Origin of the sequence: Jeongeupia sp. HS-3 (assembly GCF_015140455.1) — a bacterium.
Lineage (GTDB): Bacteria > Pseudomonadota > Gammaproteobacteria > Burkholderiales > Chitinibacteraceae > Jeongeupia.
Map to the genome: position 1 here is coordinate 1,251,771 of NZ_AP024094.1, position 115,343 is coordinate 1,367,113.

Annotated in this window: 99 protein-coding genes (2 of these 99 cut by a window edge); 45 read left to right on the top strand and 54 right to left on the bottom strand. The window is 60.9% G+C overall.

Annotated elements, in window-relative coordinates:
• The 4 genes from JLC71_RS05820 to pflA form a co-directional block, all read left to right on the top strand.
• On the top strand, window positions 1–1,430 hold the 3' portion of the coding sequence (locus tag JLC71_RS05820; protein WP_200917813.1) for a PAS domain S-box protein. Its footprint begins 1,387 nt before the window's first position; only the last 1,430 of its 2,817 coding nucleotides appear in the window; its start codon lies beyond the left edge, outside the window; it ends in the stop codon at window positions 1,428–1,430.
• 89 nt (window positions 1,431–1,519) lie between these two features.
• Window positions 1,520–3,112, top strand: coding sequence for a peptide chain release factor 3 (locus tag JLC71_RS05825; protein ID WP_200917814.1), 1,593 nt, complete (start codon window positions 1,520–1,522; stop codon window positions 3,110–3,112).
• A gap of 434 nt (window positions 3,113–3,546) precedes the next feature.
• Window positions 3,547–5,805, top strand: a complete 2,259-nt coding sequence (gene pflB / locus JLC71_RS05830; RefSeq protein WP_200917815.1) for a formate C-acetyltransferase — start codon at window positions 3,547–3,549, stop codon at window positions 5,803–5,805.
• Between the two features lie 98 nt (window positions 5,806–5,903).
• Entirely contained in the window at window positions 5,904–6,707 is an 804-nt protein-coding gene (gene pflA, locus JLC71_RS05835) for a pyruvate formate-lyase-activating protein (protein WP_236251001.1), read from the top strand.
• Between the two features lie 44 nt (window positions 6,708–6,751).
• Here pflA and JLC71_RS05840 read toward each other — a convergent pair whose 3' ends face one another.
• Window positions 6,752–7,984 (bottom strand): SAM-dependent methyltransferase, encoded by a 1,233-nt coding sequence (locus JLC71_RS05840; RefSeq protein ID WP_200917816.1) that lies wholly within the window; start codon window positions 7,982–7,984, stop codon window positions 6,752–6,754.
• Window positions 7,985–8,159: 175 nt separating this feature from the next.
• Between JLC71_RS05840 and JLC71_RS05845 the strand changes: the two genes are divergently transcribed.
• The 4 genes from JLC71_RS05845 to JLC71_RS05860 are packed head-to-tail and all read left to right on the top strand — an operon-like array spanning window position 8,160 to window position 11,540.
• A complete protein-coding gene (locus JLC71_RS05845; RefSeq protein ID WP_200917817.1) occupies window positions 8,160–9,395 on the top strand; it encodes a lipoprotein-releasing ABC transporter permease subunit in 1,236 nt (411 codons plus the stop codon).
• Window positions 9,388–10,068 (top strand): ABC transporter ATP-binding protein, encoded by a 681-nt coding sequence (locus JLC71_RS05850; protein ID WP_200917818.1) that lies wholly within the window; start codon window positions 9,388–9,390, stop codon window positions 10,066–10,068. The genes JLC71_RS05845 and JLC71_RS05850 overlap by 8 nt, the downstream gene beginning before the upstream one ends.
• Before the next feature lie 2 nt (window positions 10,069–10,070).
• On the top strand, window positions 10,071–10,646 hold the full coding sequence (locus JLC71_RS05855; protein ID WP_200917819.1) for a potassium channel family protein: 576 nt from the start codon (window positions 10,071–10,073) through the stop codon (window positions 10,644–10,646).
• A 3-nt stretch (window positions 10,647–10,649) separates the two neighbouring features.
• Window positions 10,650–11,540, top strand: a complete 891-nt coding sequence (locus JLC71_RS05860; RefSeq protein WP_200917820.1) for a histone deacetylase family protein — start codon at window positions 10,650–10,652, stop codon at window positions 11,538–11,540.
• A gap of 19 nt (window positions 11,541–11,559) precedes the next feature.
• Here JLC71_RS05860 and JLC71_RS05865 read toward each other — a convergent pair whose 3' ends face one another.
• On the bottom strand, window positions 11,560–11,817 hold the full coding sequence (locus tag JLC71_RS05865; protein WP_200917821.1) for a hypothetical protein: 258 nt from the start codon (window positions 11,815–11,817) through the stop codon (window positions 11,560–11,562).
• Window positions 11,818–12,217: 400 nt separating this feature from the next.
• On the opposite strand from JLC71_RS05865, the gene JLC71_RS05870 reads away from it, so the two are divergent.
• From JLC71_RS05870 to JLC71_RS05885, 4 genes are all read left to right on the top strand, one after another.
• Window positions 12,218–13,501 (top strand): M23 family metallopeptidase, encoded by a 1,284-nt coding sequence (locus JLC71_RS05870; RefSeq protein WP_200917822.1) that lies wholly within the window; start codon window positions 12,218–12,220, stop codon window positions 13,499–13,501.
• Window positions 13,502–13,515: 14 nt separating this feature from the next.
• Window positions 13,516–14,616: an anhydro-N-acetylmuramic acid kinase gene (locus tag JLC71_RS05875; RefSeq protein ID WP_200917823.1), complete on the top strand. Its 1,101-nt coding sequence runs from the start codon at window positions 13,516–13,518 to the stop codon at window positions 14,614–14,616.
• Window positions 14,617–14,689: 73 nt separating this feature from the next.
• Entirely contained in the window at window positions 14,690–16,570 is a 1,881-nt protein-coding gene (locus tag JLC71_RS05880) for an MFS transporter (RefSeq protein WP_200917824.1), read from the top strand.
• 41 nt (window positions 16,571–16,611) lie between these two features.
• Window positions 16,612–16,935 carry a hypothetical protein gene (locus tag JLC71_RS05885; RefSeq protein WP_200917825.1) on the top strand — a complete coding sequence of 108 codons (324 nt, stop codon included), beginning with the start codon at window positions 16,612–16,614 and terminating at the stop codon, window positions 16,933–16,935.
• Between the two features lie 42 nt (window positions 16,936–16,977).
• Here JLC71_RS05885 and JLC71_RS05890 read toward each other — a convergent pair whose 3' ends face one another.
• The 19 genes from JLC71_RS05890 to gluQRS form a co-directional block, all read right to left on the bottom strand.
• Complete coding sequence (locus JLC71_RS05890; RefSeq protein ID WP_200917826.1) at window positions 16,978–17,331, bottom strand: hypothetical protein; 354 nt, start codon at window positions 17,329–17,331, stop codon at window positions 16,978–16,980.
• A gap of 19 nt (window positions 17,332–17,350) precedes the next feature.
• Window positions 17,351–17,689 (bottom strand): nitrite reductase small subunit NirD, encoded by a 339-nt coding sequence (gene nirD / locus JLC71_RS05895; RefSeq protein ID WP_236251002.1) that lies wholly within the window; start codon window positions 17,687–17,689, stop codon window positions 17,351–17,353.
• Between the two features lie 59 nt (window positions 17,690–17,748).
• On the bottom strand, window positions 17,749–20,175 hold the full coding sequence (nirB, locus tag JLC71_RS05900) for a nitrite reductase large subunit NirB (protein ID WP_200917827.1): 2,427 nt from the start codon (window positions 20,173–20,175) through the stop codon (window positions 17,749–17,751).
• 247 nt (window positions 20,176–20,422) lie between these two features.
• Complete coding sequence (locus JLC71_RS16705) at window positions 20,423–20,800, bottom strand: CstA-like transporter-associated (seleno)protein (RefSeq protein ID WP_200917828.1); 378 nt, start codon at window positions 20,798–20,800, stop codon at window positions 20,423–20,425.
• Entirely contained in the window at window positions 20,793–22,865 is a 2,073-nt protein-coding gene (locus JLC71_RS05910) for a carbon starvation CstA family protein (RefSeq protein WP_200917829.1), read from the bottom strand. The genes JLC71_RS16705 and JLC71_RS05910 overlap by 8 nt, the downstream gene beginning before the upstream one ends.
• Window positions 22,866–22,999: 134 nt before the next feature.
• Window positions 23,000–23,326, bottom strand: coding sequence for a DMT family transporter (locus tag JLC71_RS05915; protein ID WP_255517398.1), 327 nt, complete (start codon window positions 23,324–23,326; stop codon window positions 23,000–23,002).
• A gap of 110 nt (window positions 23,327–23,436) precedes the next feature.
• Window positions 23,437–24,615, bottom strand: coding sequence for an O-succinylhomoserine sulfhydrylase (locus JLC71_RS05920; RefSeq protein ID WP_200917830.1), 1,179 nt, complete (start codon window positions 24,613–24,615; stop codon window positions 23,437–23,439).
• A 107-nt stretch (window positions 24,616–24,722) separates the two neighbouring features.
• Entirely contained in the window at window positions 24,723–26,267 is a 1,545-nt protein-coding gene (gene purF, locus JLC71_RS05925) for an amidophosphoribosyltransferase (RefSeq protein WP_200917831.1), read from the bottom strand.
• A 36-nt stretch (window positions 26,268–26,303) separates the two neighbouring features.
• Window positions 26,304–26,795, bottom strand: coding sequence for a CvpA family protein (locus JLC71_RS05930; protein WP_200917832.1), 492 nt, complete (start codon window positions 26,793–26,795; stop codon window positions 26,304–26,306).
• Window positions 26,796–26,804: 9 nt separating this feature from the next.
• Entirely contained in the window at window positions 26,805–27,548 is a 744-nt protein-coding gene (locus tag JLC71_RS05935) for an SPOR domain-containing protein (protein WP_200917833.1), read from the bottom strand.
• Window positions 27,549–27,550: 2 nt separating this feature from the next.
• Window positions 27,551–28,828 (bottom strand): bifunctional tetrahydrofolate synthase/dihydrofolate synthase, encoded by a 1,278-nt coding sequence (gene folC, locus JLC71_RS05940; RefSeq protein ID WP_200917834.1) that lies wholly within the window; start codon window positions 28,826–28,828, stop codon window positions 27,551–27,553.
• Entirely contained in the window at window positions 28,828–29,697 is an 870-nt protein-coding gene (accD, locus tag JLC71_RS05945; RefSeq protein WP_200917835.1) for an acetyl-CoA carboxylase, carboxyltransferase subunit beta, read from the bottom strand. Before accD ends, folC begins: the two co-directional genes overlap by 1 nt.
• Window positions 29,698–29,713: 16 nt before the next feature.
• The gene (trpA, locus tag JLC71_RS05950; RefSeq protein WP_200917836.1) at window positions 29,714–30,517 is read right to left on the bottom strand and encodes a tryptophan synthase subunit alpha; all 804 of its coding nucleotides are present in this window, start codon (window positions 30,515–30,517) and stop codon (window positions 29,714–29,716) included.
• Window positions 30,518–30,567: 50 nt separating this feature from the next.
• The gene (gene trpB / locus JLC71_RS05955; protein WP_200917837.1) at window positions 30,568–31,779 is read right to left on the bottom strand and encodes a tryptophan synthase subunit beta; all 1,212 of its coding nucleotides are present in this window, start codon (window positions 31,777–31,779) and stop codon (window positions 30,568–30,570) included.
• A complete protein-coding gene (locus JLC71_RS05960; protein WP_200917838.1) occupies window positions 31,769–32,410 on the bottom strand; it encodes a phosphoribosylanthranilate isomerase in 642 nt (213 codons plus the stop codon). Before JLC71_RS05960 ends, trpB begins: the two co-directional genes overlap by 11 nt.
• 15 nt (window positions 32,411–32,425) lie before the next feature.
• Window positions 32,426–33,268 carry a tRNA pseudouridine(38-40) synthase TruA gene (gene truA, locus JLC71_RS05965; protein ID WP_200917839.1) on the bottom strand — a complete coding sequence of 281 codons (843 nt, stop codon included), beginning with the start codon at window positions 33,266–33,268 and terminating at the stop codon, window positions 32,426–32,428.
• A complete protein-coding gene (locus JLC71_RS05970) occupies window positions 33,208–33,834 on the bottom strand; it encodes a CbiQ family ECF transporter T component (RefSeq protein ID WP_200917840.1) in 627 nt (208 codons plus the stop codon). The genes truA and JLC71_RS05970 overlap by 61 nt, the downstream gene beginning before the upstream one ends.
• Before the next feature lie 6 nt (window positions 33,835–33,840).
• Window positions 33,841–36,375: a motility hub landmark protein FimV gene (locus tag JLC71_RS05975; protein ID WP_200917841.1), complete on the bottom strand. Its 2,535-nt coding sequence runs from the start codon at window positions 36,373–36,375 to the stop codon at window positions 33,841–33,843.
• 303 nt (window positions 36,376–36,678) lie between these two features.
• Window positions 36,679–37,590 (bottom strand): tRNA glutamyl-Q(34) synthetase GluQRS, encoded by a 912-nt coding sequence (gene gluQRS, locus JLC71_RS05980; protein ID WP_200918280.1) that lies wholly within the window; start codon window positions 37,588–37,590, stop codon window positions 36,679–36,681.
• Window positions 37,591–37,705: 115 nt separating this feature from the next.
• Between gluQRS and fdxA the strand changes: the two genes are divergently transcribed.
• The 5 genes from fdxA to rplI all read left to right on the top strand — a co-directional run bounded on the left by fdxA (window position 37,706) and on the right by rplI (window position 39,518).
• On the top strand, window positions 37,706–38,029 hold the full coding sequence (fdxA, locus tag JLC71_RS05985) for a ferredoxin FdxA (RefSeq protein WP_200917842.1): 324 nt from the start codon (window positions 37,706–37,708) through the stop codon (window positions 38,027–38,029).
• A gap of 110 nt (window positions 38,030–38,139) precedes the next feature.
• On the top strand, window positions 38,140–38,508 hold the full coding sequence (rpsF, locus tag JLC71_RS05990; RefSeq protein ID WP_200917843.1) for a 30S ribosomal protein S6: 369 nt from the start codon (window positions 38,140–38,142) through the stop codon (window positions 38,506–38,508).
• A complete protein-coding gene (gene priB, locus JLC71_RS05995) occupies window positions 38,509–38,814 on the top strand; it encodes a primosomal replication protein N (protein ID WP_236251004.1) in 306 nt (101 codons plus the stop codon). It abuts the gene before it with no gap.
• 9 nt (window positions 38,815–38,823) lie between these two features.
• Window positions 38,824–39,051, top strand: coding sequence for a 30S ribosomal protein S18 (gene rpsR / locus JLC71_RS06000; protein WP_200917844.1), 228 nt, complete (start codon window positions 38,824–38,826; stop codon window positions 39,049–39,051).
• Between the two features lie 17 nt (window positions 39,052–39,068).
• Entirely contained in the window at window positions 39,069–39,518 is a 450-nt protein-coding gene (gene rplI / locus JLC71_RS06005; RefSeq protein WP_200917845.1) for a 50S ribosomal protein L9, read from the top strand.
• A gap of 269 nt (window positions 39,519–39,787) precedes the next feature.
• On the opposite strand, the gene JLC71_RS06010 is transcribed toward rplI, so the two are convergent.
• Window positions 39,788–41,275 (bottom strand): amino acid permease, encoded by a 1,488-nt coding sequence (locus tag JLC71_RS06010; RefSeq protein ID WP_200917846.1) that lies wholly within the window; start codon window positions 41,273–41,275, stop codon window positions 39,788–39,790.
• Window positions 41,276–41,473: 198 nt separating this feature from the next.
• On the opposite strand from JLC71_RS06010, the gene JLC71_RS06015 reads away from it, so the two are divergent.
• The 5 genes from JLC71_RS06015 to JLC71_RS06035 all read left to right on the top strand — a co-directional run bounded on the left by JLC71_RS06015 (window position 41,474) and on the right by JLC71_RS06035 (window position 48,238).
• Window positions 41,474–41,956: a MarR family winged helix-turn-helix transcriptional regulator gene (locus JLC71_RS06015; RefSeq protein ID WP_200917847.1), complete on the top strand. Its 483-nt coding sequence runs from the start codon at window positions 41,474–41,476 to the stop codon at window positions 41,954–41,956.
• Window positions 41,953–43,491 (top strand): MFS transporter, encoded by a 1,539-nt coding sequence (locus JLC71_RS06020; RefSeq protein ID WP_200917848.1) that lies wholly within the window; start codon window positions 41,953–41,955, stop codon window positions 43,489–43,491. Before JLC71_RS06015 ends, JLC71_RS06020 begins: the two co-directional genes overlap by 4 nt.
• Before the next feature lie 117 nt (window positions 43,492–43,608).
• Window positions 43,609–45,096: an MltF family protein gene (locus JLC71_RS06025; RefSeq protein WP_200917849.1), complete on the top strand. Its 1,488-nt coding sequence runs from the start codon at window positions 43,609–43,611 to the stop codon at window positions 45,094–45,096.
• Between the two features lie 66 nt (window positions 45,097–45,162).
• On the top strand, window positions 45,163–46,023 hold the full coding sequence (locus tag JLC71_RS06030; RefSeq protein ID WP_200917850.1) for a mechanosensitive ion channel family protein: 861 nt from the start codon (window positions 45,163–45,165) through the stop codon (window positions 46,021–46,023).
• Between the two features lie 256 nt (window positions 46,024–46,279).
• A complete protein-coding gene (locus JLC71_RS06035; RefSeq protein WP_200917851.1) occupies window positions 46,280–48,238 on the top strand; it encodes a DEAD/DEAH box helicase in 1,959 nt (652 codons plus the stop codon).
• 92 nt (window positions 48,239–48,330) lie between these two features.
• On the opposite strand, the gene mnmL is transcribed toward JLC71_RS06035, so the two are convergent.
• Window positions 48,331–49,287, bottom strand: coding sequence for a tRNA modification radical SAM protein MnmL/YtqA (mnmL, locus tag JLC71_RS06040; protein ID WP_200917852.1), 957 nt, complete (start codon window positions 49,285–49,287; stop codon window positions 48,331–48,333).
• Window positions 49,288–49,514: 227 nt separating this feature from the next.
• On the opposite strand from mnmL, the gene JLC71_RS06045 reads away from it, so the two are divergent.
• The 3 genes from JLC71_RS06045 to JLC71_RS06055 all read left to right on the top strand — a co-directional run bounded on the left by JLC71_RS06045 (window position 49,515) and on the right by JLC71_RS06055 (window position 51,388).
• On the top strand, window positions 49,515–50,000 hold the full coding sequence (locus tag JLC71_RS06045) for a GNAT family N-acetyltransferase (protein ID WP_200917853.1): 486 nt from the start codon (window positions 49,515–49,517) through the stop codon (window positions 49,998–50,000).
• Between the two features lie 70 nt (window positions 50,001–50,070).
• A complete protein-coding gene (locus JLC71_RS06050; RefSeq protein WP_200917854.1) occupies window positions 50,071–51,258 on the top strand; it encodes a DUF2863 family protein in 1,188 nt (395 codons plus the stop codon).
• Window positions 51,230–51,388 carry a hypothetical protein gene (locus tag JLC71_RS06055; protein ID WP_200917855.1) on the top strand — a complete coding sequence of 53 codons (159 nt, stop codon included), beginning with the start codon at window positions 51,230–51,232 and terminating at the stop codon, window positions 51,386–51,388. Before JLC71_RS06050 ends, JLC71_RS06055 begins: the two co-directional genes overlap by 29 nt.
• A 106-nt stretch (window positions 51,389–51,494) precedes the next feature.
• Here the strand turns inward: JLC71_RS06055 and JLC71_RS06060 are convergent, their stop codons facing one another.
• From JLC71_RS06060 to hemN, 6 genes are all read right to left on the bottom strand, one after another.
• Window positions 51,495–51,941 (bottom strand): hypothetical protein, encoded by a 447-nt coding sequence (locus tag JLC71_RS06060; RefSeq protein WP_200917856.1) that lies wholly within the window; start codon window positions 51,939–51,941, stop codon window positions 51,495–51,497.
• Between the two features lie 253 nt (window positions 51,942–52,194).
• A complete protein-coding gene (locus tag JLC71_RS06065) occupies window positions 52,195–53,736 on the bottom strand; it encodes a SpoVR family protein (RefSeq protein WP_200917857.1) in 1,542 nt (513 codons plus the stop codon).
• Window positions 53,737–55,014, bottom strand: a complete 1,278-nt coding sequence (locus JLC71_RS06070) for a YeaH/YhbH family protein (protein WP_200917858.1) — start codon at window positions 55,012–55,014, stop codon at window positions 53,737–53,739.
• 130 nt (window positions 55,015–55,144) lie between these two features.
• Window positions 55,145–57,067 carry a PrkA family serine protein kinase gene (locus JLC71_RS06075; protein ID WP_200917859.1) on the bottom strand — a complete coding sequence of 641 codons (1,923 nt, stop codon included), beginning with the start codon at window positions 57,065–57,067 and terminating at the stop codon, window positions 55,145–55,147.
• 206 nt (window positions 57,068–57,273) lie between these two features.
• The gene (locus JLC71_RS06080) at window positions 57,274–57,933 is read right to left on the bottom strand and encodes a sulfite exporter TauE/SafE family protein (protein WP_200917860.1); all 660 of its coding nucleotides are present in this window, start codon (window positions 57,931–57,933) and stop codon (window positions 57,274–57,276) included.
• Window positions 57,934–57,954: 21 nt separating this feature from the next.
• Entirely contained in the window at window positions 57,955–59,340 is a 1,386-nt protein-coding gene (hemN, locus tag JLC71_RS06085) for an oxygen-independent coproporphyrinogen III oxidase (protein ID WP_200917861.1), read from the bottom strand.
• 155 nt (window positions 59,341–59,495) lie between these two features.
• Between hemN and fnr the strand changes: the two genes are divergently transcribed.
• Together fnr and JLC71_RS06095 are read left to right on the top strand one after the other, a co-directional pair.
• Window positions 59,496–60,239, top strand: a complete 744-nt coding sequence (fnr, locus tag JLC71_RS06090; protein WP_200917862.1) for a fumarate/nitrate reduction transcriptional regulator Fnr — start codon at window positions 59,496–59,498, stop codon at window positions 60,237–60,239.
• Between the two features lie 6 nt (window positions 60,240–60,245).
• Window positions 60,246–60,950 carry a hypothetical protein gene (locus tag JLC71_RS06095; RefSeq protein WP_200917863.1) on the top strand — a complete coding sequence of 235 codons (705 nt, stop codon included), beginning with the start codon at window positions 60,246–60,248 and terminating at the stop codon, window positions 60,948–60,950.
• Between the two features lie 88 nt (window positions 60,951–61,038).
• On the opposite strand, the gene JLC71_RS06100 is transcribed toward JLC71_RS06095, so the two are convergent.
• Complete coding sequence (locus JLC71_RS06100; RefSeq protein WP_200917864.1) at window positions 61,039–61,578, bottom strand: phasin family protein; 540 nt, start codon at window positions 61,576–61,578, stop codon at window positions 61,039–61,041.
• Window positions 61,579–61,775: 197 nt separating this feature from the next.
• On the opposite strand from JLC71_RS06100, the gene dnaE reads away from it, so the two are divergent.
• The 10 genes from dnaE to JLC71_RS06150 all read left to right on the top strand — a co-directional run bounded on the left by dnaE (window position 61,776) and on the right by JLC71_RS06150 (window position 75,103).
• Window positions 61,776–65,213, top strand: a complete 3,438-nt coding sequence (dnaE, locus tag JLC71_RS06105) for a DNA polymerase III subunit alpha (protein WP_200917865.1) — start codon at window positions 61,776–61,778, stop codon at window positions 65,211–65,213.
• A gap of 197 nt (window positions 65,214–65,410) precedes the next feature.
• Window positions 65,411–67,681 carry an NADP-dependent malic enzyme gene (locus JLC71_RS06110; RefSeq protein ID WP_200917866.1) on the top strand — a complete coding sequence of 757 codons (2,271 nt, stop codon included), beginning with the start codon at window positions 65,411–65,413 and terminating at the stop codon, window positions 67,679–67,681.
• Window positions 67,682–67,744: 63 nt separating this feature from the next.
• Window positions 67,745–67,996 carry a PhaM family polyhydroxyalkanoate granule multifunctional regulatory protein gene (locus JLC71_RS06115; protein ID WP_200917867.1) on the top strand — a complete coding sequence of 84 codons (252 nt, stop codon included), beginning with the start codon at window positions 67,745–67,747 and terminating at the stop codon, window positions 67,994–67,996.
• 155 nt (window positions 67,997–68,151) lie between these two features.
• A complete protein-coding gene (gene mltA / locus JLC71_RS06120; protein WP_236251005.1) occupies window positions 68,152–69,201 on the top strand; it encodes a murein transglycosylase A in 1,050 nt (349 codons plus the stop codon).
• 212 nt (window positions 69,202–69,413) lie between these two features.
• Window positions 69,414–70,883, top strand: a complete 1,470-nt coding sequence (gene trpE / locus JLC71_RS06125) for an anthranilate synthase component I (protein WP_200917869.1) — start codon at window positions 69,414–69,416, stop codon at window positions 70,881–70,883.
• 55 nt (window positions 70,884–70,938) lie between these two features.
• The gene (locus JLC71_RS06130) at window positions 70,939–71,508 is read left to right on the top strand and encodes an aminodeoxychorismate/anthranilate synthase component II (RefSeq protein ID WP_200917870.1); all 570 of its coding nucleotides are present in this window, start codon (window positions 70,939–70,941) and stop codon (window positions 71,506–71,508) included.
• Window positions 71,508–71,906 (top strand): lysozyme inhibitor LprI family protein, encoded by a 399-nt coding sequence (locus JLC71_RS06135; RefSeq protein WP_200917871.1) that lies wholly within the window; start codon window positions 71,508–71,510, stop codon window positions 71,904–71,906. The genes JLC71_RS06130 and JLC71_RS06135 overlap by 1 nt, the downstream gene beginning before the upstream one ends.
• Window positions 71,907–71,922: 16 nt before the next feature.
• Entirely contained in the window at window positions 71,923–72,951 is a 1,029-nt protein-coding gene (gene trpD, locus JLC71_RS06140) for an anthranilate phosphoribosyltransferase (protein WP_200917872.1), read from the top strand.
• 14 nt (window positions 72,952–72,965) lie between these two features.
• Entirely contained in the window at window positions 72,966–73,757 is a 792-nt protein-coding gene (gene trpC, locus JLC71_RS06145; RefSeq protein ID WP_200917873.1) for an indole-3-glycerol phosphate synthase TrpC, read from the top strand.
• Window positions 73,758–74,005: 248 nt separating this feature from the next.
• Window positions 74,006–75,103, top strand: coding sequence for a porin (locus JLC71_RS06150; protein ID WP_200917874.1), 1,098 nt, complete (start codon window positions 74,006–74,008; stop codon window positions 75,101–75,103).
• A gap of 123 nt (window positions 75,104–75,226) precedes the next feature.
• Here JLC71_RS06150 and JLC71_RS06155 read toward each other — a convergent pair whose 3' ends face one another.
• The 3 genes from JLC71_RS06155 to JLC71_RS06165 form a co-directional block, all read right to left on the bottom strand.
• Window positions 75,227–77,521 carry a Tex family protein gene (locus JLC71_RS06155; RefSeq protein ID WP_200917875.1) on the bottom strand — a complete coding sequence of 765 codons (2,295 nt, stop codon included), beginning with the start codon at window positions 77,519–77,521 and terminating at the stop codon, window positions 75,227–75,229.
• Window positions 77,522–77,526: 5 nt separating this feature from the next.
• Window positions 77,527–78,477, bottom strand: a complete 951-nt coding sequence (locus tag JLC71_RS06160; RefSeq protein ID WP_200917876.1) for an Asd/ArgC dimerization domain-containing protein — start codon at window positions 78,475–78,477, stop codon at window positions 77,527–77,529.
• A gap of 175 nt (window positions 78,478–78,652) precedes the next feature.
• Window positions 78,653–80,173: a fumarate hydratase gene (locus JLC71_RS06165; RefSeq protein ID WP_200917877.1), complete on the bottom strand. Its 1,521-nt coding sequence runs from the start codon at window positions 80,171–80,173 to the stop codon at window positions 78,653–78,655.
• 153 nt (window positions 80,174–80,326) lie between these two features.
• Between JLC71_RS06165 and phnF the strand changes: the two genes are divergently transcribed.
• The 3 genes from phnF to thpR are packed head-to-tail and all read left to right on the top strand — an operon-like array spanning window position 80,327 to window position 82,352.
• Window positions 80,327–81,052: a phosphonate metabolism transcriptional regulator PhnF gene (phnF, locus tag JLC71_RS06170; RefSeq protein ID WP_200917878.1), complete on the top strand. Its 726-nt coding sequence runs from the start codon at window positions 80,327–80,329 to the stop codon at window positions 81,050–81,052.
• Window positions 81,052–81,846, top strand: a complete 795-nt coding sequence (locus JLC71_RS06175; RefSeq protein WP_200917879.1) for an NUDIX hydrolase — start codon at window positions 81,052–81,054, stop codon at window positions 81,844–81,846. Before phnF ends, JLC71_RS06175 begins: the two co-directional genes overlap by 1 nt.
• Window positions 81,843–82,352 (top strand): RNA 2',3'-cyclic phosphodiesterase, encoded by a 510-nt coding sequence (gene thpR, locus JLC71_RS06180; RefSeq protein WP_200917880.1) that lies wholly within the window; start codon window positions 81,843–81,845, stop codon window positions 82,350–82,352. The genes JLC71_RS06175 and thpR overlap by 4 nt, the downstream gene beginning before the upstream one ends.
• Window positions 82,353–82,390: 38 nt before the next feature.
• On the opposite strand, the gene JLC71_RS06185 is transcribed toward thpR, so the two are convergent.
• The 5 genes from JLC71_RS06185 to JLC71_RS06205 form a co-directional block, all read right to left on the bottom strand.
• Window positions 82,391–83,227 (bottom strand): sulfurtransferase, encoded by an 837-nt coding sequence (locus JLC71_RS06185; RefSeq protein ID WP_200917881.1) that lies wholly within the window; start codon window positions 83,225–83,227, stop codon window positions 82,391–82,393.
• A 42-nt stretch (window positions 83,228–83,269) separates the two neighbouring features.
• Window positions 83,270–84,901 (bottom strand): methyl-accepting chemotaxis protein, encoded by a 1,632-nt coding sequence (locus tag JLC71_RS06190; RefSeq protein WP_200917882.1) that lies wholly within the window; start codon window positions 84,899–84,901, stop codon window positions 83,270–83,272.
• A gap of 328 nt (window positions 84,902–85,229) precedes the next feature.
• The gene (locus JLC71_RS06195; protein WP_200917883.1) at window positions 85,230–86,408 is read right to left on the bottom strand and encodes an acetyl-CoA C-acetyltransferase; all 1,179 of its coding nucleotides are present in this window, start codon (window positions 86,406–86,408) and stop codon (window positions 85,230–85,232) included.
• Between the two features lie 85 nt (window positions 86,409–86,493).
• A complete protein-coding gene (locus JLC71_RS06200; RefSeq protein WP_236251006.1) occupies window positions 86,494–88,203 on the bottom strand; it encodes a PHA/PHB synthase family protein in 1,710 nt (569 codons plus the stop codon).
• 63 nt (window positions 88,204–88,266) lie between these two features.
• Window positions 88,267–88,530, bottom strand: coding sequence for a hypothetical protein (locus JLC71_RS06205; protein ID WP_200918400.1), 264 nt, complete (start codon window positions 88,528–88,530; stop codon window positions 88,267–88,269).
• 190 nt (window positions 88,531–88,720) lie between these two features.
• Here JLC71_RS06205 and pbpG point away from each other — a divergent pair, with 190 nt between their 5' ends.
• Complete coding sequence (gene pbpG / locus JLC71_RS06210; RefSeq protein ID WP_236251007.1) at window positions 88,721–89,476, top strand: D-alanyl-D-alanine endopeptidase; 756 nt, start codon at window positions 88,721–88,723, stop codon at window positions 89,474–89,476.
• 70 nt (window positions 89,477–89,546) lie between these two features.
• Here pbpG and trxC read toward each other — a convergent pair whose 3' ends face one another.
• From trxC to JLC71_RS06230, 4 genes are all read right to left on the bottom strand, one after another.
• Window positions 89,547–89,969, bottom strand: a complete 423-nt coding sequence (gene trxC, locus JLC71_RS06215) for a thioredoxin TrxC (RefSeq protein WP_200917885.1) — start codon at window positions 89,967–89,969, stop codon at window positions 89,547–89,549.
• Window positions 89,970–90,045: 76 nt separating this feature from the next.
• Window positions 90,046–91,101, bottom strand: a complete 1,056-nt coding sequence (locus tag JLC71_RS06220; RefSeq protein ID WP_236251008.1) for an ABC transporter ATP-binding protein — start codon at window positions 91,099–91,101, stop codon at window positions 90,046–90,048.
• Window positions 91,098–92,714 carry an ABC transporter permease gene (locus JLC71_RS06225; protein WP_200917886.1) on the bottom strand — a complete coding sequence of 539 codons (1,617 nt, stop codon included), beginning with the start codon at window positions 92,712–92,714 and terminating at the stop codon, window positions 91,098–91,100. Before JLC71_RS06225 ends, JLC71_RS06220 begins: the two co-directional genes overlap by 4 nt.
• 74 nt (window positions 92,715–92,788) lie before the next feature.
• Window positions 92,789–93,781: a Fe(3+) ABC transporter substrate-binding protein gene (locus JLC71_RS06230; RefSeq protein WP_200917887.1), complete on the bottom strand. Its 993-nt coding sequence runs from the start codon at window positions 93,779–93,781 to the stop codon at window positions 92,789–92,791.
• Window positions 93,782–93,955: 174 nt separating this feature from the next.
• Between JLC71_RS06230 and JLC71_RS06235 the strand changes: the two genes are divergently transcribed.
• Complete coding sequence (locus JLC71_RS06235) at window positions 93,956–94,864, top strand: recombination-associated protein RdgC (protein WP_200917888.1); 909 nt, start codon at window positions 93,956–93,958, stop codon at window positions 94,862–94,864.
• A 64-nt stretch (window positions 94,865–94,928) separates the two neighbouring features.
• Here JLC71_RS06235 and JLC71_RS06240 read toward each other — a convergent pair whose 3' ends face one another.
• The 3 genes from JLC71_RS06240 to bioB form a co-directional block, all read right to left on the bottom strand.
• Window positions 94,929–95,381 (bottom strand): DUF2214 family protein, encoded by a 453-nt coding sequence (locus JLC71_RS06240; RefSeq protein ID WP_200917889.1) that lies wholly within the window; start codon window positions 95,379–95,381, stop codon window positions 94,929–94,931.
• Window positions 95,382–95,393: 12 nt separating this feature from the next.
• Complete coding sequence (locus tag JLC71_RS06245) at window positions 95,394–96,194, bottom strand: C40 family peptidase (protein ID WP_200917890.1); 801 nt, start codon at window positions 96,192–96,194, stop codon at window positions 95,394–95,396.
• Window positions 96,195–96,323: 129 nt separating this feature from the next.
• Window positions 96,324–97,301: a biotin synthase BioB gene (gene bioB / locus JLC71_RS06250; protein ID WP_200917891.1), complete on the bottom strand. Its 978-nt coding sequence runs from the start codon at window positions 97,299–97,301 to the stop codon at window positions 96,324–96,326.
• A gap of 70 nt (window positions 97,302–97,371) precedes the next feature.
• Here bioB and JLC71_RS06255 point away from each other — a divergent pair, with 70 nt between their 5' ends.
• On the top strand, window positions 97,372–98,055 hold the full coding sequence (locus tag JLC71_RS06255) for a ComF family protein (protein ID WP_200917892.1): 684 nt from the start codon (window positions 97,372–97,374) through the stop codon (window positions 98,053–98,055).
• A 9-nt stretch (window positions 98,056–98,064) separates the two neighbouring features.
• Here the strand turns inward: JLC71_RS06255 and JLC71_RS06260 are convergent, their stop codons facing one another.
• The 9 genes from JLC71_RS06260 to JLC71_RS06300 all read right to left on the bottom strand — a co-directional run bounded on the left by JLC71_RS06260 (window position 98,065) and on the right by JLC71_RS06300 (window position 114,058).
• Window positions 98,065–101,955, bottom strand: coding sequence for a translocation/assembly module TamB domain-containing protein (locus JLC71_RS06260; protein WP_200917893.1), 3,891 nt, complete (start codon window positions 101,953–101,955; stop codon window positions 98,065–98,067).
• A gap of 1 nt (window position 101,956) precedes the next feature.
• A complete protein-coding gene (locus tag JLC71_RS06265; protein WP_200917894.1) occupies window positions 101,957–103,699 on the bottom strand; it encodes an autotransporter assembly complex protein TamA in 1,743 nt (580 codons plus the stop codon).
• A 583-nt stretch (window positions 103,700–104,282) separates the two neighbouring features.
• Window positions 104,283–104,855 carry a chalcone isomerase family protein gene (locus tag JLC71_RS06270; RefSeq protein WP_200917895.1) on the bottom strand — a complete coding sequence of 191 codons (573 nt, stop codon included), beginning with the start codon at window positions 104,853–104,855 and terminating at the stop codon, window positions 104,283–104,285.
• A gap of 75 nt (window positions 104,856–104,930) precedes the next feature.
• Window positions 104,931–106,136, bottom strand: coding sequence for an acetyl-CoA C-acyltransferase (locus JLC71_RS06275; protein ID WP_200917896.1), 1,206 nt, complete (start codon window positions 106,134–106,136; stop codon window positions 104,931–104,933).
• 191 nt (window positions 106,137–106,327) lie between these two features.
• The gene (locus JLC71_RS06280) at window positions 106,328–108,709 is read right to left on the bottom strand and encodes a 3-hydroxyacyl-CoA dehydrogenase/enoyl-CoA hydratase family protein (protein ID WP_200917897.1); all 2,382 of its coding nucleotides are present in this window, start codon (window positions 108,707–108,709) and stop codon (window positions 106,328–106,330) included.
• A gap of 85 nt (window positions 108,710–108,794) precedes the next feature.
• Window positions 108,795–110,192 carry an OmpP1/FadL family transporter gene (locus tag JLC71_RS06285; protein ID WP_200917898.1) on the bottom strand — a complete coding sequence of 466 codons (1,398 nt, stop codon included), beginning with the start codon at window positions 110,190–110,192 and terminating at the stop codon, window positions 108,795–108,797.
• A gap of 143 nt (window positions 110,193–110,335) precedes the next feature.
• Window positions 110,336–112,792 (bottom strand): acyl-CoA dehydrogenase, encoded by a 2,457-nt coding sequence (locus tag JLC71_RS06290; RefSeq protein ID WP_200917899.1) that lies wholly within the window; start codon window positions 112,790–112,792, stop codon window positions 110,336–110,338.
• Between the two features lie 34 nt (window positions 112,793–112,826).
• Complete coding sequence (locus tag JLC71_RS06295; RefSeq protein WP_200917900.1) at window positions 112,827–113,474, bottom strand: TetR/AcrR family transcriptional regulator; 648 nt, start codon at window positions 113,472–113,474, stop codon at window positions 112,827–112,829.
• A 179-nt stretch (window positions 113,475–113,653) separates the two neighbouring features.
• Complete coding sequence (locus tag JLC71_RS06300) at window positions 113,654–114,058, bottom strand: YchJ family protein (protein ID WP_200917901.1); 405 nt, start codon at window positions 114,056–114,058, stop codon at window positions 113,654–113,656.
• Window positions 114,059–114,134: 76 nt separating this feature from the next.
• On the opposite strand from JLC71_RS06300, the gene JLC71_RS06305 reads away from it, so the two are divergent.
• Window positions 114,135–114,812 carry an HAD family hydrolase gene (locus tag JLC71_RS06305; protein ID WP_200917902.1) on the top strand — a complete coding sequence of 226 codons (678 nt, stop codon included), beginning with the start codon at window positions 114,135–114,137 and terminating at the stop codon, window positions 114,810–114,812.
• A gap of 2 nt (window positions 114,813–114,814) precedes the next feature.
• Window positions 114,815–115,343, top strand: partial view of a CHAD domain-containing protein gene (locus JLC71_RS06310; RefSeq protein ID WP_200917903.1) — the 5' portion only. Its footprint extends 242 nt past the window's final position; 529 of the gene's 771 nt are visible here — the first part of the coding sequence; its start codon is at window positions 114,815–114,817; the stop codon falls past the right edge of the window.

A 115,343-nucleotide genomic window follows, 5' to 3' on the forward strand; every position in this document is an offset into this window, starting at 1 on the left:
TCAAGAACACCATTCGCCTCGTCAACCCGGCTTTTGAAAAGCTGTTCGGCTTCTCGTCCGGCGCCATCATCGGCCAGCCGATGAGCCTGATTCACGCCGACCAGACCGAGTTTCAGGAAGCCGAGCAGCAAATGCTGCAAAAAGTGCAACAGGGCGACGTGTATCGCGGCGAGATGGCGCTGTTCCGCCGTGATTTGTCCGAGTTCTGGGCCATGCTCTACGCCAAAGCGCTCGACCCCGACGACGCCGACAAGGGCGTGATCTGCGTGATCGAGGACGTCACCGCGCAACGGATTGCCGCGCAGGCACTGCGCCAGTCGGAACGTCTCAAGCGCACGATTATCGACACTACCGCCGACGGCTTCATCCTGCTCGACGCATCCGGCCGCATAGTTGAAATCAACCAGTCCTTTTCGCGCCTGCTCGGCTACCGGCGCGAGGACGTGGTCGGCCATCCACCACACGTATTGTGGGGCGAACAGGCGGCGCGCGTTTTCCCGGCCGATCTGGTCGCGCGCATTGGCGCCGGCAACCATATTGAAGAAGTCATCCTGCGCGCCTCAACCGGCGAATCGCTACCCTTCCTCGTCAACTCGGCGGCAATCAACGATGAGCACCAGCAACTGGAATACGCCTTCGCCTTCCTGACCCACATCGGCCGGCTCAAGGAGTTCGAGCGCAACCTGGTTGAAGCCAAGGAAGCGGCCGAAAGCGCCAACGTCGCCAAATCGGCCTTCCTTGCCAATATGTCGCACGAGCTGCGAACGCCAATGCACGCCATTCTGTCGTTCTCGGAAATGGGCCTATCCAAAACAGGCAGAACCGAGCCGACCAATCTGGCGCGCTATTTCGAACGGATCAACTCAAGCGGCAACCGGCTACTGATTTTGCTGAATGACCTGCTCGATATGTCCCGGCTTGAGGCCAATCGCATGCAATACGACAAGTCACTTTATTGCCTGCAACAAACCGTACAAACGGCCGTCAACGAAATCAATCCACTCATGCTCGGCAAGCGGCTTGATCTGGAGGCGGACGAACATACCGCGCCCCTGTTCGCCGTTTATGACAAGACGCGCCTGATGCAAGTCATCGTCAACCTGCTTTCGAATGCCATCAAGTTCAGTCCGGTAGGCAGCAGCATCGTCATCGATTACCTACCCCACGCCACGCTCGACAATGGCCAGCCGGCGATTGGCGTATCGGTGCGCGACCATGGCCCCGGCATCCCCGTCGACGAGCTGGAACTGATTTTCGACAAATTCATCCAGAGCAGCCGTATGCGCACGACCGGCGGCACAGGCCTGGGGCTGGCAATCAGCCGGCAGATCATGGGCGACCACGGCGGCAAGGTCTTCGCGACCAACCATAGCGATGGCGGTGCGGTTTTCACCTTGCTGCTCCCGGTCGAGCGCAGCACCCCGACCTGATCCCCTCGCACACGCACCGGTTTTGATTGCGGATCGATTGGCGTACAATGCCGCCCTTCCCTGCCGAAAATCCAAGACAAATCAAGACCATGCCCACGCTCGCCCAGCAAGTTGCCCGTCGGCGCACTTTTGCCATCATCTCGCACCCTGACGCCGGTAAAACGACGCTGACCGAGAAACTGCTGCTGTTCTCGGGCGCAATCCAGCTCGCCGGAACCGTCAAGGGCAAGAAAGGCGGCAAGTTCGCCACCTCGGACTGGATGGACATCGAAAAGCAGCGCGGCATTTCGGTCGCCTCGTCGGTGATGCAGTTCGACTACCGCGATCACGTCGTCAACCTGCTCGACACCCCGGGCCACCAGGATTTTTCCGAAGATACCTATCGCGTACTCACGGCGGTTGACTCGGCATTGATGGTGATCGACGCCGCCAAGGGCGTGGAAGCGCAGACGATCAAGCTTTTGAACGTCTGCCGGATGCGGCATACGCCGATCGTCACCTTCATGAACAAGTACGACCGTGAAGTACGCGACAGCCTGGAACTGCTCGACGAAGTCGAATCGGTACTGCAGATCCGTTGCGCGCCGGTCACCTGGCCGATCGGCATGGGCAAGACCTTCCGCGGCGTGTACCACATCCTCAACGATGAAATCCTGCTGTTCAACGCCGGCGGCGGCAAGGCCGACGGCAGCATCGAAATCATCAAGGGGCTGGATAACCCGCGCCTGGACGAACTGTTCCCGCTGGAAATCGACAACACCCGCATGGAGCTGGAACTGGTGCGCGGCGCCAGCCATCCGTTCAATCTGGAAGAATTTCTCGCCGGCACGCTGACGCCGGTGTTCTTCGGCTCGGCGATCAACAACTTCGGCGTGCGCGAGATCCTCAATGCACTGGTCGACTGGGCGCCGGCGCCGGGTGCGCGCGATGCCACCGTGCGCAGCGTCGACCCGACCGAAGCACCATTCTCGGCCTTCGTATTCAAGATCCAGGCCAATATGGACCCGAAGCACCGCGATCGGATCGCCTTCTTGCGCGTGTGTTCGGGTGAATTCTCGCGCGGCATGAAGTTCAAGCATTTGCGACTGGGTCGCGACATCGCCGCCAACTCCGTCGTCACCTTCATGGCGCAAGGCCGCGAGCAAGTCGAAGAAGCCTACGCCGGCGACATCATCGGCCTGCCCAACCACGGCAACATCCAGATCGGCGATTCGTTCTCCGAAGGCGAAGCGCTGTCGTTCACCGGCATCCCCTACTTCGCACCGGAGCTGTTCCGCATCGTGCGGATCAAGAACCCGCTCAAGCTCAAGCAACTGCAGAAAGGCTTGCAGCAGCTCGGCGAAGAAGGCGCGGTACAGGTATTCAAGCCACTGAACGGCTCGGACCTGATTCTCGGCGCCGTTGGCGTACTGCAGTTCGAAGTGGTCGCCTCGCGCCTGCTGAACGAATACGGCGTCGAAGCGATCTTCGAATCGACGACGATCTACACCGCGCGCTGGGTCAGCTGCGACAACGCCAAGAAGCTGCTCGATTTCGAGAACAGCCTTGGCAACAACCTCGCCCGTGACGCCGCCGACAGCCTGTCTTATCTGGCCACCAGCCGCGTCAACCTCGCGCTGACGCAAGAGCGCTGGCCGGACATCGTGTTCCACGCCACGCGCGAACACGCCGTCACGCTCTAAGCGCCCGGCACAACAGCAAACCCAGCATCGGGCCGGCCTCAACCGGCCCGATTTGCATTGGGCGCCATCTGGCGGCCGAACCGTGCGCTAGCGCCGCAATGCAATGAGCCCGGGTCTATAAGCAGGCTTGGCCATGCCCGCCAGACATTCCTGCCACCCCGGAAAACCCGAAAAACATACACGACACACCCGTGGCATACTCCGTTATCGCAACCACCAAGGCGCAAACGGGAACGAAGCGGCTTGATTTTGATCAATGCCAGTGCAGGTATCGCCCCGCAGAATGAGTGTGCTTTTTTGCAGAGCGTGAGATAGGTCAAGAGAGTAGTCTTAAACCCATAGGAAGTGCCCCACCCGATGCAGATCCGCGGGTCCGGTGGTTCCAAGCCACTGTTTTACTGATCGTCGAACAGATCATTCATAGGAGCATCACCATGAACGCACCGGAAACCAACCTGCAACAGAACGCTTGGCGCGGTTTTAAAGAAGGCGAGTGGCAGAAGAAAGTCGCGGTTCGCGATTTCATCCAGCTCAACTACACCCCGTATGAAGGCGACGACAGCTTTGTCGCCGGCCCGACCGAACGCACCAACAAGGTCTGGGAAAAACTCTCCGAGATGCTGGCCGCCGAACGCGCCGCACCGGGCCAGGTTCTCGACGTCGCCGCCGATCGCGGCACCGGCATCACCGCTTTCGGTCCGGGCTACATCGACAAGAATCTGGAAAAAATCGTCGGCGTTCAAACCGACGCCCCACTGAAGCGCGCCATCTTCCCGAACACCGGCCTGCGCATGGTGGAAAGCTCGCTGCACGAAATCGGCCGCGAACTCGACCCGAAGATCGAAGAAGTATTCAGCAAGTACCGCAAAGACCATAACTCCGGCGTGTTCGACATTTACAACCCGCTGATCCGCGCCTGCCGTTCGTCCGGCGTGATCACCGGCCTGCCGGATGCTTACGGCCGTGGCCGCATCATCGGCGATTATCGTCGCGTCGCCCTGTACGGCATCGATCAACTGATCGAATTCAAGAAAGCCGAAAAAGCCGAAACCGACGATTTCGACTTCACCGAAGACACCATCCGTCTGCGTGAAGAGCTGTCCGAACAGATCCGTGCGCTGGGCGAGCTGAAGGAAATGGCCGCCGGCTACGGCTTTGATATCGGCAAACCAGCCGCTACCGCGCAGGAAGCCATTCAGTGGACCTATTTCGGCTACCTCGCCGCGATCAAGGAACAGAACGGCGCAGCGATGTCGATCGGTCGCATTTCGACCTTCCTCGACGTTTACATCGAACGCGATCTGAAAGAAGGCAAAATTTCCGAGGCCGAAGCGCAAGAGTTCATTGACGACCTCGTCATCAAGCTGCGTATCGTGCGTTTCCTGCGTACCGAGGAATACAACAGCCTGTACTCGGGCGACCCGACCTGGGTAACCGAATCGATCGGCGGCATGGGCAAGGACGGCCGTACTCTGGTGTCGAAGAACAGCTTCCGCTTCCTCAACACCCTGTTCAACCTCGGCCCGGCACCGGAACCGAACCTGACCGTGCTGTGGTCGCCGGCGCTGCCGCAAGGCTTCAAGAATTTCTGCGCCAAGGTTTCGATCGAAACCAGCTCGATCCAGTACGAGTCGGACGAACAAATGCGCCCGCACTGGGGTGACGACTACGCGATCGCCTGCTGCGTCTCGGCAATGGAAGTCGGCAAGCAAATGCAGTTCTTCGGTGCCCGCTGCAACCTGGCCAAGGCCATGCTGTACGCGATCAACGGCGGCGTCGACGAAAAGAGCGGCAAGAAGGTCGTGCCGAACTTCGAGCCGATCACGTCGGAATACCTCGACTACGACGAAGTCATGGCCAAGTACGACAAGATGCTCGACTGGCTGGCCAAGACCTACGTCAAGGCGCTGAACGCGATCCACTACATGCACGACAAGTACTCGTACGAGCGGATCGAAATGGCGCTGCACGATCGCGACATCCTGCGCACCATGGCCTGCGGTATCGCCGGTCTGTCGGTCGCGGCTGACTCGCTGTCGGCGATCAAGTTCGCCAAGGTCAAGACCATCCGCAACGAAGCCGGCATTGCCGTCGACTTCGAGATCGAGGGCGAATACCCGGCATTCGGCAACAACGATGACCGCGTGGACCAAATCGCCGTGTACCTGACCGAATCGTTCATGAACAAGGTCAAGAGCCACAAGATGTACCGCAATGCGCTGCCGACCCAGTCGATCCTGACCATCACCTCGAACGTCGTGTACGGCAAGAAGACCGGTAACACCCCGGACGGCCGTCGCGCTGGTGCTCCGTTTGCACCGGGTGCAAACCCGATGAACGGCCGTGACACCTCGGGCTTCGTCGCCGCAGGTGCCTCGGTTGCCAAGCTGCCGTATGAAGCCGCACTGGACGGCATTTCGTGGACGGCTTCGGCCACCCCGGATGCACTGGGTCACTCGCTGGCCGATCGCGTCAACAACCTGACCGCTTGCCTGGACGGCTTCTGCAATGCAACGGGCTTCCATATCAACGTCAACGTGCTCAATCGCGACACGCTGCTCGATGCGATGGATCACCCGGAAAAGTATCCGCAACTGACGATCCGTGTGTCCGGTTACGCGGTCAACTTCATCAAGCTGACCCGCGAACAGCAAATGGACGTGATCAATCGCACTTTCCACGTGAAGTGCTGATCTAAAAAGAAACAGGGGGCGGGCCCGCCTCGCCCTGCATGAAACAAAGGCGGCCCTTGGGTCGCCTTTGTTCTGCCTTGCCTCTGGAGACACACACAATGACCATCGATATCGTAGAAGTAAAAAAACCGCCCGGCGAAATCGTCTCCGCCATGGTCGACGATCAGGGACGGATGTGCGGCTTCATTCATTCGTTCGAAACCGGCGCCGCGGTTGATGGCCCCGGCATGCGGTTTGTGGCTTTTGTCTCGGGCTGTCAGTTCAAGTGCCTGTATTGCCACAATCCGGACACCTGGAAACTGCACAACGGCAAACTGTGGACCGTTGACGACGTCGTCGCCGAAATCGGCAAGTACGCCGCTTTCCTGAAAATGACCGGCGGTGTGACCATCTCCGGCGGCGAACCGCTGATGCAGGCCCATTTCGTCGGTGAGATTTTCTACCGGGTCAAAAAGGAATTCGGCCTGCATACCGCGCTGGACACTCAGGGTTTCCTCGCGGAGCATCTTGAAGACAGCTGGTTTGATAATGTCGATCTGGTGCTGCTCGACATCAAGCAGTTCAATCCGGAACGCTACGAACGGCTGACCAGCAAACCACTCCAGCCCACACTCGACTTTGCTCACCGCCTGCAAAGACTGGGCAAGAAGATGTGGCTGCGCTATGTGCTGGTTCCTGGCTACTCGGATGATTTTGACGACGTCGAAGGCCTGGCCGACTTCGTCAAATCACTCGGTGAGATTGTCGAGCGCGTCGAAGTGCTGCCCTTCCACAAGATGGGCGAGCACAAGTGGGAAGAGCTGGGCTTGAAATACGAGCTCACCAGCGTCGAACCACCGAGCACCGAGCTGACCGAGCGGGTACGCGAGCAGTTCCGTGCCCGCGGACTGAACACCTACTGAATGCGATGTGCGCTTCGCAGTAACGGGGCCGATGGCCCCGTTTTTTATCGTGCGTACATATAGCCGCGCGACATCGGCGTCGGGTTCAAGCCGGCGGCGCCAGCCTTGCAACCGAGCAACTGGTAAATCGACACCCAGTCATTGGCGAAAGCCCAGGCACAGCCAGCCAGATAAACCCGCCAGATCCGGTAGTGCTTTTCATCGACAATGCCACGAATTTGATCGGCCCGCGCCTCGAAGCGATCGGTCCAGCATTCCAGCGTGCGCGCGTAGTGGCGGCGTAGCGATTCAACATCGAGCACCTCCAGCCCGGCCGCCGACATTTCCCGGGTCGCCAGCGCCAGATGCGGCAGCTCGCCGTTGGGGAACACATAACGGTCGATAAAATCGCCGCCACCAAAAAAAGCACCACTGCCGTTCTCGACATCGGTGGTGGTGATGCCGTGGTTGAGCACCAGACCCCCATCACGCAACAACGCGTGGATTTTGGTGAAATAGGCCGGCAAGTTGGCCAGCCCGACGTGCTCGAACATGCCAACGCTGGTGATCTTGTCGAACTGGCCGCTCACGTCGCGGTAATCACACAACAGCACCTTGCAGCGATCCTCGACACCGGCGGCGCGAATCCGCGCCTGCGCCAAGTCATGCTGATTCTGCGACAGCGTCACCCCGGTCACATGAGCGCCAAACTGGGTCGCCGCCCGCAACGCCAGCGCACCCCAGCCACAGCCAATATCAAGCAGTTGCTCACCGGGTTTGAGCATGATTTTCTTGAGGATATGGTCGAGCTTTTTGATTTGTGCTTCTTCAAGGCTCTCGTCGCCATTTTCAAAGTAGGCGCACGAATACACCATCTGCTCATCAAGCCAGAGGCGGTAAAAATCGTTAGAGATGTCGTAGTGATACTGGATGGAATTGGCATCAAGCGTTCGCGAGTGCTGATGACCACGGGCAGCCAAGCGCCCCCACATCTTATGGCCGGACACCAGCCGCGCCGCCAGCGCCACCGCAACCTCGAACACACTCGGCAGCGGCCCGTCGATATCCACCTGCCCCTCGACGTAGGCTTCGCCCAAACTGGCCAGGCTGGGCCGGCGGAAATAGCTGACGGCCTGCGGGTTCGGCAGGGTGATCGTTACCGTTGGCGCGGCCGAAAACTGATAGTCACGGCCGTTCCAGAGCCTGATCTGCAGCGGCAATTCGCCATGCGCGCGAATCTGCCTCACCCATTTGTCGAATTGATTCAGTCCGAACTGCTCCAGTTTGTCGATCAGCATGCAATCGCACTCCATCGCTATCGTTGGCAAGCGCCGCATCGCGGCCATGCCTTTGATTCTAGGACGCTTCCCGGCAAGTGCCGACCCGGCCAGCGACCGTTCGGGCGACTAATCACGCCGGGCCACGCAAGGACACTGTGCTAAAATCCGCCGCCTACATCTGCTGGCTTGGGCCATGTACGAACTCCTGATCGGCTTGCGATATACGCGCGCCAAACGTCGCAATGGCTTTATTTCCTTCATCTCGCTGGTTTCGATTCTCGGCATCACGCTGGGGGTTGCGGCGCTGATCATCGTACTGTCGGTGATGAACGGCTTCCAGGAAGAAGTGCGTGACCGCATTCTGGGCATGGCCGCCCATGTGCAAATCACCAGCGTCGACAATCGCCTGCCGGACTGGCGCACCGTTGCAGCCGAATCGAAGAAAAACCCCGATGTCGTCGCGGCCTCGCCTTATGTCCTCGGCCAGGGGCTGCTTGCCCAGGGCAGCCAGGTCAAGGGCGCCATCGTTCGCGGCATTGATCCGGCCCTCGAACCCACGGTCAGCGAGGCCGCCAGCAAAATGATGGCGGGTCGGCTGAGCGACCTGCAGGATGGTCAGTTCAATATCGTGCTCGGCTGGCAGCTTGCCGCCGAACTTGGTGTACGCCCCGGCGACAAGATCACCCTGATTACGCCGCAAGGCCAGGTGACGCCGGCCGGGCTGATTCCGCGTTTCCGACAGTTTCTGGTTGTGGGCGTGTTCCGCGCCGATTACTACCCGTATGACGCCGGCCTGGCGTTCATCCATATCGGCGATGCGCAAAAGCTGTTCCGCACTGGCGAGGATGTCAGCGGTTTGCGCCTCAAGCTCGATGACCTCTTCAAGGCCCGCAGTGTCGCCCGCGAGCTTAGCCAGACGATGCCGGCGCTGACGGTATCCGACTGGTCGCAAGAGAACCCGACCTACTTCCGCGCGGTGGAAATCGAGAAGCGGATGATGTTCATCATCCTGACGCTGATCGTCGCCGTCGCCGCGTTCAACCTGGTTTCGACGCTGGTGATGGTCGTGACCGACAAGCAGGCCGATATCGCCATTCTGCGCACACTGGGCGCATCGCCCGGCTCGATCATGAAAATATTCATGATCCAGGGGGCGATTTCCGGTTTTGTCGGCACGCTCTGCGGCGTATTGGGCGGCGTGCTGGTTGCCGCCAACCTCGGCGTTATCGTCCCCGGCATCGAACGCATTCTCGGTACCCGCATCCTTTCGCCGGATGTTTACCTGATCACCGAACTACCGTCGAAGATCATCCCGAGCGACGTCGGCACCATCGCGGTGATTTCGCTGGTGCTGGCACTGGCCGCGACGCTATACCCGAGCTGGCACGCCAGCCGTATCAATCCTGCGGAGGCGCTGCGCTATGAGTAAGGTCATTCTGAGCGCCCAAGACCTCGTCAAGCACTACCGTGGCGGCAAACTCGAAACGCCGGTACTCGAAGGCGTGGATTTCAGCCTTATCGCCGGCGACACGGCCGCCATTGTCGGCGCCTCGGGCTCGGGCAAATCAACGCTGCTGCACTGTCTGGGCGGGCTCGATACGCCGAGCAGTGGCACCGTGCGTATCGGCGAGACCGATCCGTTTGCACTGCGCGAGGCCGAGCGTGGCATGCTGCGCAACCGGCAGCTGGGCTTTGTTTACCAGTTCCACCACCTGTTGCCGGAGTTTTCCGCCGAGGAAAACGTCGCCATGCCACTATTGATCCGCCGCGAGCCGCGCGAGGTCGCCTTTGCCGCCGCGCGCGACATCCTCAAGCGCGTTGGTTTGGGACATCGACTGGCCCACAAGCCCGGTGAACTGTCCGGCGGCGAGCGACAGCGTGCGGCCATCGCTCGCGCCTTGGTCACCCAACCGGCCTGCGTGCTGGCGGACGAACCCACCGGCAACCTTGATCGCGGTACGGCCGAAGCGGTATTCGCGCTGATGCTCGAACTCAATCAGGACTTCGGCACCAGTTTTGTCATCGTCACCCACGACCCGACGCTGGCGCAGCGCTGTCAGCATCAATACCGGCTGGCCGACGGCAAGCTCGCGCCACTCTGACCATGCTGCTCCGCCTGCGCCGTACCGACAAACTGGGGCTGATCGCTGGGCTGATTTCGATCGTATTGGCGCTGTTGCTGACGGTGCTGGTTTACCTGCACCACGGCCGTGCATTCACGCTTTCAGCCTACCCGTGGCTGCGCTCGATCGGCTGGATGCTGTTCATCGGCCAGATCGGCATACTGATGTCGAGCATCATCCACTACCACCACCGCAGCCTGCCGGCGCTGATCCGGCTGTATGCGGGGCTGATTTTCCAGTTCGCGCTGACCTACTACGCGCTGGTGTTGTTCGACTTCGACAACAACGCCTTCGCCGGCATCCATGACCTGCATGTCTACAGCCCCGATGCGCCCTTCGCCTTTTTTGTCGGCGCGCTGAAGACCTTCCTCGACTGCGTGCACTTCAGCGTCGTAACCTCCGCGACGGTCGGCTACGGTGACATTTACCCGCGCGACTGGCTGGCGCGGATCCTCACCGACATCCACATCCTCTCCGCCACCGGCGTCGCAATCATCGGTTTCGGCCGCTACTTCTCCGGCCACGCCGCACCTCCGGGGCAGGATGGGCAGTGCTAGGACATGCGTATCTTTCGCACCGACCGCTTCCCGCTGCCACTCCCCGAAGGTCATCGCTTCCCGGCCGAAAAATACCGTTTGCTGTACGAGGCAGTCGCTGACTTCGCCGACGCCGAATTCATCGAAGCACCACGCGCCAGCGATGCCGAACTGCTGAGCGCACACACCCCCGGCTATCTGCATCGGCTAAACACTGGCACGCTGAGCCGCGCCGAAGAACGTGCCATCGGCCTGCCTTGGTCGGCGGCACTGGTCGAGCGCTCACGCCGCTCAACCGGCGCCACCATCGCGGCTTGTCGCAGCGCGCTTGACCATGGCTGTGCGGCCAGCCTCGCTGGCGGCACGCATCATGCCTATGCCGATCGGGGTAGCGGGTTTTGCGTATTCAATGACACGGCGGTGGCCCTGCGCCTGCTGTTGCAGGAGGGCGCAATCAAACGGGCGCTGGTGATCGATCTGGATGTACATCAAGGCAATGGCACGGCGGCCATGTTGGCCGATGCCCCCATACTGCATACCTTCTCGATGCACGGCGCAGGCAACTTCCCTTTCCAGAAAGAGCGTAGCGATTACGACATCGAGCTGGCTGACGGCAGCGGCGACGATGTCTATCTGGATCAGCTTGCCCACGCGCTGCCCAGCCTGTTCGCCGCCAGCTGGCCCGATCTGGTGATCTACCTGGCCGGCGCCGATGCCTATCAGGGCGACCGGCTGGGCCGGCTGGCGCTGAGCCAGCAAGGGCTGGCCGAACGTGATGCGATGGTGCTGACGCAGTGCCGCCGCTACGGCGTGCCGGTCGCGATCACCATGGGTGGCGGTTACTCAGTACCGATCGGTGAAACCGTTGCGATCCACGCCACGACCATCCGCACCGCGCTGAGAATCTGCTCATGATCTTGCTGCGCAACGTCGGTCAGCACAGCCAGTAGATCACCCGCTGCGTCCACGACAGCGACGCCCACCAGTCCTCCCCTTGCGCCAGCATGGTCAGTCCGCGTTTGGACAAAAACCACGCGCGCACGCCGTTGGGCCAGTCTTGTGCCTCGATCCAGTCGTGGCGACGGAAGTAGCCCAGCCACAGCGCCGCCTCAGCGCCATAGCCATCCAGATAGGTGGTCATCGCCAAAGGGCCGGCCTCCAGAATCGGATAACCCTGATGCATGCGGCGCATCACGCCCAGCGCCCGGCGCGGTCGCGGAACGCAATTCATAGCGGGAACTGAGGTCAGCACGGTCATATTTTTCAAGACCTTACGGTTCAGCCATGCCCGACAGCCGGGCGTGAATAATACCGGTCTAGCACGAATGTCATTTCCGGCAGTCAAGCATCTGCGTCATACGCAGCCGGCCGGCCGGATTCATCGGTCATCGACCAAACACGCCTGGTGCATTTCTCTTGCTGAAAGCGTGGCGTGACGGAAGAAACGTCGCTGGCGGCATCAGATGTAAAGCCAAGGAAAAACATCGTATCTCATTGTGAAATAAGGGTTTTTTGCAAAAATTTTCCCTAGTAAAACTGGAACGGCGCTGTTACCTTCCGTTTTAATCATGAATCAGACCGCAGTGGAATCAATGACCAATACACATGCTCATCCGCCTCACCTGCCCCTCCTCTGGCTCGGCGCAGCCATTGCCGTGCCGATCTCGCTGACCGTCAGCGCCTATGGCGTTGCCGAGTACGGGCCACAGGAAAACGTGCAGGTTCAGCAGATCTCGCAAACACTGACGACCCCCGAACTGATCAGCCGCGTGGCCACCACTCCGCTGCGCCAGAACGATGTCGTCCGTAGCGGCGATACGCTGGCACGGGTGTTGGCACGCATGTCGGTCAATGACGACGCAGCGCTCGATTACCTGCGCGCCACGCCGGCCGCGCATGGACTGTTCAATCTCACGCCGGGGCGCAGCATCGAGGCGGTAACGACCCGTGATGGCCGGCTGAACCAGCTCAGCTACATCAACGCGCAAGATCAGAAGCTGACCTTGATCCGTAGTGGCGACACCTTCAGCATCGATACGACCACGGTGGCAGTGGTGCAAACCACGGCTTATAGCAGCGGCACGCTCAAGGGTGACATCAGCACCGCGTTCAATACGCTCGACCTGCCAGCCGGCATCCGCCAGCAGCTGGCTGCGCTGTTTCACAACAGCGACAATACCCGCGAGCTCGCCCCGGGCAGCAAGTACAGCGTGCTGTACGAATCGTTCCAGCAAGACGGCCTTAGCGTGCGTACCGGCCGGGTACTGGCGGCCTCGTTGAACGATGGCAAAGCGCTGAAACGCACCTTCTGGTTCCAGCCGGCCAATCAACCGGGGGCTTACTATGCTGAAGATGGCAGCAGTACCTCGTCGCGCTTCCTGCGTTACCCGACCGATTTCAGCCATGTCTCTTCCAGCTTCGGCATGCGCTTTCATCCGATCCTGAAACGGGCAATCGGCCACGAAGGCGTCGATCTGGCCGCACCGAGCGGTACGCCGATCTATGCTGCCGGCGATGGCAAGCTGATCAAGTACGGCCGCGAAGGCGCCTACGGCAATATGGCCGAGATCCGCCACGACGGTCGCTACCAGACCGTCTACGCCCACATGAGCAAGTTCGCCAGCGGACTGAAGGCCGGCAGCACCGTGAGCAAGGGCCAGCTGATCGGCTATGTCGGCAGCACCGGCCGCTCGACCGGGCCGCATCTGCATTACGAATTCCGCATCAATGATCAGCAAGTCGATCCTTTGGCAGTAAAATTGCCCGCCGATCCGGCGCTGAACAAAAACCGGCTGGCCGCATTCCAGCAGCACATTTCGCCGCTCGGCGAACAACTGGCCCTGCTGGATGGATCGAGGTTGGCCAGCATCAAATAATTCAACGAGGAACCATGACGCGCCCGCAACTTCTGATCGGCCTGATGACAGGCACCAGTCTTGATGGCGTCGATGCCGTCCTCGTCGACCTTGCCGGCGCCCAGCCCAGGCTGATCGCCGCGCAAGGCTCGCCGCTACCCGAAGCCTTGCGGCGTGATCTGCTCACGCTGCAAGCGCCGGCCCCGAATGAAATCGATCTGGCGTGGCAAGCCGGCAATGCACTGGCCGATTGCTATGTCGACGCGGTCGCCGCGCTATTGGCCAAGGCCGGCGTGGCGGCGAGTGACGTCACCGCCATCGGCAATCACGGCCAGACGATCCGCCATCGCCCCGAGCGCGGTTACACCATCCAGCTCGGCAACAACGCCCGCCTGGCCGAGCGCAGCGGCATCAGCGTCATCGGCGACTTCCGCTCGCGCGATGTCGCCGCCGGCGGTCAGGGCGCACCGCTGGTACCCGCTTTTCACGAGGCGATCTTCGCCGATGCACGGCGCCACCGTGTGATCGTCAATATCGGCGGCATCGCCAACCTCACCGATCTGCCCCGCAGCGGCGACATCACCGGTTTTGATACCGGCCCCGGCAATGTGCTGATGGATTTGTGGATCCACCGCCATCGCGGCGCGGCGTACGACGCCGGCGGCGCGTGGGCGGCCAGCGGAAAAATTCTGGACGATCTGCTCGCCGAGCTGCTGCGCGAGCCCTATCTCGCCCTGCCCGCGCCCAAAAGCACCGGCCGCGACCTGTTTCATGCCAACTGGCTAGCCGCCCGCCTGACCGGGCGCACCGACCGCATCGAAGACGTCATGGCCACGCTGACGACCTACACCGCCAGAACCATCGCCGATGCCGTCAAAGCCACCGCGCCCGGCGTCGACGACATCTTCATCTGCGGCGGCGGCGCCCACAACCCGACCCTGCTGGCCGCACTGGCGCGTGATCTGCCCGGCGTGAGCATCGCCAGCACCGCCGCGCTCGGCGTCGATCCGGATTGGGTCGAGGCGATTGCCTTCGCCTGGCTGGCAGAACGGTTTATCCAGCGCGCAGCGGGCAATGTGCCCGCCGTCACCGGCGCAGCAGGATCGCGCACTCTGGGCGCACTCTGGCCAGCCTGACGGTAGCAGTCCGGCAGACGGCAGGCGGGTTAAGGTAAACTGGCCGCCGGATTTATTACGCAGGCCAGTGCCCATGTCGCACCCCAATCAGTTCGAGCTGTTCCGCAGCCGGCGCTTTCTGCCGCTGTTCGTGACGCAGTTTTTCGGCGCATTCAACGACAATCTGTTCAAGAACGCCTTGCTGGTGATGATCGCCTTCCACGGCCTATCCGCCGCCGGCATGGGTGCGGCGACGCTGGTCAATGCCGCGGCCGGTGTGTTCATTCTGCCGTTCTTCCTGTTCTCGGCCTTCGCCGGGCAGTTGGCCGAGAAGTACGACAAGGCCATCCTCGCCCGCTGGGTGAAGATCCTCGAAATCCTCATCATGCTCGCCGCCGGCTACGGCTTTGCTACCCGCAATGCCAGCGTGCTGCTGGGCTGCCTGTTCATGATGGGGGTGCACTCGACGCTATTCGGCCCGCTCAAGTATTCGATCCTGCCGCAATACCTGAAGCCGCAAGAACTGCTCGGCGGCAACGGCCTGATCGAGATGGGCACCTTCATCGCCATCCTGCTGGGCCAGATTGCCGGCACGCTGATCATCAGCCATCAGCCGCACGGCGAAACGCTGATCATCTGGGCCTGCGTCGGCGTCGCCGTACTGGGCTGGCTCAGCAGCCGCAGCATGCCTGCCGCCCCGCCGCCAGCCGCCAAACTGCCGATCAACTGGAATGTGTTTGCCGAGAGCTGGCACATCATCACTCATGTCAAAAAGAACAAAACCGTCTTCAACAGCCTGCTGGGAATCTCGTGGTTCTGGTTCTTTGGCGCGGTTTACCTGACGCAATTGCCCGAAGTCGCCAAAGTCACACTGCACGGCGACGAGCAGGTCTACACGCTGCTGATCACGCTGTTCTCGGTCGGCGTCGGCGTCGGTTCGATGCTGTGCGAGCGCCTGTCCGGCCGCACGATCGAGCTGGGCCTGGTGCCGTTCGGCTCCATCGGCCTGTCGCTGTTCGGCATTGATCTTTACTTCGCGCTGGCCAACTCGCCGGCGGGCCAATACGGGCTGACGAGCTTCATTACCGCCGCCGGACACTGGCGCGTGATGGCGGATATCCTGCTGCTGGGCGTGTTCGGCGGCTTCTTCATCGTGCCGCTGTATGCGCTGATCCAGACCCGCACCGAGCCGGGTTTCACCTCGCGCGCCATTGCCGCCAACAACATTCTCAACGCCTTCTTCATGGTCGTTGCCGCCGGCATGAGCATCGCCCTGCTCAGCGCCGGCCTGTCGATCAAGGGGCTGCTGCTGACCGTGGCGCTGATGAACGTCGCCGTCGCGATCTACATATACACGCTGATCCCCGAATTCATGATGCGTTTTCAAGTGTGGATCATGACCCACCTGCTCTACCGCATCCGTGCGCAGGGGCTCGACAACATCCCCGAAACCGGCCCGTGCGTGCTGGTATGCAACCACGTCAGCTTCATGGATGCGATGGTGCTCGCCGGCCGGGTACGCCGGCCGATCCGCTTCGTGATGGACCACCGCATTTTCAGGATTCCATTGCTCAACTTCATTTTCCGCACCGCCGGCGCCATCCCGATCGCCCCGGTGCGCGAAGACCCGACGCTCAAGGACAAGGCCTTCGACCGCGTCGCCGAGTACCTCGAAGCCGGCGAAGTCGTCTGCATCTTCCCCGAAGGCAAGATCACCAAGGACGGCGAGATGAACCGCTTCAAGCCCGGCATCGAGGAAATCATCCGCCGCACCCCGGTACCGGTGATTCCGATCGCACTGCAAGGGCTGTGGGGCAGCTTCTTCAGCCGCAAGGACGGCACTGCCATGATGAAATGGCCGCGCGGGATCTGGTCGAAGATCGGGGTGAATGTGGGAGAGCCGGTGGCAGCGGAAGCGGCAACGCGAACGCTGCTTGAGGAGCGCGTCAGTCACCTGCGTGGCGACTGGAAGTAAGCAGCTCAGCTTCCCTCAGAACTACAGTTTTGGAGAAAAAGATGAAGGCGCTAATCAAACATGCAAATGCCGCTTTGCTGCTCTGCCTGATCTCCCACTCAGCCCACGCCTACCAGTTCAAGTCGGGGGCCCTCGTGGACGATAGCAGCACCCATGAGGACAAGGTTTCGTTTGGGCCACTCAACAGGTTCAGCCAGCAGCGTCGCGCGATACAGATTCCCAAAGCTTATGGCAGGCTTCTATCAATCTCGACCAACAACAACGCGACAACCATGTGGTTCGAATCGACCGAGGGACAAATTCGCAACGTCATCATCGACGGCTCAGCGCCAGTGATTGTGATCCGGACCGGAGACGCTCAGTAGACTCCATAACCGATAAGAAAAGCCGCCAATAGGCGGCTTTTCTTATCGGGGCAGCACGTTCAATCTGCATTTGAAGAACTTGCTGTTCAGGTACTCCGACAAGGCCTGATTTCCGTTATCGATCACCGTGCCATCCACATCGTAGCAACGCCAGATGAAGTGCTCGTTCAGGCGAATCGTCCCGTCGAGATCCGCACTGACCAGCCAGCGGGCAAACTGCTGGCCAGCATCCGAATCCGACCAAGCCTTCGACGCGCAAACTTCATCGGGCAGACCGTTCAGCACCACAGCCATCACGGCTTGATCGTGATTGCCGGCGGTTTGCCAGTCGGTCGCAACACTTGGGTAAACAGCTTGCGGGGTGGTGGTCGGGTCGATGAACAGTCGATATCCCATCTTGTTTTCTCCCAGTATCTCAGTCGACGGCCAGCCAGACCGTATCGTCGCGCAGTTCGACCTTGTGGCAAGGCGTGTGGCCTTCGTCCGGCGCCTGCGCCTGGCCGGTCTGCAGGCTGATCTTGAAATTGTGCAGCGGGCAGGCAACGGTGTCACCGTACACCAGCCCGTGCGACAGCGCGCCGCCCTTGTGCGGGCAGTGATCGTCGAGCGCGAACACGCGGTTGTCGAGAGTGCGGAACAGCGCGATATCGGTCTTGCCTTCGCGCTTGACCACGCGGGCGCCCTGCGCCGGGATCTCGTCGAGCTTGCAGATGGATTGCCAGTGATTCATATCAGCGCTCTTGTCGGTGCTCATGTCGGTTTTCCTTTTGCAGCCCGCCGCTCGCACGGCGGGCATCAATCAATATAGGTCGGTCAGACGGTCAGGTCGGTAAAGCGGGCGGCAGCGTCGGCGCCCAGCTGCGCCTGCCACGGGTCCGGCTCGCCGGCCAGCGCCAGCTGCAGTCGCGCCCACAGTGCCTTGCGGTTGGTGGCGTCGTCGAGCACCTTGGACTTGATGTAGTCGAGGCCGACGCGGCCCATGTAATGCACGGTGCGTTCGAGGTAGTACGCCTCTTCGCGATACAGCTGCAGCACCGCGCCCGAGTATTCGAGCACTTCTTCCTCGGTTTTCACCTTGGTGAAGAACTCGGCCACTTCGGTCTTGATGCCGCCGTTGCCGCCGACATAGATTTCCCAGCCCGAATCGACGGCGATGATGCCGACGTCCTTGATCCCGGCTTCGGCGCAGTTGCGCGGGCAACCGCTCACGGCGAGCTTGACCTTGTGCGGCGCCCACATCCGGTCGAAGGCTTTTTCCAGCGCGATGCCCATGCCGGTCGAATCCTGCGTGCCGAAGCGGCAGAACTGCTTGCCGACGCAGGTTTTCACCGTGCGCAGCCCCTTGGCGTAGCCCATGCCGCACGGCATGTCGAGCTCGCGCCACATCTGCGGCAAGTCCTCCTTCTTCACCCCGAGCAGGTCGAGCCGCTGGCCGCCGGTAACCTTGACCATCTTGACATTGAACTTGTCGGCCACGTCGGCGATCTTGCGCAGTTCGGCCGGGCTGGTCACCCCACCCCACATCCGCGGGATCACGCTGAAGGTGCTGTCCTTCTGCACGTTGGCGTGGACGCGCTCGTTGATCAGCCGCGCTTGCGGGTCGTCCTTGGCTTCACCGGGCCAGGTCGAGATCAGGTAGTAGTTCAGCGCCGGGCGGCAGCTCGGGCAGCCGTCCGGGGTTTTCCAGTGCAGCGCCTTCATCGTGTCGGCCAGCGTCACCAGATGCTGCTCGCGGATCGCTTCGCGCACTTCGCCATGGGTATGGTCGGTACAGCCGCACATCGGCTTGCGCTTCGGCGCATCCTGGAACGAGCTGCCGACGGTACTCATCAGCACCTGTTCGACCAGACCGGTACACGAGCCGCAAGACGCGCCGGCCTTGGTGTGTTTCTTCACGTCATCGACGGTAAACAGCCCCTGCTCCTTGATCGCCTTGACCAGCACGCCCTTGGTGACACCGTTGCAGCCGCAGATTTCGGCGTCGTCGGGCAGCGCGGCGGCGCGACTGGCGCCCGAGGTGCCGTGATCGCCCAGATCGCGCGGCGGGCCGAACAGCAACGCCGAACGCAGATCGGCGACATCACGCTCCTGCCGTAGCAACTGGAAGTACCACGCACCATCGCTGGTGTCGCCGTACAGGCAGGCGCCGACGAGCTTGTTGTCGCGCACGATCAGCCGCTTGTAGACGCCACCGGCCGGGTCCGAGAGCACGATCTCGTCGCAGCCCTCGCCGCCCATGAACTCGCCGGCACTGAACAGATCGATACCGGTGACCTTGAGCTTGGTCGACGTCGTGGTGCCGGTATAGCGCTGCTTGCCACAGCCGCCGAGCTGGTTGCCCAGCACCTTGGCCATTTCGAACAGCGGCGCCACCAGACCATAAGACACGCCACGGTGGTTCACGCATTCGCCAACGGCGTAGATGTGCTCGTCGCTGGTCGCGAGCCGGTCGTCAACGACAATGCCCTGTGCGGTTTCCAGCCCTGCTTCACTCGCCAGATCGGCATTCGGCACGATGCCGACGGCCATCACGACCAGATCGGCCGGAATGACTTCGCCGGTATCGAGCCGCACCCCGGCGACGTGGCCGTTCTCGCCAACCAGTTCCTGCGTCCTGGCACCGAGCTTGAATTTCAACCCCTGCTCGGCGAGCGATTGCTCCAGCAGCCGGCCGGCAGTGTCGTCGAGCTGACGATTCAACAGCCAGTCGCCAAGGTGAATCACCGTCACGTCCATGCCGCGCAGCTTCAGCCCGTGCGCGGCTTCCAGCCCGAGCAGGCCGCCGCCGATCACCACCGCGTGGCGGTGCAGCGCTGCGGCGACGATCATCTTCTCGGTGTCCTTGATGTCGCGGAAGCCGATCACGCCGTCCAGATCACTCCCCGGCACCGGCAGCATGAAGGGGCGCGAACCGGTCGCGATCAGCAGCTTGTCGTAGCCGATCGCCTCGCCGGCGGCGGTATGCACCTCGCGGCGTTCGCGGTCGATGCGGGTCGCGGCACAACCCTTGATCAAGCGGATACCGTTATCGCGGTACCAGTCCAGATCATTGAGGATGATGTCTTTGAGCTTCTGCTCGCCGGCGAGTACCGGCGAGAGCTGGATGCGGTTGTAGTTGCCCCAAGGCTCGTCACCGATCACGGTGATGTCATAGCGGTTTGCATCGTGCTTGAGGATTTCCTCCAGCGTGCGGATGCCCGCCATGCCGTTGCCGATCAGTACCAGTCGCTGCTTTTGCATTCATCACTCCTTGGCTGACACCGCCTTGTGCGCGCGGCGAGATGCGTTGCAGTAATGATCGCGAATTCAGGACATTTAGGACAGGTAAATACCGACGCCAAAAACTTGATTGAAATCAATGTCATCCAGACATATAGCCCATTCGGACTATCACTTTCTCAAGCGCCTAAGCCGACCGAACTAGACGGCGGCCCGCAAAAGAAAACGCCACCTTGCGGTGGCGTTTTGTCCTTCCAGACCGGTCAACTCAGCAGGGGCACTTTCCGCCGGCGGCCCGATCGGCGCTAGGGAAACGCGCCTCCAGGCAGTAGCGGTAAAAGTCCTCGCGGCTCATCGGTGTCGCATCCGGGTGCTGGCTGCGCATGTGGTCGACGTAATACTCGTAATCGTGCACGCCCACCATCAGCCGGCAGGTCTGCACCACCTTCTTCGCCGCATCTTTCAAGCCCGAGAGCCAATCCGAACCGAGGCTGTAGCGCTCGAACTCGGCCCGGCTCATCGGCGTACCGACGGCATGACGACGCTGGTGGTCGAGCAGGTAACGCTGGTAGTCGTCACCCTCGTCCACCGCCGGTGGCGGCACCGGCTCGCGCCGGCCGCCGGTCAGGAAAGAAAGATCAAGCATTGGCAGCGGCCTCGTCACCGCGAAGCTGAACTTCGGCCTCACGCACCGTCGGGTGACGTGCGCCCAGTGCGCGGCGGATATTGAAGAACGCGGCCACCAGCATCACCACCGCCACAATCATGAAGAAGCCGCACAAGGTGGCATTGATCTGATTGTTGAAGGCGATGCGCTGCATGTCCTCGATCGACTTGGCCGGCGCAATGACCGCGCCATTGGCCGCAGCGGCATTGAACTTGTCGGCGACGGCGAGGAAGCCGATCTTCGGATTGGTACTGAAAATCTTCTGCCAGCCTGCGGTCATCGAAGTCACGAACAGCCAGGCCGTCGGCACAATGGTGACCCAGGCGTAGCGTTCCTTCTTCATCTTGAACAGCACCACGGTACCGAGGATCAGCGCCATCGACGCCAGCATCTGGTTGCCGATACCGAACAGCGGCCACAGGGTATTGATGCCGCCGAGCGGATCAACCACGCCCTGGTAGACGAAGAAGCCCCAACCTGAAACCGCGATGGTGGTGCCGATCATATTGCCGAGCCAGCTGCGGCTCTTGCCCAGACTCGGGATCGCCACGCCGGCCAGATCCTGCACCATGAAGCGGCAAGCGCGGGTACCGGCATCCACGGCGGTAAGGATGAACAGCGCTTCGAACAGGATCGCGAAGTGGTACCAGAACGCCATCATTGCGCGGCTGTTGAAGATGTCGGTAATGATGTGCGCCATGCCGACGGCGAAGGTCGGCGCGCCACCGGCACGCGACAGGATCGACGTTTCACCCACATCCTTGGCGATCTGCGTGAGCATCTCCGGGGTGACCATGAAGCCCCAGCCATTGATCACGACCGATGCCGATTCGACGGTCTTGCCGATCACGGCGGCCGGCGAGTTCAGCGCGAAGTAAACGCCCGGATCGATCACCGAGGCGCAAATCAGCGCCATGATGGCGACGAACGACTCCATCAGCATCGCACCGTAGCCGATCATGCGGGTATGGCTTTCGCGCTCGACCAGCTTCGGCGTGGTACCCGATGCCACCAGCGCATGGAAGCCCGAGATCGAACCGCAGGCAATGGTGATGAACAGGAAGGGGAACAGGCTACCCGAGAACACCGGGCCGGAGCCGTCGATAAAGTTCGTCACGGCCGGCATTTTCAGATCCGGCGCGGCAAAGACAATACCGACCGCCAGACCGACGATGACGCCGATCTTGAGGAAGGTCGACAAATAATCGCGCGGCGCCAGCAGCAGCCACACCGGCAGTACCGAGGCAATGAAACCGTAGATCACCAGCGCCCAGACGAGCTGCGTGCCGTGCAAGGTGAACATCGGGCCCCAGACCGGGCTTTGGGCGATGTCTTCGCCGTAGACGATGGCCAGCATCATCAGCACGAAGCCGATCACCGAGATCTCGCCGATGCGGCCCGGGCGGATGTAGCGCATGTACACACCCATGAACAGCGCGATCGGGATCGTCGCCGCGATGGTGAACGTGCCCCATGGGCTGTCGGCTAAGGCCTTGACCACGATCAGCGCCAGCGCCGACAGGATGATGATCATCACACCGAGCGCGCCGAGCATGACGATCACACCGGCGAAGGGACCGAGCTCCTGCTTGGCCATTTCACCGAGCGAGCGACCGTCGCGGCGGGTCGAGATGAACAACACCAGGAAATCCTGCACCGCACCGGCGATCATCACGCCGATCAAGATCCACAGCGTGCCGGGCAGATAGCCCATTTGCGCAGCCAGAATCGGCCCGACCAGCGGGCCGGCGCCGGCAATGGCGGCAAAGTGGTGGCCAAACAGCACCCACTTGTTGGTCGGCACGTAATCAAGGCCGTCGTTACGACGCTCGGCCGGCGTCATCCGGCGATCGTCGAGCTCGAACACCTTGTTGGCGATAAAGGAACTGTAGAAGCGGTAAGCGATGCTGTAGCAGGCAACCGCCGCCACCACCATCCACACCGCGTTGACGTGCTCGCCCCGATTCAACGCCAGCATCCCAAAGGCGAATGCCCCTGCAATGGCGACGGCGAACCAGATCAGCTTTGATTTAAGCGTACTCATCCTGTCTCCGAGTCATGAAAGTCATCACCGCGCGCACGCGGAGATGTAGTCATTTATATGAAACTACAACAGGCAGGATGATCGCCGCCGGAGCGGCGACATGACATAAGTATCTTCCCTAGGTGGAAGCACGACTACGCTAGTTTCAAACCGACAATCCCGGTAAGGATCAGCAATACCGAGGCGATGCGCAACACGCCCAGCGGCTCATGAAACCAGACGACACCGAACAAGACGGTGCCGAGTGTACCAATGCCGACCCATATGGCGTAGGCAGTACCCAGCGGCAAGTGCTTCACCGCGTAAGCGAGCAAGCCCATGCTCACCGCCAGCGTCAGCACGAAGACGAGCGACGGCAACGGCCGGGTAAAGCCGTGCGAGGCCTTGAGCGCCAGCGCCCAGGCCACTTCGAACAGACCGGCAAATACGAGGGAAATCCAGGGAATGAGGGAGGGAGACATGGCCGTTTCCTTTACAAAGGTCAGGGCCGTCCCCGGATGATGCAGGCAGTGTCGGGCCGTCCCGGCACAGAAACGTACCCGGCGTGACCGGGTACGGACAACAGCTTAAATCAGTTCAGCCCGAGCGCCAAATCGGCGGTCAGATCGTCGATATGTTCCAGCCCCACTGAAATACGGATCAGCCCTTCCCGAATGCCTGCGGCGGCACGCGCTTCCGGCGTCAGCCGACCGTGCGTGGTCGATGCCGGATGGGTGATCGTCGAGCGCACGTCGCCGAGGTTGGCGGTCCGGCTCATCAGCTGCACCGCATCCACCACTTTCCAGGCCGCATCCTTGCCACCCTTGAGCTCGAACGACACCACGCCACCGCCACCGCCCTTCTGCTGGCGCATCGCCAGCGCATGTTGCGGGTGGCTGGCCAGCCCCGGGTAGTAAACACGTTCGACTGCCGGCTGCGCCTCCAGCCAGGTCGCCAGCTTGAGCGCATTGTCGCAATGGGCGCGAATGCGCAGCGGTAGCGTTTCCATACCCTTGAGCAACACCCAGGCATTGAACGCCGACAAAGTCGGCCCAGACGTCCGCAGGAACAGGTAAACCGGTTCGACCACCTCGGATTTGCCGACCACCGCGCCACCCAGCACGCGCCCTTGGCCATCGAGGTATTTGGTCGCCGAATGAATGACGATATCCGCCCCCAGCGCCAGCGGTTGCTGCAAAATCGGCGAGCAGAAACAATTGTCGACCGCCAGCAGCGCGCCATGAGCGTGGGCGATCTCGGCGATCGCGCCGATGTCGGACACATCGGTCAGCGGATTCGACGGCGTTTCCAGAAAGAACAGCTTGGTATTCGGGCGAACCAGCGCCGCCCAGTCAGCCGGATCGGTCGGCTTGGCGTAGCTGACTTCGACGCCGAACTTGCTCATGTAATTGTTGAAGAACTGGATCGTCGAACCGAACAAACCGGCCGAGGCCAGAATATGATCACCCGACTTCAGGTGCGCCATGCACAGCCCGAGGATCGCGCTCATGCCCGACGCGGTGGCCACCGCCCGCTCGGCGACCTCGAGCGCGGCAAGGCGATCTTCAAAGGCGGTCACGGTCGGATTGGTGAAGCGCGAATAGGTATAGCCGGGAATCTGTCCGCCGAACTTGAGCGCGGCGTCTTCGGCGCTGTCGACCACAAAGCTCGACGTCAGGAACAAGGCGTCGGAATGCTCGCCGAATTCGGTACGGTGCGTGCCGGCGCGCACGGCCAGCGTGTCGGGATGAAAATCGTTGCGGTCTGTCATGTCCGGCTTCCTCTGGAATTATTTTCGATCCGTCGTTCAAAAAGCCAAGGGCCGGAGAATGATCTTCCGGCCCTTGTTATGCATATCGCGTCTTTGACCTGACGTTATTAGATCAAATTCTGCTCGGCGACGCCAATATTGAGATCGAGCACGCGGCTATCCGGATCGCCCTCCTTGCCCTTGGTCGACAGCGGCGAGATGCGCTTGGCTTCCAGTGCATCCAGATAGGCATCGGTGATGTCACCGGTAATGTAATGGCCATCGAAACACGAGGTCTCGAACTCGGTGATCGCACCGCCGCTGGCATCGGTACACGCCTGGATCAGCGCGGACAAATCCTGATAAATCACCGCATCGGCACCGATTTCCTCGGCGATCTGCTCGTGCGTGCGACCGGTCGCGATCAGCTCGGCACGCGTCGGCATATCAATGCCGTACACATGCGGATACATGACCGGCGGCGCCGCCGAAGCCAGATAAACCTTCTTGGCACCGACATCGCGAACCATCTGGACGATTTCCTTGGACGTGGTGCCGCGAACAATCGAATCATCGACCAGCAGCACGTTCTTGCCGCGGAATTCGGCGGCGATCGGATTGAGCTTCTGTCGTACCGATTTCTTGCGACTCGCCTGCCCCGGCATGATGAAGGTCCGGCCGATATAGCGGTTCTTCATGAAGCCTTCGCGGTATGGCAGCTTCAGCGTGTTCGCCAGCTCAAGCGCGGCATCGCGGCTGGTATCCGGAATCGGAATCACCACGTCGATCTCCAGCGCCGGCACCTGACTGCGGATTTTCGCTGCCAGCTGCTCGCCCATTTTCAGGCGGGATTCATGCACCGAGATCCCGTCGATCACACTGTCGGGACGGGCGAAATACACGTGCTCGAAAATACACGGAATGAGTTTTGGATCCGGGTGGCATTGGCGGCTGTGGAATTCGCCGTCAAAGCTGACGTAAATCGCCTCGCCCGGAACGATGTCGCGCCAGAACTTGAAACCCATGGTATCGAGCACAACCGACTCACTGGCAACCAGATACTCGGTGCCTTCCGGTGTTTCATGCCGGCCGAGCGACAGCGGACGAATGCCGTGCGGATCGCGAAACGCGACCAGGCCAAAGCCCGCGATCAGCGCAACCACCGCATAGGCGCCGCGAACACGGCGGTGCACCGCCTCGATCGCGTCGAAAACGATTTTCGGCGTCAGGATCGGCCCTTGGGTGCGGCGGCTGATTTCATGCGCCAGCACATTGAGCAGGGCTTCGGAGTCGGAGTTGGTGTTGATGTGCCGCAGATCCGTGCGGTACATGTCCTCCTTCAGCTCCTTGTCGTTGGTCAGATTGCCGTTATGCGCCAGCACCATACCGAATGGGCTATTCACATAAAAAGGCTGCGACTCGGCCAGGCTCGACGCCGAGCCGGCGGTCGGATAACGCACATGACCAATGCCGGCATTGCCGAGCAGAGAACGCATATTGCGGGTGCGAAACACATCGCGCACCAGACCCTGGCCCTTGTGCATGTGGAACACATGCCCTTCGGCCGTCACGATGCCGGCGGCATCCTGACCACGGTGCTGCAGAACCAGCAAACCGTCGTACAACAACTGATTCACCGGGGTTTTGGCGACGACGCCCACGATGCCACACATAGATGAACCTCGATTACTTGCTTGCTAAAAGCCTTCTCAGTCGAAGGAGACCCGCCCGGCCAACGCTTCCGGCAGCCACGGCAGGCTCATTCGAGCCGCTTGTTCGAACAGCGGACTGAACATCGCATTGCGCCACAAATCGGTCTTGGGCAAACCGGTCAAACCGGCAGCCAAAACCAGCAGGACGACAAATAAACTACCGCGAACCAAACCAAAGAACACGCCCAGCAAGCGATCAACCGGCTTGAGCCCGGTCGCCTTGATGAACTGGTTCAGCGTGATCCGCACAATCGCAGTCAACAGCCACGCGGCACAAAAAACCACCACCAGCGCGGCCAGATAACGCAGACCTTCGTTCGGCAGGGCCGCGGGCATGAATACCGAGATAGCGGCAGCATAGTTCAATGCAAGCCATGCGGACACGACCCAACCGGCCAGCGCCAAGACTTCCTGCGTCAAACCGCGCATCACCGACAGCAGGATCGATAAACCGAGAATGGCGAGTACTGCGTAATCGAAGCCCGTCACCGCGTACTCTTACTTGCTGACCAGTCGGGCCGATACGCCAAGCGCATCGAGCTTCTGCTGCCACGCCCGGGCTTTACCCTGATCGGCCGGCCCCACACGTACGCGAGTCAGCGCACCCTTATCGGTATTCACCGTTTCGCTGTAGGCCGGAACGCCCGCCTCTTTCAATTTGGCGACCATCTCGGACGCTTTGGCTTTGTCGGCGTAGGCGCCGAGTTGCAGATAATACTGCCGTGGGGCATCGGCCTTGCCGTTGCCATCATCAAGCCCTTCCAGAATTCGCGCGGGATCCTTGGCCGGGGTTGGCTTCGCGACGGGATGCTCGGCAACAGGCTTGGCTTCTTTGAGCGGCGTCGGCTTGACCGTCGGTTTCGGTGCGGGAGTCGGTGTGGGGTGGCGTTCGAGCTGCGGATTAACCAGCTTGCCGGGTAGCAAGGCAGCGTTATCCTGCTCGATCAGCGGCGTCGATTCGGTTTGCGCTGGCATGGCAATCGGCGCGGGCATCGGCTCCGACGTGGCATCGGCAAGCGCAAGCGGGGCGCTAGCCGCAGCGGCGACCGTCGACGCCGACGGTGCGCTGGCAATAATTTCAACTGACGTAGCACCCTGGCTCAGCGCCGCAGGCGGTTCACCGTCCATCACGGTCCACAGTACGAGCAGCGAGAACAAAACCAGGGCAATCGCCCCGACCAGTCGCCGACGTGCGCGTTTACGCAGTTGCAGAAGTTCTTCGCTAATGTTTTCGCGAGCCATACTCAACGCCCACGCGCAGCCAGAACTTCAGCCACGGTGTAGAAGGAGCCAAAGGCGAGGATTCTATCATTATCCCCAGCCTGCCGTACGGCGCCCTGCCAAGCCGCCGCGATCGAATCATAACGCGTTAGCGTGGCCTGAGGCGCCGCCGTCGCGATTACATCGGCCAGCACATCGGCAGTCGCCGCGCGCGGCAATTGCGGCGCGGCCAGATGCCAGTGGTCGATCCTGTCTTTCAACAAGGCCACAACACCGGCAATGTCCTTGTCCGCCATCATGCCGAATACGGCGTGCCGATTGGCAGCGAAACCCATCTGATCAAGTGCCGACGCCAATGCCTTGGCCGCATGCGGATTATGCGCGACATCCAGCACCACTTGCGGGCGTCCCGGCAATACCTGGCAACGTCCCGGCCATTCAACCTCAAGCAAGCCGCGTTTGACCTGGCCGATAGACACCGGCAAACGCTCGCGCAGGGTGTCGAGCATCGCAATCGCCAACGCCGCATTGCCAAGCTGATAGGCACCGCGCAGCGCCGGCAAGGGCAAAGCGTAGCGGCGCTGCTCCGAGGTCCAGCACATCCACTGATTACCTTCGGCCTCGCGCTGATAGCCGAAATCGCGGCCGAGCAATTGCAGCGGCGCGCCAACCGCCGCGGCGTGATCGATCAGCCGTTGCGGCGGGTTCGGATCGGCACAGAACGCCGGGCGATCCCGCCGGAAAATCCCGGCCTTCTCGAAGCCGATAGCCTCTCGATCGCTACCCAGATAGGCCTCATGATCCAGATCGATGCTGACGACACCGGCCACATCGGCGTCGAAAATATTCACCGCATCAAGCCGGCCACCCAGGCCCACTTCGAGCACCGCGATATCGACACCGGCGGCCATAAAGCAATGCATCGCCGCCAGCGTGCCGAACTCGAAATACGTCAACGAAATATCGCCGCGCGCGGCTTCGATCGCCCGGAATGCGGCGACAATGGCTTCATCTGCCACCGGCGCCAAATCAATCGCGATGCGCTCGTTGTAATGCAGCAGATGCGGCGAGGTGAACGTGCCGACGCGATAGCCGGCCGCGCTCAGCGTGGTCGACAGGAAAGCACAAACCGAGCCTTTGCCATTGGTACCGCCGACCGTCATCAGTGGAAACGCCGGCAGCATGCCCATTGCAGCACGCACCGCCTCGACACGGGCCAAACCCATGTCGATTTCCGTGTGATGCAAGCCTTCCAGGTGCGTCAACCAGGCGTCGAGCGTGTCGGCGTCAAACCGGGACATCAGGCACTCACCGCCGGTTGCTTTTGCAGCAAGGTCAGCAACTGCACCAGCTGCTGGCGCATTTCGCGGCGGTCAACGATACGGTCGATCGCGCCTTTCTCAAGCAGAAATTCCGAGCGCTGGAAGCCTTCGGGCAACGTTTCGCGCACGGTTTGCTCGATCACGCGCGGGCCGGCGAAACCGATCAGCGCACCCGGTTCGGCGATCACAACGTCGCCCAGGAAGGCGAACGAAGCCGATACGCCACCCATGGTCGGATCGACCAGGATCGAAATAAACGGCAGGCGCTGATCGGCCAGCTTGGTGAGGATGGCCGAGGTCTTGGCCATCTGCATCAGCGAATTCAGGCCTTCCTGCATCCGCGCGCCACCGGAAGCGGCAATACAGATGAACGGCAGGTTGTTTTCGAGCGCAGTCTTCACGCCGCGCACGAAACGCTCGCCGACGACCGAACCCATCGAACCGTTGACGAAACCGTATTCGAACACCGCCAGCACCACCGGCACGGTCTGCATGGCACCTTGCACCACGATCAGCGCCTCATCCTCGTCCGAACTCTTTCGGAAGCCATCAAGCTGCTCGCTATAGCGCTTGTTGGCCTTGAACTTGAGGATGTCGACGGGCTGCACTTCGGCGCCGATCTCGAAACGCCCTTCGGCGTCGAGCAGCAGATCGATGCGGCGACGCGCCGAGACCCGGTTGTGGTAGCTGCACTTGGGGCAAACGTCGAGGTTATTCTCGAGGTCGGTACGGTACAGCACTGCACCGCAAGCCGAGCACTTGTGCCACAGCCCTTCCGGGACGGCAGACTTGGTGCCGGGCTCACGGCTCTTGATCTTCGGAGGCAGGAGTTTCTGCAACCAACTCATCGTGTATCTCCTTGTTTCAGCGGCGCGCAGTATCCATCGCAGCGCGGACGCTGGCAAGGAATTCCGTCAATCGGTCCGCCAGCCCGGCCTCGCCGGCCTCGACTTCCTGCACCAGCCGCGAACCAATCACCACTGCATCGGCCACTGCGGCAACGGCACGCGCCGACTCGGCATCGCGAATACCAAAGCCGACACCAATCGGCACGGACAGATGCGCCCGCAGTTCGGCCAGCTTGGCTGCAACATTCGCCACATCCAGCGTGGCCGCGCCGGTCACGCCCTTGAGCGAAACATAGTAGACATAGCCACTGGCCAAACGCTCAACCGCCTGAACACGGCTGACAGGCGTCGTCGGTGCCAACAGGAAAATCTGGTCGATCCCGTATTGCTTGAAGACAGCAACGCATGCTTCGGCCTCTTCGGGCGGCAAATCGACCGTGAGCACGCCATCCACCCCGGCGGCGACCGCAGCCTTGGCAAACGGCTCGTAACCCATCGCCTCGACCGGGTTGGCATAGCCCATCAACACCACCGGCGTCGTAGCGTCGGTCTTACGGAACTCGGCCACCATGCCAAGCACATCGCGCAAGCGGACGCCGTGTACCAGCGCACGCTCGGAAGCACGCTGAATCACCGGGCCGTCGGCCATCGGATCGGAAAACGGCACGCCGAGTTCGATCACGTCGGCACCGCCCTGCACCAGCGCGTGCATCAGTTCAACGGTGATACCGGGGCGCGGATCGCCGGCGGTGATGAAAGGGATCAACGCCTGACGGCCATCGGCCTTGAGCGCCTCGAAGGTCTTCTGGATTCGGGACATGGTTTCGCTATCTAAAAGGGTTGCGGGCACCGACCGGCGCCCGCTTGATGTCAGAGCTGGATGCCTTCGCGCTTGGCGATGGTCGGAATATCCTTGTCGCCGCGACCGGACAGGTTGACGAGCAACACCTGATCCTTGGCCATCGTCGGCGCGATCTTGATCGCATGCGCCAGCGCATGACTCGATTCGAGCGCCGGAATGATGCCCTCGTAACGGCACAGGTCGTGGAAAGCCTTCAGCGCTTCGTCGTCGTTGATCGCCACATACTCCGCGCGACCGATGTCCTTCAGGTGGCTGTGCTCAGGGCCGACGCCCGGGTAGTCGAGACCGGCGGACACCGAATGCGTCTCGACGATCTGGCCATCCTCGTCCTGCATCAAATAGGAGCGCTGACCGTGCAGCACGCCGATCTTGGCTTCGGACGTCAGCGGCGCGGCATGGCGACCCGTTTCGACCCCATCGCCACCGGCTTCAACGCCGATCAGGCGCACGCCCGGCACGTCGACATAAGGATGGAAAATACCGATGGCGTTCGAGCCACCGCCGACGCAGGCAATCACCGCGTCGGGCTGACGGCCGATCATCTCGGGCATCTGTACCTTGGCCTCTTCGCCGATCACGCATTGGAAGTCGCGCACCAGCGTCGGATAAGGATGCGGGCCGGCACAGGTGCCGATGATGTAGTAGGTGGAATCCACATTGGTGACCCAGTCACGCATGGCCTCGTTCATCGCGTCTTTCAGTGTTTTGCTGCCCGACGACACCGGCACGACCGTCGCGCCCAGCAGCTTCATCCGGTACACGTTCGGCGACTGGCGCGCGACATCTTCGGCACCCATGTAGACCACACACTCAAGACCGTAACGCGCCGCCACGGTCGCGGTGGCGACGCCATGCTGGCCAGCACCGGTTTCGGCGATCACGCGCTTCTTGCCCATGCGGCGGGCCAGCAAGGCCTGGCCGATCGTGTTGTTCACCTTGTGCGCGCCGGTGTGATTCAGGTCTTCGCGCTTCAGATAGATTTGTGCGCCGCCGAGCTGCTCGGACAGGCGCTTGGCATGGTAAATCGGGCTCGGACGACCGACGTAATGCTTGAGTTCGTAATGGTATTCGGCCATGAATGCCGGATCGGCAATGGCCTTCTCGTATTCGACGCGCAACTCGTCAAGCGCCGGCATCAGCGTTTCGGCAACGAAAATACCGCCATGCTGGCCGAAATGGCCCAGTGCGTCGGGTTGGTTGTAGCGAAGCTTATCGTTCATCAGTCGTCTCGGTTGCAGCCAGATGTACCGCCCGGATAAAGGCGGCCACCTTGGCCAGATCTTTTACGCCCTTGGTACTTTCAACCCCGCTGGATACGTCCAGCGCCCAGGGGCGAACCTGTTTCACCGCCTGCGCCGCATTGCCCGGATGCAGGCCGCCGGAAAGGATCAGTGGCAGCGGCAAATCACGCGGCACTATCGCCCAGTCGAACGCCTCACCCGTGCCCCCGGGCACGCCGGGAACGTAGGCATCCACGAGCAAGCCACGCGCGTCGTCATAGCGCTCAGCGTATTCTACCAAATCCGTATTAGGTTTTACCCTGAGTGCCTTGATATAGGGACGACCGAATTGCCGGCAGTAGTCCGGCGACTCGTCACCGTGGAACTGCAGCAGATCCAGCGGCACCTGCTTGAGTACATCACGAACGAAGGCCGGATCGGCATCGACGAACAGGCCGACACTACTCACGAACGCCGGCAAGGCGGCGGTTATAGCCGCAGCGGACTTGGCCGAAACGCAGCGCGGGCTGGGTGCGTAGAACACCAGTCCGATGGCATCGGCCCCCAACCTGGCGGTTGCAACGGCGGTTTCAACATCGCGCAAGCCGCAGATTTTGATGCGTGGCATCATCGATTCATCACTCACTCAGATCAACCCGTGTCGCTCGGAAGGCTCGGTATCAAGGCCGAATTCGGCCGGGTAGCTGACGCCGGTCAGATAAAGGCCATCCGGCATGAAGGTCGGCGGCGCAACCGTACGATTGCGCGCAGCCACCAGCGAAGTAATCCACTCTGGCTTCTCGCTCCCCTTGGCCACGCACAGCAAAGCCCCCATCAGATTGCGCACCATGTGGTGCAAGAAGGCATCGGCGGAAAAATCGACCATCAACAGATTGCCCTGCTGACTCAACTCAAGCCGGTGCAATGTTTTGACCGGGGTTTTGGCCTGACACTCCGCCGCGCGGAAACTGGAAAAATCATGCGTCCCGAGCAGCAAGGCGGCCGCCTGCGTGAACGCATCCAGATCCAGTGGCTGGTGCACCCAACCGACCCGGCCCGCCCACAAGGCAGGACGAACCGGATGACTCAGCAACAGGTAGCGATAATGCCGCGCATAGGCGGAAAAACGCGAATGAAAGGTATCGGGTACCACCTTGGCCCACAGCACGACCACGCCGGGCGGCAAAAAGCTGTTTACCCCACGCACCCAGGCCGTCAATGGGCGCTGGACCTCGGTATCGAAATGCACCACCTGTCGGCAGGCATGCACGCCAGCGTCGGTGCGCCCGGCCGCAAAGATTCGCACCGGATGCCCCGCCATGCGCGACACGGCCTGCGCCAGCGCAGCCTGTACCGTTGGCATCTGTGGCTGGACTTGCCAGCCGGAAAAACCACGACCATCGTACTCAAGCGCCAATGCGTAACGGCTCAATACCCTGCTCCCATCAAAATCAAGCCGATCGCACCCAGCAATACAGCACAACACCATCGCTGCCCACCCACAAAGGGCAACGAGGACAAACGGATCGGCGCCGGCGCTTCCTCACCGGCACCGTCGAGCCAGGCACGCCAGGCATCGCGTGCAGGGCGCGGCGCGGCGAGTAGCGCTTCGGCAAAATCCATCGTCAGCGCCAAACGCAGCGCACAACGCTGACGCGACAACCCGAACAGTGCCAGCGGTGCGGCCAGCGTGTAAAGCCCGCCAAACAGCCGATCACGCCCCAAAATGGCCATCAGCAACTGCAAACTGGCCAGCATGCCCATCAGCCGCAAGGCCTGCAGCGCGCCCAGAAGCAAGCCTTCCTCACTCGGCGCCCAACTCTGCGCCATGACGTGCATACCCGGCGTACTCCAGCCGTACACCACCACGAGCGCGAACAGCAAAAAGCGCAGCCGCTTGAGCGTACGCCACCAGCGACGGCGATCGCCGTACAGCGCAAGCAATATCAACAGCGAGACCGAAACGACAAGTGGCGTGGGCTGCAATACATGCAGCCAGCACGCCACCAACAGCCAGCACAAGATCCAATTGGCCGGATGCAACCGCGACAACATCAACAATCAGAGCTCGGCAAGCAGACGCTGCGCCTCCTGCTTGTGGTGCTCGCCACCTTCGCCCAGCGCCTCTTGCAGGATTTCGCGCGCGCCTTCGGTATCGCCCATATCCAGATAGGCCCTGGCCAGATCAATTTTGGTCTGCACCGGGTCATTCTCGGCAAGGTCGACATCCTCCGCCTCGATATCACCCAGATTCAGATCCAGGGCGGAAAGATCGACCTCAGGGACCGCCGCGTTCAGCGTCGACGCGATCGCCGGCTCGCTAAAATCGAAATCAAAGCCCAGACCGTCGTCGTCGCTCTCCAGCTCGGCCACCGGCAAGGGTTCGCTCTCCGCCGCCGATTCGACCGCCGAAGACGTGATGCCAGGCAAGTCAAGATCAAGCGGAAAATCGAGCTCGTGATCGGCATCAAGATCCAGCTCAACCGGGATGGTCGGCGCATTCAGGAATGACTCGACCTCGGGCGTTGCCGCAGCCGGTTCATCCAGCGCATCAGCGGACACCCCCAGATCGAAATCAAGGTCGTCCAATGCCGAATCGAGCGAACCCATCGCCTCGGATGGCGCAAACGCATCAGCAGCCTGCGCAGCATCGGCTGGCTCGACCAATTCGGCCGACTCGAACGATGCAACATCCGGCAGCGGCGCATCGGCACTCAGATCCAGATCGAGGTCATCGATCACGCTCGCGCCCGCCGCCGCAACCACCCCGGCCACAGCCAACGGCGCGGTGACGCCAGCTTGCTGACGCGGCTGATACAGCGGATTCGCCGCATCGAGATTGCGCCCCATGTACGCAGCCTGCTCCCACACCGGACCCTGCCCATTGAGCTGGGCAAAGAGCGACGAAGCCACATCCTCAAACGCCGCCTTGTCCTTGCGTGCTGCATAAATTTCCAGGAGCTTCAGGCGAATCTCGTTGCGACTGCCGTCTTTGGCCAGCGCATCGCGGAGGATTTCCTCGGCCTGGGCATCCCGCCCGTAGGCCATGTACACCTCGGCCTCGGCGACCGGATCGACCTCATCGGTATCGATAGTGCCCAGCCCTTGACGACTGAAGTCGGTCAAGAAGGAGTTTTCAGTCGGCTGGGTGCTGATGACCGCACCACCACTGCCACCGATCACGGTATTGGGCTTGAGATCGCCAGCGGTGAGGAAGCTGTCTTCAAACCGCGCCGGCTTGCGGCGGCGCGCCCAGAACAAGCCCCCGGCTCCGAGCAGCACCGCGGCCAAACCACCGCCAATGGCCAGTGGATTGTCGAGCAGCGAGGCGAAGAACGACGGTTCTTCCACCGGCGCAGCCACAACCACCGGCTTGCGTTTTTTGGCGACCGGGCTCGCCTCGGCCACGGCCGATGCCGCAACGGGCGCCGCGACCACCTCGGACGCCACCACCGCCGGAACCGAAGCCTCTACGGCCGGCACTGCGGCAGCCACCGGTGCGGAAGCGGCTTGCGACACACCTGCCAGCCCCTTGAGCGCCAGCGCTTTCTCCATGTCCTTGACGTTCTTTTGCAGTTCGGCAACGCGCTGGTTCGCCTCTTCAAGCGATTTCTGCCGTGCCAGCGCCTCGTCCTGCAACGCCTTCAACTGTACGTCGCCAGCCTGCCCCCCCTTGGAGAGCTTGAGCACATCTTTACTGGCATCACCTTGCGCCAGGCCCTTGTCGTCGACCTTGGCGGTGATCTTGCCCGAGGCGGCGCCAGCACCGGCGTCCGCCGCCTGCTGCTTGCCGACGGCATTAGCCACCTGACTACGGTAGTTCTTCCAGCCCTCGCCCTGCAGGCGAATTTCCTTGGCGGCTTCGTCGCGACTCACCGAGGCGATGGCCTCACGATCAGGAATGCGCAAAATCTTGCCGCGCTTGAGCCGGTTCATATTGCCATCGAAGGCTGACGGATTGGCACGGTACAGACTGACCAGCACCTGTTCGTAACTCACGCCATCCGGCTGCACCTTTCGCGTCACCGATGACAAGGTATCGCCGCTACGCACGGTGTAGGCATCGCCTGCGGCCTTTTCGGCCGGTGCATCTTGCGGTGCAGCCGTGGCGGCAACCTTGGCCGGCGCGGCCTGTCTTGGCTGCTTGATCGCAACCGGTGCCGCACTGGTAGACCCGGAGGTTTTGCCGACAACACGCCCCGGCAGCTCGGCCGAGCGGGCCGGCGCACTGCCGTAGCCCACCGGATCAATCAGTGCCGAGTATTCACGCTGAATGCGGCCCGATGCCCAGTTGAGTTCAACCAGCAAGCCAAGGAAAGGCTCGCTCACGGCCTGACTGGAGGTCACCAGTACATAATACTGACCGTTAGCACGCTTATCGATATTGAAGCGCAAGCCCAACGACGACGGCGGATAGGGCACTTGTGCATTGGCATAGCCTTCTGGCGATGCAAGGCTGACCGCCAGCGAATCGGCTTCACCCGCCTGCACCGAGGTCAAATCGATTTCAGCGCGAAAGGGCTGACCCAGACCGGAAATGACATTCAATTTACCAAGCCCGGCAGCATGGGTCACCCAAGGCGATGCAAGCATCATTGCCAATACACATGCTTTGAGTTTCGATTGGATTTGCACGTTGTCCCCCAGGGCTCTTGATCATCAGCCGACGTGTGCTGAGTGCTTTATTTATTCAAATATTGGAACGCAACATATCACCACGTTCAACGGCCATGCAAGGAAGCCTCCCGGGCACCAAGCAATCCGTTGCGGATTCACCATTGGCGCGGCTTTCAGGCTAATTAAGCGATCGTTAAAATCACTATTTCAAGATACCAAATAGAGGCCTGCATTAGTCATCGCAACGCAACATTAATTGCAAATCAAGTAAGCATCAAAGCATCAGAACCCGGTATCAACGCCCTGCATTGTGATCGACTTCACCCCGGCCAGCGCGTCGATACGCCAATGCGACCTGGCCCACTGCCACACCTCGGCAAGCGAAGCGCGATTTAGGTCTTGGGGTGGCAACTGACGCAGCAGCGCCAAGGCCGCCACAAGGCTGTGGACAGCCAGCCCGGCCTGCAGGGGCGCCGCCAGCGTCTGCTTGCTCAATTTCTCGCCCTGCGCATTGACCAACACCGGGATATGCGCATAAGCCGGCCGAAGATAGCCAAGCCTTTGCTGCAAATAGCATTGCCGCGGCGTCGAGTCGAGCAGATCGGCGCCGCGCACCACATGGGTAATCCCCTGCGCCGCGTCATCCACAACCACTGCCAACTGGTACGCCACCAAGCCGTCGGCGCGAAGCAGCGCGAAATCGCCCACCTCCCGCACCAGATCCTGCCGACGCCAACCCTGCACCGCATCCTCAAAATCCACCACCGCCTCACCCACCCGCAGGCGCCAGGCGCGCGCCATACGCCCCCCCGCCAAACCGGTGCGACAGGTACCCGGATACACCGGACCATCGATCCCGGCATGCGCGATTGCGGCGATTTCCTTACGAGTACAGGCACAGCCATACAGCCAGCCAGTCGACTTCAAGCGCTCGATTTCAGCCAGATAGAGATCGCCACGTTCGCTCTGATAGCGCACCGGGCCATCCCACTCGAAACCATAGGCATCGAGTATCTGCAAAATCCGATCAGCGGCACCCGGGACGATGCGCGGCGGATCGAGATCCTCGATTCGCAACAACCATTCTCCGCCGGCAACGCGCGCCTCGAGATAGCTCGCCACCGCCGCCAGCAAGGAACCCAGATGCAAATCACCGGTTGGACTGGGCGCGAATCGACCACGGTAAACCGGCAGAGTTAGTGCGCTGGGTTCTTTATAAATAGCCACGTCGTCACTCGACCCCGAAGGGGCTTTGGTAAGATTCCGGTATTCTGACGACCGTCTCGCCCCAAGAAAAGGATCAAACACAATGACCTACGTTGTTACCGACGCCTGTGTGAAGTGCAAATACACCGACTGCGTTGATGTCTGCCCGGTGGATTGCTTCCGTGAAGGCCCGAATTTCCTGGTAATCGACCCCGATGAGTGCATCGATTGCACCCTGTGTGTCGCCGAATGCCCGGTCGAGGCCATCTACGCCGAAGATGATGTCCCCGCCGAGATGCAAGACTACATCGCACTGAACGCCGAGCTTTCCCAAGCGTGGCCGGCCATCGTCGAAAAGAAAGACCCGCTGCCGGATCACGACACCTGGGCCGCTGTCGTCGGCAAGCTCGACCAGCTCGAACGCTAATACCAGCATCGCATCGGCTTGAACAGGCGAGGCCAAATGGCTATAATCGCCTGTTACCCCTTGCCTGACCGACGTCGCTGACGGCAGGCTTTAACCCAAAAGGAGAACACATGCGACACTATGAAATCGTATTTATCGTGCACCCGGACCAAAGCGAGCAAGTGCCCGCAATGGTCGAGCGCTATAAGGCACTGATCAGCACCGGCAACGGTACGGTTCATCGCCTGGAAGACTGGGGCCGCCGTCAACTGGCTTACCCGATCCAGAAAATCCACAAGGCACATTACGTGCTGATGAACGTCGAAATCGGCCAGGAAACCCTGGACGAACTCGAACACGCGTTCAAGTTCAACGATGCTGTGCTGCGCCACCTCATCATCAAGGCAGATCACGCTGTAACCGAAGCGTCGCCGATGATGAAGGAAGAGAAGTCGAAGTCGCTGACCGCTCCTGCACAAGAAGGCCAGGCTGCCGCCTAAGTGCCCGATCGCAACAAGACGGTTCTGGGTGGAACCCTGATCGAATTGCCTCCGTTGCGCTACACCCCTGCCGGCATTCCGGTTCAACACTGTGTCATCAGTCATGAATCCAGCCAGCAGGAGAACGGCATACCACGCCAGGTCATTATGGAAGTGGAAGCCGTGGCAGTAGGCACGGTCGGTCTGGCGATGAATAAAATCGCCAATGGCCAGCAACTCAAGGTTCGCGGTTTTTTTGCCGCAACCAGTCAGCGACAACGCCGGCGTCTTGTTCTGCACATCAACGAATTTGAATTGCTGAATTGAGGAATTAACATGTCCCGTCATCTGTTTAAGCGGAAAAAATTCTGCCGCTTCACCACCGAAGGCATCAAGCATATCGACTACAAAGATATCGCTATCCTGAAGGATTTCATTGCTGAAAACGGCAAGATCATCCCGGCCCGCATTACCGGCACCAAAGCCAAGTACCAGCGTCAACTGTCGACCGCCATCAAGCGCGCTCGCCTGCTGTCCCTGCTGCCATTCACCGATCTGCACTAATCCGAGGAGACCCTGACATGCAAATCATTCTGCTCGAAAAAGTCGCAAATCTCGGTGGCCTCGGTGACGTGGTCAAGGTCAAGGACGGTTACGCACGTAACTTCCTGATCCCGCAAGGCAAAGCCAAGCGCGCCAATGACGCCAACCTGGCCGAATTCGAAGCACGCCGCGCTGAACTCGAAGCACGTCAAGCCGAAATCCTGGTTGACGCACAAGCACGTGCCGCCCAACTGGAAGGCGCCGTTGTCACCATCGGCCAAAAGGCCGGTGTTGATGGCCGTCTGTTCGGTTCGGTCACCACCGCCGACATCGCCGATGCGTTCACCAGCAATGGTATCGCGGTGAAGAAGGCTGAAGTTCGCCTGCCGCAAGGCCCGTTCAAGGCCATCGGCGAATACGACATCGCCCTCGCTCTGCACCACGACGTGGTTGTTGAAGTGAAGGTGGTCGTGGTTGGCGAGCAATAAGCTCACCAGGCACTCGCCATTAAAAAAGGCACCTTCGGGTGCCTTTTTTACGTCCGTTGCTTTTGGTCTCGCTCGCAGTCAGACCGAAACCAGCCCAGGCCACATCCCGCTTGTGCCTTGCATGCCAAGCCCCCTCCCGCGATCATCGTCCCGGCGTAACGAAAACCACCGGAGCGCACCACTCGCATCATGGCGCAGAGCCAGCGAACGGGGAATGCATGCCCGCAAAAAAGCCGACCCAGAGGTCGGCTTTTTATAGCCATCAACAATCAGCGACGATCGGCCGATGATTCATGCGGGAAATCCATTTCCGCATACGGCACGATGCGACTCTTGTTACGAATCCGGTAAACCAACCAGATCACCAGGAACAAGGGGATGCCGATATACGTCGCCACCACGCCTACCCAGTCAATCCGGTCGAGCATGAAGGCCTGATAATTCTGCCCCAGCATGATCACCATGCAGAGCCCGAAGGCGAACATCGGCCCGAAGGGGAAAAACTTCGAGCGGTAAGGCAAGTCTTCCAGCGAGTGCCCTTGCGCCACGTAGCCCTTGCGAAAGCGATAGTGACTGATCGCAATCCCCAGCCAAGCGATAAAGCCGGTCATGCCCGAGGTATTCAGCAGCCACATATAGACTTCCTTGTCGCCATAGAGCGAGGTCAGAAAGCACAAGCCGCCCACTGCGGTGGTTGCATAGAGCGCGTTTTGCGGCACACCGTTCTTCGATAGCTTGGCAAACAGCTTCGGCGCCTTGCCCTCGGTGGCAAGGTTGTAGAGCATCCGCGTCGATGCATACATGCCGGAGTTACCGGCTGACAGCACCGCAGTCAGGATCACCGCATTCATTACCCCGGCAGCGAAGGCCAGACCTGCGTGCTGGAATACCAGCGTGAACGGTGACACGCCGATATCGGCGACATCATTTTTCAGCAGGCTCGGATCGGTGTACGGAATCAGCACGCCGATCAGGAAGATTGCCAGCACATAGAACAGCAGAATGCGCCAGAACACCTGCTTGACCGCGCGCGGGATATTGCGCCGCGGGTTCTCGGATTCGCCAGCGGCAACCCCGATCAGCTCGGTCCCCTGAAACGAGAAGCCGGCGATCATCGCCACGCCGAGCATGGCCGGAAAGCCCCCCACGAAGGGCGCATCACCGATCGTGAAGTTACCAAAGCTTTGCTGCGCACCGCCCTTGAGGATGCCGAAGATCATCGCCAGCCCCACGCCGATAAACACCACCACAGTCACGACCTTGATCAGCGCGAACCAGTACTCCGCCTCGCCAAAGCCCTTCACCGAGATGTAGTTGAGCAGGAACATGATGCCGAGGAAGATCACACTCCAGTAAATCCCGGGTATATCCGGGAACCAGTAATGCATGACCAGTTGCGCGGCAGCCAGCTCGACGGCGATGGTTACCGCCCAGTTGTACCAGTAGTTCCAGCCAAGCGCGAAGCCGAAACCCTCATCGACATACTTGGCGCCGTAAGTCGAAAACGAGCCCGATACCGGCATGTAGGCTGCCAGTTCACCCAGGCTGGTCATCACGAAATAGACCATCAGGCCGATGAGCACATAGGCGGCGATGGCGCCGCCGGGGCCAGCCTGCGAGACGGTAGCGCCCGATGCGACGAAAAGGCCCGTACCAATCGAACCGCCAATGGCGATCATGGTCAGATGGCGAGCCTTGAGGCTACGCCGCAGCGCGGGTGCGCTTTCCTCGCCGGAGTGAGTTTGATGTTCTTGCATGGGAGGTTATCTATAGAAGTTGAAGGTGCCCACCAACGCGCAGGCCCATTGACCATCAGTAAAGCGAACCCTTCAGAGTAACAAACTGGCCGCATCGACGAAACGGCGGTTTTCCACAATCCGCCCGTCGGACAAGCCGAATCGCCTCAATATAATTTCATATGATATTATATCAATCAAAACCAAAGGAATGCCTCAGTGGAATTTGAAGCCCGCATCGAGCGCATCTGCGCCGCCAATCCGGACGCACCACGCGATGCCATCATCGCTTCGCGCCGGCTGTTCCGTGCCGCCCACCTGCTCGAACGGCGCGTCAACGCCGCCCTGGCGCAGTTCAAGCTGGAAATGCGCGAATACCTTGCGCTGACGCTACTGGCGAGCAACATCGACGACCCGATGAGCCCGACCGAACTGAGCGTGACGCTCGACGCCAGCCGCACCCAGATCACCCGCCTGCTCGACGTACTGGAAAAGCGCGGACTGCTGGAACGCACGCCATCGGCATCCGACCGCCGCGGGCTGGAACTCAACCTGACCGAAGCGGGCCGCAGCCTGCAGCAACAGGCCGTGCCCGAGGTCTACGCCGCCTACGAAGCCTGCTGGCAGCTCGTCGAGCCCGCGATGCGGCCAATGTTGCTGGTCACGCTCGGCCGCATTGACGAGGGACTCTCGCAAGCATGAGTTTGCGACTGCATGCCCGCTATCGGGCAAGCAAGAAACGCTTACTGATGGCGCTCCTGGGGCTGATCACCGGCGTCGAGTTTCTTGAAAACCTGATGTTCGTTTTCGCCGCCAGCCACATCATGGGCGGCATTGGCGCCGCGCCGCGCGAATTCGCCCAGGCGCAAGCCGCCTACGCCATCGGCAGCCTGCTGATGATCGTCAAACAGCAATGGTCGGTGCGCCAGTTCGGTTATCGGCGCTATCTGTGCACCGCACTCGCCCTGTTCATCATCGGCACCATCGGCTGCTCGCAGAGCGGCACGCTCAACGAACTGACTTTGTTCCGCCTCGTTCAGGGCCTCGGCGGCGGCGCCTTCTTCACCAGCTCGCGCGTGCTGATTCCGCTGATGTTCAAGGGCAGCGAACGCGCGCTGGCGGTGAAATACTTCATGTACGGCATTTTCAGCGCCTCGATGATCGCACCACTGCTGGCCGCAACCCTGGTCGAGAGCGGCAGCTGGCATCTGGTTTTTTACGGCGCACTGCCGCCGGCGTTGCTGGCACTGCTTGGCGCCTGGTTTTTACTCCCCGACGCCGAGCCACCGCGCGAACGCGAACCACTGGCCATTGGCGGACTACTACTCTTTGGCGCGGCGGTACTGTGTCTGCAACTGATGCTGAGCGATACCCGCTACGACATCTTTGCCCACCCCTACCGGCTGGCCTTGCTGGCCGGCGGCGGCGGACTGCTGCTGCTCGGCTTTCTGCGGCATCAGTGGCGCCATCCCCAGCCGATCCTGCACCTGCGGGCACTGGTCAGTCCGGTTTATCTGACCGGGCTGGGGCTGTACTTCCTGTATTACTCGATCAAAAACTTCCGCGGCTATCTGTTCCCGATTTATGCCGAGCGTGGTCTGGGCATCCCGCTGATTGCGGTAGGCTGGCTCGATAGTTTTGCCGGCGCCGCGACCTTTGTCGCGGTGTATTTCTATATCAGATACAGCCGCAAACTCACGCTCAAGAAGCCGTTGATGCTCGCCGGCACGCTGATCATGGCCGGCGCGTGCTGGTGGTATTCGATCCTGCCGGCGGGGGTCGACACGCACTGGCTGATGTATGGCCTTGCGTTCCAGGGCCTGTTCTCGGTGATGGTCGTACTGCCGGTGGCCGGGCTGACGTATAGCGAACTGGGCGACGAATACTTTGGCCACGGCTATCAGGGCAAGAATCTGATGCGCCAGCTCGCCACATCAATCTCCAGCGCCTTCGCCGCCGTGATGCTGCAGGACAGGCAATTCGAGGTGCAGCACAACCTGGCGGCGACGGTCCACGCCGGCAATCCGCAAATCGATCACTGGCTCGCGACAATCGCCGGGGTTTTCAGTCAGAACGGCTACAACGCCGAGCAGGCCATGACTGGCGCCAGAATCGAGCTGGGCCGCATGGTCGCGCAGCAGGCGCAATTGCTGGCCTGCCAGGATCTGTACCGTTACCTTGCCGCATTCGCCGTAGTAACCGGACTCATCATTGCCATACAGCGCAGACTGCGCTGAACACCGGCCATCTGCCCCGCCCGACGCACTGCTTGGCGCAGACCTCAGCCGGCCTATTCTATAAGCATCCACAGGGGGGACAACGCACCGTCTACACGCCGGCGCCGAGGAATAACCATGCCCTGTGCCCTGTTCAAATCGTTCGTCGCGAGCCTGATGCTCAGCCTGAGCATCTGCCAGACATTCGCCGCGCCACCCGTACCAACGAATGCTTCGGCCGTTGCGCCGGGACGGATCTACGGCGAATTGCCCTACCAGAATCCGCTTTACACCGGCGACCTCGACGGCATGCTCAAGCGTCGGGTCATCCGGGTTCTGGTGACCCACTCCAAGACCCACTACTGGGTCGAAAATGGCCAGCAACGCGGCGCCAGCTTTGAGGCGCTCAAAGCCTACGAAGATGAACTCAACAAACGCCTCAAGACCGGCAACATCAAGGTATTTGTCGTGTTCGTCCCCACCCGGCGCGACCAGCTCATCCCGTCGCTACTGGCCGGACGCGGTGATATCGCGGCCGCAGCACTGACGATCACGCCCGAGCGACTCAAGCAGGTTGATTTCAGCGCGCCGACGATGCAGAACGTCAGCGAGATCGTCGTCACCGGACCATCCTCGCCCAAACTGGGCAAACTCGAAGACCTCGCCGGACAAACGCTGTACGTACGCAAATCATCGAGCTACTGGCAACACCTGCAGCAACTGAACCAGCGCTTTACCAAGGAAAAACGCCCGCTGATCACGCTCACCCCGGCGGCCGAGGAGCTTGAGGACGAAGACCTGCTGGAGATGCTCAACAGCGGCCTGCTCAAATTCGCAGTCGTCGACGACTACAAGGCCCAGCTGTGGGCGCGCGTACTGCCCAAACTGCAGCTGCACCCCGACCTGGCCGTCAACCGCCAAGGCCAGATCGCACTGATGATCCGCAAGAACAGCCCTCAACTGAAAGCCGACCTTGATGCGTTCATCAAAACGCATGCGCGAGGGACGACGTTCGGCAACACCATCTACAAACGCTATTTCGGCGAGCAGAATTTCGTCAAGAACGCGCTGCAGACCACCGACCTGAGCCGCTTCGAGGCGACCAAAGCCCTCTTCCGCACCTACAGCGGCCGGTACCATATGGATTACCTGCTGATGATGGCGCAGGGCTATCAGGAATCCCGCCTCGACCAACAGGCGCGCAGCCATGTCGGCGCCATCGGCGTGATGCAGCTGATGCCGGCGACCGGCAAGGAGATGAAAGTCGGCGATGTACGCCAGCTCGAACCCAACGTGCATGCAGGGGTGAAATACATCCGCTTCATGATCGACCAGTACTACGCCAAGGAGCCGATGAACACGCTCAACAAGGGTCTGTTCGCCTTCGCCTCGTACAACGCCGGCGCCGGGCGCATCCAGCAGCTGCGCGCCGAAGCACGCAAACGCGGGCTCGACCCGAACAAGTGGTTCAACAATGTTGAAGTGGTCGCCGCGGAAAAGATCGGCCCGGAAACCGTCACCTATGTCAGCAACATCTTCAAGTACTACATCGCCTACACGCTACTGACGAAGGCCGAACAGGACCGGGCGGCCGCAAAGAAGGGCATGAGCGCGCCCAAACGTTAATGGTGCGCGTCGCCTGTACCGATCCGGACTGCTAGACTGGGGCGCCCGCATAACCTACGCCGCCCCATGCAGATCGCCGACTGGCTCCCTACCTTTATCGACCGCGTATTCATCCGCGATGCCGCCGTTTCGCTGATTTTCATCATGACGCTGCTGCTGGTTCGCACGCTGGTACGGCGAGCCATTCTTGGCCGCCGGGACATGAGCGCCGAACTGAAGCGCCGTTGGCTGGTGACCCTGCGCAATACCATATTGGTGATTTTTGTCCTGGCAATGGCGCTGATCTGGGCCAACGAGATCGAAACGCTGGCGGTCTCGCTGGTGGCGATCGCCGCAGCCATCGTGCTCGCCACCAAGGAGATGATTCTTTGCGGCATGGGATCGATCTACCGCACCAGCAGCAATGCCTACAGCGTGGGGGATCGAATCGAGATCAGCGGCTTGCGTGGCCTCGTGATCGATACCAATCTGCTGTGCACCACCATTCACGAATCGAGCCAGGTGCAGGCACACAAAGGTACCGTCGGCCGGGCGGTCACCTTTCCCAACAGCCTGCTGTTGTCGCAACCGCTATACAACGAAACGGCGCTGGGCCAGTACGTCATCCAGACCATCCACATATCGATCGATCGCGAAGCCGACTGGCAACGCGCCGAAACACTCTTGCTGAACTGCGCCTTCGACATCGTCGCCGACTATGCCGACGACCTGAAGCAGCACGCCCGGCAACTGGAGCGCAGCTACGCACTGGAATCGCCGACACTAGAGCCGCGCTTGCGCATCTCGCTTGAAGAACGTGAGGACATTACCCTGCACCTGCAGTTGCCCGTTCCGCTAGGGCAGCGCGCCATCATCGAGCAGCGCCTGCTGCGCGAGTTACTCTCGGGTCTGTATGGCGAAGCCGGAAAAATCAACGTTAAATCATAAACTTGTTGCCATCCCGAAAAGGATCTGGCATAGTTCAGCCCATATCGACGGCCCGCGCACTGCGCGGGTTCGTTTTTTGCATTGCCCCTGACCTTTCATTCCGGTTCCTTTTGCGTTCGCGGTTCATTCTGGTTAGCGGCTATGTTTTTCGCCGTGACCAGGCCAATGGACTCGAATCGCCTGCCCGCTACTTTGCGGGCCTGGGTTTCGTCGTCTTGTCCGCCCAAGAACGGCTTCACCCTGCAAGGAAGTCGCAATGAACACCCAAGATCAAAATACCTCTATTCTCGATAGCGTTGTAGACGCTGCCCTTGACGCGCCTGTTGCTATCGAAGCAGTCATCGTTGAGGCCGCTGAGGCAACCATCGAAGCACCTGTTGCCGCCGCAACCGAAGCTGCCGCCGCACCGTCGAACTCTTTCGAAGCACTCGGCCTGTCCATCGACATCGTTCGCGATCTGGCCCAAGGCGGCCTGCTCGAACCGACCGCGATTCAGGCTCAAGCCATTCCGCAAATTCTCGCTGGTAACGACCTGCTGGCCTCGGCCCAGACCGGTACCGGCAAGACCGCAGCTTTCCTGCTGCCGGCCATCCACATGCTGGGCATGGCGCCGAAGCATCACAGCCGTGGCCCGCGCGTTCTGGTCCTGACCCCGACCCGCGAACTGGCCGAACAGGTTGCCAAGGTGGCCACCCAGTTCACCCGCCGCATTCCGCGTTGCAAGGTTGTCTGCATCGTGGGCGGCACACCGTACCCGATCCAGCACAAGCAGCTGTCGCAGCCGGTTGAAGTGGTTGTCGCTACCCCGGGCCGCCTGATGGACCTGATGCGCAGCGGCCGTATTGATTTCCGCCGCCTTGAACTGCTGGTGCTGGACGAAGCCGACCGCATGCTCGACATGGGCTTTATCGACGACATCGAAGCCATCGTTGCCGATCTGCCGGCCGAACGCCAGACCGCATTGTTCTCGGCCACGCTGTCGGACACCGTCCAACGCTTTGCCGCACCAATGATGAAAGATCCGGTTCTGGTCGAACTGGCACCTACCGGCTCGCCGACCGCGAACATCGCCCAAGCGATCCATTACGCCGACGGTTACGACCACAAGCTCAAGCTGACCGCAGCCATGATCAATGGCGCCGGCACGACCCAAAGTATCGTGTTTACCGCCACCAAGGTTGACGCCGACAGCGTTGCCGACTGGCTGCGCATGGAAAGCATCCGTGCTGACGCACTGCACGGCGATCTGCCGCAGCGTATGCGCCGCAAGGTGCTGGACAAGCTGCGCCGCGGTGAAATCGACGTGATCGTTGCCACCGACGTGGCCGCTCGCGGCATCGACGTCGCCGGCATCGGTCTGGTGCTGAACTTCGACCTGCCGAAGTTTGCCGAAGACTACGTTCACCGTATCGGTCGTACCGGCCGTGCCGGTCGCGAAGGCCGCGCTGTGTCGCTGGTCGGCAAAAACGACTTCCATCTGCTGACCAAGATTCGTCGCCGCTATGAAATCGAAGTTGAAACCCTGGCCATGGAAGGCCTGGAAGCCAACTTCAACCCGGCCAATCGCAGCGCACCGCGCGGTGACAGCCGTGGCCGTCCGCAAGGTGGCCGTGGCGGCTACGGCGGTGGCAATGGTGGTGGCAACTTCCGTCGTGAAGGCGGTGGTGGCTACGCTGGCAACCGTGATCGCAACGCCGGCAACGGTGGCGGCGAACGCAGCTACGCCGACCGTGCTCCGCGTGAAGAACGTCGCGCATTTGGCGATGCGCCGGCAGCCGCACCGCGTCAGGAACGCAGCTTTGGCGGCGAACAACGCAGCTTCAGCAAGCCGCAAGGCGAGCGCAGCTACGGTGATCGCAACGACCGCGCTCCGCGCCGTGATTTCGGTGGCGCGCCGCAAGAGCGTCGCAGCTATGGCGACCGTAGCGACCGCCCAGCAGCGCCGCGTGGCGACTTCGGTGGCGCACCGCGCCAGGAACGTAGCTATAGCGACCGTCCGGCAGCACCGCGTGGCGAGTTTGGCGCGCCGCAAGAACGTCGCAGCTATGGCGACCGTAACGACCGCGCGCCGCGTGGCGAATTCGGTGCACCGCAAGAGCGCAGCGAGCGTTCGTACGGCGACCGTGGCGGCTTCGGCGGCAACAAGCCGGCTGGCAAGCCGCGCAGTGATCGTCCGGCTGGCAAGTCGTTTGATCGCCCGCGTCGTCCGGACTAATAATCCGCACGCAGCATGAAAAAGCCCGGCATTGCGCCGGGCTTTTTTTCGTCTGTCGGCAGTGACTTGCCAGCGATACGGTACATCAGCGCTCAGGCAACCCGATACAAACGCCCCTGCCAAGTCTCGCGCTCAAGCATTCTGGCCGCCACGTTTTGCTGCAATACCGACAGCGGCATTGCCTCGGCAGGCGCCAAACGCAACCGCGCCGGCACTTCGCTGCCAATACGCTGGATGGCAATATCGGGCGATAGCCGCTCCAGAAAGTCGATTACCAGCTCGATATAGTCGGCTGGACTGAACAAGGGCACCGCGGCCGAATTGCGCCGCCACTGGCTCGCCAGCGCCGTCCCACGGATCAGCTGCAACTGGTGCAGCTTGAGCGACGCCAGCGGCAACGCCGACAGCAATGCCGCCGCCTGCAGTTGGTCAGCACGACTCTCGCCCGGCAAACCAAACAACAAATGCCCGGTGACCGGCAAGCCATGCGCCGCAACGCGCCGAATGGCATCGGCACTGGTGGCAAAGTCGTGGCCGCGATTGACCCGCGCCAACACCGCGTCGTCGCACGATTCGATGCCAATCTCGACCTCAAGTGGAAAATCCTTCGCCAACGCGCTCAGATACGCAAGCAAGGACTCGGGCAAGCAATCCGGCCGGGTACCGATCACCAGACCATCGATATCCGGATGCGAGAGCGCCAGCTCATACTGCGATTTGAGCTGCTCCAGCTCGCCATAGGTATTGGTATAGGCCTGAAAATAGGCAAAGAAGTGCCGGGTCTGCGGATAGCGCCGCCGCAAGCGGCCGATGCCTTCATCCAGTTGCTCGGTCAGCCCCAGTGGCCTTTGCAGATAAGCGGGGGTGAAGCCGGCGTTATTGCAAAAGGTGCAGCCACGCCGCCCCAATGTGCCATCGCGATTGGGACAGGTGAAGCCGGCATTCAGCGAGACCTTTTGCACCCGCCCGCCGTAGCGCTGTGTCAGCAGATCGTGGTAACGGAAATAACGATGCGCACCGAAGTGCGGCGGAAGGACGGGCAAGTTCATTACCAGAGCATGAATAGTTTGCCGGATGCTCGCCTTGATGCGCGGCAAGCCGATCGGCATTGGCCATCAACCGCACGTACCTCAAGCCAAACCGAACAACAACGGCAGCGCGGCACGCAGGCGCAGACAGGCGCTCACCGATCCACGGCAAAACCGGTAGTTTGGCGCGTTGCCGCAAGCCCCCTCAATCGTTACCCTCAAAGCATTGCAGATTTGATCACACCGCCATGCCCACCCCGATTCATCTCAGCCTGCTCACCCCCGCCATGCTGGATCATGTTCTAGCGATTCAGTCTGCTTGCTACCCGCAGCATTACAACGAAACGCGCGAGGTTTTTGCCCGCAAGCTGGCGCTATGCGCCGATTCGCACTGGCTCGCCTGGCAGGGAAGCGAGCCGGTCGGCTATTTCTTCACCCACCCGTGGCACGGGGATACGCCGCCGATGCTCGGCCATGAGCTGACGGCCTTGCCGGCAAGCGCGGATTGCCATTACCTGCACGATCTGGCGATTCTGCCGACGGCACGTGGCCTAGGCGTAGCTCAGACACTCGTCGGCGCCGCGCTCGACTGGGGGCGTGCCCAGCATTTTTCACGAACGCTACTCGTCGCGGTGCAAGGCTCGGCACCGTTCTGGGCACGCTATGGCTTTGCGCCGCTCGGCCCAGCCGAAGGTTATGGCGAAGGTGCCACGCTGATGCGGCGCAATGCATGATGCAAGGTGCGCAGCCGATGCACCGAATCCGCTAAAATGGTGGATTGGAATCGAGATGGAGCCTAAAGGCATGTTGAAGCGTTATCGCCCTTCGCGGCGCGGCCGTTCCCCGGCCGACGCAGCCGATTTGCTGCGCCTGGCCGATGGCCTGGCGCACGCGACCAGCCGCCTTGAAGACGTCTTCTGGGAAAACCAACTGACCGAGCACTTGCAGCGACTGATTGCCGACAGTGAAGAAGATGCACTCAATCAGGCGCTCGACGCCGCCAGTGACGATGAACAAGGCGAAACCTATAACGTCCTCGCCGATGCGATCGAAGCCGCTTGCGAAGCGCAGCAAATCGAACGCGATGGCGTCGCCTGGGATGTATTGTTGTTCGCCGCACCGGCACTTGCATGGTCACGCTGGCAGATTGGCGCCGGCCATCTGGCCGATGCGCAGCTTCAGGATCTGCGCGTTCAGCTCGGCGCGCATGTATTCTCGCGCAGCGCCAAAATCGCCCTGACCGATTACCTGTTCAGCCCGGATCAGCTACCACGCGGCTATGTGCCCACAGCCGAACTGGCACTCGCACTCGGTGAGGCTGCATTCAACCGTGAAGTGCTGCGACTGGATACCACCCAGCTACCCGAAACCAAGCAATTCCTTTCCGATACCCGTTACCTGATCGGTGCCGTCGTGGTACCCGCCGGGGCGGCGATCTTCCGCTGGCAAGAGGACGACGGCAACCGTGCGGAAGCACTGAAGCAATGGCAGCAACAAGGCGGTGCCGCACTGAAACCGGTGCTGGCCGGCGCCGCATTCGAATTGCTGCTACCCGGGGCGTACCACATGGCCTGGCGCAACGCCGATCATGCCTCGCGGGCCTATTCGCTGCGCGCCACCCTTGCCTACCTGGTGCTCACCCTCAACCTGGAGCCAAAATACTTTCAGGCCAGCATCGGCCCGTTCAGCGGCCGGCAGCTGGAAGAATATCGCATCGGATTCAGTAAGCTGGGCGAAGACCAGATCCTGCACGGCATCATCTGGCCCCTGCTCGACGGCGAAGACGAAACCACCGACTGCGTCGGCGAAATCGAAAAGCTGCTCGTGGAACTGGGTATTGGCGATGTCCGAGTACACGAGCACAACTTCCCGCTCGACTACTGCGACGATTGCGGCACACCGCTCTATCCGAATGCCGACGGTGAACTGCTGCATCCCGAAGTCCCCGAGGAGGTCGAGCAAGATGGCGGCGCACCACAGCAGCTACATTAAAAACCGCTGGCGGCATTACGCTGCGGTGCTGGTTTTGCTGGCGCTGAGCGCTTGTGCCAACGTCAACGGTAACGGACCGGAAACCACCGTTTCCGGCAACATCGACGTCGGTATAGGCATTCAGCGCTAGCCCGCTTCCTGCCAGAACAAACGGCGCATCCTCAGATGCGCCGTTTTGTCGTTTTCTGGCGACTCACCGTTGCCAGTCATTCGCCGAGCCCGATTCCAGCATGGATCTAGGCATTCGCCTTGAGCATCTGCGTATGCGATGGCGAGAGGTAAGCCAGCACGGTTCTCACCCGCTGCGGCCCCAGAATCAGCGACACCATTTGTGCCGTAATCGAGCGCTGATCCTGCGGATCACACGCGACACTGGCGGCCTTCACCCAGCATTCACACCCGCTAACCAGACCATCCGGGGCAATCGTCACGGTATTTGCCCCCAGCTTGCACCACCCGGCACTACCCGCAACCTGGATATGGTCAACATCCATCAGGTTCGACGTCGTTATCCCCGCAGCAATGCGATAAAAATCATGTTCACCATCCCAAGCATTCACCACTGCAGCACTCTGGTTGATGACTTTTCCATTGAACGGCCATGCGGTATACATCGCGCTTGCATGACCGGCAAAAAGAAGAAAAAACAGGGCAAACAGCGGAGAGAGGATGGCTTTTTTCATGGATGGCAGACAAATGGGCAGAGACAATAAGCCAAGCTTCTAAGCAAATCTCGTTCCACCATAAAAATACGCAGTTACTTCAGCAAGTTACATCTAATTACACACACAAAAACACCGCCAACACCACCGTCGGCAGTGTTTGTGTCGCCATCAAGCGACAGCATTACGGCGATCACCGCCCGGACATCTATAGAGCCGTCGCCAATCAGCGACGAGCCATCCGCGTGGCAGCCAGCCAGCGTCCGCAGCACGCTCACTGCCCGTGCCGCTTTTCCACCTTGCACTCATAGCTCAATACCGTTTTTCCGGCATCATCTACGCTATCGAGCTTCACCGAGAACCCCCATAAACGCGCAATGTGTTTCAGCACCTCATGCACGCTATTGGCAAGCGGGCGTCGTTGAAACTGGTAGTGCCGCAACGTTAGCGCACGGTCACCGCGGGTATTTACATCGTAAATCTGAATGTCGGGCTCCCGGCTCGACAGATTGTACTGATCGGCCAGCGCCTGCCGAATATAGCGATAACCTTCATCGTCATGAATGGCCGACACCCTGAGCTTCGGCTGATAATCGTCATCCATGATAGAGAAAAGCCGGAAATCGCGAATCAGCTTGGGCGAGAGGTACTGGGCAATGAAACTCTCATCCTTGAAGTTGCGCATGGCAAAATCGAGTGAGCTGCGCCAATCGCTGCCTGCAAGGTCAGGAAACCAGCGCACGTCTTCCTCGGTCGGTTCGGTGCAGATCCGTTGGATATCCCGATACATCGCAAAACCAAGGGCGTACGGATTGATGCCATTGAAATGTGGGCTATCAACACCCGGCTGCAATACGACGTTGGTATGGCTATGCAAAAATTCCAGCATCGCCGCTTCGGTAATCAAGCCATCGTCGTAAAGCCGATTCATCAGCGTGTAATGCCAGAACGTCGCCCAGCCTTCATTCATGACTTGGGTTTGGCGCTGTGGATAAAAATACTGGGCGATTTTACGAATAATGCGGACGATCTCGCGCTGCCAGGGCTCAAGCAGTGGCGCGAACTTCTCGATGAAATACAGAATGTTTTCTTGCGGCTCTTCAGGAAAGCGGCGCGGCGCGTCAACCCGTTCAACGCCCGCTCGCTGCGGCATGGTTCGCCACAGATCATTAACCTGGCTTTGTTGATAGTTTTCCCGCTCCGATTGCCTCGCCAACTCCTTCTCAAGCGATAGCTTCTGCGGTCGCTTGTAGCGATCGACACCATAATTCATCAACGCATGGCAAGAGTCGAGCAGTTCTTCAACCTGCTCCTCTCCATATTTTTCCTCGCACTGAGAAATGAATTTTTTGGCAAACACCAGATAATCGATAATTGCGGCTGCATCGGTCCAGGTTCGGAACAGATAATTGCCTTTGAAGAATGAATTATGCCCAAAACTGGCGTGGGCGATGACGAGTGCCTGCATCGTCATCGTATTCTCTTCCATCAAGTATGCAATGCAGGGATTTGAATTAATAACAATCTCATAAGCCAAACCCATTGCACCACGCTGATAATGCTTTTGCGTTGACAGGAAATGTTTTCCAAAGCTCCAATGGTTGTACATCACCGGCATGCCGACAGAAGCATAGGCATCCATCATTTGTTCAGCCGAAATAATCTCAAGCTGATTCGGATAGGTATCCAGACCAAATTCGGCGGCAATACGCGCAATTTCGTCGTAATACTGATTAATCAGATCGAAAGTCCACTCCGACCCGGTAGAAATCGGCACCCTTCTGGTTTTGCGACGTGTTTTGGTTGCGGTGCTCATTCAGCCTCCCGCATGCGTAGATGTTTTCTTGAAAAGATCATGGAAAACCGGCCAGATTTCCGCAGCCGTCTTGATCCGTCTCATTGCGAATTGCTTGTGATGTTGGGCAACCATTTCATACTCGAACCACAAATTCTGTGGTTCGCCCTCGGTGATTTCCACATAAGCATAATACTGAACCAGGGGCAACAATTCATCACTCAAAATCGCCCGGCACTGTGGCGAATCAGAATCCCAATTATCGCCGTCCGAAGCTTGCGCCACATAGACATTCCAGTCAGCTGATGTGTAGCGCTGCTCGATGATTTTTTTCACCATTTTCAATGCCGATGACACCACGGTGCCTCCCGTATCACGGGCATGAAAAAACTCATCTTCATTGACTTCGAAAGCTTGCGTATGGTGGCGAATAAACACGACTTCGATTCGTTCATAAACTCGGAGAAGGAACAAGTACAAGAGAATGAAAAATCGTTTGGCCACATCCTTTTTGTACTCGTCCATTGAACCAGATACATCCATCACACAAAACATGACGGCTTGAGTGGTTGGGCTCGGAACACGCACACGATTGGTATAACGCAAATCAAACGGATCGATAAAGGGAATCTTCATCAGCCTGTTTTTCAGCAACCGTATCTCTGCCTGCAGCGTGTGCACTTCCAGCGAATGCTCATCCTGGCTTTCAAGCATTTCATCCAGCTGCTCCTGTGCCGCGTTGAGCTCATCAAGTGGCGTCGCCGACAGCGCAATCCGCCGCCCCAATGCCGACCGCAGGCTGCGCAGCACGTGAATATTCGTCGGCGTGCCATCACTGGTGAAGCCGGCACGAACCGGCTTCATGATGATCGTCTGCTGAAGCTGGGTTTTGATTAGGTTGGGTAATTCAAGATCATCAAAGAAAAAATTAAGAAACTCTTCTTTGGTCAACTCGAACACGAAATCGTCTTCGCCATCACCGCCCTGCCCCGCCCCACCTCGCCCATTACCAGCGCCACCTCCTTCAGGACGATCGAGCTCATCTCCTTTGATGTACTCCTGATTGCCCGGAAATACACGCTCCCATACGCCGCCGTGAGCATGGCCTAGCGTCGGTTCACCGGTATCACGCACCGGGATCGAGACTTTCTCGCCGTGCTCGATATCGGTAATCGAACGGTCTTTGACGGCCTTGGCAACGGCCCCCTTGATCTGTGACTTGAAACGCCGCAAGAACCTGTCCCGGTTTACCGCGGATTTATTCTTGCCATTCAAGCGTCGATCGATCAGTTGAAACATGGCAATCCCCAGTGAGGCGCGAGGGTGAGGCGAAGGTGTCTGGCGGGTTTCTGGCTTGCCTTATGCGACAAGCACTTTCCGGCTTTCCCGGATATTGGTGCCCAACACCCCACGTCCTACCCTCACTGGTTCACGATGACTTTCTGACTCGCAGATACCACTCGCACAGTAAACGTACCTGTTTGGGGGTGTAGCCCTTGGTCACCATCCGGTTGACGAAGTCCTCGTGCTTGCGATGCTCTTCCGCACTGGCCTTGGCGTTGAACGAAATCACCGGCAACAGCTCCTCGGTATTCGAGAACATCTTTTTCTCGATCACGGTGCGTAGCTTTTCATAACTCGTCCAAGCAGGATTTTTTCCCGCGTTACTGGCACGTGCCCGCAGAACAAAGTTCACGATTTCATTACGGAAATCCTTCGGATTAGAAATACCGGCTGGCTTCTCGATCTTCTCCAGCTCGTTATTAAGCGAATTTCGATCAAACGATTCACCCGTATCCGGATCTCGATACTCCTGATCCTGAATCCAGTAATCGGCAAAAGTTACATAGCGATCAAAAATATTCTGGCCATACTCGGAATAACTTTCCAGATAGGCCGTCTGGATTTCTTTGCCGATAAATTCAACATATTTCGGTGCCAAAAACTCCTTGATATAGGAAATGTACTTTTGCTCGGTTTCCGGCGCAAACTGTTCGCGCTCGATTTGCTGCTCCAGCACATACAACAAGTGCACAGGGTTCGCAGCGACTTCCTGATGATCAAAGTTGAATACCTTGGAGAGAATCTTGAAGGCAAACCGGGTGGAAAGCCCATTCATCCCTTCATCAACACCGGCAAAATCCCGATATTCCTGTATTGATTTGGCCTTGGGGTCTATATCCTTGAGATTCTCGCCATCGTAAACCAGCATTTTCGAAAATGAATTGGAGTTCTCCGGCTCTTTCAATCGCGACAATACCGAAAACTGCGACATCATTTTCAGCGTCCCGGGAGCGCAGGGTGCGTGTGCCAGCGACGAATTGCGTAGCAGCTTCTCGTAAATTTGCGTTTCTTCGGTCACCCGTAGGCAATACGGCACCTTGACGATATAGATCCGGTCAAGAAAAGCCTCATTATTGCGGTTGTTTTTGAACTGCTTCCACTCAGACTCATTCGAGTGCGCAAGAATGATGCCTTCAAACGGAATCGCCCCAAAGCCTTCCGTGCCTTTGAAATTACCCTCCTGCGTCGCAGTCAGCAAAGGGTGTAGCACCTTGATCGGCGCCTTGAACATTTCAACGAATTCCAACAAGCCCTGATTCGCCAGGCACAGCCCACCCGAATAGCTGTATGCATCCGGGTCATCCTGTGCGTATTTTTCCAGCTTGCGGATATCCACCTTGCCAACGAGCGAGGAAATATCCTGATTATTTTCATCACCCGGCTCGGTTTTGGCGATGGCGATTTGCTTTAGCACCGAAGGATAGCGCTTTACAACACGAAATTGATTGATATCCCCATTGAATTCTTGCAAACGTTTTACCGCCCATGGACTGGGGATGGCCTTGATATAGCGGCGCGGGATACCATACTCTTCTTCCAGAATATGGCCGTCCTCATCACTATTGAAAAGGCCTAGCGGCGATTCATGCACCGGGCTGCCCTTGACGGTGTAAAACGGCACCTTCTCCATCAGTTCCTTGAGCTTTTCGGCAATCGAGCTTTTACCGCCCCCCACCGGGCCAAGCAAGTACAGAATTTGTTTCTTTTCCTCCAGGCCTTGCGCAGCATGGCGAAAATAGGCAACCACCTGTTCGATGATCTCTTCCATGCCATAGAATTCACGGAATGCCGGATATAGCCGTATTACCTTGTTTTGAAAAATACGGGATAGCCGTGAGTCTAGTCGGGTATCGACCATTTCGGGCTCGCCAATCGCCATCAACATCCGCTCTGAAGCGGTCGCGTAGGCTGATTTATCCTGTTTACATAGCTCTAGGTAGTCCCGCAGGCTGAGCTCTTCCTCGCGGGTGCGCTCGTAACGGGATGAGAAGTTGTCGAACACGTCCATGACACACCTCCGCGGGTGAGTTTCGGAATAGCCCTGGGATGAGTACAGCTTGGCGGGGCGGGCTTGGTTCCGTTATAGACGCCGTCCTTCACTTCGCAGCGAAGAGCACCCTTTCCTGCTGCTGAAGAGACAAGAAAAACAACAATAAATTCCATACAAATCAGTTGCTTGTTGAATTTTCTTGGCACGATCCGCCAACGCAACATTCAAGGCAGCAACGACGCAAGCTGCCAGATGCCCCAGGCAATGAAAGCACTGCCGATCAGGTTACGCATCCATCGATGTCGAAACACTCGCAGCAACGATTGGGTCATCGAACCGATCAAGAGCAGATTGGGCAAGGTTCCCAAACCGAAAGCCAGCATCGCCAGCATGCCCTTCAGCGGCGATGCGCTTGCCAGGGCAGAGATGCTCGCGGTGTACACCAGACCGCAAGGCAACCAGCCCCACAACAGCCCAACCCACAGCGTTTGTGACCAATGCCGAATCGGTAGAGCCCGGCGCAGCAAGGGCTGGATATGCCGCCACACGGGCACGCCAAGGCGCTCCAGCCGGGTCAGCCAGTTGGCCCAGCCGGCCAGATAAACCCCCAGCGCAATCAGCAGCAGCTGCGCCAGGATGAACAGCACCGTTTTCATCGCCTGCAATTGCAACAACACGCTGAATGAGCCGATGCCGCCCAGCAAGGCGCCGATCAAGGCATAACCGGCGATCCGTCCAGCGTTGAAGCCAAGGTGATAGGGCCAGCGATTCCCAGGCGGCAATTGCAGGCTGAATGCCGTCACGACCCCGCTGCACATGCCGAGGCAGTGACCGCCACCGAGCAGACCGGCAAGAAATAGCGCCAACAAGTTGTATTCGACCATGTTGCCGCCCCGGCAGAAAAATCAGATCAATTTGGAATAGCCCGCCGATGTCTCCGCAGTGCCCAGATAGTGATCGAAAACCATCGCAACCGAACGCACCAACAACCGCCCCCTCGGGGTAACGGCAATACGATGGCGATCGACCTTCACCAGACCGTCGACCTCCAGAGCGGCAAGCGTGCGCAATTCTTCCGCAAAGTACTCGGAAAAATCAATCAGGTAGGCAATTTCAAAAGGCTGGAACACCACCTCGAACTGACACATCAGCGACTGAATGATGGCGCGGCGCAGCAGATCATCGCGATTAAGCGCGATCCCGCGTTCCACCGGCAGGATGTGCGCATCCAGCGCCGCATAGTATTCATCCAGCGCCTTGTGATTCTGCACATACGACGGCCCGACCTTGCCGATGGCCGAAACGCCAAAGGCCATCAGATCACAATCGGCATGGGTCGAGTAGCCTTGAAAGTTGCGGTGCAGCCGGCCGTGGCGCTGCGCCACCGCGAGCTCATCGTCGGGCAGCGCAAAGTGATCCATACCGATGTAAAGGTAGCCGGCCGCCAGCAACTGCTCGATGCTCGCCTGCAGGATATCGAGCTTGACCTCGGCCGAAGGCAGATCATGGTCGTTGATCCGCCGTTGCGGCATGAATCGCGTCGGCATATGCGCGTAATTGTAGAGTGCAATACGCTCCGGCCGGATATCGATCACCCGCGCCAAGGTGTCATGCACACGAGTCGGCGTTTGCAGCGGCAGCCCGTAGATCAGGTCAAGATTGATCGAACGAAACCCGGATGCCCTCGCGGCATCGATGACCGCCCGGGTTTCTGCCTCGCTCTGCACCCGGTTTACTGCCTGCTGCACAGCGGGATCGAAATCCTGCACCCCGACACTCATCCGGTTCAGTCCCAGCCTTGCAAGCAACTGCACCGTCTGAACCGATACCTTGCGCGGATCGATTTCGATCGAGAACTCGCCCTGCGGCTCAAGTTCGAAACGAGCACGTATCGCCGTCATCAACCGTTCGAACTGCACATCCGAGAGGAAAGTCGGCGTGCCGCCGCCAAAATGCAATTGTTTGACGCGGGGCTTGTACGGCAGCACCGCACACTGCAGATCCATTTCTTGCTCAAGATAATCCAGATAGCGTTCGGCGCGGCTGCGATCCTTGGTAATGATCTTGTTACAGGCGCAGTAGTAGCAAATGGTGTCGCAGAACGGAATGTGAAAATACAGCGACAAGGGATGGGTGAGCGTTCCCGGTTGCAACTGCGCCAGTCGACCAAGATAATTCCCGGGCGCCATTGCGCCGAAACGGTCTGCAGTCGGGTACGATGTGTATCGCGGCCCCTTGCCGTCGTGCCGCTGGATCAGCGCACGGTCAAATTCGATTTGTTGATGTGTCATTGTGGGCGCCTGGTGGTATTTTGCTCGGTTGTGCTCTAACGCAAGCTTGCCGATAATCAACGTATGCAATCTTGATGGCGATCAATACCCAATTATCCGGCTAACGGTAATCGGTCAGCCCGCCGTCATTGCCCACCTACCAGCTGAGCGCCGCCATGCAACAAGCCCTTCAGTCTCGCGATATCACCTTCAAACAACTGCGCCAAGCCTGCTCGAACTGCAGCTTGCGCGAACTCTGCCTGCCCAATGAGTTGAGCGCTGAGGAAATGAAGCAAGTCGACGAACTGATCGGCCAGGGCAAGCCGATCAAGCGCGGCGAAGCGCTATACCGGGCCGGCGAACCTTTTCGTGCGCTGTACGCGGTTCGCGTCGGCTTCTTCAAGACCAGCGTGGTATCTGAAGATGGCCGTGAACAGGTCACCGGCTTTCACATGAGCGGCGAGCTGATGGGCATGGATGCCATCAGCGCCGATCATTACACCTGCGACGCCGTCGCCCTGGAAGACAGCGAAGTGTGCGAACTTCCCTTCGAAGAGATGGAAGCGCTGTCACGCAAGGTTCCGGTGCTGCAGCGCCATTTCTATCGGGTGATGAGTCGGGAAATCGTCCGCGATCACGGCGTCATGCTCTTGCTGGGCAATATGAAAGCCGAAGAACGCATCGCGGCCTTCCTGCTGAATCTGTCGCAACGGTTCCAGGTACGCGGGTATTCGTCGATGAGTTTTCACCTGCGCATGACGCGTGAGGAAATCGGCAGCTACCTTGGCCTAAAACTTGAAACAGTCAGCCGCACGCTGTCCAAGTTCCAGGATCAAGGCCTGATCAAGGTACAAAACCGGCTGATCGAATTGCACGACGTTGATGGGCTCAAACTGCTCGTCAACAACTGCCAAAGCTGATTGCCGGTGGCGCCTTCCATTCTGGTTCTGGCGCCGCCAACGCTGATCGACCTGCTCCGGGCCCGTACTGAAGAACGTTTCGCGGGCGGGATCAGCTGGTTTTCGCTCGCTGCGCCACCCGCATCCGCAGACCTGCACGCCGCCGGCGTGATCGTGCTGATCAACGTCAACCTCGATGATTTTTCACAATGGCGGTGCCGCCTTGGCGAACATGTGCCACTCGTGGATATGGTCGCGCATGGTGACCCGCAACAGGCACGGCAGCATGGCTGGATGATCGGCGCCGGCGGCCCGAGCGGTGCGGTTCAAGCGGCTACGCGACTACTTGATGCGCTATCACCATCAAGGCCTCGCGCCTGGCTGCATCTTGGCAATGCCAGTGCAGGGGCCTTTATCGCTGCCCTGTTGCAGCGATGGCAGCATCAATCGCTCGCCATTCTCGGCTGGCTCGGCGGCACGAGCAGTGCGCAATGGGCCTACGATCCAGCCATCTGGCAATGCCTCACCCAAAGCACGCTTAACCAGACGCGCGAGCATGCGGCACACTATCTCGGCTTGGTTGAAAACCTGCCGTTCGAGCCGGCTCATCCCATTCCCGCGCCACTGCAACAGGTCCTGCCCGATCAGCCTCATGGCCTCATGGCACCGGCGACGACACTGGCGCATATGCTGCTTAGTTTGCCAGCGGTTGCGCCGGCCGCGCCAAGCTGATTTCTGGATCGTCAAATAGAAAGAGCCGCCTCAAAAGGCGGCTCTTTTAGCAAGCGTTCTCGCGAACGCTACAACCACATCCGATCAATCAGGCAGTCGCCTTGCGAGCAGCAGCCTTGACGGTTTGTTCGGCACCGCTGGTCGTGGCTTCGACAAAGTCGCTAGCCAGCTTTTGCGTGGTCTTGGCAACGGCATCATAGGCATTGCTGGCGGTTTCAACCGCACTGCGCAGTGCGCTCACAGCCGCGCCGGTACCAGCCGGTGCATTCTGGATCGCGGTGTCGAGCGTACCCACCAGATCCTTGTTGAACGACAGCACTTGTTCTTCAACCAGCGCGCTCAGTTCGTGCTGCGTGGCGCTGGCCGCATCGAACACGGTGCGAGCAACGCTGATGGTTTTTTCGATCGACGGCTGCGCCAGTTGGCGTTGCAGATTCACCAGACCCTGCACATCCTTGACTTCGGACAGCGTCTTGGCGGTTTCGACGTTCTCGGCCAGCAGGTCACGGGCAATGCCGAGCTGCAGGTTAACGAGACGTTCGACACCACCCAGAGCGATCTGGCTCAGGCGCAGGGATTTTTCGAGGTTGGCTTGGTTGATTTCGGCAAACTTAGCGACGTTGAACATGGGTATTTCTCCTTTGTGCACTGCAACATTATGAGCCCATTCTGGTTAGCACTCCGGGACACGTCAAGTTCTTTTTTGTGCGCCGCACAAAAAAGATCGCACATCGCTCTCCACGCAGATGAAACGGCCACTTTTCCCGCCTGGCCTCTGCGCCGCAGACCGACGACCTCACCCCCACTGGATGCTAGAATGGCGCGATGAATCAGCCTGCCTTCATCCACCTCCGCCTGCACTCCGAGTTCTCCGTCACCGATGGCATCGTCCGCCTGGATGATGCGGTGAAACGCGCCAAATCATTGGGTATGCCCGCACTGGGCGTCTCGGACCTGATGAACCTGTTCGGTCTGGTCAAACATTACAAGGCCTGCCGTTCGGCCGGGATCAAACCCATCATCGGCCTGGATGCCTGGATGGAGAACGAGAACGACCGTGACAAACCCTCGCGCATTTTGCTGCTGGCGCGCAACCGCGAAGGCTACGGACGCCTGTGCGAGCTGCTGACGCGCGCCTATCGCGACAACCAGTACCGCGACCGCGCCGAACTGCGCAAGGAATGGCTGGCCGAGGGCGACAACACCGGCCTGCTGTGTTTGTCCGGCGCGCATCTGGGCGAAATCGGTCAGGCGCTACTCAACGGCAACTACGAAGCAGCCCAAGCTGCCGCGCAGTGGTGGGCGGCGCAATTTGCCGGCAACTTTTATCTGGAATTGCAGCGTAGCGGTCATGCCGATTGCGAGCCCTGCGTCCAGGGCCAGCTCGATCTGGCGTCCGACCTTGATCTACCGGTGGTGGCCACACACCCGATCCAGTTCATGGCACCCGATGATTTCAAGGCCCACGAGGCGCGAACCTGCATTGCCGAAGGCTATATGGTCGCCGACAAACGCCGGCCGAAAAACTTCACCGAAGAACAGTATTTCAAAAGCCCGGCCGAAATGGCCGAGCTGTTCGCCGATCTGCCCGCAGCGCTGGCCAATAGCGTCGCGATTGCCGAGCGGTGCAATCTCTCGGTCACGCTAGGCAAGAACTACCTGCCGGATTTCCCGACCCCGGACGGCATGACGCTGGATGATTATCTGGTGCATCTGGCCAAGGAAGGGCTCGAAGACCGGCTGACGCTGCTGTACCCGGATCAAGCCCAGCGCGATGCCGAGCGCCCCCGCTACCTTGACCGGCTCAAATTTGAAACCGACACCATCGTCCAGATGGGCTTTCCCGGCTACTTTCTCATCGTGGCCGACTTTATCGTCTGGGCGAAGCAAAACGGCTGCCCGGTCGGTCCGGGGCGGGGTTCGGGCGCCGGTTCGCTGGTCGCGTACTCGCTCGGCATTACCGACATCGACCCGACCGCGTACGCGCTGCTGTTCGAGCGTTTCCTGAACCCGGAACGGGTATCGATGCCCGACTTCGACATCGACTTCTGCCAGGACAACCGCTGGCGTGTGATCGAATACGTGCGCGAAAAATACGGCGCCGAAGCCGTCAGCCAGATCGCCACCTTCGGCACCATGGCCGCCAAGGCGGTGGTGCGCGACGTCGGCCGCGTGCTTGATCTGCCATATATGTTCTGCGACGGGCTGTCGAAAATGATTCCGGCCGCGCCGGGCAAGCATTTCAGTCTCGACGACGCGGTCGAAATGGTGCCGGAGCTGGCCGAGCGCGTTCGCAACGAGGATGAAGTCAAGGAGCTGTGGGAACTCGCGCTCAAGCTTGAAGGCATGACCCGCAATATCGGCATGCACGCCGGCGGCGTGTTGATCGCGCCGGGCCAGATCACCGACTTCTGCCCGGTGTATCAGGCCAGTGCGGTGGATGCGTCGCCGGTGTCGATGCTCGACAAGGACGATGTCGAATCAATCGGGCTGGTGAAATTCGACTTTCTGGGTCTGCGCAACCTGACGATCATCGAGCTGGCGCTGCAGTACATTGAACAGCAAACCGGCGAGCGCCCCGACCTGATGAGCCTGGGCTTTGAAGATCAGGCCGCGTATCAGGTCTTCCGCGACGCCAACACCACCGCGGTGTTCCAGGTTGAATCGGACGGAATGAAGCGGCTGCTGGAAAAACTGCAGCCCGACCGTTTCGAAGACATCATCGCCGTGCTGGCGCTGTATCGTCCGGGCCCGCTCGGTTCGGGCATGGTCGACACCTTCATCAACCGCAAGAAAGGTCTGGAGGTCCCCGACTACTTCCACCCCGATCTGGAGCGCTGCCTCGAACCGACCTACGGCGTGATCGTGTATCAAGAGCAGGTGATGCAGATCTCGCAGATCATCGGCGGTTACACGCTCGGCGGCGCCGACATGCTGCGGCGCGCCATGGGCAAGAAAAAGCCTGAGGAAATGGCCGAGCATCGCGAGAAAATCGCCGCCGGCGCCGCGACCAAGGGCTACGATCCGGCGCTGGCCGAAATGCTGTTCGACCTGATGGCCAAGTTCGCCGAGTACGGCTTCAACAAGTCGCACACCGCCGCCTATGCGGTGGTGTCGTACCACACCGCCTGGCTCAAGGCGCACTACCCGGCCGCCTTTATGGCGGCGACGATGAGTTCGGAACTCGACAACACCGATCAGCTGAAGATTTTCTACGACGATTGCGTCGAAAAGAACCGGCTGATCATGCTGCCGCCGGACGTGAACGAAAGCGTCTACCGCTTCGTACCGATGGGTAAGCAGCAGATTCGCTACGCGCTCGGTGCGATCAAGGGCGTAGGCCAGGGCGCGGTTGAGCAGATCATCACCGAGCGTACGGCCAACGGCCCGTTCAAGGATCTGTACGACTTCTGCCGCCGCACCGACAAGAAGGAAGTCAACAAGCGCGTGCTGGAAGCGCTGATCCGCGGCGGTGCGTTCGACGCGATCGACGATCACCGCGCCCGGCTGCTGGCCAATGTCGAGCAGGCGATGAAGCTCGCCGAAACCGAAGCGGCCAACGCCAACCAGTGTTCGTTGTTCGATGTGTTCGAGCCGGCCAACGTGCCCACGGTCGAACCGATCGAGGTGCCGCGCTGGGATGACAAGATCAAGCTGGCCGAGGAAAAAACCGCGCTTGGTCACTATCTCTCGGGGCATCCGTTCGATGCGCACGCCAGGGATCTGAATGGCCTGATCAAGACCCGGCTCGACCGGCTCGAACCCAAGCGCGACATCCAGTACCTCGCCGGTATCGTCGGCGGACTGCGGATCAAGAACGGCGATCGTGGCCGGATGGCGTTTTTGCAGCTCGACGATGGCAAGGCCCGAGTCGAGGTCGCACTGTACTCGGAAGTATTCGAAGCCCATCGCACCAAGCTCAAGGACGACACGCTGCTGGTGGTCGCCGGCAAGGTCAGCGAGGATCGTTTCTCCGGCGGCCTGCGCATCATCGCCGATGCGGTGATGGATGTCGCCGAGGCACGCAGCCACTTCGCCAAATCACTCAACCTGCTGATCAATGGCAATGCCGATCCTGCCCGGTTGTCGGCGCTCTTGGCAACGCACGGCGGTGGCGCTTGCGCGATCGAGATCGATTATCGCAGTAGCGGCGCGCGCTGCGCCTTGCGGCTCGGCATCAATTGGCGCGTGACGCTGCACGATGCCTTGATCGCCGAGTTGCAAAGCTGGTTGGGCAATGAGGCGGTAAAGATCCGCTTTTGATACGGCAACGGGCCGGACTGCAAAGTCCGGCCCGTGTCATTTAAACTTTCAAAAATGGTAAGCTCAGAGACTAAGCGTATCCCGCATCCGGCAAAACCCTAGCTTGCCATCGCATGTCGTCACGCCCAGCATCACAACATCGCTCACCGCCTCGAACAGACCGGAACGCTTGCGTATCCGGCACAACGGAGAAACACATGGACGAAGAACTCAAACGCAAAGCACTCGATTACCATCGCTATCCGAAGCCGGGCAAGATCCAGGTCGCACCGACCAAGGGGCTATCGAGCCAGCGTGAACTCGCCCTGGCCTACTCGCCGGGCGTGGCCTACGCCTGCATGGCGATCGTCGAAGATCCGGCCGAGGCGCGCAATATGACCGCGCGCGGCAACCTCGTTGCGGTGATCACCAACGGCACCGCCGTGCTCGGCCTTGGCGACATCGGCCCGCTGGCCGGCAAGCCGGTGATGGAAGGCAAGGGCGTGCTGTTCAAGAAGTTCGCCGGCATCGATGTGTTCGACATTGAAATCGAAGAGAAAGACCCGGAAAAACTGGTCGAGATCATCGCCTCGCTCGAACCGACCTTCGGCGGTATCAACCTTGAAGACATCAAGGCGCCCGAGTGCTTCTACGTCGAGCAGAAGCTGCGCGAGCGCATGAACATTCCGGTTTTCCACGACGACCAGCACGGCACGGCGATCATTGTCGGCGCGGCGGTCAAGAACGGTCTGAAACTGATCGGCAAGAAAATCGACGACGTGAAGCTGGTCGCCTCCGGCGCCGGCGCTGCTGCGATTGCCTGCCTTGACCTGCTGGTTTCGCTGGGCGTGAAGCGCGAGAACGTCTTCGTCTGTGATTCCAAGGGAGTGATCCATAGCGGCCGGATCAACCTCGATGAAACCAAACAGCGCTACGCTCGCGATACCGAACTGCGCACGCTGCAAGAAGTGATTGCCGGTGCCGACGTGTTCCTCGGCCTGTCCGGCCCCGGCGTGATGTCGCAGGACATGGCCAAGAGCATGGCCGACCATCCGCTGATCCTTGCCCTGTCGAACCCTGATCCGGAAATCTCGCCGCCCGACGTCAAGGCCGTGCGCCCGGACGCGATCGTCTGCACCGGCCGTTCGGACTACCCGAACCAGGTCAACAACGTGCTGTGCTTCCCGTTCATGTTCCGCGGCGCGCTCGACGTTGGCGCGACGACGATCACCGAGAGCATGAAGCACGCCGCGGTGAACGCGATTGCCGAACTGGCGATGGCCGAGCAGTCGGATGTGGTTGCCGATACCTATGCCGACGAAAACATCACCTTCGGCCCCGAGTACCTGATTCCCAAGCCATTCGACCCGCGCCTGATCATCAAGATCGCCCCGGCCGTCGCCCGTGCGGCGATGGAAGCCGGCGTGGCAACCCGCCCGATCGAAGACTTCGGCGTCTACATCGAAGAACTGACTCAGTTCGTCTACAAATCCAACCTCTTCATGCGCCCGGTCTTCTCGGCCGCCCGCAAGGCCAAGAAGCGCGTGGTGTTCTGCGAAGGCGAAGACCAACGCGTGCTGCACGCGGTGCAGGAAGTCATCGACCTCGGCCTGTGCTTCCCGATCGTGATCGGCCGTCCGAGCGTGATCGAAAGCCGGATCGAAAAACTCGGCCTACGCATTCGTCCCGGCGTCGATTTCGAGCTGTGCAACCAGGAAAACGATCCGCGCTATCGCGAATACTGGACGCTGTATCACTCGCTGATGATGCGCAAGGGTGTATCGGAAGAACTGGCGCAGGCCGAAGTCCGCAGCAAGACGACCTTGATCGGCGCGCTGATGGTCAAGCGCGGCGAAGCCGACGCGATGATCTGCGGTACGCACGGCCAGTACCATCGCCATCACTGGTATTTGCAGAACGTGCTCGGCCTGCAGGACGGTGCAACCACCACCGCGGCAATGAATGCGCTGCTGCTACCGACCGGCAACATCTTCATTTCCGATACCTATGTGAATCAGGAGCCCAACGCCGAGCAGCTGGCCGAGATCACTCTGATGGCCGCCGACACCGTGCGCAGCTTCGGCATCCAGCCGCAGGTCGCGCTGCTGTCGCATTCGAGCTTCGGCACGCTGAATACGCCGTCGGCGAAGAAGATGCGCCACACGCTCGAGCTGGTTCGCGCGCGCGCACCGGAGCTGGAAATCGACGGCGAGATGCATGGCGACACCGCACTCTCGACCGAGCTGCGCCAGCAGGTGTTCCCGCAATCGACGCTCAAGGGTGACGCCAATCTCCTGATCATGCCGAACCTGGACGCCGCGAACATCTCGTTCAACCTGTTGAAGATGACCGCCGGTGACGGCGTCACCATCGGCCCGATCCTGCTGGGGCTCGCCCAGCCGGCCCACATCCTGACGCCGACCGCCTCGGTGCGTCGTCTGGTGAACATGGCTGCACTTGCTGCGGTACAAGCAGCCGCAAAGGTCTAAAATCGGCAGCGGCCCCTCCCGGGGCCGCACCGTAAGCCCTACGGTGCCTTCTCGGAGTCCGCCATGAGTGAATCCCCGCAAGATCCGTTCGGTTTCTTCAAGCAGTTTCTGAATCCGGGCGCCACCCCCAACCCCTTCCTGCCTCCGCTGACCGAAGAAGAGATCGACCGCAAGATCGTCGAAATGCGCACGATCGAGCAATGGTTGAGCATGCAGGTCGGCATGTTGCAAATGACCGTCAAAACGCTGGAAATGCAGAAAGCCGGTCTACAAGCCTTCAAAAAGGGCATAGACCCCAAACCCGATACGCCCTGATGACCCGAATCCCAACACCCGCACTCCGGCTGCTCGGCACCGCAGCAGCCCTCCTTCTCGCCGCCTGCAGCACCGTCCCGCCACCGCCACCCAAAGCGGAGCCCGCCCCGACCGCGCCGGCACTTCCGGTAGTGGCCCCTCCCGTAGCGGCCGACATGGCGCCGTATCAGCCAGCAGGCTGGGCCGCACTCCCGGCCGTGAGCGATGCTGACTGGCTCGCCGGCTTTGCCGCCTGGCAGCGCGGCTGCTCGCGGTTGCAAAAACAGACCCGTTGGGCCGCGCTGTGCAGCGATGCCGCACGCGTGCCGAACGATGCCGGCAGTGTTCGCGCCTTCCTCACCACACGTTTCGTGCCGCTGATGTTGCGCAACGCCGACGGCAGCAGCCAGGGCCTGATCACCGGTTATTACGAGCCGGTCTACGCCGGCAGCCTGAGTCGCAGCAGCAAGACACCGGTGCCGGTTTACGGCCCGCCCAACGACATGATCACCGTCGCGCTCGACAGCGTTTATCCCGAACTCAAGGGCAAGCGCCTGCGCGGCCGGCTCGCTGGCAAGACGCTCAAGCCGTACTCGGATGCGGCCGAGATCAGCAAATTCGCCGCCAGCGGCAAGCTCGATGCGCCGGTACTTGCCTGGCTGCCAGATCCGATGGACCTGCAGTTTCTACAAGTCCAGGGTTCGGGCCGGGTCAAACTCGCCGACGGTCGTGAGCTGCGCCTTGGTTATGCCGATCAGAATGGCTGGCCATATCGTGCGATCGGCAAATGGCTGATCGAGCAGGGGCAACTCAAACCTGCCGACGTCAGCATGCAGTCGATCCGGGCCTGGGCACGCGCTAACCCGGCCAAGGTCGGCGCACTGCTGGCCAGCAACCCGAGTTATGTGTTCTTCCGCACGATGCCCGACAGCGACGAAGGCCCGATCGGCTCGTTCGGCGTGCCGCTTACGGCGGGCTACAGCCTCGCCGTCGACGTCAAGCATGTTCCGGCCGGTGCGCCGATGCTGATCGACACCACCCGCCCGGACGGCAGCACGCTGACCCGCCTCGCCGCCGCGCAAGACACCGGCGGCGCCATTCGTGGCCAGGTTCGTGCCGACTTTTTCTGGGGCAAGGGCGATGCCGCCGGTGAGCTCGCCGGCAAGATGAAGCAGCCTGGCAAGTTATGGCTGCTCTGGCCCAAGGGAGAGCCATTGCCTGAATAACGCCGGCAACTGAGTCCGGCCCGAGTCAGCCGCGCCGCTGCGGTTGACCCGGGCTAGTGCTTTCGGCAAGATACAAGGCCTTCCCAAGGCACAATCGACGACTCCCGATCATGGCGTTTCACTCCAAAGAAATCTGGCTCGAATGGCGATGGCGCCGCTGGTAACCGCTACCAGCCGCCCGGCCCTTTTCTGACCTTTCGTTTGGAGTTTCCATGATCACGCGCGATGAATTCGCGGCTTTGGCTCGCCAAGGCTACAACCGCATTCCCGTTATTCTTGAGCTGTACGCCGACCTTGACACCCCGCTGTCGGTCTACCTCAAGCTTGCCAATCGCCCCTATTCCTATCTGCTCGAATCGGTCGTCGGTGGCGAACGTTTCGGCCGTTACTCGTTTATCGGCCTGCCGGCACGCACCCGACTCAAGGTCAGCGGCCTGCGCACCGAGGTCATCCATGATGACCGGGTGATCGCCAGCCATGACGGCAATCCGCTCGATTTCATCGCCGAGTATCAGAAACAGTTCAAGGCCGCCGTACCGGCCGGCATGCCACGCTTCATGGGCGGGCTCGTCGGCTATTTCGGCTATGACACGATCCGCTATATCGAGAAAAAACTCGCCGCCTGTAGCAAACCCGATGTGCTCGGCCTGCCGGACATCCAGTTGCTGCTGTCCGAGGAACTCGCCGTCGTCGACAACCTCTCGGGCAAGCTCTATCTGGTCGTCTACGCCAACACCGAACATCCGGAGGCCTACGACCACGCCGAAGCGCGGTTGGCGGAACTGCGCATGAAACTGCGCGAGCCAGCCAAGCTGCCGCTCTCGGGCCCGGCCAAGCACCAGACCGGCGCGCAATCGGAGTTTGGTGAGGCTGCGTTCAAGGACGCCGTAGTCCGCGCCAAGAATTACATCACCGAAGGCGATGTGATGCAGGTGGTGTTGTCGCAACGGATGAGCATGCCGTTCGATCAGGATCCGCTGGCGCTGTACCGGGCACTGCGCTCGATCAACCCGTCGCCGTATATGTTCTTCTACCATTTCGGCGACATGCACATCGTCGGTGCCTCGCCGGAGATCCTTGTTCGCCTTGAAGGCGACACGGTGACGGTGCGGCCGATCGCCGGTACCCGCCCGCGCGGCAAGACCCGCGAGCAGGACGAAGCGCTGGCAACCGAGCTGCTGGCCGACCACAAGGAAATCGCCGAGCACGTGATGCTGATCGACCTCGGCCGCAACGACACCGGCCGCGTCGCCACCACCGGCTCGGTCAAGCTCGTCGACAAGATGATGATCGAGCGCTACTCGCACGTGATGCATATCGTCTCCAGCGTTGAAGGCACGCTCAAACCGGGGCTGTCGAATATCGACGTGCTCAAGGCCACCTTCCCCGCCGGCACCGTCTCCGGCGCACCCAAGGTGCGGGCGATGGAAATCATCGACGAATTCGAGCCGAGCAAGCGCGGCATCTACTCCGGCGCGGTCGGCTACCTCGGCTTCAATGGCGACATGGACGTGGCGATCGCGCTACGCACCGCCGTGGTCAAGAATGAAACGCTGTATATGCAGGCCGGCGCCGGCATCGTTGCCGACTCGGTACCCGAAAGCGAATGGCAGGAAACGCTGAACAAGGCCCGCGCGGTGCTGCGCGCCGCCGAACTCGTGCAAGCCGGCCTCGACGCCTGAAGGCCTGACCCGCGTCCCGCCGACTGCCCTGCATACAGATTCAAAGGAATTCCCCATGCTCTTGATGATCGATAACTTCGACTCGTTTACCTACAACATCGTCCAGTATTTCGGCGAACTCGGTCAGGACGTGCACGTCTACCGCAACGACGAAATCACCCTTGAGCAAATCGAGGCACTCAAACCCAAGTATCTGGTGGTTTCGCCGGGGCCGTGCTCGCCGAAAGAAGCCGGCGTTTCGGTGGCGGCGATCCGTCATTTCGCCGGCAAGCTGCCGATTCTCGGCGTCTGCCTTGGCCATCAGGCGATAGGCGAAGCCTTCGGCGGCAAGATCATCCACGCCAAGACGCTGATGCACGGCAAGGTGTCGCCGATCGAACATACCGGTGTCGGCGTATTCAAGGATTTGCCGTCGCCATTTACCGTGACGCGCTATCACTCGTTGGCGATCGAGCGCAAAAGCTGCCCCGATTGCCTCGACGTCACCGCCTGGACCGCCGACGGTGAAATCATGGGCGTGCGCCACAAGACGCTGCCGATCGAAGGCGTGCAGTTCCATCCCGAATCGATCCTGACCGAGCACGGCCACCAGATGCTGGATAACTTCCTCAAAGAGTGGGCCTGATGCGCTCCGCCCTGCTATCGCTGCTGCTGATCGCCGGCTTGGTCCACGCCGAGCCGTCGCCGCCAGCGATCAGCGAGTGCGATCAGCGCAGCAGCAACCGGGCCGAACTGAGCCAGTGCCTCGGTCAGCTTGAAACCGGTGCCGTACGCGATCGGCTCAACGCCGAGGCCGCGGCACGCGCAGCAATGCGGCGACTGGAGCAAACAACCCCGGCCAGCCAAGCGTTGTCGACGTTCGAGACCGATGTGGCCGCCTATGCGGCCTACCGCAGCGCGCATTGCGCCTGGGCCGGCGCATCGTTTTTCGGCGGCTCGATCGCTGCCGTGGCAATGCAAACCTGCCGGATCGATATGGATAGACGCCGCGCCGACGAGCTGTCCCGCTTCTACATGAATTGATTTCAGGATAAGCCCCATGATTACCATCCAGGCCGCGCTGAACCGGCTGATCTACAGCAACGAATTGTTCTTCGACGAGATGGTCTACCTGATGCGGCAGATCATGACCGGCGAAATGACGCCGGTGCAGACCGCCGCGCTGCTGATGGGTCTGCGCACCAAGGTCGAAAGCGTGTCCGAGATCGCCGCCGCCGCGACGGTGATGCGCGAGTTTTCCAGCAAGGTCGACGTCAAGGACAGGCGTCACCTGGTCGATACCTGCGGCACCGGCGGCGATGGCGCGCACACCTTCAATATCTCGACCTGCTCGGCCTTTGTCGCCGCGGCTGCCGGGGTCAAGGTCGCCAAGCATGGCGGCCGCTCGGTCAGCTCCAGCAGCGGCTCGGCCGATGTGCTGGAAACGCTCGGTGTGCACCTGAACCTGACGCCTGAACAGGTCGGCGCCTGCATCGATGAAGTCGGCCTCGGCTTCATGTTCGCGCCGAACCATCATCCGGCAATGAAATACGTCGCGCCGATCCGTCGCGAACTCGGTGTGCGGACCATTTTCAACATCCTCGGCCCGCTGACCAACCCGGCCGGCGCCGACAACCAGTTGATGGGCGTGTTCCACCCCGACCTCGTCGGCATCCAGGCACGCGTGCTCAAGCAGCTCGGCTCCAAGCACGTGATGATCGTGCACGGCAGCGACGGGCTCGACGAGATCACCCTCTCGGGCAAGACCTTTGTCGCCGAGCTCAAGGACGGCGACATCATCGAATACGAAATCGACCCGCGCGAGTACGGTTTCGAGCGGTGCGACATCGGCCTGCTGCATGCCGACAATGCGCAACAATCGGCCGACATCATTCACCGTGTATTGGCCAACGAGGCCGGCCCGGCGCGCGATATCGTGCTGCTGAACGCCGGTGCGGCAATCTACACGGCCAATATCGCCGTGACGCTCGAAGACGGCATCAACGCCGCCCACGAAGCACTGGCCAGCGGCGCCGCGCGCAAGCAACTCGAAGCACTGGTGCGTTTCACCCAACCTTACGCAAACTAAGCAGGCCGACCCGCATGTCTGACATCCTCAAGAAAATCTGGGCGACCAAACACGATGAAGTCGCCACCGCCCGCAAACTGATCCCGCTGAACGAGATTCGCGCCCAAGCCGAGGCCAATAACGATCATCGCGATTTCGTCGCGGCCATTCGCGCCAAGCATGCCGCCAGCCAGCCCGGCATCATCGCCGAAATCAAGAAAGCCAGCCCTTCCAAGGGCGTGATCCGCGCCGACTTCCAGCCGGCCGAACACGCAGCCGATTACGCCAAACATGGCGCAGCCTGCCTATCGGTGCTGACCGATGCCCAGTATTTCCAGGGCCATGAGGATTACCTCAAGGCCGCGCGCGGCGCTTGCGCCTTGCCGGCGCTGCGCAAGGACTTCATGGTCGACGAGTACCAGTTGTTCGAAGCCCGTGCCTGGGGTGCCGATTGCATTCTGCTCATCGCCGCCGAACTGCCGCTCACGCAGATGAAGGACTTCGAAGCCATCGCCCACGCACTGGGCATGTCGGTACTGGTCGAGGTTCACAATGGCGCCGAACTCGACGCCGCGCTCGAGCTGACAACGCCGCTGGTCGGCATCAACAACCGTAACCTACGCACCTTCGAGGTCAGCCTCGATACCACGCTCGGACTGCTCAAACATATTCCGCAGGACCGCATTGTCGTGACCGAGAGCGGCATTCTCGCCACACAAGATGTTGCATTAATGCAACAAAACAACGTCAACACCTTCCTTGTCGGTGAAGCGTTCATGCGCCAGCCATCGCCCGGAGAAGCGCTCCACAGCTTGTTTTACGCCTGATAGACACACTCTCCCCTGCGGATCAATCAGGGCGATTTGTAATGTGAAATACATAATCGCCTCGTAGACTGCCTGTACTGAAAACGGCAAGAAATATAGACGCACCATGTAAGCAAGATGCGCCTTGCCTTTGTTTTTCAAATCGCCGTGCACTCGCTTGCGCCGCTTTCACAAGAATCGGCACCAGACACGGCAACAGTACAGGCCAGCTACACACGGCCTCTTATCCGCAACAGGAGAGTGAAGTAATGAAGAAGACCCTGATCGCCGCAGCGCTTGGCGCTGCATTCCTGGCGCAGTTCGCAGCTGCCGAAGTCACCGTCTACGGTTCGATCCGCGAATCGCTCGAATACGATCAACTGAAGGACGCCGGCGGCAAGGATTACCGTGGCGAAGTCCAGCTGATCGACCAATCGTCCCGCTTCGGCTTCAAGGGTTCGGACAAGCTCGACATCGGCGGCAAGGTGATCTGGCAGATCGAATCGGCCATCAAGACCTCGGGCAATGGCGGCACTGGCAACACCACCTGGGGCGGCCGTAACACCTTCGGCGGCTGGCAGGGCGACTGGGGTACCGTGCGCTTCGGTAACTACGACAGCGCCTACAAGACGCTGCTGACTTCGTCGGATCTGTCGAGCCTGTTCGATAACTATGCCGATACCGCCGACTTCAAGGGCAAGGGCGCCGTGTTCGCCCAGCTCAACAGCCGCCTGCAAAACTCGGTGAGCTACGATTCGCCGGTGTTCAGCGGCTTCCAGGTTCGCGGCTCGTGGGGCGTTGACCAGAACGCACAAACCAGCACCAATGCACCGGTCTACACCGCTGCGGCGCTGTATAGCGGCTACGGCTTCGTCGGCGGTCTGGGTGGCTTCTACGCCAAGGATCGTACCTTCGCGCAAGCCACCGGCATCAGCAATGCCGACAACAGCATCACCGCCGCCACCAGCGGCGCCGCCACCTGGGCGACCAACCTGGCGCTGGGCTACAAGTTCGACTTCGGCCTGCAACTGGGCGCCGGCTGGGAACACGTCAACAGCGACGACGGCAAGACCAGCAGCGACTGGGAAAACTACGCCGTTGTCGGTAACTACAAGTTCGGCAAGTTCGAAGTCCAGGGCGTGTACGCCTTGTCGGACGAGCAACTGGGCGTGACCGATGCCAGCGGCGCACAAGCTTCGCTGGGTCTGGTGTACTACGCGACCAAGCAAACCCGCTTCTACACCTACCTGGTGAACGTGGATAACGATTCCAAGGGCAAGTTCAAGAACGCCTCGGGGTCGTTGACGCCGGAATACGCCAATCAGGACGGCTACGCGCTGTCGGTCGGCCTGCGTACCGACTTCTAAGCTTTACCCGCAGTACACATAGGTCTCAAACCGGACATCTTGCGATGCCCGGTTTTTTTATGAGCCAGGGGTGTAGCGGGAAACGAAAACGGGAGCCATGCCCCCCGTTTTTTCATCAACTCATCAGCGTTTGAGCTTGAGTCCGGCCAGCGCCGATGCCATCGCGCCTCCCGTTGGCGCTGAGCTCACAGCCGGGGCTTTACGCCTCGCTGGTGCTGCCTCGCCTACCTCTTCTTTGGCCGCATCACCCAAACGCATCGTCAGCGCCACACGCCGCCGCTTCAGATCGACTTCCAGCACCTTGACCTTGACCACATCACCCGCCTTGACGACTTCGCGCGGGTTTTTGACGAAGCGGCTGGCCAGCGCCGAGATATGCACCAATCCATCCTGATGCACGCCAATATCGACGAAGGCACCAAAGTCGGTGACATTGGTCACCACGCCTTCGAGCACCATCTCCGGACGCAAATCTTTCAGATCCTCGACGCCATCGGCAAAGTGCGCGGTTTTGAATTCCGGCCGCGGATCGCGCCCCGGTTTTTCCAGCTCGGCCAGAATATCCTTGACCGTTGGCACGCCAAATTGCGCATCGGTGAAATCGCCCGGATTCAGCTGCTTGAGCAAGGGCGCATCGCCGATCAGCGCCTTGACGCTTTTCTGCACCCTGGCGACGATTTTCTCAACCAGTGGATATGACTCCGGGTGCACCGCCGACGCATCCAGCGGATTCTTGCCGTTCATCACCCGCAAAAAACCCGCCGCCTGCTCGAAGGCTTTTTCACCCAGCCGTGGCACCTTGAGTAGCGCCTTGCGATCGGCAAAAGCGCCGTTGGCATCGCGGTACTGGACAATATTGGCCGCCAGCGTCGCACTCAAGCCCGAAACGCGGTTGAGCAGCGCCACCGACGCGGTATTCACATCGACGCCCACGGCATTGACACAGTCCTCGACCACCGCATCGAGCGAGCGCGCCAGTTGGCCCTGATTCACATCATGCTGATACTGACCGACGCCGATCGACTTTGGATCGATTTTGACCAGTTCGGCCAGCGGATCCTGCAAGCGCCGGGCGATCGATACCGCGCCGCGCAGGCTGACGTCGAGCTCGGGAAACTCCTTGGCTGCCAAGGCCGACGCCGAGTACACCGATGCGCCTGCCTCGGACACCACCAGCTTGCTCGTGTTGAGCGCCGGTAGTTGCTTGATCAACTCGCCGGCCAGTTTGTCGGTTTCGCGGCTGGCGGTGCCGTTACCGATGGCGATCAGTGCAACCTTATGCCTAGTTGCGAGTTTTTCCAGCGTCGCCAGCGCACCGCTCCAGTCCCGCCGTGGTTCGTGCGGGTAAATCGTCGCGGTATCGAGCAACTTGCCGGTCTCGTCCACAACCGCGACTTTCACCCCGGTACGCAAGCCGGGATCTAGCCCCATGGTCACGCGCGGGCCGGCCGGTGCCGCCAGCAGCAAGTCCTTGAGGTTGCTGGCGAAGACCCGGATTGCATCCAGCTCGGCGTGCTGACGCACATCACCAACCAGCTCCGTCTCCAGACTCGGAAAAATCTTCGCCCGCCACGTCAGCCGCACCGTATCGGCGAGCCATTTGTCCGCAGCACGACCCCGGTTATCGATGCCGAACCGTTTGGCAATGCGCAGCTCGCACACGCCCGGCCCCGCCGTCTTGGCCGCAGGATCAAGGTCACTCGGCAACAGCAGGTTAAAGCCCAATACACCCTCGGCCCGGCCGCGCAGCACCGCCAGCACCCGATGCGACGGCATCTTGGCCAGCGCTTCCTCGTAATCGAAGTAGTCGGCGAACTTGGCGCCCTCGTCCGCCTTGCCTTCGAGCACGGCCGTTTTAACCACGCCGTTGTTTTTCAAGTAATCACGCAAGCCGCCAATCAGTTCGGCATCCTCGCCGAACTGCTCCATCAGGATCGCCCGTGCGCCGTCGAGCGCCGCCTTGGCATCGGCCACGTCAGCGCCGATGAAACGCGCGGCCACCTGCTCCGGATTCAAGTCAGGATCGGCCAGCAGCGCCTCGGCCAGCGGTGCCAAGCCGGCTTCACGGGCAATCTGCGCCTTGGTACGACGCTTGGGCTTGTACGGCAGATACAGGTCTTCGAGCCGTTGCTTGTTGTCGGCATCCTGCAATTGCACGCGCAGCGCCGGCGTCAGCTTGCCTTGCTCATCAACGCTGGCGATCACCGTGGCGCGCCGGTCTTCCAGCTCACGCAGATAGCCCAAGCGTTCATCCAGCGTACGCAGCTGGGTATCGTCCAGCCCGCCGGTGACTTCCTTGCGGTAACGTGCCACGAAGGGCACGGTGGCACCGTCGTCGAGCAACTGGATGGCGGCATCCACTTGCGCCGGCCGGCAGGCCAGTTCTTGGGCAATGCGATGCGAGATCGGCGGCAGCATGGCGTTTACTCTTTGGCGGCGATCAGGGTCAGCAACTGCAGCACCGCCAACGCCGGCAAGCGGGTGTTGTCGGCGACGCTCCACAGCGTCACGCCACGGCCGTCGGCGGCGAAACGAAGCCGGCTGACCCAGACCTTGTCGCCGCCCACGGCATCCTGGCTGGCGGCGATGCCGGCCTCACCCGCGACTTGCAGCATGAATACCCGCTCGCCGCCCTTCAGCGCGGCAACGATCGCGTCTTGCTCGACCGGCGCGGCATAACGCACGGTCAGGCTGGCACCGTGGCCGAAGAAGTGCGGCGTGCGCACGCAGCTGACGTCGATCACACTGTCGCCGGGCAGTTGTTTTTTCAGCAGCGCCAGCGCGGCATTTTCCTCAGGCGTCGCACCGCCTTCATCCGGCACGCCAAACCCGCCCAGCACGTTGTAGGCGATTCGCTTCGGGTAAACGGCGGTTTCGTGTTCGGTTTGCGCGAACAGCGCCCGCGTCTGCCCCGACAGTGCATCGATGCCGGCCTGGCCTTCGGTCGATACCGCCAGCAAACCGGTCGCGGTGACTTGGGTGACTTCGCCCAGTTCGGCCAGCGGCGCCACCAGCGTCGCCAGTTGCTGCGCAAACGGATCTGGCAGCGACAGCACCTGGCCCTTGGCCAGCTTGCCGCCCGGCGGATTGATACCGGTCAGATCGATCACGATCAGGCCGGCCGCAGCCGCTTCATCAAGCACCGCCTTGGCATCCGGCAGCGTATTCACCAGTACGCGCAACTGGCTCCACTCGAAATCCTCAACATTGAATTCCGGATGATCTTCACCGCGAAATTCGACCATACCTTCCTCATCGTTCAAGATCAGTGGAAACAGCGCGGCCAGCCGCAGCGGGCTATCGCTAATGACCTCGAGCAAGGCCTGACCAAGGGATGAAGTAGCGCCGAGCACGCCGAGCGAGAGATGAGCCATGAGTGGCCTCCAAAAAAGAGACGGGCGCAATCTGCGCCCTGAAGATGCCCGATTGTATCGCAGCCCCGTCCAGCCGGCAGCCGGCCGATGGCACGCAAAAGCGGCCGACCGGCAATCCGGCGCCTCCCAAAAACAAAACCGGCACAAGGCCGGTTTTGTTGAACGGGGCGGAAAATCAGACCGTCGCGAGCGGAATTTTGCCGATCCTGGCCTGCCATTCCTTCGGCGCAATCGCGTGCACCGAGGTGCCGCCACTGTCCACGGCCACCGTCACCGGCATGTCGACGACATCGAACTCATAGATCGCTTCCATGCCCAGATCCTCGAAACCGACGACGCGCGAACCCTTGATCGCCTTCGACACCAGATAAGCCGCACCGCCGACCGCCATCAGGTAGACCGACTGGTGCTTCTTGATCGCATCGAGCCCGGCCGGGCCGCGCTCGGCCTTGCCGATCATGCCGAGCAAGCCGGTCTCGGCCAGCACCTGCTCGGTGAACTTGTCCATCCGTGTCGCCGTGGTCGGGCCAGCCGGGCCGACGACTTCGTCGCGAACCGGATCGACCGGGCCGACGTAGTAGATGAAGCGGTTGGTGAAATCGACCGGCAGTTTTTCGCCCTTGTTCAGCATCTCGACCATGCGCTTGTGCGCGGCATCGCGGCCGGTGAGCATCTTGCCGTTCAGCAGCAGCGTCTGGCCCGGCTGCCACGACGCGACGTCGTCGCGCGTCACGGTGTTCAGATCGACACGGGTGGATTCGCTCGATGGCGTCCAGGTCACGTCCGGCCAGTCTTCCAGCTTCGGCGCTTCAAGCTGCGCCGGGCCGGAACCGTCGAGGATGAAATGCACGTGGCGCGTCGCGGCGCAGTTCGGGATCATCGCCACCGGCAGGCTGGCGGCGTGGGTCGGATAGTCCTTGATCTTCACGTCGAGCACGGTGGCGAGGCCGCCGAGGCCCTGCGCGCCGATACCGAGCGCGTTGACCTTCTCGTACAGCTCGATGCGCAGCTCTTCGGCACGGGTCGAAGCGCCGCGTTCGATCAGCGCATGGATGTCGATCTCTTCCATCAGCGCTTCCTTGGCCATCACCATCGCCTTCTCGGCGGTGCCGCCGATGCCGATGCCGAGCATGCCCGGCGGGCACCAGCCAGCGCCCATCAGCGGCACGGTCTTGAGCACCCAGTCGACGATCGAATCGGACGGGTTGAGCATGACAAACTTGGTCTTGTTCTCCGAGCCACCGCCCTTGGCGGCGATGTCGATTTCGACCGTATCACCCGGGACGATCTCGAAATGGATCACCGCCGGCGTGTTGTCCTTGGTGTTCTTGCGACCGCCGGCCGGGTCCATCAGGATGGACGCGCGCAGCTTGTTGTCCGGATGCAGGTAAGCGCGGCGCACGCCTTCGTTGACCATGTCGGCCACGCCCATCGTCGCGCCGGCCCACTGCACATTCATGCCGACGCGCACAAAACAGGTGACGATGCCGGTGTCCTGACAGATCGGCCGCTTGCCCTCGGCGCACATCCGGCTGTTGGTGAGGATCTGTGCGATCGCATCCTTGGCCGCGGGGCTTTCTTCGCGTTCGTACGCCTTGCCGAGTGCCTGGATATAGTCTTTCGGATGGTAATAACTGATGTACTGCAGGGCGTCGGCGACGCTGTCGATCAGGTCGTCCTGGCGGATCACGGCCATGAGGCACTCCAAGCTGCGCGGAAAAATGTGCATTTTACCAGTGCAACCACGCTCGGAGCGCCCCGGGATTACCGCAAGACGTAGAATCATCTAGATGAAACAGCACCTCGCTATCATCGCGGCATCAAACCATGCGAACACTAGGGACACACCATGAAGGTCGAACGGGGATCGGGCGTTGCCTTGTGGCGGCAAATCGAACAAACGCTCGCCGCCGATATCGCCAGCAAGGCGATTGCCGAGCGGCTACCGAACGAGATCGAGCTGGCCGGCCGTTTCAACGTCAATCGCCACACCATACGCCGCGCGGTGCAGGCGCTGGAAGCACGCGGACTGGTGCGCATCGAGCAAGGCCGTGGCACCTTCGTGCAGGAAGACTTGATCGACTATCGGCTGGGGCGCAAGAGCCGCTTTTCGCACAGCCTTGATCATCAGCAGCGCCAGGGCATCAGCCAGATCCAGTCGAGTGCGACCACGATTCCACGCGACGAAGTGTGCGAGCTGCTGGCCATCCCGGCCGGTACCGCCGTCTTGCAGATCGATGCGCTCGACGTGGTCGAGACGCGGGTGATCGGCGTGTGCACTCAGTATTTCCCGCTGCCGCGCTTTGCCGGGCTCGATGCGCATTACGCCGCCACCGGCCGCATTGCCGATGCGCTGCCGGCGTTCGGCATTACCGAGGTCAACCGCAAGCTGAGCCGCGTGACCGCAAGGATGCCGCGACCGCAAACCGCGCAGTTGCTGGCGCAGCCCAAGACCCAGCCCATCCTCTATGTCGAAAACGTCTACGTCGATGCCGCCGGCGTGCCGATCGAGTACGGCATCACCCGCTTTGCGGCCGACGCCGTGCAGCTACTGATCGAGCCCGAGACCGCCTGATGGATCAACGCCTGGATGAATACCTCGCCCGCCAGCCCCGCTTCGATGCCAGCGGCCTGACGCGGCTGCATGTACTCGACGAGCCGGTCGGCTGGCTTGAACCGCAGATCGGCCGGTTTTTGCAGGCGTTCTCGCCGAGTTTTGTGCACAACGGCCCGCAACTCGTCGTCACCTCATCGATCGAAGAAGTGGAAAGCCTGTTCGGCCGCGCCGCGCTGGCGATGCGCGCTGCCGGGCTGATCCATGGCTGGCGCAACGAGCCGTACACCTGCTTCGCCCTCGACGCCAGCGGCGCGCCCGATCTGAACCGGCCGCTGTTCAAGCTCGAACGCGGCGCTTTCCGGCGCTTCGGGCTGACCAGCCGCGCGGTGCACGTCAACGGCTACGCCGCCGACCGACGGCTGTGGACAGGCCGACGCAGTCCAAACAAGGCAATCGACCCGAACCGGCTCGACAATCTCGCCGCAGGCGGTATCGCCGCCGGCGAAGTGCCCGATGTTTGTGTCATCCGGGAGTTATGGGAAGAAGCCGGCGTGCCGGTCGAGCTGGCGCGGCGGGTTTGCGCATCGACCACCTCGCGCAGCACCCGCAACGAGCCCGACGGCATCCACGACGAAGTGCTCTACAACTACGATCTGCTGCTACCTGGCGACTTCACCCCGCGCAACACGGACGGCGAAGTCGCCGGCTTTACGCTGATGGACGTCGATACCGTCCTCGGCCGTCTCGGGGAGTTCACCGACGATGCCGGCCTCGTCACCGCGACCTTCCTGCGCCGGCAAGGTTGGGCATGAGGTTGTTCATCGGGTTGGCGCCGTCAGCGCCGGTGCGCAAGGCCATCGCCACCGAGCGCGATCGACTGCACGCAGTACTAGGCGGCAAACCGACCAGCACCGCCAATCTGCATCTGACCCTCGCCTTTATCGGCCAGGCCAGCGTGCAAACCGTACAAAGCCTGCGCCAGTTGATTGCCGGGATCGACGCCCCCCGCTTCGCCATCGACCTCGATATCGCCAGCGACTTCAAACACGGCGGCATCGTCTGGCTCGGTTGCAGCACGCCATCGCCTTCCTTGCTCGTGCTGGCGGACACGCTGCGCGAGGCACTCGCCGATGGAGGAGTCGACTTCGATCCACAGCCTTTTGCCGCGCACGTGACACTGCTGCGCAAAGGCACGCCGGTAGCCGAAACACTGGGCGCCGCGATCCACTGGCCGGTCGACGCCGTCGTGCTGTACGTCTCCGAATCAACGTCGCAGGGCGTGCGCTACCGCCCGCTCTATCGCCATGCGTTGAAATAGAAACGCCCGGCTTTAACCGGGCGTTATCGTTGACGAACTTATTGCGTGACCGGGTTATCCGGGTGCGCGCACCACTCGCTCCACGAGCCCGGATAAAGCCGTGCACCGGGCAAACCGGCCACTTCCAGCGCCAGCAGATTATGGCAAGCCGTCACGCCGGAGCCGCACTGGCAGATGATCTGGTCCGGCCGGTTCGCGCCGAGCACCGTCAACCACTCCTCGCGCAATTGCGCCGCCGGCTTGAAGCACCCGTCGGCATCCAGGTTGTACTGGAAAAACCGGTTTGCAGCGCCCGGAATATGCCCGCCGACCGGATCGATGGTCTCACCAATGCCGCGATAGCGCTCCGGGCTGCGGGCATCGATCACTTGAAATTGCGGCTCGGCCAGATTGGCCTTCACCTGCGCCATGGTCACCGCAGCGCCCCCGTCCGGATGCGCAGCAAACTGCGCCGGCACCGGCCTCGCCTCATCGGTCGACACCGGCAGACCGGCCGCCAGCCACGCCTGCCAGCCGCCATCGAGCACCTGCACTGCATCGTGACCCAGCCAGCGCAGCAACCACCACAACCGCGAGGCGAACATGCCGCCTGAGGCGTCATACGCGATCACGCGGGTCTGGCTGCCGATACCTGCCCGGCCCGCCCATTCGGCAAATGCTTCCGGTGACGGCAGCGGATGGCGGCCATTGTGGCCGGTTTTGGCACCGGACAGATCCCGATCGAGATGGGCAAACACCGCACCCGGAACATGGCCAGCCACATAAGCCTGCGAACCAGCATCCGGATTAGCCAGATCGTGACGGCAATCGACGATGACCCAATCGGCAGCCTCCGAACGCTCTGCCAGTGCCTGTGGCGTAATCAATGGTGACAAGGTCTGCTCCCGTGGATCGAAGGCATCATCATAAGCCCGAGGTCAGGCGCAGCGAAACTGTCCTGCCGATCGCTCCAGTTTCGATGCCAGCTCGCCCAGACGCGCCGTCGCCGATGAGATTTCACCGATCGCACCGCTGTTTTCCTCGGTCATTTGCGCCACCTTCTCCACCTGCGCGGCGATTTGATCGCTGGCGATTCTTTGCTCGCGCAGCGCACCGGCAATCGTTTCCACAACTTCACTCAGCTGCCCACCCGACGAGCGAATTCGCTGCAGGCTGCCTTGCAGCAGCCGAACATTCTGCAGCTCGTTTGCCGCTTCAGCCCGCGCCTGCTGCATACCGGTGCTGGCCTCACTGGTGCCGTCACGAATCACGCCAAGCGTCGTACCGATCTCCAGCGTCGCCTGCCCCACCCGCTCGGCGAGCTTGCGCACTTCGTCGGCGACAACGGCAAACCCACGCCCCGCCTCACCGGCCCTTGCCGCTTCGATCGCGGCATTCAGCGCCAGCAGATTGGTTTGCTCGGCGATCTCGCGAATCGTCGCAACAATGCTGGCGATCTCGCCCGAGCGCGCATCCAGCGTTGCCAAATGTTCGCCGGCCAGATCCAGTTGCGTACTGATCCGGCTCACCCCAGCGATGACCTGCGCCATGCGGCTTTCGCCTTCGGCGGCCACCTGATCGGCGCTCTTGCCCGCAATATCGGCCTGTTCGGCATTGCTTGATACCTCACCGAGGCTGACGCTGATTTCCTCAACGGCAGCGGCCATTTGCGAAGCGGCATCGGCCTGGGTACCGGAAGCCAGCGATACGGCTTGCATGCTGCCATGCAAGGCACGTGCAGTTTCGCCGACTTCACCAACCGAAGACTGGATCTCCGCCACCAGCCGCTTCAGCTCGTCGCGCATCTGCGCAATCCCGGCCATGACGCTGCGATCATCACCGGGACGCCGAACGATCTCGTGCGCCAGATCGCCGCTGGCGATCGCTTGCGCGGCGCGGCACGCCTCGTGCGGCTCGGCACCGAGTTGACGTGCCAACCAGCGGATGATGGTGTAGGAAAACACCACACCAACGCAGAGCGCTAACAGCAGCAATACGATATTGCCAGTTTTCGCCTGGGCAATTTGTACACGCGCCGCCTGATATTCCTCACCGGCAACACGCAACTGCAAGGCAGCAAGTTCAGACACGGTTTCGCTCACAGGATCGATCGCCGGGTACAGCGCCCCGGCGGCGAAGTCGGCCAAACCTTTGTCATCGGCCTCTCGCAGCAACACGGTCAAGCGAGCCACCGCCGTATCGGCCATCTGCATCCGCCTGCTGGCCTCTCGGACCAGCTTCTCCTCCTCAGCGGTCAGCGCCGTGCCGGTGTAGGCCAGCCACTCCCGCCGGATGTCCCGCTGCGCCAGCGTGACCCGCGCAACACCTTCCGCGGCACTCAGATTACCGCTGCGTACCTTGTGCGTAGTATCGACAATATTGACTGCGTAGCGATCAGCGACCACCTTGAGCTGTGTCAGCGGCCGGACCCGATCTTCGAAGGTCGTTCTGAACCGCTCGCCATTGCTCATCAGGTTGTAAAGCGCCACGCCGCCCTGCGCCGCCATAAATGCCATCAGCAAGGCGACCAGCAGGTACAGCTTGGCAGCCACAGTGAGTTTTTCTGACATCACCCCCTCCATACTTAAAATAAAAAATGCAATTGCTTTTTTATAGCGTAAGTATTTGCCGACAAAAGCATGGATAGACGAGCGGAACGCGGGAGGCTGCGACGAAAAAAAAAGGCTCTGTATTCGTTAACTGTTGCGGATTGCAGTGCTACGTCAGCTAGCCCAAGCAACAAGCCATATTCGAGCGTGCCGTTTGCGTCACAGGTATCGCAAGGATTTACGCCACTTATGTGAGCTTGCAACAGTTAACGTCGACAGAGCCAAAAAAAACGCCCTCCGACCGGGAGGGCGTTGCAAACCACGAAAAAAACAAATGAAGCGTTTCGGCTTAGCGCTCGATCGCCAGCGCCACGCCCATGCCACCACCGATGCACAGCGTCGCCAGCCCCTTCTTGGCATCGCGGCGAATCATTTCGTGCAGCAGCGTCACCAGAATACGCGCACCCGACGCACCGATCGGATGACCGAGGGCGATCGCGCCGCCGTTGACGTTGACGCGGTTCCAATCCCACTTCAGCTCGCGGGCAACGCCGAGCGCCTGCGCGGCAAACGCCTCATTGCCTTCGATCAGGTCGAGATCGTCGAGCTTCCAGCCGGTGCGCGCCAGCACGCGCTGAGTCGCCGGCACCGGGCCCATACCCATCAGGCTCGGCTCGACGCCGGCCGATGCCGCGGCACGGATTGTCGCCAGTGGCGTCAGACCGAGCTGTTCGGCCTTCTCGCGCGTCATCAGCAGCACCGCAGCGGCGCCGTCGTTGAGGCCCGATGCGTTGCCGGCGGTGACGGTGCCTTCCTTGTCGAAGGCTGGGCGCAGCTTGGACAAGCCTTCCATCGTGGCATTGGTCTTGATGAACTCATCGGCCGAGAACACCACCGGATCACCCTTACGCTGCGGAATACTGACCGGGACAATTTCATCGACAAAGCGGCCGGCGGCTTGCGCAGCAGCGGCTTTGTGTTGCGACGACAGCGCCAGCTCGTCCTGCTCGGTACGGCTGATGCCGTACTTTTTAGCGATGTTTTCAGCGGTCACACCCATGTGGTACTTGTTGTACACATCGGTCAGGCCGTCGTAGACCATGGTGTCGATCAATTGGGCATTGCCCATGCGGAAGCCATCACGCGAGCCCGGCAGGATGTGCGGTGTCGCGCTCATGTTTTCCTGACCACCGGCGATAACGATATCGCTTTCGCCCGACAGGATCGCTTGTACGCCAAGCGCCACAGCCTTCAGGCCCGAACCGCAGACCTGATTGATCGTCAGCCCTGGTACGGCGTCCGGCAAACCGGCCAGACGCAACGCCTGGCGAGCCGGGTTCTGACCAAGGCCAGCGGTCAATACGTTACCCAGAATCACTTCGCTAACCTGGTCGGCAGCAAGGCCCGACTTTTCAAGCAATGCGCGAATCACGGTCGCGCCCAGCTCCGGCGCTGAAACTTTGGCCAGTGCGCCGCCAAAATTACCCAGAGCAGTACGTTGCGCAGCAACAATAACGATGTCAGTCATGATGTATCTCCCTTGCGCCCAATTGATTGGGGCTGTGTTTTAGATTAACAGGCCGGCCACCGGTTCAGCCGGACTGGCACTGCAATCAAGACAAGCGTTCTTTGACGTAACGACCCGGTGCCGGCTCGAGGGGCTTGAACTGGCGGTTGCCCAGTATTTTCGGTGCGGCAACGCGCTCACCGGCATGCGGAATCAGCCATTGCCCCCAGTCCTGCCACCAGCTTCCTGGGCGCGATTCGGCCGCGTCGAACCATGCTTGCGGCTCGGCGCCCAGAGCCTCATTGACCCAGTAATTGCGCTTGTTTGTCGATACGGGATTGATCGTACCGGCGATGTGCCCCGAAGCACCGAGCACGAAGCGCAACGGCCCCTTGAAGATCCCGGTGGTCTTGTACGCCGACGTCCACGGCACGATATGGTCTTCGCGCGCGGCAAACACGTAAGTCGGCAAGGTGATTTGCGTCAGATCGATCGGCACCCCGCACAGCGAGAACGAACCCGGCTTGGCCAGGTTGTTGTCGAAATACATATTGCGCAGGAACCAGGTGTGCATCGGCAGCGCCAGATTGGCCGAATCGTTGTTCCAGTACAGCAGGTCGAACGGCGGTGGCGTCTTGCCTTTCAGGTAGTTGTTGACGACGTAGTTCCACACCAGATCATTGGCGCGCAAGGCGGCAAAGGTACGTGCCAGCTCCTTGCCCGAAATCACCCCGCCCTGCTCGATCACCGCCTCACGGCTGGCAACAACGTTCGGATCAAGGAAGTGCTTGATATCACCCGGGTCGGCGTGATCGATCATCACCGTCATCAGCGTCAGCGATTTGAACCAGTCCTGCCCGCGAGCCTGCATCACCGGCACAGCAGTCGACACCAGCTCTCCGCCGATGCAGAACGCCAGCACGTTGAGCTTTTCGCACTGGCCGATCTTGCGCACCGCATCGCTGGCGGCGATCACACCGCGTTCAATATAGTCATCCCACTTGAGCTGGCCGAGTTCGGGCGTGATCGATTTCCACGAGACAAGAAAGGTCGTGTGACCCTCGCCCACCACCCAGCGCACCATCGAGTTCTCGGGCTTGAGATCCATGATGTAGTACTTGTTGACGCAAGGCGGCACGATCAGCAGCGGTGTTTCGTGCACATCGTCCGTGGTCGGCGAATACTGGATCAGCTGAATCAACTCGTTCTCGAACACCACCTGACCTGGCGTCACCGCCAGATTTTCGCCGACGACGAACTGCGACTCGTCGGTCATGGTGATCGCGCCCTTCTGTATATCCTCGAGCAGTTTCTTCATGCCCTCGTTCAGGCTTTCACCTCGGGTATCGACCGCGAGCTTGAGGACTTCCGGATTGGTCACCGCAAAATTGGTTGGACTGACCGCATCCAGATACTGGCGGGCAAAGAACGCCATCCGGGCCTTGGTGTCTTCATCGGCATGCACGTGGTCAACCATTTGGGTCAGCCATTTCGATGTGAGCAGATAGTTCTGCTTGAGGAAGCTGAAGACAGGCAGCTCCCACTCCGGCGCAGCAAAGCGTCGATCGCCTTTTTCCGGCTCGACCGCCGCGGCAGCACCAGCGCCGATCAGCTGCATCCACAACTCAAGCTGTTGCTGATAGAACTGGCTATGCGTTTCAAATACCTCGGGCGATACGCCGTTGGCCGGAGCCAGAGAGGGAGGCAGCGTAGTCGAACCTGCCGGTGTCACCGAGTTGACCCAACTCTGCCACCACTTCTGGTTGGCATCGTTGAACTGCTGGAAAAACGATTCAAGTGACGTGGACTGCAACACAGGACGCTCCATTCATGAATACAGCATAAGCAGCTAAATTGTGCATCGCAGCATATTGAAATATCACAATGACTGCAAGTATCGGGAAATCTTTAAAGGGAAATCTACCAAATACCCGTTTAGCATTTGATTTTTAGTCACATTTTCTGCTTTAGCTGCTTTAAAATAAGAAGCAACTGATGTAATACGTGCGTATCCGACTCCGAGGTAGTTGATGAAACCCAGAATTTTCGGGCTTTGTGCTGTGCTAACGGCACTCTCGTTGGTGGTGATGCCGGCAACTGCCGCCACCACCCAGAATGCCCAATCAACCAGCAAAACGGCCAAATCCAAAGCTGTTAGCAAGCAAGCTGTTGCAAAAAATCAACAAAAGAAAGTCGCTCAGACAAAGAAACCGGTCATTAAGGTCACGGTCAGAAAGAAAGGTAATGTCAGCAGCCGGGCCATCGCCAATGCGCGCCAGGAAGTTCGTATTTCACGCGCCGTCGCCCTGCCATCGACGCTGGATCGCCCGGGCGTGCAATCGTCTGCGGTCCTGGTCGTCAACGAGCACAGCGGTGAGGTCATCTACGAAAAGAACGCCGACGCACTACTACCGATCGCTTCGATCACCAAGCTGATGACGGCGATGGTGACGCTGGATGCGCGCCTGCCGATGAACGAGCTGATCACGATCAGCGATGATGATGTCGACACGCTCAAGCACACCAGTTCGCGCCTGGCCGTCGGCACCTCGCTAACGCGCGCCGAAGTGTTGCTGCTGGCGCTCATGTCATCGGAAAACCGTGCCGCTGCTGCGCTGGCACGCGCCTACCCAGGCGGACGTGATGTGTTCGTGCGCAAAATGAACGAAAAGGCGCAGCAACTTGGCATGCGCGGCAGCCGCTTTTACGACTCGACCGGGCTAACACCAAGCAATGTGTCAACACCGCGCGATCTGGTGCAGCTGGTCAAGTCGGCACGCCGTTACCCGGAGATCCATCAGTTCTCCACCTCGAGCGAATACCGCTTCATTTCCAACCGGAACGGCCGCGAGATGGTTTACCGCAACACCAACCCACTGGTGAAATCGGATGACTGGGATATCGGTCTGTCGAAGACCGGCTTCATCAACGAAGCGGGCCATTGCATCGTGCTGCAGGCGACCATCGAGGGCACCCCGGTAGTGATGATCCTGATGGACTCTCAGGGCAGTTACACCCGGATCGGCGATGCCAACCGGGTGAAAAAGTGGCTGGAAACCAGCCCTTACGCCAAACTCCGCGCCGGCTGATTTTTCAACGCTCCCGGATACAAGAACGCCCCGATATCGGGGCGTTTTGCTATCTGGCACTCGCAAAAACTCAAATCAGCTGACTGACCCATGCCTTGAACTGCCCCGATGACATGGCACCGTTCAGCCGCTCGACCTGTTGGCCGCGATCGAAGGCGATCAACGTCGGAATGCTGCGGATCTGGTATTGCGTACCTAGCGCCTGCTCGGCATCGGTATCCACCTTGAGGAAAAGCACTTTGCCGGCAAAGTGCTGCGCCGCAGAGACGAACGCCGGCGCAAACGCCTGGCAGGGACCGCACCATGTGGCCCAGAAATCGACCACCACCGGAATGCGGCTCGCGCCAAGCAAAGCGGCGAAGTTCTCGGTCGTTGCCGCAATCGGTGCGCCGGACAACAACGGTTCGCGGCATTGGCCGCAAATGGGAGACTCGGCGATCCGGGCAACATCGAGGCGGTTGGCGGTCTGGCAGTGCGGGCAGGCGATGAGCATGGCAATCCTGTGTGGCGGTCAGCCCCCGATGTTGGCGCAGCACGGCGCGCCAATCAAGCCTGTGCGCAGGAAAATCTCAGTCGCGCACAAACGCCACGGCATGATCGAGGTCGAGACGGATTCCGATCGCCTCACCAACCGCATGATTATGGTGACTTGGCACGAGCGACAGTACTTTTTGTCCCGACGGCAAGGCCAGCGTGTAGAGGAATTCCGCCCCGCGGAATGCCCGCGCCAGCACCAGGGCCTTGAACGGACTGGCGTCGTCGTGCTGGATATCATCGGGGCGTATCAATACGTCAACGGCACAACCATCCGGATTGCAGTGTGCGGGGAGCGGGCCATCGAATACACCCAGTTCAAACTCGATCTTCCCGGCGCTGGATACCACTCCGGGCAACAGCACACCCTCGCCGATAAAATTGGCGACGAAACGGTCAACCGGCTGGTGATAGAGCTGATAGGGGCTGGCCCACTGGCGGATCTGTCCGTCCATCATCACGCCAACGACATCGGCCACGGCGAATGCCTCGTGCTGGTCGTGCGTCACCAGAATCGCGGTGATGCTGGCCGCCTTGAGAATGTCGCGCACCTCCAGGCCAAGGCGCTCGCGCAGCTCGGCATCGAGGTTCGAAAACGGCTCATCCAGCAGCAGCAGGCGCGGCTGCGGCGCCAGCGCCCGCGCTAGTGCGACCCGCTGCTGCTGGCCACCGGAGAGCTCGTGCGGGTAACGACAGCGCTCGTCATCAAGCCCGACCAGTGCGAGCATTTCGTCGACTCGTGCCCGGCGCGCAACGCGCGACAGTGCGCCAAGGCCAAAACCGACATTGTCGGCAACGTTCAGGTGCGGGAACAGCGCGTAATCCTGAAACACCATGCCAATACGCCGCGCTTCCGGCGCGACCTCATCGCCATTGCCGGCAACGATATCACCATCGATCGTAATCATCCCGGCGCTGACGGCTTCAAAACCGGCAATAGCCCGCAACATCGTCGTTTTACCGCAGCCCGAATGCCCGAGCAGGCAACCGATCTGCCCCGGCGCCAGTGAAAACGACAGTGATTCGATCACCGCCCGCCCGGGGTAGCGTACCGACACATTGGCAACGTCGAGCATCGGAGGGGTGATCATGGTTCGGTTTTCCGGATAAGCAGCACCACCGGCAACAGGCCGGCAAGCACGATAAAGAGGCTAGGCAAGGCGGCACGATCCCACATGCCTTCCGAGGTCATCTCGAACACGCGCACCGCCAGCGTGTCCCAGCCGAAAGCGCGCGTCATCAGCGTGATCGGCATTTCCTTGAGCACGTCGACAAAGGTCAGCAGCGCCGCCGACATCAGCCCGGTGCGCAGCAACGGTAAATGCAAGCGCCACAGTGTCTGGCGGCTATTGAGCCCGAGCGAGCGGGCGGCATCCTCCTGATTGCGGGTGATGCGCTGCATCGCCGAATCGACCGGCTGGAACGCCACCGCGAGAAACCGCGCCGCCAGCGCCAGCAGCATCACCGCCAGCGTTCCCTTGAACACAGCCAGACCGGCAAACCCCAGCGGCCGCAGCAGCGATAGCAGCGCGTTGTCGAGCCAGGCGATCGGAATGAATACCCCCACCGCCAGTACGGTGCCGGGCACCGCGTAGCCGAGCGTCGCCAGCCGTACCAGCCAGCGCGTGCCGGCATCCTGATAGCGACGACGGGCGTACGCCAGCACCAGCGCGAACACGGTAACCAGCAATGCGGCCATCGCGGCGATCAGCAGTGAGCGACCGATGAAGGCCGGATAGCGATCATCGAAGTCTTCGGCCCACACGCCCTTGACCCAGAACAAGAGCTGCAGCAGCGGCACGATAAACGCGAGCAGCAGCACCAGTGAGCACCACGCGCTGGCCAGCCAGCGCCCGGTGCCGCGCAACGCGATGCGTTCGGCATCGCCGCTGCGAACCTGATAACTGCGCGCGCCGCGGCCCCATTGCTCGACGGCGACCAACACCAGCACGAACATCACCAGCAGCGACGCCAGCTGCGACGCCGCCGGCAGATTGAACAGCGAGAACCAGGCCTTGTAAATCGCGGTGGTAAAGGTATCGAAATTGAAGATCGCCACCGTACCGAAATCGGCCAGCGTTTCCATCAGCGCCAAGGTCACGCCGCCGATCAGCCACGGCCGTGCCATCGGAATCGCCACGGTAAAGAACGCCCGTTTGCGCGACACGCCGAGCGTCTGCGCCGCCTCCAGCGCGCGCCGTCCCTGACTCAGAAAAGCGTTGCGCGCCAACAGATACACATAGGGATAGAACGCCATCGACAACACCAGGATCACACCACCGGTGCTACGAATCTGCGGAAACCATGCGCTGGTACCGAAGACCGAGCGCAGCAGCGTCTGCACCGGCCCGGTGAAATCGAGCAGTCCCACCTGTACAAAGGCCAGCACATAGGCCGGCATCGCCAGCGGCAGCATCAGCGCCCAGCTGAAGCAGCGCCGCCCCGGAAAGTCGCACACGGCGGTCAGCCAGGCCAGCGGCACGCCGAGCGCCAGCACGCCGACCGTCACGCCGACGATCAGTAGCAGCGTATTCCACAGCACGCCCGGCAACACATATTCAAGCAAGTGCGCCCAGATCTCGGGCTGTGGATTGAACAGCGACGCCAAAACCACCAGCAGCGGCACGACGGTCAGCAGCGCGATCGGCAGCGCGTACAAGACACCGCGACTGAGGCGCGGCCAAGCTAACGGTACGACGGACAAATTCGCTCTCGATACGATATCAATGGAAAACGGGCAGCGTCGCTGCCCGTTGTCGTGCCAAACGGTTCAATACCTTACTTGTAACCGGCGCGATCCATCAACTGCGTCGCCTTGCCCTGCAACTCGCCGGCCTTGCTCATATTGATGATGCTGGCCTTGAACGGACCCCAGCTCGACACCAGATCATCCGGCTTGATCTTCGGGTTGACCGGGAATTCCATGTCCTTGTCGGCATACAGATTCTGCGCCTTGTCGCCCGACAGCCATTCGATCAGCTTGATCGCGCCCTTCTCGTTCTTGGCGTAACGCGTCACACCGGCGCCGGAAACGTTCACATGCACGCCACCGGCATTCTGGTTGGCCCAGAACAGCTTGACCGGGAACTTGGCATCCTTGGCGACGAGACGACCGTAGTAATAGCTGTTGGCCACGCCGACCTGGCACTGGCCGGCGGCAATGGCTTCGAGCAATTTGGTGTCGTCGGCGAACACCGGCGCGGCCAGATTGGCGACCCAGCCGCGAACGATCTTCTCGGTCTTCGGCTCGCCGTACTGGGCGATCATCATCGCCACCAGCGACTGGTTGTAGACCTTCTTCGATGTCCGCAGGCACAGCTTGCCTTGCCACTTCGGATCGGCCAGATCTTCATAGGTCGACAGGTCGGCCGGCTTGACGCTGGCCGGGTTGTAGAAAATCGTCCGGGCGCGAATCGACAGGCCATACCACTCGCCCTTCGGATCACGCAGATGGGCCGGTACATTCTCGTTCAGCACCTTGGATTCGATCGGCTTCAGCAGGCCTTGCTTGCCGGCCTGCCAAAGGTTGCCGGCGTCGACGGTAATCAGCATATCGGCCGGGCTGTTGGCGCCTTCGGCCTTGAGGCGCTCCATCAACGGGCCTTCCTTGTCGGTCAGCAACTTGACCTCGACCCCGGTGTCTTTGGTGAACGCGTCAAACAGCGGCTTGATCAACTGTTCGTTACGCGCCGAGTAGACGGTAACGGACTCGGCGTGCGCGAGACCGGCAAACAGGGCAACAGCAAGCGGGACAAGGACAAAACGCTTCACGGTGGGAGCTCCGGCAACGATGTTTAGAGGGCTTGAATCCTAGCGCAAACGTTAATTATTCTCAATCAGGCAATATGCGGTAACGGTGACCAGCGGCACGCAAGGCGACAAACCCCCGTTCCCGTTCCCCCTTGCACTCGCTACAATCGGCGTCCGCTCTATAAGGATGGTTTCATGCTCTGGTTCCGCAATCTGCAGCTCTATCGCCTCGCACCGGATCACACGCTCAATGTCGACGGCATCGGCGAAAGCCTCGCCAAGCGTCCGTGGATCGCCTGTGGCAGTCACGATGTGATGAGCCAAGGCTGGATCGCGCCCGCGCGGCACGCGCCGGACATGCTGGCCTACGGCTACGACGACGCCATTCTGGTCGCGCTCAAGACCGAGGAAAAACTGCTGCCGTCGGCCGTGGTCAAGGAAGAGGCCGAAGAGCGCATCGCCCGGATCGAAGCCGAGGAAAACCGCAAGGTCGGCCGCAAGGAAGCCAAAGAGCTGCGTGAACGCGTGACCGAGGAGCTGATCCCCAAGGCATTCAGCCGCTCGCGCGTGCAGCGCGCGGTGATCGACCTCAAGCTGGGGCTGGTGCTGGTCGAAAGCGCCTCGGCCGCGAAGGCCGAACAATTGTTGTCGGTGCTGCGCGAAACCCTCGGCAGCCTGCCTACCCGCCTCGTCAATACCCAGACCTCGCCGGAAACCGCGATGACGCTGTGGCTCGAATCCGCCGATGCGACACCGTTCGATCTAGGCCAGGACACCGAGCTGCGTGCCTCCGGCGACGATGGCGCGATTACCCGCCTGGCTCGCCAGCCGCTGGATACGGCCGAAGTCAAACAGCACCTGGAGAACGGCCTGCTGGCCTGCAAACTATCGCTTTCGTGGGAAGACAAGCTGTCGTTCCAGCTGACCGACAAGCTCGAAATCAAACGACTGACCATGCTCGACGTACTGCAGGACGAGCTGAAAGACGCCGATGCCGCCGATCAATCGGCGATGTTCGACTCCAGCCTGGCACTGACGGTGGGCGAGTTGCGCCAGTTCGTGCCGGCGCTGATCCTGGCGCTGGGCGAAGAAATGCCCGCCTGAGTCTACGTGCCACTGAAAAGCCGCCCGAGGGCGGCTTTTTTTTTGCGTGTACTCAGTGCCCGACTTATAAGCCGAAACCCCGTGCCATCAGCGCAGCCAGAATGGGCAGCAGTACGATCAAATGTGTTTCCCACATCAGGCAGCGACGGACTTTGGCCAGTTCGGCATCGGGCGGCACAAAGCCCGGCACCCTGGCTGCGGCGGCGCGCCAGGCGCGAAAACGTAGCGTGGGGTAGATCGACAGCAAGCCGATCAGTACGAAAACGGTGAGCTTGGCGTGAAACAGCGGGTTTTGCATGTAGAACGCCACCCCCTTGATGCCAAAGAACAAGCGCGCCAGCCCGCTAGCCAGCACCAGCAAGGCCATGAGGGCGTACAGCAAATCGTAACGGGCCAGCTTGATCGCGGCTTGCGGCATCCATTCGCGCCGGATCAAGACGGTCTCGATACTCATGAAGGTGATCACCATGAATATCGCGATGAAATGCACGGCAGCGAGAATGGCATCAAGCAGCATGGAACTCTCCGTTCAAAAGCCTTGTTGGGCAGTACCGAGCATGGTCGGCCTTGCCGACCTATCCGTCTCGGGTCGGAATTTGAGGTGCCCCAGATAGACCAGCGTCTGATTGACCTGCAGCGAGGGCACGTCCCCCTCGCGCATATGCAGGATATCGGCCGGGCTGATCCAGCGCGGATCGGCATCGGTCATCGGCAAGCCGATGTGTTTATACGCTTCAAGCACGAACTGCGAACAGAAAAAACGCTCGTCGTTACCGTTCCCCAGCTGGATCGTGGCAATGCCGCGCAAACAACCTTCGCGCACCGGCGTTGGCAGCAGCGGCAATTCGCACACGCGCCGTTGCAGCGAGAATGGCGCATGCAGCATCACGCCGACATAGTCATAGCGGCTACCGACGTTGCGGTCGGCAAAATCGCGCACCAGCACGCCCTGCTCCGGCTGGAACGCCGGATGACGAAAAGCGACGACGACGGCTTCATGATCGAGCAACTCTCCGATTTTGCGCACGCGCACCCCGCTACCCACCGCTTCGGCCACATCGCCATCACCCAGATACAGCGCGGCATGGCTGACCGGCGCCATGGTGATCAAGCGGATACCCGCCGATGTCAGCCCGTTTCCGGCCGTCAGCAGAATGTCGCCGGGCACCAGCGTATCGGCAAGAATCAGCGCCTCGCCATTGGCTGGCCGCAAGGCGTTGCTCTGGAAGGTGATCGCCGGCCCCGGCGCTGCGATCAGTTTGGGATCCACACGCGTCGCGCAGGCGACACAACAGCAGGCAGCCAGAACGGCCACGATCAATGCTTTCACTTTCGAATTACCGCACCGTGTAGATCGGCCTATTTTTTCACAAAAAGACAGTAAAAAGTCAGGAAATCAACGCAAAAAACCCCGACTTCAAGCCGGGGGTTTTCGTCGGGCCACCTTCAGCCTCGCTTTTTACAGCGGTTTGAGGTCGAGCTTTGCGAACAATGCCTTGTCGCGGGTGACATCCGGATTGCCGGTGGTCAGCAGCTTGTCACCGTAGAAAATCGAATTGGCACCGGCCATGAAGCACAGCGCCTGGGTCGCTTCGTCCATCTGCTGCCGACCGGCCGAGAGCCGCACGTACGATTTGGCCATGGTGATCCGCGCCACGGCGATGGTGCGAACGAACTCGGTCCAGCCGACGTGCTGATCGCCATCCAGCGGCGTGCCTTCGATCTTGACGAGGTTGTTGATCGGCACCGAATCGGGCTGCGGATCAAGATTGGCCAGCTGCGCGATCAGGCCGACGCGATCGAGACGGGTTTCACCGAGGCCGACGATGCCGCCGGTACAGACATGCAGCCCGGCCTTGCGCACCTTGCCCAAGGTATCGAGCCGGTCGGCATAGCTGTGGGTGGTGACGATGTCGGCGTACTTCTCGGGGCTGGTATCGAGGTTGTGGTTGTAATAGTCGAGGCCGACGTCACGCAGCTCTTCGGCTTGGCCGTCCTTGAGCATGCCCAGCGTGGCACAGGTTTCCAGCCCGAGCGCTTTGACCCCGGCAATCATCTGCTTCACCGACTCCAGATCCTTGGTCTTCGGGCCGCGCCACGCCGCGCCCATGCAGAAGCGGCTGGCGCCGTTTTCCTTGGCGATGCGGGCGACTTCGATCACCTCGTCGGCATCCATCAGCGTTTCGCGCTCCAGCCCGGTGTCGTGGCGCGCCGATTGCGAACAGTAGCCACAGTCTTCCGAACAGCCGCCGGTTTTGACCGACAGCAGCGTCGACAACTGCACACGATTGGCGTCGAAGGACTCGCGGTGCACCTGTTGGGCGCGAAACAGCAGATCGTTGAACGGCAGCTCGAACAATGCCGCCACGTCGTCGAGGCTCCAGTTCTGTTGCTGCGGATGCGGCGTAAGGCGCTTGAATTCGATCGTTTGCGTCATGGTCGGCTGAATGGGCTAGAAATGAGAAGTTGCGCCATTCTCGGCACGGGGTTCGTCATTGTCAAATTCGATGCCAAGTATTTTGGACAACATCAAGCTGTGGCACTGGCCGGCGTGCTGCACGCTTTGCCACCGCTGGTGCCGCGGTGCATTTTGCGCGACTTGCGACGCGGCTTTGCCGCGACTACCGCTCAGCTGCTGCCCGCAATGCGCACTACCGACGCTCGACGGCGGGCGATGCGGCGGCTGCATTGCCGATCCACCGCGTTTTGACGCCAGCTACGCAGCCTTGCGCTACGGTGGCGAAGTAGCGCAACTGATCACCGCGGCCAAATACGCCGGCCGCTGGCCTTTGTGGCGCACGCTCGCCGACTTATTGGCATTGCGCTTGCCGGCGATAGCCGACGTCGATGTACTGGTGCCGATGCCCTTGCACACCAAGCGGCTGCGCGAACGCGGCTTCAACCAGTCGGCCGAGATCGCCGGCGTCCTCGCGGCGCGAACCGGCCTGCCACTGCGGCACGATCTGGCCAGCCGGATTCGCGACACCGGCCAGCAAAGCCGCTTGAGTCTCAGCAAGCGCAAACTCAATCTGCGAGGTGCATTCGCCGCCACATCCGGCGTTCAAGGCCTGCGCATCGCCATCATCGACGATGTCATGACCAGCGGCCTGACCCTCGACACCCTTGCTGCGGCGCTCAAACGTGCCGGTGCGCAACACGTCGAGGCATGGGTGGTCGCCCGCACCCTCTAGCGCAGCACGCTATTTTTGCGGCGGAGCAGCGGGCTTGTCATCACCCCAGAGCGAATCGAAGTTGATCGAATACTTGGCGTCGATCGTGCTTTCGTCGGTGCCGATCCGGGTGACGAAGGACCAGCGCCGCGACAGCTGCAGCGTGAAGCGGACGGCATCCTTGAGGCCGTTGATGCTCTTGTCGAGCCCCAGCGTCAGCCATTTGTTGAGCCGTTTGCTCACGGTCACCACCTGCGTGGTGGTACCGTCTTCCATCGTGTCCGAGGCCACGCCAACCTCGTCGATTCCCAGACTACTGAAGATTTCGTCCGAGAAGCTCTCGCCCGTATCACCACTCGACAAGGCGGCATTCAAGAGCTGCAGCAATACGGCCGAATCGCCCTTGTCCATGTTGTCGGTGCCATGACCGAACAGCAGCCACGACAGCTTCTCGTTATCCGGCACCACCGGGTTTGAATACAGCGTTACCCGCGGGTTCAGCGCCGAGCCCTTGACCTGTACGCCGGCTTCGACCGACAACCCTTCGCGCACAGCAAGAATGTCGAGCGACGGATTATCGAGCATGCCCGAGAACGACACGATGCCGCGCTCGATCGCCAGCTTCTGCCCGTAGGCACGGTAGGTTCCCTCCTCGACCTTGACGGTGCCAAAACCCTGCAGCGACTGGTTGGGCGTACTGCGCAGGCGCAGCAGACCGGAAAGCTGCGCTTCCAGCCCGTAGCCGCGGAAGGTGAAATCATCGCCGAGGTCGACTTCGAACTGCAGATTGGCCAGCGGCACCGGCTTGCCGACGTCTTTTTTCTGCCCGACGATGACGACATCGTCGGACAGGTGCGGCACATCGGTCGAACGGTAGCGGATATCGCCGTGATCGGCCTTGAGGTTGCCGGTAACCGAGATGCCTTCCTTGCCATAGCGGACGTCGCCCTTGCCCGACACCACCAGCTGCATGTCCGGCTTGTTGATCAGCGTCAGCTGTCGCGCGGTGATCGTGGCGCTGGCATCGGCGCCGTTGTCGTTCAGGTCGATCTGGCCGGTGGCGCTGAGATCGCCGCGCCCCCCCTTGAAGGTAAAGGTATCCAGCAGCACGCGGTTCTGCGCCAGCCGGACTCTGGCTTTGCCATCCTGCAGCGAAATGCCGGTGGCGGCATCACGAATCGCCAGATTGTCGCCATTCAGCGTGCCGGCCAGCACTGGCTGCGACAGCGGGCCATCGCGGCTGAGGTCGAAATCGACGCTGCCCTTCAGTTGCAGGCTGTCGCTCAGCAGCGGGGAAATTTTTGCCAGATCGGACAGCTTGCCGGTTGCGCGCACCGCGAGTGGCGCGCCGATCGCCAACTGCCACGCCGGCGCATCGACCCGGGTGTTGCCCGATAGCGCAACCTGGCCAAAACGGCCGCTACGCACTTGCCCGTCCAGCGTCACCGTCGATTGGCGCGCCACGATGCGGGCACTCAGTTGATCAAGCCCCAGCGCCTGCGCCGGGCTGCGCTCGCTTGCCGGAACGCGCACATCGCCGCTGACGCGCGCCAGCGATACCTCGCCATCCAGTGTCGCCGCCTGCTTCAGTTGCCAGCGGCCGTTCAGCACCAGATCACTTTGTACCGTTTTGAAATCGGCGAGCTTGAGGATTTCGGCGAGCACCAGTTTGTCCGCGACGCCCTCGGTCTCCAGCCGCCCCGGTTGCCAGCTCAATCGACCGAGCTTGATCCGGCTCTCGCCGACCGCCAGCGACGTCGCCCCAAGCTCGACCTTGGCCGCGCCAAAACTGGCGTCGAGCGCCGATTGCAGGCTGATCGGCAGCATCGCTTGACCGCCGAGCTTGCTGATCCGCCCACGCCACTGCCACTGCGGATCAAGGCCGCCGTTGGCGGCAAGATCGATGCCGACCGGCTCGTCTCGGTACTGCCCGGCCGCAGTCAGCCGAATCGCATGCGCACCACGGGTGCCGTTGATCGCCAGCTTCAGTCGGGCAATCCTGGCATCGAAGCCCTCAAGACCGGTGAGATCAGCGTCGAAATGCATCGGGCTCGTCAGGTCGGCGTAGAGCTGGCCGTCGAGCGTGCCGCGCGCGAGGCGAACGCCAAATGGCGTCGCCAGTGCACTGACATTGAGCGCGGTCTTGATCAGCGGCCGCTTGAACGTGCCGATCAGTTGCGTCGTCCCCTGAATCCGCCCCGAAAAACCGGGGCCGATTTCGCCAAGATTATCCAGCGCCAACTGCAGATCGAGCTTGTCGCTGGCGGTACCAAGCGCGCCGCGCGCGCTGACCCGGTTGCTGCCCAGCGCCAGCCACAGATCGGCTTGCTTGAGCCGCGCCTCGCTCAGTTCCAGCTCGCCCTTGCCCGACAACGGCCGCTTGTTGAACGTACTCTGCGCCAGCTCGTATTTCACATGCGCAGAAATGGCCAGTTTCAGTGCACCACGCGCCTTGATATGACCACTGATCTGCCCGGCCGGTACGGCGGCGAACTCGGCCGGATTAATATTGCGCAGCGTCGCATCGGCGAGAAAATCCTGACGCTCGAAACCGAATTCACCCTTGAGCGCCAGCGTGCTGTTGCCACGCTTGAGCTCTGCACTACGCACCGCCAGCCGGCGTTCGGTCTGCGGACGAATCCAGCCCAGATCGGCCTTGAGCGCGGCCTTGTAGGTTGGGTCGTCCAGGCTGGCCTTGACGTCCGGCGCCTTGTACGGGCCACTCAACAGCACTTGACCGGCCAGTTTGGTTTTCGGCTGTTTCTGCAGCAGCTTCGACAGATCAAGCCCGGCGACACCGATCGTCGCATTGAGCTGATCGGCACGGAACTGGCCGCGCCCCGTGATCTCGCCGCCACCAAGCAGCGAGGCCTTCAGCGAGGCAAGATCAAGGCGGTCGTCATTCAGCGAGAAATCGGCAGTGATGCCCGTCAGCGGCAAGGCATTGGTATCGGCCGGCCCCGGCGCGGCGTTTTTCAGCAGCAGCGATCCGGCGGCAAGCTTGCCGCTACTCGGCTTCAAGGCCAGATCAATATCGAGCAGCGCCTGCGGCAAGCCGGGCTGCAAGGCGGCGGGATTGACACCGTGCGCCTTCAGCTCCGCGGCCTTCAGCATTGCGTAGGCATACGGCGCGAACACATCGAGCCGGCTATCCAGCGAAATACCGATGTTCTCGCCCTTGACCGTCCCGGCCAGGCCCAGATCGCGCAGCGAGCCGGACAGGCGCAACTGGCTTTCCAGCGCCCGCTCCTCAATCACGCCACGATAGCCCAGCCGGCCATGGGTGGCGAACGGTGCACGGCCATCCAGCGACAACTGCGCCTTGATCCGGCCACGCGGGGTGTCGAGTTGCTGCAGATCGAGCCGGTGCACATTGCCATCGCTGTGCAGATTCAGGCGTACATGCTGCAGATCGACCGGCGATCCGGCCAGGGTAAAACGACTCAGGCTGGCAGCGTCGACATCGACCGCGATCGGCAGGCTCAGCGAGCTTGGCGGTGGCGACGGCGGCTGGTTCGGCGGGCCGGGCTTGGTGGCGATGTCCAGATGGCCCAGTTCAAGCCGCGTCAGCGATACCCGCCGCGACAGCAGCGCAGCCGGCTGCCACTCGAGGTAGCCACGATCCAGCTTGACCGTCACCGCCTTGGTGTCGACAACCAGCCCATTGACGGTGATCCCCCGCCAGAGCGAGCCCTCGAACGATTCGAGTTTGACTACGCCGCTGGCATTGGCGCGCGCCAACAGCCAGCGGTGTCCACCGTCGCTATCGATCCATGCCAGACCGGCGGCAAGCACGGCCAGCAGCAGCAACACACTGCCGAGCGTGCCCCAGATCAGCCAGCGCAACACGCTGCGCCTGGGCTTGGGTGGTGGAGCGGCGGCGTCTTGCTCGGGCGGAGGATTCTGTTCGTCCAGGCTCATATCAGAACGTTAGCCCCAGACTGAAATAGAAGCGCCACTGTTCGGCGTCAAGCCCGTAGGCGAGGTCGGCCCCGAGTACGCCAACCGGGCTGACCCAGCGCGCACCGGCCCCCACGCCGGTCTGGCCCTCGAAACTGTCCCAGGTATCGGCAGCATCGCCGTAGTCGACGAAGACCGCGGCGCGCCAGTCCTTGTAGACCACATGTTGATATTCCGCCGTCGCGGTTCCGAGCACACGGCCCGGCCCGGTGGTGTCGCCGGAGATAATGCCGAGACTCTGGTAATCGTAGCCGCGCACGCTGTTGGCGCCACCGGCACGGAACAGGTAATCGGTCGGCACCTTGCTCGGATCGTTGGTGAAGTTCTGCCCGAGTTCGAGCCGGATGAAGGCCACATCGGCGGTACCGATCTTCCAGTACTGCACGCCCTGAGCGTAGAGCTGCACGAAGGATTCATCGGTCGCCAGCCCTTGTACCGCACCGGCGCCCTCAAGCTGCAGGATATTGCCGTTCTTGGGATCGCGACGATTATCAAGATCACGGCGGATCCACTTGTAGTACGCCACCAGCGCCTGCGGCCGTTCGATATTGTTATCGGCGTTGACCCGGCGTTCACTCAGGTATTCGATGCCCAGCACCCGCTCGATCAGGTCTTCCTTACGGGAGCGGAACACGCCCCCCTTGTAGGTCTGGGTATCCAGCCCCTCAACCGTGCTGCTGGTGTAGTTCACATAGGCGCGATGCGAATAGCCACTTCTGAACTGCGGAAAATCGATCGACAGCTCGCCTTCCTGCTCGTCGCCATCGAGCTTGGCGCGCACGCCGGCAACCCAGCCACGGTCGAGCAAGTTGTTGTAGTAATACTGTGCTTCGGTGCGCGGGCCGGTATTGGTGCTGTAACCCAGCGATAGCGCCAGTTTGTTCAGCGGCACTTCTTGCAGATTGATGACCACCGGCGCGATATAAGGTGGCGTCGGCGATGGATCGGCCTCGACGACCGCGGCGCCAAATTGCGGCATTGCCTGCAAATCCGTCTGCAGATCTGCCAGATCCTTGCGGCGGTACTCGCCGCCTTCTTGCAGGTCAATGCGGTTCTTAACGATGCGTTCCGGATAGCGTTGCAAGCCCTTGATCGTGACCGGCCCATAGCTATACGCCGGGCCGCTATCGACAAGCAGCGTGACGGCGGCGGTGTTGCTGGCCGGATCGACCTTGACCTCGCTCTTGGCGATACGCGCGGTCAAATAGCGCCGCGCCAGAATGCGGTTCAACACGCGCTGCTTGGTTTCGGACCATGCCGACTGGGTAAAGACATCGCCCTCGGCCAGAGCCCAGCCGCTTTCGAGCCGGCCTAGCGCACGCTGGTAAAAGGCATCGTCCTCGGTAATCGGCCCGGTGAGTTGAAAATCGACCTTGTCGACCCGCGTCAACGGGCCAGAATCGACCTTGAGCACCGCACGGTAATGCCCGTCTTCATGCTCAAGCCTGGCGGTGATTTTCGAGGAAAAATAACCCTGGGTGTTCAAGAGCGCGGCCGCTTCCTGCGGAGTGCGGTCGACCAGCAGTTGCAGGCTATCCGGCGTGGTCTTTTTCTCGTCACGCCAGCGGTACAAATCCAGATAGCGCTCGAGCAAGGATTCGATCTCGGACGGCGCATCAATCTGGACCTTATACGAGGCGATTTCGCCCTCATCGGCCCAAACCAGGCTGGTGGCGAACAAAGCACTCAAGAGGGTGGAACGCATCAGGACAGACATGCGGCGATGGCGAGCTTGAAAACACCGTACTTTAGCCGAAAGCCCGGATGCAGCGGCGATTCGGTGCGTATGAATGACGAACAAAAAAATTGCCCGGCTCGGCCCACAAGGGCCGATGCACGGGCATCAATAGGAGGAGTCGATAACGGCCAAGAGGCCGGGTACTACAGAGATGCGCTAAACAGCGCAAAACATCAACGAACGAGCGTCAAACGCCATCCGTAAGATTTCACGATCAGGCGCTGGGCCAGTTCGACGTTCTTCACGATTTTCAGCAGGGTCTTCATGTCCATCTCCTTGGAGAAGGTCTTGGTTCAGGGATGACAGCAGGTTTGCTGGCATGAGTGAACTTTAGCAAAACTACATAATTGACGCAATAGTTTTTGTACTTTTACTACCTACATTTTCGCGTTACGCAATGTAACTGACTACGAATTTATCCGTACACATCGCATTAAAACTGAAATACTGCCGTAGTAAACAAAAAACACACCAGAATGGATGCGTAGTTTCACTACCAATACAAAGGGCCGCCCGAAGGCGGCCCCATAACCCGGTCCGGACCGAAGAATCAGCGCGCGCCGAGCAGCTGCGCCTTCAAACCGGCCTGCACCGGCGCTTTGCCCAGCCAGATCGACAACAGCGCCGAGGCAAAATCGTCCCCGGCAATCGGCGGATAGGCCTTGCCGCGCACGGTGACGCGTGTTCCCTGCCCCGGTAACAGATCCAGCTGGATCACGTCGCCCTTGGCCACGGTCTTGACCTCACGAAAAACCTTGTCGAGCGCATCAAGCTGCGGCGCAAAGCGCTTCAGCTCGGCCGCCGAGGCGTTGTCCTTGAGACCGTCGACAAACGATTCGTGCATGGTGCCGGCCGAGACCTCACGCAGCATGCGCAACTCCATCCGCCGTGGCGTGGCAGCATTGATCACCGCCGCTGCGTCGCCGACCTTGGCGCTGGTGTACAGCGAAGCGACGTAAACATCGAATACCACCTTCTTGCGCACACCGGCGCCATTCAGTTGCAGCGACTGCCCGGCCACTTCGGTTTTGTCCGGCACGCTGATGCCGGCAACGTCGAGGGCATAAGCACCGCTCACGGCCATCGCCAGCGTCAGGGCCAGCGTTATCGCGCGTTTTTTCATGGTCTTCCCCTAGAAAAAAAGCCCACGGGATAAGCGCGGGCAAAAGACAGGCAGAGTTCAAACTCGTTGCAGGCCTTACAGCACCTGGATGATGCCGGCGGCGCCCATGCCGGTGCCGATGCACATGGTCACCATGCCGTAGGCGCCCGGCTTGCCCTGGCGGCGCAGGCCGTGGATCAGCGTCGCGGCGCGGATGGCGCCGGTGGCGCCGAGCGGATGGCCGAGCGCAATCGCCCCCCCGTTCGGGTTCACCTTACTCATGTCCAGCCCCAGATCGCGGCTGACGGCCAGCGCCTGTGCGGCAAAGGCTTCGTTCAGCTCGATCCACGCCAGATCGTTCAGGCTCAAGCCGGCTTGCTTGAGCGCGGCCGGAATCGCTTCCTTCGGGCCGATCCCCATGATCGCCGGCGGCACGCCCTTGACCGCGAAGGTCGTGAACTTGGCCAGCGGCGTCAGGTTGTATTCCTTCAATACCTTTTCCGACACCAGGATCAGCGCGCCGGCGCCATCGGACATCTGCGAGCTGTTGCCGGCAGTGACCGAGCCCTTGGCGGCAAACACGGTCTTGAGCTTGGCCAGCCCTTCGAGACTGGTGTCGCGGCGCGGGCCTTCGTCGGTGGTCAGCGTCTTGTTGATCAGCTCGACCTCGCCGGTCGCGAGATTCGGCACCCGGTAGGTGACGTCGAGAGGGGTGATCTCGTCGGCAAACGCGTCCGATTCGATCGCCGCCAGCGCGCGGCGGTGCGATTCGACTGCGAACGCATCCTGGTCTTCGCGACTGACGTTCCATTGCTGCGCGACCTTCTCGGCGGTCAGGCCCATGCCGAAGGCAATCGCCATGTTTTCGTTGTTGGCGAAAAACGCCGGATTCAGCGCAACCTTGTTGCCCATCATCGGCACCATCGACATCGATTCGGCACCGGCGGCGATCATCACGTCGGCTTCACCGACGCGGATACGGTCGGCCGCCATCGAGACGGCATTGATGCCCGACGAGCAGAAGCGGTTGATGGTGATGCCACCGACGGTATCCGGCAGCCCGGCGAGCAGCGCGCCGATCCGCGCCACATTCATGCCCTGCTCGGCTTCCGGCATCGCGCAGCCGACGACGACGTCGTCGATGCGCGCCGGATCGAGCCCCGGCACCTGCGCCATCGCGCCCTTGATCACGTGCGCCAGCATGTCGTCCGGACGCACGTGCTTCATCATGCCGCGCGGCGCCTTGCCCACCGGGGTGCGGGTGGCGGCGACGATATAGACTTCCTGAATCTGTTTGCTCATGGTGAGCTCCTGATTTGTTGCACTTGCGACCTCAAAGGCCGCCAACTGTTTCAGAACCGCGAGAGCTGCGGGAAGGCCGTGGTGCAGGGCAAGGAACGGGGATGGCGAGGCAGCGGAATGGGCTGAAGCCCATGAGCATGCCGAACCAGCCCCGGTGACGCAGCCATGCGCCGCGGAGGCCCGCAGATCGGTCAGTTACGTAGCGGTTTGTTGTTCTCGAGCATGTACATGATGCGTTCCTGGGTCTTGCCCTTCTTCAGCAGTCCCATGAAGCGCTCACGCTCCAGCTTGAGTATCCATTCCTCGTTCACCAGCGTGCCGGCCTCGACATCGCCACCGGTCACCACGTCGGCGATCTGGCAGCCGATGTAGTAGTCGTATTTGGAGATGAAACCGCCTTCGAGCATATTGATCAGCTGGCCCTGGATCGTCGCGGCACCGCTGCGCCCGGCAACCGGGAACGCTTTCGGCTTCACCGGCGCGCGGTAGCCGGTTGCCGCCAGTGCGCGGACTTGCGCCTGCGCGACGAACAGCAGCTCGTTGCTGTTGAACAGCACGATGTCCGATTCCTTCAGATAGCCGATCTGCTGGCCTTCCTCGGCACTGGTGCCGACCTTGGCCATCGCCATCGCCAGGTAGTAGTCCTTCAGCACCGCGAGGATGTCGCCACCCTTGGCTTCGCGAGCCGCGCGCAGTGCGAACTCCTTGCAGCCGCCGCCGGCCGGCAGCAGACCGACGCCGACTTCAACCAGACCGATATACGTTTCCACCGCCGCGACCACGCGGCTGCAGTGCATCAGGAACTCGCAACCGCCGCCGAAGGCATAGCCCTGCGCGGCGCCGACCACCGGCACCTTGGCGTACTTGATCGCCATCGAGGTGTTCTGGAACTCGGCAACCATGTTTTCGATCGCGCCGAAATCACCGGTCATGAAGGCCGGGCCCATGCTGGCCAGATCGGCACCAACCGAGAACGGTGCTTCCGGATGCCAGATCACCAGCCCCTGGAAGCGGGCTTCGGCGATGCGGATCGCCTCCTGCACGCCGGCGAGCACGTTGGCGCCAATGCAGTGCGCCTTGGTCTTGAACGACAGCACCGGCACGTCGGTCGCGGCCGGCGCCAACCACAGGCGGACGCTGTCGTTCTCGAACACGGTTTCGCCGTAGTTCGGCTCGGCATCGCCGACGAGTTGCGGCGGATAAAGCTGGCGACCATAAACCGGCAAGGTCGAACGGCCAATGAGTTTGTTCTGCGCCGCGCTGTACGAGCCGTCCGGCGCGTGCACGCCGTCGCGCTGCGCCACCCAGGCCGGCAGCGGCGTCGACGCCATGGTCTTGCCGGCGGCGATATCGGCACTGACGGCGTCGGCCACGGCTTTCCAGCCGGCGGCTTGCCACAGCTCGAACGGGCCCTGCTTCCAGCCGAAGCCCCAGCGAATCGCGAAATCGATGTCGCGGGCCGAATCGGCAATGCCGTCGAGCAAGGTGGCGACGTAATGCCACACGTCGCGCAGGCAGGCCCAGAGGAATTGCGCTTCCGGATGCGCCGATGCACGCAGCGCCGCAACCTTCTGTGCCGGGTCGTCGAGCTTGAGGATCGCCTTGACCTCGTCGCTGCCCTTCTGCCCGGACGGCACGTATTCGCCGGCCTTCGGGTCGAGCACGAAAATATCGCGGCCTTCTTTCTTATAGATACCGGCGCGGGTCTTCTGACCCAGCGCGCCCTTCTCAATCAGCGCGGCCAGCCAGGCCGGGCTCTTGTAGTACGCCGCCCATGGATCATCCGGCAGATTGTCGGTCATGGTCTTGACGACGTGCGCGAAGGTATCCAGGCCGACGACGTCGGCGGTGCGGAAGGTCGCCGACTTCGGACGGCCCATGCGCGGGCCGGTCAGATCGTCGACAACGTCGAAACGGATACCGAACTGCTCGGCGTGATGAATCGTCGCCAGCATCGAGAACACGCCGATGCGGTTGGCGATGAAGTTCGGGGTGTCCTTGGCGCGAACCACACCTTTGCCCAGACGGGTGACCAGGAAGGTCTCCAGCGCGTCGAGCTCGGCGCTTTCGGTGCCGGCGGTCGGGATCAGCTCCACGAGGTACATATAGCGCGGCGGGTTGAAGAAGTGGATGCCGCAGAAGCGCGACTTCAGTTCGCCCGGTACGCCGTCGGCCAGTTTCTGGATAGCCAGGCCCGAGGTATTGGTGGCGAGGATCGCGTGCGCGGCGAGGTGCGGCGCGATCTTGGCATACAGATCGAGCTTCCAGTCGAGCCGTTCGGCGATCGCTTCGATCACGAGGTCACAGTCGCCCAGCTTGGCCAGATCGGTGCCGTAGTTGGCGGCTTCGATCAGGTCGGCGCGCATCGCCGACATCAGCGGTGCGGGCTTGAGTTTCTTGAGGTTGTCGATGGCCTTGAGCACGATGCCGTTGGCCGGGCCTTCCTTGGCCGGCAGATCGAAGAGCACGGTATCGATACCGGCATTGGCCAGATGAGCGGCGATTTGCGCTCCCATCACACCGGCACCGAGCACCGCGACCTTGCGGATCTGTTTCTGCGATACGTTAGACATGCATTATCCCCGCGTGGAAAACGCCCCCAAAGGCTGCGGCCGGCTGGCCGCAACGGCGGACGGGTGCCCCCGTCCGCCGCATCCCTTAGAAGCGGTAGTTAAGTTGCGCGCCAAGAATATTGGCGTAGCTCTTGAAGTTGGCCTTGGTGGTCGTGCCGCTACCGGTACATCCGTTGGCGGCCGAACATTCCTTGTTGTTCATGTTGGCATCCTGGATATCAACATAGGTGTAGGCGACATCCACCGACATGTTCTTGCTGAAGGCATAGTTGGCACCGATCGAGTACCAGATCCGGTTGTTGTCCGGCAGCGCGGCGATACGCTCGGCCTCGCTCGGTACCGGGCTCTGGTCGTAGGCCAGACCGAAGCGCAACAGCAGCGGATCATTGACCTTGTAGGTCGCACCCAGCGAGTAGCGGCTGGTGTTTTTCCAGTCCTGCTCGATCACCGCGTCCGGCAAGCCGGTATCGAACTTCAGCCGCAGTTCCTTGAACTTCGAGTGCCGGGTGTAGGTCCAGTCGCCCATGAACGCCAACTGTTCGTTGATCGTTTTGTAGAAGTTCAGCGAGAACGAATCCGGCGTATCGACATCGACCGTACCCTCGCCGCTGCGATAGCCCTTGAGCGCCAGGCCGCCGATCACCGTGCTGTCGAGCGCGCCCAGACCCAGCGTGCTCGGGCGTGTCCAGTTGGCGTCGCCTTCGAGGCTTTGGCTGATGCTCGAACGATAAGCCGCGCCAATGCGCAGGCTTGGATCGACCTGCCACATCCCGCCAAGGTTGAAGCCGAAGGCCCAGTCGTCGCCTTCGTAGTCGAGTTCACCGTCGTACTCGCCGGTGCCGGCCACCAGCTTCGGATTGCTTGCGGCCAGCGGCCTGCCGCCCACCACCGTTGCACCCGCCTGGGTGCCGAAGTCGGCGCGTTTTTTGAATGTGGCCTTCATGTATTGCACGGTCACACCGGCGCCGACCGAGAACTGCTCGTTGAACTTGTAGGCAAAGGTCGGATTGAGCGCGATCGTCATCATGTCCAGGGTGTTGCCGTTGTAACGGCCCACCCAGTTGCTGTCGTACTCGATCGCATCGCCGAACGGCACGAACATGCCCAGACCCACCCAGGCCTGATCGTTGATCTGGTGGGAAATGTAAGCCTGCGGCACCACCACCGGCGAAGTCGGATCACCGGCATCGCTGCCGCTGATCGGCCGTCCGGCCGCGGTCGTGGCGCTGACGTTTTCAGGCTTGATATGCGGGTCGACGACGATCAGCGCGCCCGAAACGTTGGTGCCTGGCAGGTAGGTCATACCGGCCGGGTTGTAGAAAATGGTCGTCGCATCCTGAGCGGCCGCACCGGCCGAGTTGGCAACACCCTGTGCACTGACGCTCTGAACACCGAAGTGATAGCCGGAGGCGCTGGCATTCGTAGCCAGAACCAGCAGGCTGCCAACCCCCATGGTGCGCAAAGCAAAAGCGATGGTCTTCATTCGTGCTCTCCTTAGACGCAGCAGTGCTGCAAGCAAGCTTCATTTATCAATCACTCTTTTAAAACGAGCGATTTATCTATGGTTCGGCACTGGCGATGTAGTGTCAATAATCACACTACCTATCGCCCCGTTTCGTTGCACGTTCAGATCACTTTGCGATGAATTGCACCGGAATCGGCCATCGCCAGTTGCGGATCGAAATCGTCGACCATGATGACTTCGCGCTTCAGACGGCGAGCACGCTGCACCGCGGCGAACTCGATGTCGTTGATCAAACCCTTGCTGCGTGCGTCGTCCAGCCGTTCCTGCGCGGTAATTCCGACCAGTTGCCCCTTGCGCTGGGCACTGCGCAGCTTGCCTTCGAGCGCTTCGGTTTCGATCACCGCCTTGAGTGCATGCTCGAGCACGCCGACGGCATCGTTTTCATCCTTGGAGCGGTACATGTAGTGCACCAGGCGATCACGCGCTTCGGACGGTTCCATCAACAGCTTGGCGACCTGGGTACCGGTGCGGTCGGATGCCGGCTTGTACGACAGCCCCAGCGGGAACACCACGCGGCGCATCAGCCACGCCAGCGCACCGCTCGGGTGGTTGGCGAGGAAACCATTCATGGCTTCCTGGCAATCGAACAGCGCGGTCTCGACGGCCCAGCGCACCAGTGGCAGATCGTCGGCAGGCGCGCCGTCGTCCTCGAACTTCTTCAACGACGCGGTGGCGATATAAAGATTGGAGAGCATGTCGCCAAGACGGGCCGACAGTTTTTCCTTGAACTTGAGGCTGCCGCCGAGCGAGGCCATGCCCATGTCGGCGAGGAAGGCGAACGCCGACGACAGACGGGTGATGTCGCGGTAGTACTGCGCGGTCGGGCCGCTCTTGCCGCCACCGGCCAGCTTGGCGCCGGTGACGCCGAGCACCAGCGCGCGCACCGCGTTCGAGACCGTGAAGCCGATATGGCCGATCACCGCAGCATCAAAGGCCTTGCCGTCGTTGCTCATCGCCGCGCGCAGTTCCTTCAGCACGAACGGGTGGCAGCGGATCGCGCCCTGACCGAAGATGATCATCGACCGGGTGAGGATGTTCGCGCCTTCGACGGTGATCGCCACCGGAATCGCGCCATAGCCGAGCGCCAGGTAGTTGCGCGGGCCGGTGCAGACCGCCTTGCCGGCGTGCACGTCCATCGCGTCGTTGATGGTCTTACGCATGCGTTCGGTGTTGTGATACTTGAGGATGCCCGACAGCACCGACGGCTTTTCACCGAGATCGAGCGCGGTCAGCGCCAGACGTTGTGCCGCGTCCATCTGATAGGTGTAGCCACCGATCCGCCCCAGCGCCTCGTCGACGCCTTCGAACTTGCCGATCGACATGCCGAACTGGTTGCGGATGCGGGCATAGGCACCGGTGGTATACGAAGCGAGCTTGCCCGAGGCGACCGACATCGCCGGCAGCGAGATGCAGCGACCGACCGACAGGCATTCGACCAGCATGCGCCAGCCCTGGCCGACGTAGTCCTTGCCGCCGATGATCCAGTCCATCGGGATGAACACGTCCTTGCCCCAGTTCGGGCCGTTCTGGAACGTCGCGGTACCCGGATAGTGGCGGCGACCGATGCTCACGCCTTCGTGATTGGTCGGAATCAGCGCGCAGGTGATGCCGATGTCGTCCTTCTCACCGATGAGGTGTTCCGGGTCATAGAGCTTGAACGCCAGCCCCAGCACGGTCGCAACCGGGCCGAGGGTGATGTAGCGCTTTTCCCAGGTCACGCGCATGCCGAGCACATTGTCGTGCTTCTCGCCGGTGCGCGGATCGGTGTAGCTGCCGCGGCAGACGATGCCGTAGTCGGGAATACCGCCGGCGTCCGAGCCCGCCTCGGGGCTGGTCAGCGCAAAGCACGGGATGTCCACGCCCTTGGCCAAACGCGGCAGGTAGTAGTTCTTTTGTTCGTCAGTACCGTAGTGCTGCAGCAACTCACCCGGGCCGAGCGAGTTCGGCACCATCACCGTCACCGCGGCCGAACCCGAGCGGGTAGCGATCTTGGTGACCACACGGGCGTGAGCGTAGTTGGAGAATTCCTTGCCGCCGAATTCCTTCTTGATGATCATGCCCAGGAAGCCGTTGTCCTTGATGAACTGCCAGACTTCGGGGGTCAGATCCTTGGTTTCCTGCGTGATCTGCCAGTCGTCGAGCATCTTGCACAGCGTTTCGGTCGGGCCGTTCAGGAAGGCCTCTTCCTCGGCAGTCAGCTTCGGTGCCGGATAGCTGTGCAGCTTGTTGTAATCGGGCTTGCCCGAGAACAGATCCCTATCCCACCACACCGTACCGGCATCGATCGCTTCCTGTTCGGTCTGCGACATGGCCGGGGTGATTTTCTTGAAGATAGAGAACAGCGGGCCGGTAACGATGGCGCGACGCAGCGGCTTGAGGTTGAGCACCGCCAATACCGCGAGCGCGCCAGCCCCCCAGGCCCAATGCGCACCTTGGGCGGTAATACAGTAAGCCAGGCCTGCCAATACCACGAGCGACGTCAGCCACAACGGTGCACGCCGGTAGGCGAGCACCAGAAAGGCGACCAGAACAACGGCGACTCCGATCAGTGCGGTCATGATGAACTCTCTCCTCTAGCGGAAAATGCCTACGTCAGCCGGCGGCCGGGGCATTGAGCCCGGCGACGACAAACGGCAGCAGCATGCGCGCGATCAACTCCGGATCACGCGCGTTGACGATGGGTTGCGTCATAAACAGCCGCAACACGTTGTTACCGGCGAACGCATTGAAGATTGCGCTCGACAGAAAATGGAAGCGCCAGTGCAACTCCAGCTCGGACAAATGCGGCATCGCCCGGCCCAAGGCGGCGATGTAGCGGCGAGACATCTCGCCGTATCGGCGCGGCATGCTTTCTTTCAGCGCCGGATGCGGCTCGACAAAGGTGCGCGCCAGCAGCTTCACGAACAGCTGACCACCTTTATCGGGCTCACTACCCATTTGCAGCGCAGCGTTGATGAAGGAATGGACAATCTGCAGCGCACTCGGCACTTCACTGGCACGCTCGGCGTCGTCCAAATGCGCCAGCATCAGCTGCGAGAACGGCTCGGCACGGCGTTCGAACACCGCCTTGAACAGACCATCCTTCGAGCCGAAGTAGTAATTCACCGCGGCGATATTCACGCCGGCAGCCTGGGTGATCAGTCGCATCGACGTGGCGTGAAAGCCATGTTCGACAAACAACTTTTCGGCTGCGTCCAGAATGCGTGCCGAGGTTTCGAGTGCTTTGGCCGATTCAGCCATTTTGTGCTCCTTGTTTTGTAATCGACCGATCACAATTTCAAACACACGTTTGAAATTACGCCACGCATTGACCCGCGTCAAGCAATGAAGCAAACGATCGTTTTAATTTTGACTCATCCACGCCACAAGGGCACGAACAACCCGACTAGAACGTTGTATTCCGGTGAGAGGCCGACGCCTTAGCGTCCCGCCCGTTCGTCGACGAGGCCATCGATATACAACCAGCCCAGCTGCGGATCACGGCGAAACCGACTGCGTTCGCTCAGGCGTTCGGCGCGCCCGCCCACCTTGTAATACGCGGTAAACGCCACTTCGGCACTATCGCCATCCGGCCAGTGCCCCGCCACCTCAAGCCTGAGCCACTTGATCGGCGCTTCATCGGCCAGATCAAGCGAAACCGGCCGGGTTTCCGGCGCCCAGCTTGCCAGCAGGTACGCTTCCAGGCCGTAAACATAGGCGCTATAGCGCGAGCGCATCAGCGCTTCGGCATCCGCTGCGGCGAGGCCGTCATGCAGGCGGCCGCAGCAAAGCGCATACGCCAGGCCGCTGCCGCACGGACAGACGGCGGGTTTGTGTTTGGACATGGATTTCCCCGTTCGCTGCGACCACTCGGCCGCATCGGTTAAACTATTGTTTTGTAAAGAACACGGATTATCTGCGATGCAGCCATTCCACGCCCGCGGTGCGATTTTTGATATGGACGGTCTGTTGCTCGATACCGAAAGGATCGCGTGCCAGGCTTGGCAACATGCCGCCGATGAACTTGGCCTGCGCATCGCCGAATCGGTGGTGCTCGGCATGGTTGGCATGCATTCGAGCAAGGTCGATGCCTATCTTGCCGGCGAGCTGGGCGCCGATTTCCCGATCAGCGATATCCGCAGCAGCACGCACCGCCATTATCTGCGACTGACCGACACGCCGATCCCGCTCAAGCCCGGTGTATTCGAGCTGTTTGGCTGGTTTCGCCAGCAAGGTCTGCCCATCGCCGTCGCCACCTCAACCCGCCGCAGCATTGCCGAACACCATCTCAAGGCTGCCGGGTTGTGGCCGCATTTGGCCGCCAGCCGCTGCGGCGATGAAATCGTCCATCCCAAGCCGGCGCCGGATATCTATCTGGCCGCTGCCAATCAGTTGGGCGTCGATGCACGCGACTGCTTTGCCTTCGAGGATTCGAACTTTGGTGTCAAGGCCGCGCATTCGGCCGGTTGCCGCGTCGCGATGATCCCGGATCTGCGTCAGCCCGATGCGCACACGCTGACGCTGAATGTACCGGTGCTCGGCTCGCTGCACGAGGCACTTTCCTGGGTACAGGCGCAATCGGCCAAGGCACCGGCCTGATCATGGACTTGCTACGGCGCTGGCAGCAAAAGCTCAAACGCGATGCACTCGCACTTGAAGCGGTCTATCACACCTTGCTGAGCGGCAGCGATGACCCCGATGCCCTGCACGCGCTGCGTGTCGCGGTGCGCGGGCTGCGGGCGCGCCTGACACCATTCACCGAGCTGCCTGCCGTTGCGGCAATCCGCAATGAACTCGGTGCGCTGGCGCACGATACCAATGCGCTGCGTGACGATGAAGTGATGCGGGAACTGCTGGCCGCCTTGCCGGGTAGCGCCCCCCTCTTGGCCAGACTCGCACCGCCCGATCGCAGTACACCGCTCAGCGCCATTCTCGCGACCCATCTGGCTTCGGTTGATGCCTTGCATCAACGCGTCCTGAGCGCGGTCGATCTGCTTGAGTCCGCCCAGGTCGCCAGCGCCAGCCGCCTCGCCACCCGCCGTGCCCGCCGCAAACTGCAGCGCGCCCTCGCCGTGCTGACGCCGGCCACCCCCGCGCACGACTGGCACGCCGCACGATTGCTGGTGAAAA

Excerpts from the sequence above, each read along its gene's own strand:
- JLC71_RS05825 (WP_200917814.1), top strand. The coding sequence starts at position 1,520 with ATGCCCACGCTCGCCCAGCAAGTTGCCCGTCGGCGCACTTTTGCCATC.
- pflB (WP_200917815.1), top strand. The coding sequence starts at position 3,547 with ATGAACGCACCGGAAACCAACCTGCAACAGAACGCTTGGCGCGGTTTT.
- pflA (WP_236251001.1), top strand. The coding sequence starts at position 5,904 with ATGACCATCGATATCGTAGAAGTAAAAAAACCGCCCGGCGAAATCGTC.
- JLC71_RS05840 (WP_200917816.1), bottom strand. The coding sequence starts at position 7,984 with ATGCTGATCGACAAACTGGAGCAGTTCGGACTGAATCAATTCGACAAA.
- JLC71_RS05845 (WP_200917817.1), top strand. The coding sequence starts at position 8,160 with ATGTACGAACTCCTGATCGGCTTGCGATATACGCGCGCCAAACGTCGC.
- JLC71_RS05850 (WP_200917818.1), top strand. The coding sequence starts at position 9,388 with ATGAGTAAGGTCATTCTGAGCGCCCAAGACCTCGTCAAGCACTACCGT.
- JLC71_RS05855 (WP_200917819.1), top strand. The coding sequence starts at position 10,071 with ATGCTGCTCCGCCTGCGCCGTACCGACAAACTGGGGCTGATCGCTGGG.
- JLC71_RS05860 (WP_200917820.1), top strand. The coding sequence starts at position 10,650 with ATGCGTATCTTTCGCACCGACCGCTTCCCGCTGCCACTCCCCGAAGGT.
- JLC71_RS05865 (WP_200917821.1), bottom strand. The coding sequence starts at position 11,817 with ATGCGCCGCATGCATCAGGGTTATCCGATTCTGGAGGCCGGCCCTTTG.
- JLC71_RS05870 (WP_200917822.1), top strand. The coding sequence starts at position 12,218 with ATGACCAATACACATGCTCATCCGCCTCACCTGCCCCTCCTCTGGCTC.
- JLC71_RS05875 (WP_200917823.1), top strand. The coding sequence starts at position 13,516 with ATGACGCGCCCGCAACTTCTGATCGGCCTGATGACAGGCACCAGTCTT.
- JLC71_RS05880 (WP_200917824.1), top strand. The coding sequence starts at position 14,690 with ATGTCGCACCCCAATCAGTTCGAGCTGTTCCGCAGCCGGCGCTTTCTG.
- JLC71_RS05885 (WP_200917825.1), top strand. The coding sequence starts at position 16,612 with ATGAAGGCGCTAATCAAACATGCAAATGCCGCTTTGCTGCTCTGCCTG.
- JLC71_RS05890 (WP_200917826.1), bottom strand. The coding sequence starts at position 17,331 with ATGGGATATCGACTGTTCATCGACCCGACCACCACCCCGCAAGCTGTT.
- nirD (WP_236251002.1), bottom strand. The coding sequence starts at position 17,689 with ATGAGCACCGACAAGAGCGCTGATATGAATCACTGGCAATCCATCTGC.
- nirB (WP_200917827.1), bottom strand. The coding sequence starts at position 20,175 with ATGCAAAAGCAGCGACTGGTACTGATCGGCAACGGCATGGCGGGCATC.
- JLC71_RS16705 (WP_200917828.1), bottom strand. The coding sequence starts at position 20,800 with ATGCTTGATCTTTCTTTCCTGACCGGCGGCCGGCGCGAGCCGGTGCCG.
- JLC71_RS05910 (WP_200917829.1), bottom strand. The coding sequence starts at position 22,865 with ATGAGTACGCTTAAATCAAAGCTGATCTGGTTCGCCGTCGCCATTGCA.
- JLC71_RS05915 (WP_255517398.1), bottom strand. The coding sequence starts at position 23,326 with ATGTCTCCCTCCCTCATTCCCTGGATTTCCCTCGTATTTGCCGGTCTG.
- JLC71_RS05920 (WP_200917830.1), bottom strand. The coding sequence starts at position 24,615 with ATGACAGACCGCAACGATTTTCATCCCGACACGCTGGCCGTGCGCGCC.
- purF (WP_200917831.1), bottom strand. The coding sequence starts at position 26,267 with ATGTGTGGCATCGTGGGCGTCGTCGCCAAAACCCCGGTGAATCAGTTG.
- JLC71_RS05935 (WP_200917833.1), bottom strand. The coding sequence starts at position 27,548 with ATGGCTCGCGAAAACATTAGCGAAGAACTTCTGCAACTGCGTAAACGC.
- folC (WP_200917834.1), bottom strand. The coding sequence starts at position 28,828 with ATGTCCCGGTTTGACGCCGACACGCTCGACGCCTGGTTGACGCACCTG.
- accD (WP_200917835.1), bottom strand. The coding sequence starts at position 29,697 with ATGAGTTGGTTGCAGAAACTCCTGCCTCCGAAGATCAAGAGCCGTGAG.
- trpA (WP_200917836.1), bottom strand. The coding sequence starts at position 30,517 with ATGTCCCGAATCCAGAAGACCTTCGAGGCGCTCAAGGCCGATGGCCGT.
- trpB (WP_200917837.1), bottom strand. The coding sequence starts at position 31,779 with ATGAACGATAAGCTTCGCTACAACCAACCCGACGCACTGGGCCATTTC.
- JLC71_RS05960 (WP_200917838.1), bottom strand. The coding sequence starts at position 32,410 with ATGATGCCACGCATCAAAATCTGCGGCTTGCGCGATGTTGAAACCGCC.
- truA (WP_200917839.1), bottom strand. The coding sequence starts at position 33,268 with ATGGTGTTGTGCTGTATTGCTGGGTGCGATCGGCTTGATTTTGATGGG.
- JLC71_RS05970 (WP_200917840.1), bottom strand. The coding sequence starts at position 33,834 with ATGTTGTCGCGGTTGCATCCGGCCAATTGGATCTTGTGCTGGCTGTTG.
- JLC71_RS05975 (WP_200917841.1), bottom strand. The coding sequence starts at position 36,375 with ATGATGCTTGCATCGCCTTGGGTGACCCATGCTGCCGGGCTTGGTAAA.
- fdxA (WP_200917842.1), top strand. The coding sequence starts at position 37,706 with ATGACCTACGTTGTTACCGACGCCTGTGTGAAGTGCAAATACACCGAC.
- rpsF (WP_200917843.1), top strand. The coding sequence starts at position 38,140 with ATGCGACACTATGAAATCGTATTTATCGTGCACCCGGACCAAAGCGAG.
- rpsR (WP_200917844.1), top strand. The coding sequence starts at position 38,824 with ATGTCCCGTCATCTGTTTAAGCGGAAAAAATTCTGCCGCTTCACCACC.
- rplI (WP_200917845.1), top strand. The coding sequence starts at position 39,069 with ATGCAAATCATTCTGCTCGAAAAAGTCGCAAATCTCGGTGGCCTCGGT.
- JLC71_RS06010 (WP_200917846.1), bottom strand. The coding sequence starts at position 41,275 with ATGCAAGAACATCAAACTCACTCCGGCGAGGAAAGCGCACCCGCGCTG.
- JLC71_RS06020 (WP_200917848.1), top strand. The coding sequence starts at position 41,953 with ATGAGTTTGCGACTGCATGCCCGCTATCGGGCAAGCAAGAAACGCTTA.
- JLC71_RS06025 (WP_200917849.1), top strand. The coding sequence starts at position 43,609 with ATGCCCTGTGCCCTGTTCAAATCGTTCGTCGCGAGCCTGATGCTCAGC.
- JLC71_RS06030 (WP_200917850.1), top strand. The coding sequence starts at position 45,163 with ATGCAGATCGCCGACTGGCTCCCTACCTTTATCGACCGCGTATTCATC.
- JLC71_RS06035 (WP_200917851.1), top strand. The coding sequence starts at position 46,280 with ATGAACACCCAAGATCAAAATACCTCTATTCTCGATAGCGTTGTAGAC.
- mnmL (WP_200917852.1), bottom strand. The coding sequence starts at position 49,287 with ATGAACTTGCCCGTCCTTCCGCCGCACTTCGGTGCGCATCGTTATTTC.
- JLC71_RS06045 (WP_200917853.1), top strand. The coding sequence starts at position 49,515 with ATGCCCACCCCGATTCATCTCAGCCTGCTCACCCCCGCCATGCTGGAT.
- JLC71_RS06050 (WP_200917854.1), top strand. The coding sequence starts at position 50,071 with ATGTTGAAGCGTTATCGCCCTTCGCGGCGCGGCCGTTCCCCGGCCGAC.
- JLC71_RS06055 (WP_200917855.1), top strand. The coding sequence starts at position 51,230 with ATGGCGGCGCACCACAGCAGCTACATTAAAAACCGCTGGCGGCATTAC.
- JLC71_RS06060 (WP_200917856.1), bottom strand. The coding sequence starts at position 51,941 with ATGAAAAAAGCCATCCTCTCTCCGCTGTTTGCCCTGTTTTTTCTTCTT.
- JLC71_RS06065 (WP_200917857.1), bottom strand. The coding sequence starts at position 53,736 with ATGAGCACCGCAACCAAAACACGTCGCAAAACCAGAAGGGTGCCGATT.
- JLC71_RS06070 (WP_200917858.1), bottom strand. The coding sequence starts at position 55,014 with ATGTTTCAACTGATCGATCGACGCTTGAATGGCAAGAATAAATCCGCG.
- JLC71_RS06075 (WP_200917859.1), bottom strand. The coding sequence starts at position 57,067 with ATGGACGTGTTCGACAACTTCTCATCCCGTTACGAGCGCACCCGCGAG.
- JLC71_RS06080 (WP_200917860.1), bottom strand. The coding sequence starts at position 57,933 with ATGGTCGAATACAACTTGTTGGCGCTATTTCTTGCCGGTCTGCTCGGT.
- hemN (WP_200917861.1), bottom strand. The coding sequence starts at position 59,340 with ATGACACATCAACAAATCGAATTTGACCGTGCGCTGATCCAGCGGCAC.
- fnr (WP_200917862.1), top strand. The coding sequence starts at position 59,496 with ATGCAACAAGCCCTTCAGTCTCGCGATATCACCTTCAAACAACTGCGC.
- JLC71_RS06100 (WP_200917864.1), bottom strand. The coding sequence starts at position 61,578 with ATGTTCAACGTCGCTAAGTTTGCCGAAATCAACCAAGCCAACCTCGAA.
- dnaE (WP_200917865.1), top strand. The coding sequence starts at position 61,776 with ATGAATCAGCCTGCCTTCATCCACCTCCGCCTGCACTCCGAGTTCTCC.
- JLC71_RS06110 (WP_200917866.1), top strand. The coding sequence starts at position 65,411 with ATGGACGAAGAACTCAAACGCAAAGCACTCGATTACCATCGCTATCCG.
- JLC71_RS06115 (WP_200917867.1), top strand. The coding sequence starts at position 67,745 with ATGAGTGAATCCCCGCAAGATCCGTTCGGTTTCTTCAAGCAGTTTCTG.
- mltA (WP_236251005.1), top strand. The coding sequence starts at position 68,152 with ATGGCGCCGTATCAGCCAGCAGGCTGGGCCGCACTCCCGGCCGTGAGC.
- trpE (WP_200917869.1), top strand. The coding sequence starts at position 69,414 with ATGATCACGCGCGATGAATTCGCGGCTTTGGCTCGCCAAGGCTACAAC.
- JLC71_RS06130 (WP_200917870.1), top strand. The coding sequence starts at position 70,939 with ATGCTCTTGATGATCGATAACTTCGACTCGTTTACCTACAACATCGTC.
- JLC71_RS06135 (WP_200917871.1), top strand. The coding sequence starts at position 71,508 with ATGCGCTCCGCCCTGCTATCGCTGCTGCTGATCGCCGGCTTGGTCCAC.
- trpD (WP_200917872.1), top strand. The coding sequence starts at position 71,923 with ATGATTACCATCCAGGCCGCGCTGAACCGGCTGATCTACAGCAACGAA.
- trpC (WP_200917873.1), top strand. The coding sequence starts at position 72,966 with ATGTCTGACATCCTCAAGAAAATCTGGGCGACCAAACACGATGAAGTC.
- JLC71_RS06150 (WP_200917874.1), top strand. The coding sequence starts at position 74,006 with ATGAAGAAGACCCTGATCGCCGCAGCGCTTGGCGCTGCATTCCTGGCG.
- JLC71_RS06155 (WP_200917875.1), bottom strand. The coding sequence starts at position 77,521 with ATGCTGCCGCCGATCTCGCATCGCATTGCCCAAGAACTGGCCTGCCGG.
- JLC71_RS06160 (WP_200917876.1), bottom strand. The coding sequence starts at position 78,477 with ATGGCTCATCTCTCGCTCGGCGTGCTCGGCGCTACTTCATCCCTTGGT.
- JLC71_RS06165 (WP_200917877.1), bottom strand. The coding sequence starts at position 80,173 with ATGGCCGTGATCCGCCAGGACGACCTGATCGACAGCGTCGCCGACGCC.
- phnF (WP_200917878.1), top strand. The coding sequence starts at position 80,327 with ATGAAGGTCGAACGGGGATCGGGCGTTGCCTTGTGGCGGCAAATCGAA.
- JLC71_RS06175 (WP_200917879.1), top strand. The coding sequence starts at position 81,052 with ATGGATCAACGCCTGGATGAATACCTCGCCCGCCAGCCCCGCTTCGAT.
- thpR (WP_200917880.1), top strand. The coding sequence starts at position 81,843 with ATGAGGTTGTTCATCGGGTTGGCGCCGTCAGCGCCGGTGCGCAAGGCC.
- JLC71_RS06190 (WP_200917882.1), bottom strand. The coding sequence starts at position 84,901 with ATGTCAGAAAAACTCACTGTGGCTGCCAAGCTGTACCTGCTGGTCGCC.
- JLC71_RS06195 (WP_200917883.1), bottom strand. The coding sequence starts at position 86,408 with ATGACTGACATCGTTATTGTTGCTGCGCAACGTACTGCTCTGGGTAAT.
- trxC (WP_200917885.1), bottom strand. The coding sequence starts at position 89,969 with ATGCTCATCGCCTGCCCGCACTGCCAGACCGCCAACCGCCTCGATGTT.
- JLC71_RS06220 (WP_236251008.1), bottom strand. The coding sequence starts at position 91,101 with ATGATCACCCCTCCGATGCTCGACGTTGCCAATGTGTCGGTACGCTAC.
- JLC71_RS06235 (WP_200917888.1), top strand. The coding sequence starts at position 93,956 with ATGCTCTGGTTCCGCAATCTGCAGCTCTATCGCCTCGCACCGGATCAC.
- JLC71_RS06240 (WP_200917889.1), bottom strand. The coding sequence starts at position 95,381 with ATGCTGCTTGATGCCATTCTCGCTGCCGTGCATTTCATCGCGATATTC.
- bioB (WP_200917891.1), bottom strand. The coding sequence starts at position 97,301 with ATGACGCAAACGATCGAATTCAAGCGCCTTACGCCGCATCCGCAGCAA.
- JLC71_RS06255 (WP_200917892.1), top strand. The coding sequence starts at position 97,372 with ATGCCAAGTATTTTGGACAACATCAAGCTGTGGCACTGGCCGGCGTGC.
- JLC71_RS06260 (WP_200917893.1), bottom strand. The coding sequence starts at position 101,955 with ATGAGCCTGGACGAACAGAATCCTCCGCCCGAGCAAGACGCCGCCGCT.
- JLC71_RS06265 (WP_200917894.1), bottom strand. The coding sequence starts at position 103,699 with ATGCGTTCCACCCTCTTGAGTGCTTTGTTCGCCACCAGCCTGGTTTGG.
- JLC71_RS06270 (WP_200917895.1), bottom strand. The coding sequence starts at position 104,855 with ATGAAAAAACGCGCGATAACGCTGGCCCTGACGCTGGCGATGGCCGTG.
- JLC71_RS06275 (WP_200917896.1), bottom strand. The coding sequence starts at position 106,136 with ATGAGCAAACAGATTCAGGAAGTCTATATCGTCGCCGCCACCCGCACC.
- JLC71_RS06280 (WP_200917897.1), bottom strand. The coding sequence starts at position 108,709 with ATGTCTAACGTATCGCAGAAACAGATCCGCAAGGTCGCGGTGCTCGGT.
- JLC71_RS06285 (WP_200917898.1), bottom strand. The coding sequence starts at position 110,192 with ATGAAGACCATCGCTTTTGCTTTGCGCACCATGGGGGTTGGCAGCCTG.
- JLC71_RS06290 (WP_200917899.1), bottom strand. The coding sequence starts at position 112,792 with ATGACCGCACTGATCGGAGTCGCCGTTGTTCTGGTCGCCTTTCTGGTG.
- JLC71_RS06295 (WP_200917900.1), bottom strand. The coding sequence starts at position 113,474 with ATGGCTGAATCGGCCAAAGCACTCGAAACCTCGGCACGCATTCTGGAC.
- JLC71_RS06300 (WP_200917901.1), bottom strand. The coding sequence starts at position 114,058 with ATGTCCAAACACAAACCCGCCGTCTGTCCGTGCGGCAGCGGCCTGGCG.
- JLC71_RS06305 (WP_200917902.1), top strand. The coding sequence starts at position 114,135 with ATGCAGCCATTCCACGCCCGCGGTGCGATTTTTGATATGGACGGTCTG.